A 102,368-nucleotide genomic window follows, 5' to 3' on the forward strand; every position below is an offset into this window, starting at 1 on the left:
CGCCATCGACTACTTCGAAGAGGCGCAGCTGCCGTTCGTCGTGGGCATCAACGGCTGGGACGGCTCGTACCCGCACAGCGACACCGAGGTGCGCGACGCGCTCACCCTGTCCCCGCACATCCCCATGGTGCGGCTCGACGCCCGCAAGAAGGACTCGGTGAAAAACGTGCTGATCCAGCTCGTCGAGCACGCGCTGACGGTCCGGATGGCCGTGCCAGGCTGGAGCGGCTAGCGGAGCGGATAGGCTGGAGTCTTAGACGTACATTCGCTTCGAGGACTGGCCAACCACGTGTTCGAGACGCTTTCCGACCGGCTGACATCGGTCTTCTCCTCCCTCCGATCCAAGGGGCGGCTGTCCGATGCCGACATCGACGCCACCACCCGTGAGATCCGCATCGCCCTGCTCGAGGCCGATGTCGCGCTGCCGGTGGTCAAGGCGTTCGTCGCTCAGGTCAAGGAGCGCGCCCGCGGTTCCGAGGTCTCCCAGGCGCTGAACCCGGCGCAGCAGGTCGTCAAGATCGTCAATGACGAGCTGATCGGGATCCTCGGCGGCGAGACCCGCAGGCTCCGCTTCGCCAAGACGCCGCCGACCGTCATCATGCTGGCCGGCCTCCAGGGCGCGGGCAAGACGACCCTGGCGGGCAAGCTGGCCAGGTGGCTGCGGGAGCAGGGCCACGCGCCCATGCTCGTCGCCGCCGACCTGCAGCGCCCCAACGCCGTCCAGCAGCTCCAGGTCGTGGGCGAGCGCGCCCAGGTCGCCGTCTTCGCGCCCGAGCCGGGCAGCGGCGTGGGCGACCCGGTCGAGGTCGCCCGCAGGTCGATCGACGAGGCCAGGCGCCTCAACCACGACATCGTCATCATCGACACCGCGGGCCGCCTGGGCATCGACCAGGAGATGATGCGGCAGGCCGCCGACATCCGCGACGCGGTCTCGCCCGACGAGACCCTGTTCGTGGTCGACGCCATGATCGGCCAGGACGCCGTCACCACGGCGCAGGCGTTCATGGAGGGCGTCGGCTTCGACGGCGTGGTGCTGACCAAGCTCGACGGCGACGCCCGCGGCGGCGCGGCCCTGTCGGTGCGGCACATCACCGGCCGGCCCATCATGTTCGCCTCCACCGGCGAGAAGCTGGAAGACTTCGACGCCTTCCATCCCGACCGGATGGCCTCGCGCATCCTCGACATGGGTGACATCCTCACCCTGATCGAGCAGGCCCAGAAGACGTTCGACGAGGAGCAGGCCGCCAAGATGGCCGGCAAGCTCACGTCGGGCGAGAACTTCACGCTCGACGACTTCCTCGAGCAGATGATGATGGTCCAGAAGATGGGCCCGATCAAGAACCTGCTCGGCATGATGCCCGGCATGGGGCAGATGCGCGAGCAGATCAACTCGATCGACGACCGCGACCTTGACCGGATCGCGGCCATCATCCGCTCGATGACCCCCGCCGAGCGGCAGGACCCGAAGATCATCAACGGCTCGCGGCGCGCCCGCATCGCGGCCGGCTCCGGCGTATCAGTAAGCGCGGTGAGCAACCTCGTCACCCGCTTCTTCGACGCCCAGAAGATGATGAAGCGGATGGCCGGCGGCATGGGCATCCCGGGCATGCCCGGCGGCAAGGGCAAGGCCGCCAAGGCGCAGAAGAAGAACAAGAAGGGGCGGCGCGTCAGCGGCGACCCGCGCAAGGCCGCGCTCGGCAAGTCGGGCTCGTCCGACGGTGCCGCGCCCGCCGCGCCCGCACAGGGCGGCGTGCTGGGCAACCTCGGCGGGAAGCTGCCGCCGGGGATCGAGCTGCCGCCCGGCTTCGACCCGTCCAAGCTGCGGCTGCCCGGGCAGAAGTAGGTCACCGGCGGGGTGGTTTCGGGCCACCCCTTGCCGGACCTTTGCGGTGTGCTGTGGTGACAGGTCGTAGGCAGTGCCGTCGATCTGGCACAATGGCATGTTGGAACACCGTGACCAGGTGGGTGCCCTCTCACCTCCCGCCGGCCACGTTTGTCCCTGGAGCGTCATCCCGTCGTGCCCCACTCGGTGGCGATGCCGCTCACCCACGCTCGAATGCAGGAGAGACCACACCCGTGGCAGTCAAGATCAAGCTCAAGCGGCTCGGCATGATCCGCAACGCTCAGTACCGTATCGTCGTCGCCGACAGCCGCACCAAGCGTGACGGCCGGGCGATCGAGGAGATCGGCCTGTACCACCCGAAGGAGAACCCTTCGCGCATCGAGGTCAACGCCGAGCGTGCGGCTTACTGGCTGGGTGTCGGCGCGCAGCCGACCGAGCCGGTGCTCAAGCTGCTCAAGCTCACCGGTGACTGGCAGAAGTTCAAGGGCGAGCCCGCTCCTGAGCCGATGAAGGTCGCCGAGCCCAAGGCCGACCGGCACGCCCTCTACGAGGCCGCGGCCAAGGAGGCGCTGTCCGGTGGCGACACCGGCACGGCCGCCACCACGCCGCGCAAGAGCAAGAAGAAGGACGAGGCCGAGGCCCCCGCCGAGACCCCGTCCGAGGGCGAGGCCTGACGTGCTCGAGGAGGCTCTCGAGCACCTCGTGAAGGGCATCGTCGAACATCCCGACGATGTCCGGGTCCGCGCACGCCGCATTCGCAGCGGGCGCGTCCTGGAGGTCCGGGTGCACCCCGAGGACCTGGGCAAGGTCATCGGACGCGGCGGGCGCACCGCCAAGGCGCTGCGCACGGTCGTGAACGCCCTGGCCGACGGGAAGTACGTACGGGTCGATCTGCTCGACCTGCACGAAGCAGTCCGTTAGCGTCAGGTTTGCGCGCCCTCATCGGCTTCGTTCCGATGGGGGCGCTCTGCGTAGAAAGAGGTTTTTCACGTGCAGCTGGTCGTCGGCCGGATAGGCCGTCCGCACGGGGTACGCGGTGACGTGACCGTGGAGGTGCGCACCGACGATCCCGAGCTGCGCTTCGCCGTCGGCACGCCCGTCGCCACCGACCCCGCCGACCGGGGGCCGCTCGTCGTCACGGGCCGCCGCTGGCACAAGGGCGTGTTGCTGCTGACGTTCGGGGGCGTCACCGACCGCGACGCCGCCGAGGAGCTGCGCGGCACCATGCTCGTCATCGACTCCTCCGAGGTGACGCCGTCCGACGACCCCGACGAGTTCCACGACCACCAGCTCATCGGGCTGGCCGTGGAGACCGTCTCCGGCGAGCCCGTCGGCGAGGTCGAAGACGTGCTGCACCACGGCCAGGACCTGCTCGTGGTGCGCAGGAAGGGCCAGGACGACGCCCTCATCCCGTTCGTGCGGGCGCTGGTGCCCGAGGTGGACGTGGAGGCCGGGCGGCTGGTCGTCGACCCTCCTGAGGGGCTGCTGTGATGCGGCTCGACATCATCTCGATCTTCCCCGAGTACTTCGCGCCGCTCGACGTCTCGCTCATCGGCAAGGCCCGCGAGCGCGGCACCCTCGACGTACGGCTGCACCAGCTGCGCGACTGGGCCCACGACGTGCACAAGACCGTCGACGACACCCCCTACGGCGGGGGGCCCGGCATGGTCATGAAGCCCGAGGTGTGGGGCGAGGCCATCGACGCGGTCACCGAAGGGGGCACCCCCCGCATGATCGTGCCGACGCCCAGCGGGCGGCCGTTCGACCAGGAGCTCGCGCAGGAACTGGCGGGGGAGCCGTGGCTGCTGTTCGCATGCGGCCGCTACGAAGGCATCGACTCCCGGGTCATGCAGGAGTACGCCACGCGGATGCGGGTGGACGAGGTCAGCATCGGCGACTACGTGCTGGCCGGCGGCGAGGTGGCCGTGCTGGTCATGGTGGAGGCCATCGGGCGGCTGCTGCCCGGCGTGCTGGGCAACGCCCAGTCGGCGGTCGACGACTCGTTCGCACCCGGCTCGATGCGGAACCTGGTCGAGGGGCCCGTCTACACCAAGCCGCCCGTGTGGCGGGGGCACGAGGTGCCGGCCGTGCTGCTGTCCGGACATCACGGAAATGTCGCCCGGTGGCGGCGGGATGAGGCCATCCGGCGCACCGTACGCAACCGGCCCGAGCTGGCCGCCGCGCTCGACCCCGCGACGCTCGACAAGCACGACAGGAAGCTGCTCGAAGAGCTCTCGAAGCAGGACGGGAAGCTGAGCGGAGAGCTCCCGGAGCAGGACGGGAAGCTGACCGAAGAGCCCCCGTCGCAGGACGAGAAGCCGCTCGAAGAGCCTGCGTTTCGCCTCCAGTCGGAAGATATGGCAAACTGAATCGCCACCGTCCATCATGCGGTCGGTGTCGCATGCCCCGGAAGCGACCCCGGGGCCCGAGATGGCAAGCGCGTCCGCTGACGTCGCCGCACCCGCCTGCCCGCGGGCGTGGCCGAGCGGACCTCCGCCCGCCCACGAACTTTGAGGAATGACTCTCATGCACACGAAGATCCAGGAGCTCGAGAAGGCGACCCTGCGCGGCGACGTGCCGGCGTTCCGCCCCGGTGACACCCTCGAGGTTCACGTCCGCGTCGTCGAAGGAAACCGCTCCCGCATCCAGGTCTTCAAGGGCTTCGTGCTGCGCCGCCAGGGCAGCGGTGCCCGCGAGACCTTCACGGTCCGCAAGGTCAGCTACGGCGTCGGCGTCGAGCGCACCTTCCCGGTGCACAGCCCCGTCATCGAGAAGATCGTGCTCGTGACCCGCGGCGACGTCCGTCGTGCCAAGCTCTACTACATGCGCGACCTGCGCGGCAAGGCCGCCCGCATCCGCGAGAAGCGCGAGACGACGGCCGCCAAGTAACCAGGCGATCCTTCCGAATGGCCCGCGCCTTCGCGCGGGCCATTCGGCTTTACAGGGGCGTTTCCTTTATGTGGAGCGACTCGTGCACGGTGTAACGTCGGTCGAGGCCTGTCGAGCCGACACATCATCTAGGCTCGTCAGCGATGACTAGCGAAAGCCAGGAGCACGGCGCGGCGCGCCGCCCTGTCGAGGACGAGGTGGACGTGGTCGCCGAAGAGACTCAGAAGCCGGCCAAGGGCGAAAAAAAGGAGAAGAAGGGGTCGTTCTGGAAAGAGCTGCCCGTTCTCATCGTCGTAGCCCTGGTGCTGGCCCTGATCATCAAGACGTTCGTGGTGCAGGCCTTCTACATTCCGTCGGAATCGATGGAGAACACCCTGCTCACCAACGACAGGGTCCTGGTCAACAAACTCGTCTACCACACCCGCGACATCGAGCGCGGAGACGTCGTGGTCTTCTCGGGCGTCGACTCCTGGGACGGCGAGTTCCAGATGGCCGAGCCGTCCAACGTGGTCGAAGGCTTCTTCCGGTGGGTCGGCACCGCGTTCGGCATCATCCCCGGCGAGAAGGACTACATCAAGCGGGTCATCGGCGTCGGCGGCGACCACGTCAAGTGCTGCGACTCCAAAGGACGCATCACCGTCAACGGCACGCCCATCGACGAGGAGAGCTACCTCTACCCCGGCGACAAGCCGTCCGACGAGTTCTTCGACATCACAGTGCCGCAGGGGCGGCTGTGGGTCATGGGCGACCACCGATCGGTCTCGCTCGACTCCCGCTCGCACACCGGCGACCCCGGCGGCGGATCGATCCCCGAGGGCCAGGTCATCGGGCGGGCCTTCGTGATCGTCTGGCCGTTCAACCGCTTCGACACGATCGACATCCCCGACACCTTCGCGCAGCCGGCGCTGCACGCGATGGGCGGCACACCGGTGCCGCTGGCCGCCGGGTTCGGCCTGGCCGTACCCTTGGTGCTGGTCCGTCGGCGCCTGCGGAGGAGGCGCTGATGGCCGACACCAAGAAGGCGGAGGGCGTGGCGAAAGAGAAGAAGAAGGGCGGTTTCCGGGAAACCGTACTGCTGCTCGTGCTGGGCGTCGGCATCGCGCTGCTGCTCCAGGCGTTCGTCGTCGGGTCGTTCTACATCCCGTCGGTCTCGATGGAGAACACCCTGCTCGTCAACGACCGGGTCTTCGTCAACAAGCTCGCGGGCAAGCCCGAGCGCGGCGACATCGTGGTCTTCAAGGGCTGGAACGGCGAGGACACGATCAAGCGGGTCATCGGCATCGGCGGCGACAAGGTGGTGTGCTGCGACAAGCAGAAGCGCATCACCGTCAACGGCACGCCGCTCGACGAGAAGTCCTACCTCTACCCCGACGATTTCGCTTCTGGCGATGACTTCAACGTCACCGTGCCCGCCGGGAAGCTCTGGCTGATGGGCGACCACCGCAGCGCCTCGGCCGACTCCAGGGCCCACATGGAGGAGCCCGGAGGCGGCTTCATCTCGGAGAACGACGTGATCGGCAAGGCCGTGCTGCGCTACTGGCCGCTGTCGCGGGGCTATCTCTTCTCCCGTCCCGACATTTTCGACAAGGTCAAGTAGAGCCCGCTTCCGGTCGCGGTATGCGGCGAATGGGGCGTACGCTGCCAGTGTCATGACAGTTGCGTTCCGCCCTCGACCGAGCGTCGTCCGGCGCGATTCCGGACTCTACGCCTATGAGCGGGCGCTGGCCCGCCGCGGCCTCACCCCCATCGCGGGCGTCGACGAGGCCGGTCGCGGCGCGTGCGCCGGGCCCCTCGTGGTCGCCGCCGTCGTCCTGCGCAAGCAGATCGACGGCCTCGGCGACTCGAAACTGCTGACCCCGATCGTGCGCGAACGCCTCTACGACCAGATCGTCCGCGCCGCGCACGTGGGGCTGGTGATCATCCCGCCGGGGGAGATCGACGCCAAAGGTCTGCACAAGTCCAACGTCTCGGGAATGCGGCGAGCGGTCGCGCAGTTGCCCTGTGACCCGGAGTACATCCTGACGGACGGCTTCCCCGTCCCGGGGCTCCCGGCGCCGTCGCTGGCCGTGTGGAAGGGGGACCAGGTGGCCGCGTGCGTGGCGGCCGCGTCGATCGTGGCCAAAGTGACCAGGGACCGGTTGATGGTCACGCTCGACGAGCGCTACCCGCAGTACGGCTTCGCCGAACACAAGGGGTATGTCACACCAGGACACCGGCTCGCGCTCGCAACGCACGGGCCATGTCCTGATCACCGCTACTCCTTCGTCACGGTGGCGAGGGAGATGGGTGAAAATGAAATGGGGGCCGGGGTTGCCTGAGCAGGCGAACCGGGGGACCGGTACGACAGGAGGACCGCGATGAGCGCAGAGGATCTCGAAAAGTACGAAACCGAGATGGAGCTGCAGCTTTACCGCGAATACCGTGATGTCGTCGGTTTGTTCACGTACGTGGTGGAGACTGAGCGGCGGTTCTATCTGACCAACTCGGTCGATCTCGACGTCCGCACCGCCGAGAACGGCGACGTCTTCTTCGATGTGAAGATGCAGGACGCTTGGGTGTGGGACATGTATCGGCCGGCGCGGTTCGTCAAGAACGTGCGGGTGGTCACGTTCAAGGATGTGAACGTGGAGGAACTGGCCAAGGCAGACCTCGAGATGCCCAAGGAAGGGTTCTCCGGGTAGGGGGCTTTTTAGGGTGCCGGGTGGGCGGGCTCGGGGGGTGAAAGAGCCCGCCTGAGCCCGCCCGCGCTTTTCCCATCCGTCGACTCCTTGGTGCTGCCTTCCGCTTCCGCACCTGCCTTCCGCTTCCGCACCTGCCCTCCGGTTTCGTGCCTGGGCTCGCTTTCGCACCTGCGCCTGCTTCCACACCCTGCGCTCGCTTCGGCACCTGCGCCTGCCTACGCGCCTGCGCTTGCTTCGGCATCTGCACCTGCGCCCGCTCCCTCGCCCAGGCCTCGCGTGCCCTACGTCCCCTGCCGCGCCCGCATCCCTCTCTCGCCCGCTCCCGTGCCTGCATCTCTCCCGCGCAGTGCCTGTGCCCCTCCCGCGCCCCGCTCGCGCGTGCCTTCCGCCGCTGCCACGCCCTTCCGCGTTCGCCCCTGCCGCCCGTTCTCGCGCCTTGCCCGTTTCCACGCTTGGGCCCGCGCCCGCGCTCCCCACACCAGTCGCCTTGCGCTCCCCGCGCTCCCCGGGCCTGCTGCCTTTCACTTCCGCGCCTGCGTCGCTCCCACGCTTGGAGTTTGCTCGCCCCCAGCCCTTTCCCGCCGCTCGCGTACAACGTCCCGCTGCGTCTGAAAGGCCGGCCCCCTCACATGACCCCAACCCCGAGCACACGCCTGATCTCGTCCAGTGAGCCAACGATGCGCAGCGAAGCGTCCCGGATCATCCACAGCCCTCCATCAGCCTGCACTTCCTCATCCACAGCCTTCATCACCCCGCACACGCTCATGCACAGCCCTTTACCGCCCCACTCCCCTTCATCCACAGAACCCCGTTCGGCCTCTCAGCAACCACCCCGCATCCGCGAAGGTCATGCCCGGACCCAGGACCGGCACCCCGCCCGACCCCAGGGCCCAGACCCGACCAACCAGACGGAGGTGGCGCATGGCCAAGGAAAGCAAGCAAGAGCTCGGCAAACGCGGCGAACAGGCAGCCGCGACCTATCTGGAGGCCGAGGGCATGAGGGTGCTCGAACGCAACTGGCGTTGCCGCCACGGCGAGATCGACATCCTCGCCGAGGAAGGCCCCACCCTTGTCGTGGTAGAGGTCAAGACCAGGTCGGGCAGGTCCCACGGCACAGCGCTGGAGTCGGTGACCCCCGCCAAGCTGGCCAGGCTGCGCATGCTCGCCGCCAAATGGCTCTCGGGCCAATCCCGCACGTTCGAGTCGGTGCGTGTGGACGTGATCGCGCTGGAGCGCTTCGCCGGAGACCTCGCCCTCCACCATGTACGGGGGGCGATCTGAATGGCGGTGGCCCGTACGCGCAGCGTGGCCCTGGTTGGGGTCGCGGGCCGCACCGTCGAGGTCGAGGCCGACGTGGGCAACGGCCTGGCCGGCATCCACCTCATCGGTCTGCCTGACACGGCGCTCAGCGAGGCCCGCGACCGCGTCCGCTCAGCGATGGTCAACAGCAACTATCCGTGGCCCGACGCCCGCATCATCGTCAGCCTCTTCCCGGCCAGCCTGCCGAAACGGGGCTCGCAGTTCGACCTGGCGATAGCGGTGGCGATCCTGGGGGCGGCGGGGGTGGTCCCGGCCGAGCGCATCGCGGAGCCGTTCTTCCTGGGGGAGCTCGGCCTTGACGGCCGCATCAGAGCCGTACGCGGCGTGCTCCCCTCCGTCCTGGGCGCGGCGAAGCACGGTGACGTGACGGTCGTGGTCCCGTCCGGGAACTCCGCCGAGGCGGTCCTGGTGCCCGACGTGAAGGTGATCCCGGTCGCAGACCTGCGCCAGCTCGTCGAGTGGCTGCGCAAGGGCGACGAGCCGCCCAGCGTCGAGCTGGAGGAGTACGCCGAGCCGCCCAAGAGCACCGTTTCGCCCGACGTCGACCTGGCGGACGTCGTCGGCCAGCCGGTCGCCCGCCGAGCCCTCGAGGTGTGCGCCGCCGGTGGCCACAACCTGTGGATGCTCGGCCCCCCGGGCACCGGCAAGACCATGCTGGCCGAGCGCCTCCCCACGCTCCTGCCTGATCTGGAGCTCGACCACGCCCTGGAGGTCACCGCCATCCACTCGGTGGCAGGCGCCCTGCCGCCTAATGCGCCGATGATGAGCCGGCCTCCGTTCGTCAGTCCGCACCACACGGCGACGGCCGCCGCGATCATCGGTGGCGGCAGCACGATCGTCCGGCCGGGAGCCGTCTCCCTGGCCCACAGAGGCGTGCTGTTCATGGACGAGGCCCCGGAGTTCCCGAGGCATGTCCTCGACGCGCTGAGACAGCCCTTGGAGTCCGGCCGGGTGACGGTGTCGAGGTCCGCGGGGTCGGTCACGTTCCCGGCCAGGTTCATGCTCATCCTGGCGGCCAACCCGTGCCCCTGCGCCCAGGCGGAGGATCAGGGGGAGACCTGCAAATGCTCTCCCACGATCAGGCGCCGCTATCTGGGCCGCCTGTCCGGCCCGCTGCTCGACCGCATCGACATGAAGGTCACCGTGGCCCGCTCGTCCCGCCGCGAGCTCCTGGCCGACCGCCAGTTCGTGGAGACCAGCAAGACGGTGGCCGAACGCGTCCTGGTGGCCCGCGAGCGAGCCGCCAAACGCCTGGCGGGCACGCCCTGGCGCTCCAACGCGGAGGTGCCGTCCTCCCTCCTCCACGCCGACTATCGCCCCTCCGACGAGGCCATGCACCCCATGACGGCCTGCCTCGACGCGGGCACCCTCACGGCCCGCGGCCTCGACCGCGTCGTACGAGTGGCCTGGACCCTCGCCGACCTGGCCGACAAAGACACCCCAGGCCAGGACGAAACCAACACCGCCCTCGGCTTCTGGCTCGGAGTGAGGTGACCGCCCCGCCCAGGAGCAACCGCAATCACACCCCTCACCCCACGGAAACCCATCTTCAGGAGGCCTCCTTGCCTGCCACTCCTCCCGCAACCGCAGAACCCGACAGACCATCCCTGATCACCATGGCGCACGCCGATCAAACCCCCAACAACGCCGCCTCCTCCGACCCCTTCGCACCTGGCACTTCGTCATCACAGGCGAGCACGTCCTCACCCGCGCCGGCACTCACGCCTACACCCATGCCCGTGAGCAGAGCAGGCCCCGCCTCCGGAGCCGCACCAGCGACCAGCCCGCTCGGCCCAAGGACCAGCCCACTCGGCCCAAGGACCAGCCCACTCGGCCCAAGGACCATCCCGCTCGGTCCAGGGACCCCTCCGCCCATTCCAGGCACGAACTCGCCCGATCCAGCGACCAGCCGTCCCCATCCAGTAACCGGCCCGCCCGATGAACAGACAAGGATCCACCACTCCACGCCCAGAGCCGCGGGAAGCCGAACCCAGCCCGGAGCATCACAAGCGGCCAGAGACAGAGACAAGGAGACCGAGGCGAGGGCCGCCCTCATGCGGGCCGCCGACGTCGGAGACACCCTCATGGGCAGCCTCGTGGCCCAGTACGGCGCCCCGCACGCGGTGGAGTGCATCCGCGCCCGCACCCTGCCGCCAGAGTTCGCAGCCAGACAGGCCCAGCAGGAACGCCCCCCGAACCTCACCTCCGCCCTGAACGCCTGGTACACCCGCCTGGCAGCCGCCAACCCGGCGGCCGACATCGAGGCCGGCCAGCGTTCGGGAGCCAGGCTGATCATCCCCGGCAGCCCGGAATGGCCCACCCAACTCGACCAATTGGGCCGCAGCCGCCCTCTCGGCCTCTGGGTCCACGGCAACGCGGACCTCCGCTTCTCCTGCCTCAAATCCGTGGCGGTGGTCGGGGCCAGAGCCGCTACCTCGTACGGCTCGCACATCGCGGCCGAGTTCGGCGTCGGTCTCAGCGAGTCGGGCTGGATCGTCGTGTCGGGCGGGGCGTTCGGCGTGGACGGGGCAGCCCACAAGGGCGCGCTGGCCGCCGACGCCCCGACGGTCGTGGTCCTGGCCTGCGGCGTGGACGTCAGCTACCCGAGCGCCCACGAGCCCCTGTTCGCCGAGATCAGGGAGAGGGGCGTGCTGATCAGCGAGTGCCCGCCCGGCGTCCACCCCACCCGAGCCCGCTTCCTCATCCGCAACCGCCTCATCGCCGCCCTGTCCCGGGGCACGGTAGTGGTGGAAGCCGCCATCCGCAGCGGCGCCCTCAACACGGCCACCCATGCCCTGTCCCTGAACAGACACCTGGGAGCGGTCCCGGGCCCCGTCACCTCCGCGATGTCCGCCGGCTGCCACCGACTGCTCCGCGAACGCAAGGCCGTCTGCATCACCTCCCCTGAGGACATGATCGACCTCGTGGGCGCACTGGGCGACGACCTCGCCCCGCAGCTCCGCGCCCCAGCAGTCCCCAGAGACCGGCTCAACGAGCCGACCAGGAGAGTGCTCGACGCCATCCCCACGAGAGGCGGCGCCGGCCCGGCTTCGATCGCGGTGGCGGCCGGCCTGGGCCTGGACACAACGCTGAGCGCCCTGGGCGGCCTGGCAGCCGCCGGCTACATCGAACGCACCTCGAAGGGCTGGCGCCTGCGCAAGCAGACGACCACGTACCGCAAGGCCTCCGACTCCACCGCCCTGGAACCACCCCCCACCCCCGAACCCGACCCCACCGACCTCCCCCCACCCCCAGACGACTACGGCGACCCGCCGAAGGAACCGGCGTACACCTAACCAAGCCAACCCACCTTTCAACCCACCCTCTGAACGTCACCCCTCACACGTGCAGCGCGCCGGCGCGTCTCACGCCTGAACGGCGCGACTCAGACGCGTGGCGCGCCTCACCCGCGAACGCCGCCACTGACACGTGCAGCGCGTGTCATACCTGAACGTCGCCGCTTACGCGCGCAGCACGTCTCACCCCTGAGCGTCACCACTAACACGCGCGGCCTGCTTCGTCCGCGAACGCGACCACCCACGTGCGAAGCTCGCCCCACCTCTGACCCGCCCAGACGCCCAGGGCGCACCCCACCTGCCAGGACCCAAACAAGACCAAGGCAACAAACCCATCACCAGGGCGACGATCGAGCCATTGCGGTGCTTCAACGCGCATCGGCGGCCCCTGGAATCGGCCGGCGAGAAAGTAGGGGTCACCGGTGCGCGTTCTGCTCCCGCAGAGCCGCTCTCCAGGCCAAACTGTCATCCGCGGCCATCGTTCTGCTCTCCTCGGTTCTGTACAAGCCCTCCAAGGATCAAGCGATGGCCGTCACCATTTCAGGCGGTTTCGCCCCCGAGATTTGAACGACTGGCCTCTCCTGCCAGCGCCTTCACGCGGTAGCCCGTCGTTCGGCTGGCCACCTACGTATGCCGGTACGGCGGGTGGGGCCGACCGCGACAACCGGCAGGTCGGCTCGGCCCGACGCGTGTGGCCGGACGCCAATTGGATGACGCGGAGGGCGAATGGCGGGCGTCTCAAACAGGCTCGGTCTTCGCCGGCGAATCAGCATCCTCGGCAGCTCGAGATGATGACCGCGCCTGGCCGCATGATGACCGGTGAGCACGCGCTGTGTGCGGGCGTCAAAGGCATGCTGCAGGACCGGTCCGAAGGGGACGCCGCGCGGGTGCTCGTCGTGGGCGCAGCATGGGAGGCAATGGGGTTGGCCTGGGTGGGTGACGCTTGGGCATGCTGCTGGGCAGGGGTCGTGGGGCGGATTCTGGAAGGGAGATCGGTGTGGATCGGGAAGAGGTTGTTCGTGAGTTCGAGCGGTATTTGCGGCTTGAACGTGATCTTTCTCCGCATACGGTGCGGGCCTACCTGACTGATGTGAACTCGCTGCTTGATCACACCGGTGGTGACGTCGAAGGGCTGGATATCGGGGTGCTGAGGGAGTGGCTGGCGGGGCAGCATGCGGCGGGGAAGGCGCGGGCCACTCTGGCGCGCCGGACTGCCTGTGCCCGTACCTTCACCGCTTACTGCCATCGCCGGGGGTGGCTGCAGACCGACCCGGGGTTGTTGCTGGGTAGCGCCAAGTCGCCTCGGACGTTGCCTTCTGTGCTTGACCAGCGGCAGGCTGAGGCTGTGCTGGAGGCGCCGGCTACCGGGGATCCCAAGGAGTTGCGGGATCAGGCGCTTCTGGAGTTGTTGTACGCCACGGGCGTGCGGGTGAGTGAGCTGTGCGCGCTCGATGTCGATGACGTCGATCGTGAGCGGAACATCATCAGAGTGCTGGGGAAGGGGCGTAAGGAGCGTTCGGTGCCGTTCGGGGTGCCCGCGCTGCGGGCGTTGGATCGGTGGTGCATCCATGGGCGACCGCTGTGGATGCGGGCTGGGTCGGGGCCGGCGCTCTTTCTCGGGGTACGAGGTGGTCGCATCGATGCGGGGACCGTGCGGCGAGTCGTGCATGCGCGGTTGGCCCAGGTGGAAGGGGCACCGGACATGGGGCCGCATGGGTTGCGGCACAGTGCGGCGACGCATCTGCTCGAAGGTGGGGCCGATCTTCGTAGTGTTCAGGAGTTGCTCGGGCATGCGTCTTTGAACACCACGCAGATTTACACGCATGTGTCGATCGAGCGGTTGCGGGCGGCGTATCGGCAGGCGCATCCGAGGGCGTGATCAGCCCATGAGTTTGTTTCCGGGCCTGTTCGTCGTGGGTGGGGTGGGGGTGGGTGTTGGGCTGGGTCGAGGTGGCGGGCCGAGGTGGGTTGAACTGGGTTCGGGGGTAGCGAGCGGGGTTGGCTTGCGATCCAGGCGTGGGGGGTCGGCGGGCAAGCCTTGTGACGCAGACTGGCTTGGGTGGTCGGCTGCATGGGCTTGTGAAGCGGGCGTGGCGATCCGAGGAGCGGGGCTTCTCATGCGGGTGTAGGCCGTCCTCTCTCGGTGGCGTTGGGCTTGCGAACGTAAGCCTGGATGGCTGGCGGCGTGGCTGTGAAGCGGGCGTGAGGGCCCGCAGGGGGCTTGTGGCGGGTGTCGGTGGTCCTGGGGCTTGGACGGCGGCGAGGGCTCAACGCGGCGTGGGCGAGGAGTGGGGAGAGGGGCTCAGCGCGGCATGGGCGTGGTTGGGGGGTGGGGGTTCTGGTTGCGGTTGCGGTTTCTGCTTCTGGGATGGCGTCGGGGGCGGCGGTGTTGGCCCTTCGTACGGCTGTGTGGGCTTGGGCGGGCGTGGCGTCGTCTGCGGTGGCTGCGGCTCAGAGCGGTGATCAGAAGGAGCGTTGTCATCAGGGCGGAGAGACCGATCACGGCTACGGCGAGTTGGGAGGAAGTGCTGCGTCTCAGCGTCTGGAACGCGACTTGCCAGAGGGGAAGGGGCTCCGGGGGTGCGGTGGGGCAGGGAAGGGCGGGTGGGAGCGGAGGGTCGCCCTTCGGGGTCGAGATCGGGGTGGAGATCAGGCTGCAGCTGGAGTCGAGGCGAGGACTGAGGTTGGGGCTAGAGGCGGAGTTCGGCCGGGAGCTGAGGTTGAGGGCGGAAGCGGTGTCCATACGGGGGGTGAGGTAAAGGGCGGAGGCGGAGCTCCCCTGAGGGCTGGGGTTGACGGTGGAGGCGGTGCTCCGGCGGGGGCTGAGGTTACGGGTGGAGATGGAGCATGGGGTGGTGGCGCATGCAGTAGGGGCAGTGGTCGTGGGTTGCTTCGCTAGGGCGGGCGTGATGGTGAGTGCTGTCGATGGCGGTGGGGTGGCGGGCGTGTGCATGGCCGCTTGGGCGGAGCGCTCCACCAGCGTGCACATGGTCGGCCTGACGGGGGCGAGGGCGGTTGCAGGTGTCGTTGCGGCTGTGGTTGCTGCTGCGGCCGGGAGTGCGGCTGCAGTGGCTGCTTGAGCGGTGGGGGCGGGGACGTTTGTTGTGGCGGGAGAGTAAGGGGCTGATGGGGTGGTACTGCCGGGAGGGGTGTGGGCTGGCGTGGAGGTGCGGGTGTCAGGCGGTGGGGGCCAGAACGGCAGGAGTCGGGTGGGGGCGTGGCCCAGGAGTTGCAAGGGGTTGAGGTAGGTGGTGGTGCGGCGCAGGCCCCAGTGGAGGCAGGACTCCTCGCAGTGGTGGTTCGAGGGTTCTACGACGCCGAGTTCGGTGCCTGACATGACAGGTTGGCCTCGGTGTACTGAGGCGGTGACCGGGAGGTAGGTCGTGCGTAGGCCGCCTTCGTGGTCGATGGTTACGACGCCCTTACCGCCTACTGGGCCGGCGAAGCGGATCGTGCCTGGTCCTGCTGCCAGGACTGGGGTGTTCGCTGGGGCGGCGAGGTCGATGCCGCGATGGCCGGCCAGCCATCGCTCCGGTGGTGGGGTGAAGCGGCGCAGGATTCTGGGGGTGCCGTCGAGGGGCCAGCGCCAGGCAGCAGGAGAGGCCCTGGCTGGGGGAACCGGGGTGGTGGACAGGATCAGGGTTGTGAGGACGAGCAGCTTCCAGGTGGTGGAGGTGGCTTTTCTTCGGGCTTTTGATGGGGACTGTGGGGTGGAAGTTTCGGGTTCCGGTGGGCGGGATGTCGGTGCGAGTGTTGGCGTCGGGGTTCGCGCTGGGCGGCATGTCGGTGGGGGTATTGGCGGGGTTTGCGCTGGGTGGGCTGTCGCCCGTGATGGTGGCGCGGCTATCGCTGGGTGGGCTGTCGCCGGCGATGGCGGCGAGGCTTTAGATGAGTGGGTTGACGCCGGTGGCCGGGTTTTCGGTGGGTGGGCTGTCGCCGGTGGCCGGGTTTCGGGTGGGTGGGTTGACGCCGGTGGCCGGGTTTTCGGTGAGCGGGTTGACGCTGGTGGCTGAGTTTTCGGTGGGCTGGTTGTCGCCAGCGGCGGTGCCGGGGTTGGTGGGCGCAGTTTGCGGGATGGTGTCGTTGGATGGCGTGCTGCGCGGGGGCTGGCGGGCGGTGTAAGCATGGTCGAAGTTTGGCGAGGGCGGTGAGGGGCGGGAGAGGGCGAACGCCGTTCTGTGGATGGGGTTGATGAAGGGTGGCAGGGCTGTGGATGAGTGGCCGTGCGGAGCGGTGGGGGCAGCGTGTGGGGGTGTGAGCTGCGAAGCGATGGTCACCGTGGTGGCTGTACGGACGGCGGCGGGGGTGAGTGCTTCGTAGAGGGAGAGTTAGGACGGGGGATCGCTGTATTGGGGGCGCGTCGTCGCCAGCTCGCTCAAGGGCGGGGGAAGCGCTTGGCCGCGTTGTTGTGTGCTGCTGTGGTTCTGGGGGCGGGGTGTGCTGTGGGGCCGGAGAGTGTGCCTGCGAAGGGCGTTGCCTCTCCCGGCGTTACGGCGGTGGATCCCGTGCCGTCTCCGGTTCGTACGGGTAAAGGGCGGGGGTGGCGGCTTGAGTACGTGGGGGATCGGCGTGGGGTTCGGCTGAAGGCGGTTGCTGCTAGTGGTCCTCGGGATGTGTGGGCGTTGGGCAGTCCGCATGAAGGGGTTGGACCGATGCTGCTGCTGCATTTTGATGGGCGGGGCTGGCGGGAGCGTCCTGCGCCCCCGACGACGTGGGACTCCAAGGACGACAAGAGGTTTCCGGCGCTTGTCGCGACGGGGTCGCGTGACGCGTGGGTCTTCGCTGCCACCGCTGCCCTGAGCGCGCATCACTGGGACGGTGAGCGCTGGAGCCCCGTTGTGCTGCCGGACATGGACTACGACGTGGGTGAGCGGGCCGGTGCCGCCGCCCTCGCGGCTGATGACGTGTGGCTGGTGGTCGGGGATCGCGCCGCGCACTGGGACGGCCGGGGCTGGACGGTCATGCGTCTGCCCGCGTGGGCGGAGTCGGTCTCGGCCGTGGCGCCCGATCAGGTGTGGGCGGTCGGTGGTACCGGTCGGCCGCTCGCGCGCGGGCACTCCGCCTCGCAGGCGGCGGCCATGCTTTGGGACGGGCGGTCGTGGCGGCTCGTTCCCGTGCCTGAGGATCGCACGCCTAGCAAGGAGATCAACAGTCAGGGGCGGCCGGACGGCAGCATCCCCTCGATCCGGCTCAGCCAGGTTGTCGCGCACGGGCCCGGGAACGTGTGGGCGATCGGGACCCGCAGGGTGTACGACTACGAGGACGGCAGCAGGAGCAGCACCATCACCCTGCACTGGGACGGTACGGCCTGGAGGCGGGTGGCGGGCTCGGCGTATGCGGGGGCGGCCGGATCCGATGGGGTGGAGGGGGTCGTCCTGGTCGATGGGGATGTCGGCGCTGAGGGAGGGCTGAGCGGGGCTGTCCGGGTCGCGCCTGATGGCAGTCGGACCGAGTTGCCGCCGATGGCCGGGGCGGATCGCAGGCGGGAGGTTGACGTCTCGGCGGTGAGCGCCGTGCCCGGGACGGGGAGGGTTTACGCGGTCGGTCTTATCTATGGCAAGGGCTACGGGCCCATGATCGCCCGTTATCGCTGAGCGGGCCCACGGTTCGTCCGGGTATCGATGCGAGTGAGCTGGTACTGGGAGGGCGTCAGGGCTGGGAATGGCGCTTGGAGTTGATCAGGTGGGAGGTGGACCGGGCGAACGACGGGGTGGGCGCCGAAGCGTCCGAAGCGTCCGGGGTGTTCGGGGTGTGGGGGAGGCGGTTCGGGCGGAGGGGGGAGGTCCAGATCCAGATCGTACTGAGGGCTATGCCTGCGGCGCAGATGAGGATCACGGGGCGCAGGCCCAGCCATTCGGCCAGGAAGCCGCCGGCGAGGCCGCCCAGGGCCAGGACGCCCTGTACCGCGAACGTCGTGGTGGCGTTCACGCGGCCGCGTAGCTCAGGGGCGGTTTCCCTGAGGGTGATCGCGCCCATGCAGGTGGCGAAGGCGACGACGATGCCGCCGGTGATGGTGCTGGTCAGGGCGAGCAGGGCGAGTTTCCACCACAGAGGGCCGGTCAGCAGGCCCACCGCGAGGATCTCGATAGGGAAGAAGATCACCGAGATGAGCAGGACGCGGTTCTCGCCGTAACGCTTGGACAGGCGGGCCGTCAGCCACGCGCCGAGCAGGCCGCCGGCGCCGCTCAGGGCGATGAGGACGCCGATCAGCGCCTTCGGGATGGCGAGCGTGTTGACCATGTAGAGCATGTAGACGGCCGTGTACGCCATGGCGAAGAAGTTGATCGTGACGCCGGCGCCCAGGAGCGCCCGGAGCACCGGGTGCGTGACGCTGGTCCGCAGGCCCTCCACGACGTCGTGCCACATGCTCTGGGACGCCGAAGGGGTGTTGTGCTCCGGCGTTCTGATGCTGCGCAGCAGGAGAGCCGAGGTCAGGAACGCGACCGCCTCGGCCAGCACGGCCAGGGGAGCGGTGAGAAGTTGCACCAGCAGGCCCGCCAGGCCGGGGCCGCTGACCGACGCCACCGAGTAGGAGGCGTGGAAGCCGGCCATGGCCTCCGTCCGCTGGGACGGGTCGACGACCGCCGCCAGGTGGGGGAAGTTCGCGGCCTTGAACAGCACGCCGGCCGTGCCGATGACCAGGGCCACGGCGATCAGCCAGACGACGTTCAGCACGCCGAGGAGCCAGGCGATCGGGATCGTGGCGGCGGCGGCGCAGGAGACGAGCTCGCAGGCGATCATCAGGGGGCGGTGGCGGGTGAGCCGGTCGGCGATCGCCCCCGACTGCAGGCCGAACAGCAGGACCGGGACCGAGGCGGCGGCCGTCAGGATGCCCATCTGCGCGGGGGAGGCGGCCAGCAGGGTGACGGCGGTCAGCGGGATGGCCAGCTTGGAGACCTCCGAGCCGGTGACGGAGATGGTGCGGGCGGTCCAGAGCAGGCGGTAGTCGCGTTGTTCGCGGAGGGGAGGTGGAGAGGAGGATGGAGGCTGGCTTGGCGCTGAGGTGTCGGAGGAGGGTGGGGGCTGGCTCGGGGCTGAGGTGTCGGAGATAGGTGAGAGCTCAGAGGAGTTGTGAAGGGAACGCTTCATAACTATGAAGGTAATCCTTCACAGTTATGAAAGCAATGTTTCAGGTCTCAGGATGGGTACGTTTGGCGCATGACGCAGGACAGAGAGGGGCTCAGTGATCCCAAAGCGATGCGGGCGCTGGCTCACCCGGCGAGGCTGATGATCCTCAACAGGCTCCGGGTCGAGGGCAGTGCGACCGCGACCGAGGTGGCGGAGATCGCGGGCATCACGCCCAGTGCCGCCAGCTACCACCTGCGGATGCTGGCCAAGTACGGGTTCGTGGAGGACGCGCCGCCGCGAGGGGATGGCAGGGAGCGATTGTGGCGGGGTGTGGACAAGCCGCTGAGCGTCGGCGTCCGTCCGGATGATCAGCCGGACGTACGGGCGGCCAAGGTCCTGCTGATCGCGGCCTTGCGGAAGGGCGCGAACGAGGAGGCGGACCGGGCTCTGGCCCAGTCCGACCTGGAGCCCGAGGAGTGGCGGGAGGTGACGCTCTTCAGCCAGCATCGCCTGCGGGTGACCGCCGAGGAGCTCGCCCGGCTCACCCGGGAGATCGAGGGGCTGCTGGAGCCGTACGTCGCGCGGAACCGGAGCGAGCGGGACGCGCCTGAGGGGGCGCGGCTCGTGGAGGCGCAGGTCAACCTGTTCCCGGTCGCGGCGAGGGTGGTTCCGGGGCTGCCCACCGAAGATCATGGCGCTCGCCCGGTCCCCGATTGAGGGCTTGGTGGTGATCTGGGGGTGACTGGTGTTGTGCGTGGTGTTCGGGAGGGGTATGGCTGTTCATGGGAACGGTCGTAGGAGCGGCGAGCTGGTGGGGTGGTCGGGGGATGAGCGGATGGTGGTGCCCGGGTAGGGGTGGATGTCCGTTTGACCGGGGACGGTCAGCCTGGGGCGGTGTGGGAGGTAGACTTTTCGATGGCCTGTGACCACAGGCCGACTTCGCATGCCCCATTGCGGACCGCGCCATCGGTCCGGGCCATGTGCCCGGCGGGAGCGGGTTCGGGGCATCAGGGCGGCAGACAACGCGCTGCCGCGGCACAACCGAGAACCGCGCCCATCCGCAGGGCGCCAAGACCTGGAGGACCAGCACATGGCCCCCGTCGTCACCATGCGACAGCTGCTCGAAAGTGGCGTTCACTTCGGCCACCAGACTCGGCGCTGGAACCCGAAGATGAAGCGCTTCATCTTCACCGAGCGCAACGGCATCTACATCATCGACCTGCAGAAGTCGCTGTCGTACATCGACCGCGCCTATGACTTCGTGAAGGAGACCGTGGCGCACGGCGGCACGATCCTGTTCATCGGCACGAAGAAGCAGGCTCAGGAGGCCATCTCCGAGCAGGCCGCGCGGGTCGGCATGCCGTACGTCAACCAGCGCTGGCTGGGTGGCATGCTCACCAACTTCTCCACCGTGCACAAGAGGCTTCAGCGTCTGAAGGAGCTCGAGGAGCTCGACTTCGACAACGTCGCCGGCTCGGGGCTCACCAAGAAGGAGCTCCTCATGCGCCGCCGCGAGAAGGACAAGCTTGAGCGCACGCTCGGCGGTATCCGCGACATGGGCCGCGTGCCCAGCGCCGTGTGGGTCGTCGACACCAAGAAGGAGCACATCGCGATCAGCGAGGCCAAGAAGCTTGGCATCCCGGTCGTCGCGATCCTCGACACCAACTGCGACCCCGACGAGGTCGACTACCCGATCCCCGGCAACGACGACGCCATCCGCGCCGTCGGCCTGCTGACCCGGGTCGTCGCCGACGGTGTCGCCGCCGGTCTGATGGCTCGCTCCGGCGCCGCCCGCGGTGACGAGAAGCCGGCCGCCGCCGAGCCGCTGGCCGAGTGGGAGCGCGAGCTCATCGAGCAGGGCACCGGCGAGGCTCCGGCCGCCGCTGAGGCCGCCCCCGAGGCTGCCCCTGAGGCCGCCGCCGAGGAGGCTCCCGCTGCTGAGGAGGCCGCTCCGGCTGAGGCCGCCGCCGCCGACGAGGCGCCGGCCGCCGCCGCTGAGGGCGAGACCGAGCAGCAGGCCTGACGTCCGCCGCGTACGGGGCCGCTGGTCCGCTGGTGATCCGGTCTCTCCCGCGAGGGTGAGCACAGGGTACGGCGGGTCCGCGGTTTCCCGGGGCGATGGTGAAGGGTGTTGTTGACGGCGGTCGCCGCCACAGGGCTCGGCCGGGTCGGCCGGGCCGGTGGTGATGGCCGCCGCGCTGGGGCTGGGCTCGCCGGCTGGTTCCGCCGGTCGGCGAGCGAGCTGGCCGGTCGGTCGGCGCGTTAGCGGGCGAGCCAGGCAAGCCGGTGAGCACGCTGGCAAGCGGGCACGTCAGCGGACGGGTCACGTCAGCGGGCGCGCATGTTGGCAAGCGGGCACGCCAGCGGGCGAACCACGTCAGCGGGCGGGCACGTCGGCAAGTGAGTACGCACGTAAGCGCACCAAACGGGCAGGCAAGGCGACGCACGCACAGCTGAACAACGGCGAACCACCTGGTGGCTGCGCGGTCCGGGGTGGCGGCGGTCAGGCAACGTAGGCGTTCTGGCTCGGCAAACGGCTGAGCCCGGACGGCATGTCGGGCGCCGCTCCAGGGCCGAGGACGGTAAGCCAGGCCAGGGCGAGGTGGCGGTCAGGTCAGGGTCTCCTCCTGCTGAGCGAGGGCCAGGACGGGCTCGTCCGCCTGCAAGCTTGAAGGCGAGGCCGTGCTGAGGTGAGGTCGGGCGCAGGCCGGGCCGAGCCGAGGCGGCGAGCCGAGGTGAGGCCGGGTGGACGCCAGGCCGAGCTGAGGTGGCCGGCCGAGGTGAGGCCGGGCGCGTGCCGGGCCGAGCTGAGGTGGTAAGCCGGGGCGAGGCTGGGCAGTATGCCGAGCGAAGCAGCGGCGAAACCGGGCCGGCCCGTGGCCCCGAGCAAGACAAGGCTCCTGTACGGCGGGCGCCCGCCGTACGAACCCAGGGTGGGTGGCCGGATCCCGGCTCCCGCCCCGACCACGATGACGACGACGAAATCCCACAAGGAAAAAGAGCAATGGCTTCCGTGAACATGGCCGACGTCAAGCGGCTTCGTGAGATCACCGCTGCCGGCATGATGGACTGCAAGAAGGCGCTGGAGGAGTCGGAGGGCGACTTCGACCGCGCCGTCGAGCTGCTGCGCCTCAAGGGTGCCAAGGACGTCGGCAAGCGCGAGTCCCGCACCGCCTCCAACGGCCTGGTCGCGCTCAAGCAGGACGGCGACTCCTCCGCCGCGCTGGTCGAGATCAACTGCGAGACCGACTTCGTGGCCAAGGGCGAGCGCTTCCAGGAGCTGGCCGAGCAGGTCGTGACGCACGTCCTGGCGACCAAGCCGGCCGACGTGGCGGCGCTGCTGGAGTCCTCCTTCGACGGCAAGACCGTCAAGGAGCACCTCGACACCGCCAACGCCGCGCTCGGTGAGAAGATCGAGATCCGCCGCTTCGCGGTGCTGGAGGGCGGCTACATCGGCGCGTACATGCACAAGACGGACCCGGCGCTGCCGCCGGCCGTCGGCGTGCTCGTGCAGCTCGACAAGCCGAACGCCGAGGTCGCCAAGGACATCGCGCAGCACGCCGCCGCGATGGCGCCGCAGTACCTCAAGGCCGAGTCCGTTCCCGCCGAGGTCGTCGAGAAGGAGCGCAAGCTCTTCGAGGAGATGACCCGCGAGGAGGGCAAGCCCGAGGCCGCCATCGGCAAGATCGTCGAGGGTCGCGTCAACGGCTGGTACAAGGACTTCACGCTGCTGCAGCAGGCCTTCGTCAAGGACAACAAGAAGAGCGTGGGCAAGTACGCCGAGGAGAACGGCGTAGAGGTTCTCGCCTTTGTCCGCTTCAAGGTCGGTCAGGCTTAGGCTTAGGCAAGCTGCCAGCTCAACGATCCACCGAGATGAAGGAGGCCGCCGCCGTGCAGGACCACCGGGAGTCAGCCCACGAATCCACACGGACGGCGGCTTCCTCGTCTCAAGATCCGCCGGCTCAGAGCCCGCAGAGCCCACTCCGGTGGAAGCGGGTCATGCTGAAGCTGTCAGGGGAGGCGTTCGCCGGGAGCGAGCCGCTGGGCATCGACCCGACGATCGTCGATCACCTGGCCGACTCGATCGCCGAGGCGGTCAAGGAGGGCGTGCAGGTCGCGGTCGTGGTCGGCGGCGGCAACATGTTCCGCGGCGCGACGCTGTCGCAGGGCGGCATCGACCGGGCCAGGGCCGACTACATGGGCATGCTCGGCACGGTGATCAACTGCCTGGCGCTCCAGGATTTCCTGGAGCGGCGGGGGGTCGAGACCCGGGTGCAGACGGCCATCACCATGCAGCAGGTGGCGGAGCCGTTCCTGCCGCGCCGCGCGATCAGGCACCTGGAGAAGGGCCGCGTGGTCATCTTCGGCGCGGGGCTCGGCTCGCCGTTCTTCTCCACCGACACCGCGGCGTCGCAGCGGGCTCTGGAGATCGGCGCGGAGGCGCTGCTCAAGGGCACGCAGGTCGACGGGATCTACGACTCCGACCCGCGCAAGAACCCGGACGCGGTCCGGTTCGACCACCTCGACTACGGCGAGGTGCTGCTACGCGACCTCGCGGTCATGGACGCCACCGCGATCAGCCTGTGCAAGGACAACGATCTGCCGATCGTGGTCTTCGACCTGATGGGCGAGGGCAACATCCTGCGAGCGGTACGCGGTGAGAAAATCGGCACGCTGGTGAGTCCCGCAGGCAAATGACGGAGCGAGCCCGACACCGCCAGCTAGAAGACAGGGAGCCGCTGTGATCGACGAAACCCTCCTCGAAGCCGAGGAAAAGATGGACAAGGCCGTTTCGGTCGCGAAGGAGGACTTCGCGACGATCCGTACGGGCCGCGTCACCCCCTCGATGTTCAACAAGATCAACGCCGAGTACTACGGCACGCCGACGCCGATCCAGCAGTTGGCGTCCTTCCACGTGCCCGAGGCGCGCATGGTCACCATCCAGCCCTATGACAAGGGCTCGACGAATGCGATCATCAAGGCCATCCGCGACTCCGACCTCGGCGTGAACCCCACCGACGACGGTCAGGTGATCCGCGTGACGTTCCCGGAGCTGTCCGAGGAGCGCCGCAAGGAGTACATCAAGGTCGCCAGGAACAAGGGCGAGCACGCCAAGGTGTCGGTGCGCAACATCCGCCGCTCCGCCAAGGAGACCCTCGACAAGATGATCAAGGACGGCGAGGCGGGCGAGGACGAGGTCAGGCGGGCCGAGAAGGAGCTCGACGACCTCACGCAGAAGCACGTCGCGAAGATCGACGAGCTGCTCAAGCACAAGGAAGCCGAGCTGCTCGAGGTCTGAGCGGCGCGCCGCAGGGCGGGTCGCCTGGAGCGGTCCGCCGCAGGTAGCGGGTCACCTACGGCCCTCGCCCCGGTGGCGGGGGCCGTGGCTCTTGGAGAAGTCTGTGGAAGAACGTACGGCTGGCACCAGCTCGAGCGGCGGCAGCCGTACCGGAAGGAACCTGCCCGCCGCGATCGCGGTCGGCGTGGTCCTGGGCGCGCTCGTCCTCGGCACCGTCTACACGATCAAGGAGCTGTTCCTGATCGTGGTGGTGGGCGCCGTCGGCGTCGGCGTGCTGGAGCTGGTCAAGGCCTTCGCCACCCGTGACATCAGGGTGCCCGCCGTGCCGGTGCTGGCGGGTCTCGTCGCGATGCAGGCGGGGGCGTACTGGGGCGGGCCCGAGTGGCTGCTGGCCTCGTTCGCGGTGTTCGCGTTCGTGCTGCTGATCTGGCGGATGTTCAGCGACGGGACGGACGGCTACGTGCGCGACGCGTCGGCGTCGGTGTTCACGTTGTTCTATCCGGCGATGCTGAGCGCGATCGTGGCGCTGATGCTGCATCCGGGCGACGGCAACCATCGCGTGCTGATCTTCATCGCGGTCACCGTGGCGAGTGACATCGGCGGGTACATCGCGGGGGTGCTGTTCGGCCGGCACCAGCTCACGGTGATCAGCCCGAAGAAGACCTGGGAGGGGCTGGCCGGGTCGGTCGTCGCGTGCACGGCGGTGGGGGCCTGGCTGGTGTCGTGGCTGCTGCACGGGCAGATCTGGCAGGGGGCGCTGATCGGGGCGCTGGCGGCGCTGCTGGCCACGGTGGGCGACCTGGTCGAGTCGATGATCAAGCGGGATCTCGGCATCAAGGACATGGGGACGATCCTGCCGGGTCACGGCGGGCTGATGGACCGGCTCGACTCGCTGGTGACGACGCTGGTGCCGGTCTGGCTGCTGATGACGCTCTTCTTCTGAGCGCCAGTGTGCCTGCAGATGAGCGTTAGTGTGCCTGAAGGGCCTGCGTGGTGACGGGGGAGAGCCAGAGCCAGCGGACGATCTCGCCACCGAACGCGAAGCCCGACATGTCGGGCATGTGGGCCGGGTTGGCCTGCATCAGGACACCTGAGTACTGCGGCCCCAGCGGGAACGTCGAAGGCTCGTGATACCACTTCGCCGTGTGCCCGTGCCCCAGCCACGTCACCGAGTGCCACGGGTACTGGGCCAGCCACACCAGCAGCAGTGCCGCGTCCTTCGGGTCGTCGCGGGTGGCCACGGCCAGCTCGATCCGCGCGTACGCGCCCGGCTTGTCGATCCACTGCTCCACCGTCGGCATGCGCTGGCAGCTCATGCCCACCGTGGACAGCACGGTGAAGCCGCGCTCGCCGTGCGGCGGCCGCTCCGTGATGCCGACGGTGGGCAGCCGCTCGCCGCTGGCGTCCCAGTAGCGGCCCGCCGGCCCCAGGACGTTGTCCAGGTGCCCCATCACGAACTGCTGGAACGACGGCCACGACCCCTCGCTGTGCCGCCAGCGCCAGTAGGACCTGGCGTTCGAGATGCGCGGGCGCAGCCCTTCGAGCGCCTCCGACAGTGCCCAGGCGAACGGTGACTCGCCCACGGCGTCGCGCGCGTACCCGGGCATGCCCCTGCTCATGTCGGCCCAGCCGGGGATGACCGCGAGCAGCTCGTCGTCCTCGTACAGCGCCACGCCGTCGCCCTCCTCGAACCACAGCGGGCTGAGCTGCCCGAGCGGCCGCCGCCCCTCGGGGTGCAGCGTGTTGGGCCTCGGCATGAGCGGCGGCAGGCCCGCGTTGATGCGGGCCAGGTCGACGACGGCGGGGGCAGGGCGATGGTTGGCCAGCCACACGGCCCCGTGGACGGTGCCGTCGGGCGAGCACAGGTAAGCTACCGAGGAGTCCTCGTCCCGCTCGACCACGAGCGTCCGGCTCCCGTACGGGTTGCCGGCGGCGAGCACGACCTCGGTGCCACCCTCGCCAGATGCCGACCGAAAAATCGCCATACGAGATGACTGTAGATCGGGCGGCGACCAAGACGCGAGCCATAGTGAGACCAGGAATGCCACCTCCGCTCCGAGCGTTCATTACCCTGGTCACCAACCCTCGAAGCCAAGCAAAGGCAGCACAGTGTCCCAGCCTCCAGGTCAGCTCACCTTCGTCGCGCCGCGGCGGGCCAAGCCCGCACGGCACCTCGCCGACCTGTCGATGGCAGAGCGGCGGGCCGCCGTGACGGAGCTGGGGGAGAAGGCGTTCCGCGCCGACCAGCTCTCCCGCCACTACTTCGAACGCCTCACCACCGACGTGCAGGCGATGACCGACCTGCCCGCCGCGTCCAGGGAGAAGCTGGCGGCGCTGCTGCCCCCGCTGCTCACCTCGGTCAGGGAGCTGGCCACCGACCGCGGCACCACCCGCAAGACGCTGTGGCGGCTGTTCGACGGGGCGCTGGTCGAGTCGGTGCTCATGCGTTACCCCGACCGGGTCACGATGTGCGTGTCCTCGCAGGCCGGATGCGGCATGAACTGCCCGTTCTGCGCCACCGGCCAGGCCGGCCTGACCCGGAACATGTCCACCGCCGAGATCGTCGAGCAGGTCGTGGCCGGCGCCCGCGCGCTGGCGGCCGGCGAGGTGCCCGGCGGGCCGGCGCGGGTCAGCAACGTCGTGTTCATGGGCATGGGCGAGCCGCTGGCCAACTACAAGCAGGTCATCGGGGCGGTGCGGCGCCTGGTCGAGCCGGCGCCGCACGGGCTCGGCATCTCCGCGCGCGGCGTCACGGTCTCCACCGTGGGGCTGGTGCCCGCCATCGGCAAGCTCGCCGACGAGGGGCTGCCGGTCACGCTGGCGCTGTCGCTGCACGCGCCCGACGACGAGCTGCGCGACACGCTGGTGCCGATCAACACCCGTTGGAAGGTGAGCGAGGTGCTCGACGCCGCGTGGGCGTACGCGGCGAAGACCAAGCGGCGCGTGTCGATCGAGTACGCGCTCATCAAGGACATCAACGACCAGGAATGGCGGGCCGACCTGCTCGGCAAGCTGGTCAAGAACAAGCTCGTGCACGTCAACCTCATCCCGCTCAACCCGACGCCCGGCTCCAAGTGGACGGCCTCGCGGCCGGAGGACGAGCGGGCGTTCGTGCGGCGGCTGGAGTTCCACGGCGTGCCGGTGACCGTGCGTGACACGCGCGGGCGCGAGATCGACGGGGCCTGCGGGCAGCTCGCCGCCGCCGAATGACGCACCGGGCCGGCCCTGCGAACGGCAGGCCGGCCCTCATGATCGGCGGCGGAGCCATCCGTACGCCGTGAGACCGATCAGGCACCACGCCAGCGAGATCCCGGCCAGCGCGGGGAACGCGCCGAGCAGCTCGCCGGAGTTGGCCGCCTTCATCCACGGGATGAGCGGCACCGTGAGCCAGTACAGTGACGTCGCGCTCAGCAGCAGCATCGCCAGGAAGCCGAGCAGCAGGGCCATGATCGAGACGGCCGGTGACGGCAGGACGGCGCGGCTGGTGAGCGCGCCGAGCGCGGTGCCGGTCAGGGCGGAGATCACGTACAGGAGCAGGCCGGCGGGCAGCAGGCCGGGCGGCGGCGAGCCGCTGATGCCGAGCAGCAGCGCCCAGAGCAGGCCGAGCGCGGCGAAGACGGCGCAGGCCGCGAACGCCGCCAGCAGCCCCGCCGCCACCTCCTTGCCCCGGCCGCCGGCCTGGACGGCGGACATCTCACGCTGCCGGTCGGGCTCGGTGTCGAGCAGGCTCCTGGCCGCCCAGGCGAGGACGGGGACGAGGAGCACGGCGCCGTCCACGAGCACGGTGGCCTCGGCGCCCCTCGGCGCGCGGCTGCCGTGCACGATGGCGAGCAGGGCGAGGGTGAGCAGCAGCGCCTGGAACACGCGGTGCGAGCGCACGTAGGCGGCCAGGCGGAAGGCGGCCAGGGCGATCATGCGCTCTCCTCGGCTGCCGGATCGGCGGGGGTCTGGGCGGCGGTGTCGAGCTCGCGGGCCTGGAAGCCTTCCTCGCGCATCCTGGCCAGGAAGCGCGGCAGCTCCTCGGCCGGCAGGGTGACGGCCACGGTGGCCTGCGAGGGAGGCGACGCGGCGGGGGCGGCGCTGCCCTCCTTGAGCCGGCCGTCCACCATGGACCAGTGACGCAGCCCGGGCAGCCCGCGCAGCCCGCCCTGGTGGTCGCTGGCGATGACGATGCCGCCCCGCCCCGCCACCTCGGCCGCGATCGACGGCAGCGCCTGGCGCGTGTCGGCGTCGAGGCCGGCGAACGGCTCGTCCAGGATCAGCAGCCCCGGCTCGGCCATCAGCGCCTGGGCCAGGCCGACCTTGTGGGCGCTGCCCTTGGACAGGTCGCCGAGCGGGGTGGCGAGCAGGTGGCCCATGGTGAGCCGCTCGGCCCACGGCTCCCAGCGGGCGCCGCCGCGGACGCGGGACATGTGCCGCAGGTACGCGGTGACGGTGAACGGCTGGCTCGCGGGAAACCGGTCGGGGGCGAAGCCGACCACCGGCGGGCGTTCGGAGATGGTGCCCGTGGTGGGCCTGGACAGGCCCGCGAGGAGGCGGAGCAGGGTGGATTTGCCCGCGCCGTTCACGCCGGTCAGCTCGATCACGTCGCCGGGGGCGAGGTGGGCGTCGGCGTCTTCGATGACGAGAGGATCACGTCTTCGGTAACGGAAGGAGACGTTGGTCAGACGCATGGTCCTTTAACGGTATATGTCGGGTCGCAGGGCCGGCATAAAGGTCCGACAATGGAGGGACCCCCAGCACGATCTCAAGAGGAGTGAGCTTGAACCGCTTTCCGCGCGTCATGGGTATGCGTTCAGGCTATGACCCCGTCGAAGTCGACGCCCTGATCGGGCGGATCGAGTCGACCCTCGGCAGAGGCCCCCATCTGCTGGAGCCCGTCACCGCCGACGAGGTCCGCACGGCCACGTTCCGCGCGAAACGCGGCGGCTACCAGGAGACCGCGGTGGACTTCGCGCTGGAGGCGTTCGTGGTGGCGCTGGAGGCCCAGGCCAAGCGGCCGATCCGGCTGGCGATGGCCGAGCCCACCGGCGAGATGCTGCGCGAGCAGTGGTTCGAGCAGCAGGCGGCGCGGGTCGAGCGGGTGGCCTTCCGCCCCGGCCGGATGGGCACCGGCTACAACGAGGACGAGATCGACGCCTTCCTCGACCGCATCGTGGCCACGCTGCGCGGCACGACCGATTATCCGGTGACGGCCAAGGAGGTGCGGGAGGCGAAGTTCTCGACCGTGATGTTCAAGGCCGGGTATCTGATCGCGGACGTGGACTCGTTCCTGGCGGGCATCGCCGACGTGCTGGAGCAGCGGGCCCTCTGAGAGCCCGTTGCCCCGGCACTCGCCTCACCCCGAAGCGGCGGCGGTCTCGACCGCCGCGAGCAGGCCGCGCAGGTCGGGCTGCGTGTGCGGGACGATCGATGCGTCGGCGGGCCGCTGGTCGTGGCGGTTGATCCACACGTGCGGCACCCCCAGCCGCTGCGCCGGCTCCATGTCGTGGAAGTAGCTCTGGGCCGCGTGCACCCAGACCTCCGGCTCGTAGGAGCTGCTGAACAGCTCGAAGTGCGCGTGCGCCGGCTTGTACGCCCCGGCGTCCTCGGCCGTCACCACGGCGTCGAACGGCACGGGCAGCCGCCGCCGGGTGCCGGCGATGAGGTCGAGGTCGCAGTTGGTCAGCAGCGCCAGCCGCCACCCGGCCGCGCGCAGCGCCGACAGCTCGGCCCCCACCTCGGGGAACACCGGCCAGTACGGCAGCGTCTCGGCCAGCACGGCGGCGTCGTCGGCACGCAGCTCCACCTTCTCCTCCTCGCACGCCCGGCGCAGCGTCTCGGCCAGCACGTCGCGGTAGCGCATGGCGGGCGACTCGGCCTGGACGAGGTGTTCGTGCCGGTTGTACGCCTCCAGCAGCCGCTCCCCCTGCCCGGGGGCGATCAGCTCGGCGCTGGTGCGGATGCCGTGCCGCCAGTCGATCAAGGTTCCGAAACAGTCGAACGTGACCCATCGCATAGCTCTCATAATGGCGGTCATGAGCATTTCCGTGCGGGAGATCCGTCCCGGCGACCTGCCCGCCGTCACCCGTGTGCTCACGGAGAGCTGGGGCGGCACCACGCTGATGGTGCTGGGGAGCGGCAGGCAGGTGGACGCGGCGAAGCTGCCGGGGTTCGTCGCCGAGGCGGAGGGGGAGCTGGCCGGCCTGGTGACGTACCTGGAGGACGGCGGCTCGGTGGAGATCGCCTCGCTCGACGCCGTGCTGCCGGGCAGGGGCGTCGGCAGGGCGCTGCTGGACGCGGTGCGGGCGGTCGCGGCCGAGCGGGGCGCGACGCGGCTCTGGCTGATCACCACGAACGACAACACGCATGCCCTGCGCTTCTACCAGCGCTACGGCTTCGACCTCGTGGCCCTGCACCGGAACGCCATGGATCGGGTGCGTGCCATCAAGCCCGGCATCCCGGCCGAGTCCGACGGCATCCCGATCAGGCACGAGCTGGAGCTGGAGCTACTGCTTTAGCAGGACGCGGCCGAGCACGCCGGCCAGCGCGGCGGGGTCGCCTTCGCCGCGCCAGGCCACGTACCCGTCGGGCCGCACCAGCACGGCGGCGGCCCCGTCGTAGCGGGACCGCCAGGCGTGCTCGACGTCGATGACGTCGGCGCCGATCCGGTACGCGCGCACGCCCTCGACGTCGGCGGCGGCCTTCGCCCACGGCTCGCTGTCGGTCAGGAGCACGAAGGAGTCGTGGAACAGGTCGTGCACGCCGATGCGCCGGCCGTCGTGGTCGAGCCAGAGGTGCGGGGCCCTGGTGCCGGGGCGGGCGTGCTGCTCGACCCCGTCGCCGAACACCGCGCCGGGGCCAGGGCCGATCATGGCGGCGGAGGTGTAGCGCTGGCCGAGGACGCACAGGACGGCGTCCAGCGGGTCCTCGCCCGGGTTCGGGCCGAAGCGGGCGGCCTGGCTGCGCACGGTCAGGTCGGCCAGCTCCAGGGCGACGGGGCGGCGCTCGGCCTCGTACGTGTCGAGCAGCGCGTCCGAGGCGCGGCCGGCGAGCACGGCGGCCAGCTTCCAGGCCAGGTTGTGGGCGTCCTGGATGGCCGAGTTGGCGCCGAGGCCGCCGGCGGGCGGCCACACGTGCGCGGCGTCGCCGACGAGGAAGACGCGGCCGGCGCGGAACCGGTCGGCCACGTAGGCGGCCTCCTCCCACGCGGCCCTGCCGACGATGTCGATCGGCACGTCGCGGCCGATGAGGCGCCGGGCGGTCGCGGCGCAGCGCTCGTCGGTGAAGTCGTCGGGGGACTCGGTGGCGGGGTCGTAGGACAGGCCGAGGCCCCAGTGGTGGGGCAGCGCGTGGGAGACGAGCGCGCCGGTGACGGGATCCCCGAGGATCCAGAACATGGCCCGCCTGGTGATGATGTCCGACAGGTCGGCCTTGAAGACGCATGAGACGTAGCTGCGCTGCACGCCGGGCCCGGTGCGGCCGATGCCGTACTGCTGCCTGATGGTGCCGCGGTAGCCGTCGGCGGCGATCACGTACTGGGCCAGGTACGTCCGGCGCTCGCCGGTGGTGCGGTCGCGGGTGACGACGGTGACGCCGTCGGGGCCGTCGTCGACGGACTCGCACTGGGTGTCGAAGCGCAGCTCGGCGCCGCGCTCGCGGGCGGCGCGCGCCAGGATCGGCTCCACCGTGCTCTGGTCGGCCAGCCCGAACTCGCCGGCGGTGAGGTGGGGCAGCGCGCGGGGCGCGTCGGCGTCGAAGATCCAGTGCCATTCGTCCAGGAGCGTCGTGCAGCGGGCCACGCCCGACTCGCCGTCGAACGGGCGGCCGGCCTCCTTGATCGCCGCCTCCAGGCCGAGCGGCCGGTAGATCTCCATGGTGCGGGGGTTGATGCCGCGGGCGCGGCCGAGGATCGACACGCCGGGGTGGCGGTCCACGAGCACGCAGCGCACGCCCTGGTGGGCGAGGAAGAGGGCCGAGGCGAGGCCGGCGTAGCCGCCGCCGACGATCAGGACGGGGGTCTGTGTGGTGGTCGTCATGGCTTGATAGTTGCATTGCAACTAGTAACGAGTCAACTAGTTCTGCTGAAGCTAACATGGACGCATGCCACTCGACCGCGGGTCACCTCTCGCCCTGACCGTCCTGGCCCTGCTGCGGTACCGGCCGCTGCATCCGTACGGCATCCAGCGGCTGCTCAAGCAGTGGGGCAAGGACCAGGTGGTCAACGTGGGCCAGCGGACCGGGCTCTACCGCACCATCGACCGGCTCGGCGAGGCGGGGCTGATCAGGGTCCGCGAGACGGGGCGCGACCAGCAGTACCCGGAGCGGACCGTCTACGAGATCACCGACGACGGGCAGGTCACGCTGCGCAGGTGGCTGGATGAGATGCTGAGCGTGCCCAGGCAGGAGTTCCCGCAGTTCCCCGCCGCGCTGTCGAACGCGCTCATGCTCGCGCCCGAGGAGCTGGCGCAGGCGCTGGAGCGGCGCGAGCAGGTCGTCGCCGGCACGCTGGCCGCCCTGGAGGAGCAGCTCGCCGACACGGGCGTGCCGCGCGTGGCGATGCTGGAGGTCGAGTACCTGCGCGCGGTGACGGAGGCCGAGGCGCGGTGGCTGCGCGGGGTCGTCGAGGACCTGCGGGGCGGGCGGCTGACCTGGAGCAGGGAGAGCCTGGAGGAGGCCGCCGCCGCGCTGGAGTGAGACAGGGTGCGGGAGCGCTTTCCGGCGGGTCGCGTTCAGGCAGGGCACGGTCAGGTGGAGCGTGAGTGGCGGGTCGCGTTCAAGCAGGGCACCGTCAGGTGGAGCGTGAGTGGCGGGTCGCGTTCAGGCAGGGCGCGGTCAGGTGGAGCGCGGGTGGCGGAGCAGGGCGACGACGACCGAGGTGACCGGGGCGGCCAGGAACGCGCCCGCGATCCCGGCGATCACGCTGCCCACCGTGATCGCCACCAGGATCACCGCGCCCGGCAGGTCGAGGGCCTTGCCGTAGATCTGGGGCGCCAGCACGTGGCCCTCGATCTGCTGCACGGCCACGGTCACCGCCACCACGATCAGCGCGACCAGCCAGCCCTTGGCGACGAGCGCCACCACGGCCGCCAGCAGCCCCGCGAAGAACGCCCCCACCACCGGCAGGAACGCCCCCACGAACGTCAGCACCGCCAGCGGCAGCGCCACGGGCACGCCGAGGATCCACAGCGAGATCCCGATGAAGAACGCGTCCACCAGCCCCACGATCGCCACCCCGTGGATGTAGCGGCCCACGACGGAGAAGATCAGCTCACCGGTCTCGGTGACGCGCGCCCTGCTGGAGGCCGGCATCAGCTCGACGAGCCAGCGGAAGAGCCGGTCGCCGCCGTGCACGAAGTACACCGACAGGATGATCGCCAGGACCGCCCCGACCACGATCTCGCCGACCGTCTTGACCCCGGCCAGCGCCCCGGTGGTGATCTGGCGGCTCTGGCCCGACAGGTAGTCTCTGGCCTGCGCGAGCATCTGCCGGTCGTCCAGGCCGAGCCGGGCGGCCAGGTGGTGCAGGTCGTCGAGCACCTTGCCGACGCTGGCCCGCAGCTCCGACACGCTGGCCACGGTCGGCGGCACCACCAGCGCGATCACCGCGCCCGCCACCAGCAGGGCGCCCGCGAAGACGATCGCGGTGGCCGCCGCCCGCCCGACGCCGCGCGAGCGCATCCAGCGGGCCGGGGGCAGCAGCAACGCGGTCAGGAAGACGCCGATGACGATCGACAGGGCCACCGTCCGCACGTGGTAGAGGCAGAAGAAGGCCACCGCGATGACCGCGAACCACCCCAGCAGCCGCCACGGCCTCATCCCTGCCCCCCGATCGTGCCTGGTCAGAGGAGTTCCCCAGGCCGATCGGGGGCAACCCTGATCAGCCGGGCGGGGTCAGGTGAGGCCGCTGCGAGCGCTTGTTCGCCTCGTACGTCTCCCGCGCCGCGTACGTGGCACTGGTCGTCGCGACCTGCGCGACGGGCACGTCCCACCAGGCTTCTGAGGAGGGCGCGTCGTCGGCCAGCCGGTCGGTGCGGACGTATATGACGGTGGTCGCGTCGGCGGAGCGGGCCGTGTCGAGCGCCTTGCGCAGGTCGGCGATCGACTCGGGGCGCAGCACGGTGGCGCCGAGGCTGGCGGCGTTGGCGGCCAGGTCGACCGGCAGCGGCCCGCCGTCGCGGCGCTGGTAGGCGGTGCCGAGCCGCTCGGCGCCGACGCTCTCCGACAGCCGCCCGATCGAGGCGAACCCGGAGTTGTCCACCAGCACCACGACCAGCTTGACGCCGTCGGCGACGGCCGTGACCAGCTCCTGCGCCATCATCAGGTACGAGCCGTCGCCCACGAGCACGAACACCTCGCGCTCCGGGGCGGCCAGTTTCACCCCGAGCCCGCCGGCGATCTCGTAGCCCATGCAGGAGTAGCCGTACTCGACGTGGTAGCTGCCGGGGCCGCTGGGCCGCCACAGCTTGTGCAGGTCGCCCGGCATGGAGCCGGCCGCGCACACCACGACGCCGTCGTCGCCGGCCGCCGCGTTGACCGCCCCGATGACGGCGGACTGCGGCGGCGGCGAGCCCTCCAGCGCGTACGCGGCGTCCACGGCGGCGTCCCACTCCCGGGTCAGCTCGGCGGCGCGCTGCCGGTAGGCGGCCGGCGTGCTGTGACCCGCGCACGCCTCGAGCAGGTCGGAGAGCCCTTCGCGGGCGTCGGCGACCAGTTGCAGGCCGGAGAGCTTGGCCGCGTCGAAGCCGGTGACGTTGAGGTTCAGGAAGGCCGCGCCGGGGGCGAAGATCGTGCGGGAGGCGGTGGTGAAGTCGCTGTAGCGGGTGCCGACGCCGATGACCAGGTCGGCCTCGCGGGCCAGCGTGTTGGCGGCCGTGGTGCCGGTGGCGCCGATCGCGCCGAGCGCGAGCGGGTGACCGTATGGGAGGGCGCCCTTGCCCGCCTGCGTCTCGGCCACGGGGATCCCGCACGCCTCGGCGAACGCCCGGAGCGTGTCCGTGGCCTCGCTGTAGATCGCGCCGCCGCCGGCCACGATGATGGGGCGGGCGGCGGACCTGATCAGCTCGGCGGCGTGGGCCAGGGCCGCCCGCTCGGGGCGCGGTCTGGGGATGTGCCAGACGCGGCGGGCGAACAGCTCGTCCGGCCAGTCGAACGCCTCCGCCTGCACGTCTTGAGGCAGCGCCAGCGTCACCGCGCCGGTCTCGGCCGGGTCGGTGAGCACCCGCATGGCGGCCAGCAGCGCGCTCGGGAGCTGCTCGGGCCGGTTGATCCGGTCCCAGTAGCGGGAGACCGGCTTGAAGCAGTCGTTGACCGAGATGTCGTACGAGCGCTGGTCCTCCAGCTCCTGGAGCACGGGGCTGGCGGCGCGGGTGGAGAAGATGTCGCCGGGCAGCAGCAGCACGGGCAGGCGGTTGATGGTGGCGCCGGCCGCGCCGGTGATCATGTTCGTGGCGCCGGGGCCGATCGAGGTGGTGCAGGCGAGCGTGGCCAGCCGGTTGGCGGCGCGGGCGTAGGCGGCGGCGGTGTGCACCATGGCCTGCTCGTTGCGGCTCAGCCGGTAGGGCAGGTCCTCGGTGGAGGTGGCCAGCGCCTGGCCGAGCCCGGCCACGTTGCCGTGGCCGAAGATGCCGACGCAGCCGCCGAAGAAGCGGCGCTCCACGCCGTCGCGCTCGCTCCACTGGCGGGCCAGGAAGCGCACGACCGCCTGGGCGACGGTCAAACGGATCACGAAGTCCTCCCGAACGGCAGTCTGGGGTCGAGGTGCTGGGCGTCCCAAGAGGAGCGGATCCAGGCGTGGCGCGGGTCGTCGCAGAACGCCATCGACCGTTGCTCCGCCGGGCCCGCCAGGACGTTCAGGTAGTACAGGTCGTAGCCGGGGGCGGCCATGGAGGGGCCGTGGTAGCCGTAGGGGACGAGCACCACGTCGCCCGAGGAGACCTCGGCGAGGGTGTCGATGTGGCCGCGCTCGGAGGAGTAGACGCGCTGGTAGCCGATGCCCTGGTCGGCCACCTCGAAGTAGTAGATCTCCTCCAGCACCGCCTCGCCCTCGTGCGGGGTGTCATGCTTGTGCGGCGGGTAGGAGGACCAGTTGCCCGACGGGGTGAGCACTTCGACGGCCATGAGCTTGTCGCAGCCCTGGTAGGCGTCGGGGGAGCAGAAGTTGTTGACCTGGCGGCTGGCCTGGCCGGCGCCCCTGATCTCGACCGCGACCTCGGCGGCGGCGACGTAGCGGGCGGGGTGGGCACGGGTGGCGCGGGCCGAGGGGAACGCGATCCGGCCCGCCCCCTCGACGGTCACCCGCGTGGAGATCGGGATGTAGGCGAAGTCGGAGGGGCCGTCGAACACCGAGGCGCGGCCGGTCAGGACGAACGTGTCATCCGGCAGCGTGACCGTGCACGAGCCGGCCAGGGGCAGGACGATCATCTCCTCCTCGCCCGTGTCGAAGGAGATCGGGGCGTCCGTCAGGTCCGCGACGCGCAGCCCCGAGTACGTCCAGCCGGCCAGGGACGGGGTGATCTCGACCGACCAGGGGCCGCTGGCGGTCTTGCCGTACGGAAGATGGGTCATGCGCGGGCCTCTCGTACCAGTGCGGCGGCGCCGTCCACCGCGGCCGCCACGTCGTCGTCGGGTGGGTAGAGCAGGGCGCGCCCGACGACCAGGCCGCGCACGCCCGGCAGGCTCAGGGCGCGGTGCCAGTCGGCGTAGGCGGCGTCGATGTCGGGCGGGTCGCCCCCGAGGAGCAGGGCGGGCAGGGTGGTGGCGGCCATCACGCGCTCCATCTCCGCCACCGCCGGGATCTTCAGCCAGGTGTAGGCGGAGGTCACGCCGAGGGCCTGGGCGACGCTGATCGAGCGGATCACGGCGTCGGGCGACAGGTCGTTGCGCAGGGCGCCCGACTCGGTGCGCAGCGACCAGAACGGCTCGACCATGGCCACCAGCCGCCGGCGCGCCAGCTCGCTCACCGCGCGGGCGCAGGACTCCAGCGTGGTCACGGTGGCGTGGTCGGACGGGTCGATGCGGCAGAGCATCTTGCCGCCGTCGAGCCGCATGGCGTCGATGGCGGCGGCGTCGAAGCCGGTGAAGCGGTCGTCGGCCTCGAAGACCGAGCCCTGGAGGCCGCCCCTGTTCATGGAGCCGAAGGCGAGCTTGCCCTCCAGGTCGCCCAGCAGCAGCAGGTCCTCCAGGACGTCGGGGCTGGCCAGGATGCCGTCCACGCCCGGCCTGGACAGCGCCAGGCGCAGGCGGTCGAGCAGGTCGTAGCGGCTGCCCATGGCGAGGGGCCGGTCGCGCACGCCGAGGGCGCCGCGGGCCGGGTGGTCGGCGGCGATGATCAGCAGCCGCTCGCCCTCGCCGGGCAGGCCGCGGCGCTCCCGGCGGGCCGCGGCCGCCGCGATCTCCTCGGGCTGCGTGGCCCGGATGCGGGTGAGCCGCCCGTAGTCACCGGGCGGGCCCGCCGAAGGGGCAGCGGGGGTGGTCAGTGTGACGTCCTTCAAGACGACGCCCCGTTCAGCAGGTCGTCCACCTCGGAGGTGGACGGCATGGCGTCGGCGCAGGCCAGGCGGGCGGCCACGAAGGCGCCCGCCGCGTTGGCGAAGCGGAGCGTGCGCTCCAGCGGCCAGCCGCGCAGCAGGCCGAGGCACAGGGCGCCGCCGAAGGCGTCTCCCGCGCCGATCCCGTTGACCACCTTCACCTCCATGGGCTCCACCAAGGCGCTCTCCTCGGAGGTACGCGCGAAAACCCCTTCGGGGCCCATTTTCACGATCGCCAGCCGTACGCCGGCGTCGAGCAGGGCTTGTGCGGCGGCCTCGGGGTCGCGGACGCCGACCGCCGTCTCCACCTCCTCCAGGTTGCCCACGGCCACGTTCGCCCGCGGCAGCATCCGCTGGGCCGCCTCGTGGGCGGCCGCGCGCGACTCCCACAGCACGGCCCGATAGTCGAGGTCGAACACCGTCAGCCCAGGCTTGAGCGCCGACGTGCGCGCCGAGAGCGCGGCGGCGTGGGCGGCGGCGCTCGGCTCCTGGCTGAGCCCGGTCAGCGAGAACCAGAACAGCCCGGCTCCCGCGATGGCGTCGAGGTCGAGCATGGAGGGGGTGAGCTGCAGGTCGGGCGGGTGCTCGCCGCGGTAGAAGTAGATGGGGAAGTGGTCGGGAGGGAAGATCTCGCAGAACGTGACGGGCGTGGGCCGGCCCTCGATGGTGTGGACGAAGGCGTCGTCCACGCCGAAGCCGCGGATGGCGCGGCGCACGTACTGGCCGAACGGGTCGGCCCCCACGCCGGTGATCACGGCGGAGCGCAGCCCGTGACGGGCGGCGGCGACGGCGACGTTGGTGGGGCTGCCGCCGAGGAACTTGCCGAAGGTCTCGACGTCGGCCAGGCCGACACCGGTCTGCAGCGGATAGACGTCGACGCCGGAGCGGCCGATCGTGATCAGGTCGTACAACAGCACCTCCAGGGATGGAGCTTACCCACGACACTAAGGCATATTGTCATGACATGCATATGTCTACTCGCGGAGGAGTTACGGGCGGTCTTTACGTCATCTTCATGTCATGACATATTGAGCGTTGTGTGCCTCCTCACCAAAGGGTGTGGCTTTGCTGGTACGGCGAAGGGGAAGGACGTCACGGCAACGTACATTCCCCAAGACGCGCCCCAAGACATGGACGAAGAGCGGTACAAGACCAAGCTCTCCCTCGATCCCGACTCCGGCAAGGGAGGCCGCACGGTGAACGGACACTGGAGCCTCGACGACCGGCTGGCACGATCCCTGCGGGAAGTGCCCTTCGAGGTGCCCGCGGGCGCCGCGGCCGTCACGGTGCGGCTCTCCTACGACCGCTCCCAGGGCGTCATCGACCTCGGGTGCGCGGGGCCGGGCGGATTCCGCGGCTGGTCGGGCGGGGCACGCGACACGTACACGATCGGTCCGGCCTGGGCGACGCCCGGTTACCTGCCGGGCGAGCCCGAGCCGGGCACCTGGCACGTGTGGCTGCGCCTGCACCGCATCCCGCCGCAGGGGCTGGACTACACGCTGGACGTCTCCGTGCACCGCACCCCGCCGCCCGAGCCCGTCGAGGCGGCGGAGCCGCCGCACGGCGAGCGGCCGCCCCGCAGGGCGATCCCGGATCTCGAAGGTCTGCGCTGGTACGCGGGCGACTTCCACGCCCACACCGTCCACAGCGACGGCAGCCTGACCGTCGCCGAGCTGGCCGAGCTGGCCCGCGGGCGCGGCCTCGACTTCCTGGCCGTCACCGACCACAACACGATCAGCCACCACCCGTGGCTGGCCGGGGCCGGCCGGGACATCACGCTCATCCCCGGCCAGGAGGTCACCACCGACCGGGGCCACGCGAACGTGTTCGGCGAGGTCGGCTGGGTGGACTTCCGCGAGCCCGCCGACTCCTGGGTGGAGCACGCCGAGCGGGCGGGCGGCCTGATCTCCGTCAACCACCCGCTCGGCGCCGACTGCGCCTGGCTGCTGCCGATCACCCGGCGGCCCCGCGTGGCCGAGGTATGGAGCTCCGGCTGGTGGGACCGCCGCTGGGGCGCGCCGCTGGCCTGGGCCGACGCCTGGCGCGACGACGTGATCGCGATCGGCGGCAGCGACTTCCACCAGCACGGCTCCGACGGCCTGCCCGGCACGCCCACCACCTGGGTGCTGGCCGAGGACCCCGCCGCCGTGCTCGACGGCGTGCGCGCCGGGCGCACCGCCGTGTCCACCGGCCCCGACGGGCCGCTGCTGCTCAGGCTCGGCGACGAGCTGATCGCCCTCGACGCGGACGGCCTGGTGCTCGTCCGCCCCGACGGCAACCGGCAGGTGGTCCGCGGCGAGCGCGCCCTCCTGCCGGCCATCGACGGCCCGCACCGGCTGGAGACCTACGAGAACGAGGTGATCGCCCTATGCGCGTGAGGAAAGTCGCCAACGCCCCCGTGAGCTTCGGCGTGTTCGAGCTGAGCGACGGCCCGCCGCCGCTGACGCCCGACGAGATGGTCCGCGCGCTGGCCGAGGCCGGCTACGAGGGCATCGACTCCGGCCCGATCGGCTACCTGGGCACGGGCTCCGAGCTGCGCGAGCGGCTGAGCGGGGCCGGGCTGCTGCTCTGCGGCGGGTGGGTGGACCTGCCCTTCCACGACGCGGACGCCTACGACAGGGCGCTGCCCACGCTGACGGCGGCGCTGGACGTGTTCGCCGCCGCGCCCGCCGGGGACCTCCCGCCGCGCCCCACGATCGCCTGCCCCGGCACGCCGGAACGGTTCGCGCGGCCCGGCGGGACCGCTCCAGGGCTGCCGGCCGCCGAATGGCCCGCGTTCGCCGCCCGCATCCAGGACGCGACCGAGCGGTGCCGCGCGCGCGGGTTCGAGCCCGCCTTCCACCACCACCTCGGCACGCACGTCGAGACGCCCGAGGACGTCGAGCGGCTGCTGGAGCTGACCGACGTGCAGCTCTGCCTGGACACCGGACACCTGCTGCTGGCCGGCGGAGACCCGGTCGCCGCGCTGCGCGCCTGGTCGGAGCGGGTCGGGCACGTGCACATCAAGGACGGCGACACCGCCGTCCTCGCCCGCGCCCTCGACGACGGCGTGGACCTGCGCGAGCTGATGGGCCGCGGCGGGTTCGCCCCGCTCGGCGAGGGCGAGCTGGACCTGCCGGCCGTGGTGCGCACGCTCGACGAGATCGGCTACGCGGGCTGGATCGTCATCGAGCAGGACACCCTGCCAGGGCGGCGCAGCGTCGCCCAGAACATCGCGGACCAAGCGGCCAACCGCCGGAAACTGAAGGACTTGGGGCTTTGAGAATCGCTCTTGTGGGCTGCGGCGCGGTCACGCAGGCCGTCTACGTGCCGCTGCTGTCGCGGCGGCGGGACCTGTTCGAGGTGAGCGCCGTCTGCGACCTGTCACGCACGCTCGCCGACGCCGTGGGCGAGCGGCTGGGGGCCGCGCGGCGGTACACGTCGGTGGCGGAGATGCTGGCCGGCGGCGGGTTCGAGGCCGTGGTCGTGCTGGCGTCCGGCTCGCACGGCGAGACCGTCCGCCAGGCGCTGTCCGCCGGGTACGCCGTGCTCTGCGAGAAGCCGCTCGCGCTGACCAGGGCCGAGGTGGCGGCACTGCCGGAGGGGCGGCTGATGGTCGCCTACATGAAGCAGTACGACCCGGCCGTGCGCCGGGCCGAGGAGCTGCTGGCCGAGCTGGGCGGGCCCGAGGTGATCAGGTCGGTCGAGGTGACCGTGCTGCATCCGAGCGCCGAGTCGCAGCTCGCGTTCGCCAACCTGACCCGCGCCGACGACGTGGACGCCGGCCTGCTGGCCTCGCTGCGGGCGGACGAGGACGCGCTGGTGTCGCGGGCGCTGGGCGAGCAGGCACCCCGGGAGGTGCGCGACCTGTACGGGGTGGCGCTCGGCTCGATCTGCCACGACCTGTCGCTGCTGCGCCGCTTCACCGGCTCTCCCGCCGAGATCTCCCATGTCGAGACGTGGGGGCCGGCGCCCGGCTCCATCGAGATCTCCGGCCCGCTGCCGGTACGGGGCCGCTTCTCCATCCGCTGGCACTACCTGCACGACTACCCCGCCTACCGGGAGACCGTGGCCATCCACCACGACCGGGGCTCGCTGGAGCTCGTCTTCCCCTCGCCGTACCTGATGAACGCCCCGACCACGCTCACCGTCGTGTCCGGGGGTGAGAGCCGTACGCACTGGCGGGACGTGACGGAGGCGTTCGAGGTGCAACTGGCCGCCTTCCACGCGTACGTGAACGAGGGCAAGCCGCCGCTCACCGACGTGCACGGGGGCCTGGAGGACATCGTCACGGCGCAGCGCATCGCCGCGCGCTACGCCGTCCTGCGTGGTCTGCCGCTGGGAGGCGAGGCAGCGTGAGCACGGAGATCGTCGTCGTCCCGCACACCCACTGGGACCGCGAGTGGTACGAGCCCTTCCAGCGCTTCAGGCTCCGGCTGGTCGCGCTGCTGGACGAGGTGCTCGACACGATGGAGCGCGAGCCCGCCTACCACTTCACCCTCGACGGGCAGCTCGCCTGCGTGGACGACTACCTGGAGGTGCGCCCGGAGAACCGCGACCGGGTGGCGGCGCTGGTGAGGTCGGGGCGGCTGGCGGTGGGGCCGTGGCAGATCCTGCTGGACGAGTTTCTCTGCTCCGGCGAGACCATCATCCGCAACCTGGAGCTGGGCATGGCCAGGGCGGACCGGTTGGGCGGTGCCATGCCGGTCGGCTACCTGCCCGACATGTTCGGCCACACGGCGCAGATGCCGCAGATCCTGCGCAAGGCCGGGCTGACGCACGCCTGCGTCTACCGGGGCGTTCCGTCGGCCGTCACCACCGACGTCTTCGCCTGGGTGGCGCCCGACGGCACGGCGGTGCGCACCCAGTACCTGCCGGCCGGCGGCTACGGCAACGGGGCCTACCTGTTCTCCGAGGGGGAGGGGCTGGCGGAGCGGGCGGCGGGGTTCGTGCGCACGATGCGCGAGTGGCACGGGCCCGAGGGGCCGCTGCTGGCGATGTACGGCACCGACCACTCGGCACCGGTGCGGGGGCTGCCGGACATGGTGGCCACGATCAGCGCCCGCATGGACACCTTGTCCGGATATATCGGCACATCTGATGGGGAGGTGGACGGCCTCCCGCAGGTGCACGGCGAGCTGCGCTCCCATGCCCGCGCCAACATCCTGCCCGGCGTCATCTCCATCCGCCCCCACCTCAAGCAGGCCATGAGCCGCGCCGAGCGGATGGTCGAGCGCTACGCCGAGCCGCTGGCCACGCTGTGGGGCTCGGAATGGCCCGGCCGCTTCCTCGACATGGCCTGGTGGCGGCTCGTGGACGCCAGCGGCCACGACTCCGTGACCGGCTGCGGCGTGGACGAGACCGCCCAGCAGGTCGCCGCCCGCATCGCCGAGGCCGAGCACCTCGGCCAGGCCGTCCGCGACCTGGTCACCTCCCGGCTGGCGCGCTCCGTGCCGTCCGACGGCGTGCTCATCGTCAACCCCACCCCCGCCGCCCGGCGCGGCGTCGTCATCATGGACATGCCGGGCAACGACCCCCTGCTGGACCCCTCGGGCGCGGTGGTGCCCGTGCAGCCCCTCGAGTACGCGCCCACGCTGCTGCTCGACGAGGAGATGGACCCGGCCACCGCGCTCACCTTCGTCCACGGCACCGAGCTGTACGGCCGGCACGTCGCCGGCTGGGCCGTCGAGGACGGCACGCTGACGTTCACCGTGGCCAGGGAGCCGTCGGTGGCGTTCGACGTCAACGACCTGCGCGGCGCCCTCGACGGCGTGACCCGCGTCCGCATCGTCGCCCAGCCCCGCCGCACCGTGGCCGCCCTGGTGCAGGCCCCGCCCCTCGGCCACACGAGCCTGCGCCCGGGGCCGCGCGAGCAGGCGCACGCCGAGGAGGACGGCGTGGAGCGCCTGCCCGGCATGCACGACCCGTCCTGCTGGCTCAGCTCCGACTCGGCCCCCCTGCCGGTGCGCGGCGACGAGCAGGTGCTGGACAACGGCCTCCTGAGGGTGACCATCGCCCGCGACGGCACCCTGACGCTGGTCGGCCAGGACGGCACCACCGTCACCGGCGCGGCCCGCGTCGTCGACGGCGGCGACGTCGGCGACACCTACAACTACGCGCCACCCGCCATCGACGAGACCGTGTCGGAGCCGGTGGCCGTGGAGGCGGAGCTGATCTGCACCGGCCCGCTCACGGCCATGGTGGACGTGCGGCGCACCTACCTGTGGCCGGCCTCCGGAGAAGACCCCTACGACACTCCCGAGGTGCCCGCCGGGACGCGCGCCACCAGGATGGAGGAGATCACCGTCACCACCCGGGTCGAGCTGCGCGCCGGCGAGCCGTTCGTCCGGCTGCGGGTGGACTTCGACAACCGCTGCGCCGACCACCGGGTGCGTCTGCACGTCCCGCTGCCGCAGCCCGCCACCTGCTCCCACGCCGAGGGCCAGTTCGCCGTCGTCACCCGCGGGCTCACCGCGGAGGGCGGCTGCGGCGAGACGCCGTTGCCCACCTTCCCCGCCTCGTCGTGGGTGGCCGCCGGAGGCGTGGCGGCGCTGCTGGAGCACGTGACGGAGTACGAGCTGGCGGACGGCGAGCTGGCGCTCACGCTGCTGCGCTCGACCGGCTACCTCTCCCGCAACCGCAACGCCCTGCGCCCCGAACCCGCCGGCCCCCAGCTGCCCACTCCTGCCGCCCAGTCGCGCGGGCCGCGCACGGTGAGCCTGGCGCTGATGCCGTACCAGGGGTCGTGGAGCGAGGTGGTGCCGCAGGCGGAGGCGTTCCGCCACGACCTGCTCGTGGTGCCGGGGCTCGGCGAGCCGTACCTGCCCCTGCCCGCGCCCGAGGCCGGGCTGGAGGTGGGCGGGGACGGCGTCGTGATGACCTCGCTGCGCGAGCGCGACGGGTGGCGGGAGCTACGCGTCGTGGCCCTCACCCCCGACGCCACGGAGGCCGTCGTCAGCGGGCGCTTCGCCGAGGCCCGCCACGCCGACCTGCGCGGCCGCCCCGGTGACCCCCTCCCGGTCACCGGCGGCACGCTCAGGCTCCCCCTCGGGGCCTGGGAGATCGCCACGGTGCAGCTCAGGTGCTGAGGCCGAGCTGGCGGGCCGCGCGGATGGCCAGCCAGACCTCGGCGAAGGCCGCGCTGGACTCCAGGTCCCTGCCGCTCAGCTCGCTGAACCGGCGCAACCGGTAGGCCAGCGTGTTGGGATGGACGTGCAGGGCCGCGGCGGCCTCGCCCATCCGGCGGTTGTGCTCCAGCCACGTGCGCACCGAGACCAGCAGGTGCGACCGGTGCGCCGCGTCGTAGGCGATCACCTTGCCGAGCACGTACTCCACCAGCGCGGTCAGCGTGGCGCGGTCCTCCGGCAGCCAGCGGCCGGTCGTGTCGTCGCCGTACGCGACGAGCCCTCCGCCCGACTCCGCGGCGTGGGTGGCCGCCCAGGCCGCCTCCCGCTGGGCCACGCGCAGGGGCTCGCCGGGCGGGAAGGGGCGGCTCATGCCGGCGGCGGCGCCCGGGACGGCGGCCGCGGCCGGGCCGAGGGAGGGCGGGCCCAGGAGGTAGTGGTCGTCGCCCCGGCGGAGCATCAGGTGCGGGTGGTCGTCGAGGGCGCGGCGCAGGGCGTCGTCGGGGGCGCCGCGCACGATGAGCAGCGCCGTGTCGGTGTCCATGGGCAGGCCGAGGCGGGCCAGGCGGCGGCGGGCGGCGGGCGGGTCGAGGAGGTCCTGGAGGAGCTCGGCGAGCGTTTCCGCGCCTTCCCTGCGCAGGGTCTCGCGCTCGTGCCTGGCCATCGCGACCTGGAGGGCGGCCACCGTGGCGATGTGCTGGACGACGGCGAGGCCGGCGGGGCGGGCGCCCTCGCGTTCGAAGGCGACGAGGTAGCCGGCGGGGCCACCAGGAGCGGAGACGGGCAGGACGAAGCCGCCGGGGATGGTGGGCGGGGCGTCGAAGGTCGCGGGCAGGACGGACGGCGCGGGAGCGGGGACGCCGGGCAGGAGGGGGCGCCCTGACGGGGTGGACAGGTAGACGTCGTAGCCGGACAGGCGCTCCAGGCGCTTGAAGAGCGTGGCGGTGTCGAGGTCTTCTGTGGCCAGCCAGCGCAGCGCGCCGAACACCTGGAGCTGGGCGCCGAGGCGGTGGCTGGCGTCCTCCTGGAGCGCCGCCGCGACCTCCTGCGCGATCGCGATGAACGGCACCGCCAGCGGCACCTCCAGCACCGGCATGCCGCGCTCCTCGGCGGCCTCGAAGAAGGCGGGGTGCAGCGGCGGCACGTGCAGCTGGGCCGACAGGGCCAGCGCGGAGACGCCGGCGTCGTCGAGGCGCTCCAGGTAGGCCCGCTGCCGGGTGGCCGAACGGGGCACGCCGATGCCGGTCGTCATGATGACCTCGGCCCCGAGCAGCCAGGGCGTCGGGTCGTCGAGCTCGCTCACGTGCGCCCACGAGACCGAGCGGGACAGCCCGGCCTCGCCGGCGAGCACGCGGAGCTGGAGGGCGGGGGAGCGGAGGAGATCCTCCACCGTCAGTTTGTGCTCGGCCACAACACACACCGTAATACTTCGTGACGACCACAATTGCCGCAGGTCAGAGCCATGACGAACACTGAGGCGCATGACTCTCGGCCCTGTCGACTCCAGCAAGGTCCCGCGCTTCGCGGGCCCCGCCACCTTCGCCCGCCTGCCCCGCCTCGACCAGGTGGAGCGGGCCGGCGTGGCGGTGGTGGGCGTGCCCTTCGACACCGGCGTCTCCTACCGGCCCGGCGCCAGGTTCGGCCCGGCGGCGGTACGGGAGGCGTCCCGCCTGCTGCGGCCCTACCACCCGGGCCTGGACGTGTCCCCGTTCGAGCGGGTGCAGGTCGCCGACGCCGGCGACATCGCGGTCAACCCGTTCGACATCGGCGCCGCCATCGAGACCATCGAGGGCGCGGCCGACGACCTGGACGCCAAGCTCGTCACGATCGGCGGCGACCACACGATCGCGCTGCCGCTGCTGCGCTCGGCGGCCAGGAAGCACGGCCCCGTGGCGCTGGTGCACTTCGACGCGCACCTCGACACGTGGGACACCTACTTCGGCGCCGAGTACACGCACGGCACCCCGTTCCGGCGGGCGGTCGAGGAGGGCATCCTCGACACCGAGGCGCTCAGCCACGTCGGCATCCGGGGCTCCCTCTACGGCAAGAAGGACCTGGAGGAGGACCGGCGGCTCGGGTTCGGCATCGTGACGGCGGCCGACGTGCTGCGGCGCGGCCTGGACGAGGTGATCGACCTGCTGCGGCAGCGGGTCGGCGACCGCCCCCTCTACCTGTCGGTCGACATCGACGTGCTCGACCCGGCGCACGCCCCCGGCACCGGCACCCCCGAGGCGGGCGGGCTCACCAGCCGCGAGCTGCTGGAGATCCTGCGCGGCCTGGCCGGGCTCAACCTGGTCGGAGCCGACGTGGTCGAGGTGGCCCCGGCCTACGACCACGCGGAGATCACCTCGATCGCCGCCTCCCACGTGGCATACGACCTCGTCAGCCTGCTCGCCCTCCAGGAGAAGATATGAGCGGCACCTCCATCACCGAGATCGAGACGTACGGCGTCGAGCGCATCCCCGACGCCGACCGCACCGCCCGCCCCGTCGACCTGTTCAGGGTCGCCTTCGGCGGCGCCAACACGTTCGCGACGTGCGTGCTCGGCGCCTTCCCCATCCTGTTCGGCCTGTCGTTCTGGCACGGCCTGGCCGCGACCGTGCTCGGGCTGGTGGCGGGGGCGCTGATCCTGGCGCCGCTGTCGCTGTTCGGGCCGCTGAACGGCACCAACAACGCCGTCTCCTCCTCCGCGCACCTGGGCGTGCACGGCCGGATCGTGGGCTCGTTCCTGTCGCTGCTGACCGCGATCGCGTTCTTCTCGATCTCGGTGTGGTCGTCGGGCGACGCGCTCGTGGGCGGCGCGCACCGGCTCGTGGGGCTGCCGGACGGCGATCTGTCGTACGGGGTCGCGTACGGGATCTTCGCCGTCCTCGTGCTCGTGGTCTGCGTGTACGGCTTCCGCTTCATGCTGTTCGTGAACAAGATCGCGGTGGCGGCGGCGTCGTTGCTGTTCGTGCTGGGCGTGTTCGCCTTCGCGGGCGACTTCGACCCGTCGTACGCCGGCACGGTCAAGCCGGGTGACGCGTTGTTCTGGCCCTCGTTCATCGGCGCGGCGCTGATCGTGCTGTCGAACCCGGTCTCGTTCGGCGCCTTCCTGGGCGACTGGTCCCGCTACATCCCGGCGAGCACGCCGCGCCGGCGGGTGATGGCGGCGGCGTTCCTGTCGCAGGCGGCCACGATCCTGCCGTTCTTCTTCGGCCTGTCCACGGCCTCGATCATCGCGGCCAAGGCGGCCGAGTACGTGGACCCGGCCGCCCCCAACTACGTCGGTGGCCTGCTGGCGGTCTCGCCGGGCTGGTACTTCGTGCCCGTGTGCCTCATCGCGCTGATCGGCGGCATGTCGACCGGCACGACCTCGCTGTACGGCACCGGCCTCGACTTCTCCAGCGTCTTCCCGCGCTTCTCCCGGGTGCAGGCGACGGTGTTCATCGGCACGCTGTCGATCGTGTTCATCTTCATCGGGCGTTTCGCGGCGAACCTCACGCAGAGCATCTCGACGTTCGCCACACTGATCATCACGTGTACGGCACCCTGGATGGTGATCATGATGCTCGGCTACGTGACGCGGCGTGGCTGGTACGACCCGGAGGCGCTGCAGGTGTTCAACCGGCGCCAGCGCGGCGGCCGCTACTGGTTCACGCACGGCTGGAACTGGCGCGGGCTGAGCGCCTGGCTCGTCTCGGCCGGGCTGGCGCTGATGTTCGTCAACCTGCCGGGCCAGTTCGTCGGGCCGCTCGGTGACCTGGCCGGCGGGGTGGACATCTCGCTCCCGGTCGGCCTGGCCGTGGCGGGGCTGCTCTACCTGGTGCTGCTGGGCCTGTTCCCCGAGCCGCGCGAGGTCTACGGCCCCGACGGGCCGCGCCTGGTCCGCGCGGCCGACACGCCGGTGCTGCCGATCGTGGAGCCGGTGGCGTGATGGAGCTGCTCGACCTGTCCGCGCCGATCGAGACCGGCATGCCCGTCTACCCGGGCGACCCGGAGGTCTCGCTCGGCCCGGCGCTCACCGTGGCCCGCGACGGCGTGAACGTGCTGGGCCTGCACCTGGGCTCCCACTCGGGCACCCACGTGGACGCGCCCTTCCACATCGACGATGCGCTGCCCACGCTGGACGAGCTGCCGCTGGAGCGCTTCCACGGCCCGGCGGTCGTGGTGGACGCGCGGGGCCTGGGGTCGATCGGACCGGAGCCGTTCGAGGAGGTGCGCGCGGGCGTGATCGTGCTGGTGGCCACCGGCTGGCCGTTCGGCGGCCACGGGCACCCGTACCTCAGCGCGGAGGCGGCGCGGCTGCTGGTCGAGCGGGGCGTGCGGACGGTCGGGACCGACGCGCTGAGCGTGGACCCGACGCCCGCCGACGACTTCCCCGCGCACGAGATCCTGCTGCGCGCGCACGCGGTGATCGCCGAGAACCTGCGCGGTCTCGACCGGCTCATAGGAGCGGGGCCGGTCGAGGTGTCCATGTTCCCGCTGCGGATCACCGGAGGCGACGGCTCTCCTGTCCGAGCCGTCGCCCGGGTCGGTTAGCGGGTGCCCCAGGAGTAGGTCTGCTTGCGCAGCTTCAGGTAGACGAACGACTCGGTCGCCCGTACGGCGGGGATGGCGCGGATCTTGCTGAGGATCTCCAGCAGGTGCCCGTCACCCTCGCAGACCACCTCGACGATCACGTCGAAGGAGCCCGCCGTGAGGACGACGTAGTCGATCTCCTCGATGTTCGCCAGCTCGTCGGCGACCTTCTCCAGGTCGCCCTCGCAGTTGACGCCGATCATGGCCTGGCGGGGGAAGCCCAGCGTGAGCGGGTCGGTGACGGCGACGATCTGCATGACGCCGGCGTCCTGGAGGCGCTGGACGCGCTGGCGTACGGCGGCCTCGGACAGGCCCACCGCCTTCCCGATCGCCGCGTACGGCTTGCGCCCGTCGGCCTGGAGCTGCTCGATGATCTGCTTGGACAGGTCGTCGAGCACCACCGGGCTGCCGGAGCCTGCGCTGTTTCGGCGTACGCGGGGCGGCGTCGTCATTGAGCGGATCCTCCTAGCGGTCCGGCGTTACGGGGGCGTTCCCGCCGGGTTGCCGTCCTGGTGCGACATGTTGTCAGGTCTTCGCGGTCTGTCAAGCGAATTCGTAGCAATTTGATATCTTCACCACGAAATCCCTTGTCCAGATGCATCTGCTCTGTCAGAGTCGCGGCATCTCAGCCACCTCCGAGGAGGTCACCACCTTGACCACCCGCCTGCAGAACTACATCAACGGTGGGTTCGTGGACGCGAAGAGCGGCCGATTCTCCGACATCATCGATCCGTGCACGGGTGAGGCTTATGTCCAGGCCCCCGTTTCGGGTCAGGAGGACATCGACGCCGCCTTCGCCGCCGCGGCCGCCGCCTTCGAGTCGTGGGGCAGGACCACCCCGGGTGAGCGGGCTAACCTGCTGCTCAAGGTCGCCGACGCGATCGACGCCCGGGCCGACGAGATCAACGAGGCCGAGTGCCGCAACACCGGCAAGCCGCGGGCCCGCATGGCCGAGGACGAGACGCCGGTCGCCGCCGACCACTTCCGCTTCTTCGCCGGCGCCGCCCGCACGCTGGAGGGCCCGACGGCCGGCGAGTTCCTGGCCGAGCACACCAGCGTCATCAGGCACGAGCCGATCGGCGTCGTCGGCCAGGTCACGCCGTGGAACTACCCGATGATGATGGCGGTCTGGAAGATCGCCCCCGCGCTGGCGGCCGGCAACACGATCGTGCTCAAGCCGTCCGACACCACCCCCGTCTCCACGCTGAAGCTCGCCGAGATCATCGGTGAGGTGCTGCCCGCGGGCGTCTTCAACGTCGTCACCGGCGACCGCGAGACCGGCTCCATGGTCGTCAGCCACCCGACCGCCGCCATGGTGGCGATCACCGGCTCGGTCGGCGCGGGCATGTCGGTGGCCAAGAGCGCCGCCGACGACCTCAAGCGGGTGCACCTGGAGCTCGGCGGCAAGGCGCCGGTCGTGGTCTTCGAGGACGTCAAAGACCTGCGCAAGGCCGCCGCCGACATCGCCACCGCCGGCCTCTACAACGCCGGCCAGGACTGCACGGCCGCCTGCCGGGTGCTGGTGCACGAGAGCGTGCACGACGAGTTCGTGGCCGCACTCACCGAGGCCGCCGCCGGCACCGTCACCGGCGACCTCGACAACGAGGACGCGCTCTACGGCCCGCTCAACAACGAGAACCAGCTCGCCAGGGTGCAGGGCTTCATCGACCGGGTCCCGGCCCACGCGAAGGTCCTCACCGGCGGCCACCGCGTCGGCGACAAGGGCTACTTCTTCGCCCCGACGGTCGTGGACGGCCTGCGCCAGGACGACGAGATGGTGCAGAACGAGGTCTTCGGCCCCGTGATCACCGTTCAGACGTTCACCGACGAGGCCGACGCGCTCGCCAAGGCCAACGACGTGAAGTACGGCCTGAGCGGCTCGGTCTGGACCTCCGACCACGGCCGCGCCATGCGCATGTCGAACCGGCTCGACTTCGGCGTGGTCTGGGTCAACACGCACATCCCGTTCGTCTCGGAGATGCCGCACGGCGGCTTCAAGCACTCGGGGTACGGCAAGGACCTGTCGGTGTTCGGTCTGCACGACTACACCCGGGTCAAGCACGTCATGCACTACATCGGCGAATAGCGGCAAGGAACGAACCTGGAAATGACCGGGCTGAGTGCGATTGAGCTTGCGGACGTCGTCAAGGAGTATCACTCGCATGGCGAGGTCGTCCAGGCAGTCAAGGGCGTGACGCTGGGCATCGGGGAGGGGGAGTTCTTCTCCCTCCTCGGGCCCTCCGGCTGCGGCAAGACCACGACCATGCGCATGATCGCGGGCTTCGAGGCGCCCACGAAGGGCGTGGTGAAGCTCTACGGCCAGGACGTCACCGACGTCCCCCCGAACAAGCGCGACGTCAACATGGTCTTCCAGTCCTACGCGCTCTTCCCGCACATGAGCGTCTGGGACAACGTGGCGTTCGGCCTCAAGCAGCGCAAGGTCGCCCAGGCGGAGATCAGGCGCCGGGTCGGCGAGATGCTGGAGATCATCGGCCTGACGGGCCGCGAGAAGCGCATGCCGCGCGCGCTGTCCGGCGGCCAGCAGCAGCGGGTGGCGCTGGCCAGGGCGCTGGTCAACCAGCCGCGCGCGCTGCTGCTCGACGAGCCGCTGGGCGCGCTCGACCTGAAGCTGCGCCAGGCCATGCAGATCGAGCTCAAGCGCATCCAGCGCGAGGTCGGCATCACGTTCGTGTACGTCACGCACGACCAGAGCGAGGCGCTGACCATGAGCGACCGCATCGCCGTGATGAACGACGGCGTGGTCGAGCAGCTCGCCGGGCCGCGCGAGATCTACGAGCGGCCCGCCACGGCCTTCGTGGCCGGCTTCATCGGCACGTCCAACCTGCTCGCCGGCGCCGCGACCGGCGGGGAGATGAAGGTCGGCGGCGGCAAGGTGCTGGTGCCCGGCCACGACGGCGACGTGACCGTCACCGTGCGGCCCGAGAAGATCACCATCGGCACGGACGAGCCCGCGCAGGGGCTGAGCGCCGTGAAGGGCACCGTGTCCGAAGTGGTGTATCTCGGCACGTATAACAGCTATGCGGTGAGTCTCGCTGACGGGGCCGAGGTCACCGTGTTCCAGCAGAACGCGCATGATGCCACGGCCACCGCGGAGCGGGGCGACTCCGTCTGGCTGTCGTGGCAGGCGCAGCACTCGTACGTGATTGGAAGTTGACAGCACCTCATGAACCCCCTCATGCGTGGAATGACGCAGCCCCGCACCCGTCGTGACGTCTTCCGCCTGGCCGGCTTCTCCGCCGCCGGGCTCGCCCTGGCCGCCTGCGGCGTGCAGGGGCAGAAGGCGGCGCCGCCGAAGGCCGACGCCGTGGCCGACTACTGGGCCAAGCAGAAGAAGAACGGCAAGGTCGTCTTCGCCAACTGGCCCGAGTACATGCCGGAGGACAAGGGGCCGCTGGAGAAGTTCAAGAAGGACACCGGCATCGCGTACGAGTACAAAGAGGTCATCCAGGAGAACGCCGAGTTCTTCGGCAAGGCCGACCCCGTGCTGCGGGCCGGGCAGTCGCTGGGCTACGACATCGTCGTCATGACGAACGGCATCCAGCTCCAGCACATGATCGAGCTGGGCTACGTGGTGCCGCTCGACCACTCCAAGCTGCCGAACTTCGACGCCAACGCCGGGCAGAAGTACAAGGAGCGCTCGTACGACCCCGGCAACAAGTACACCGTGCCGTACACCTCCGGGGTGACCGGCATCGCGTACAACACCAAGTACGTCAAGGATGAGATCACCAGCATCGAGTCGCTGTTCGACCCGAAGTACAAGGGGCGGGTCGGGATGATGGCCGACGCGCAGGAGATCGCGAACTTCGGCATGATCGCGCTGGGCATCGACCCGGAGAAGTCGACCGAGGCGGACTGGAACAAGGCCGGCGAGAAGCTGAAGGCCCAGCGCGACGCCGGAATTGTCCGGAAATATTATGATCAGTCGTATATCGACGCCGTGTCGAAGGGCGACGTCTGGCTGACCATGGCCTGGTCCGGCGACGTCTTCCAGCGCCAGCTCGCCGGCGAGCCGGTCAAGTTCGTCGTGCCCGCCGAAGGCGGCACCATCTGGACCGACAACATGCTCATCCCCAAGGGCGCGGCCAACCCCGTGGACGCCCTCATGCTCATGGACTACCTCTACCAGCCGGCCGTCGCCGCCGAGCTGGACGAGTACATCCAGTACGTCACCCCCGTCCCCGCCGTCCAGGACCTGTTGCGGGAGAAGGCCAAGACGGCCAAGGGCGAGGACAAGAAGGCCCTGGAGGACATGGTGGACAGCCCGCTCATGTTCCCCTCCGAGGCCGACTACGCCAAGCTGCACAACTACACCCAGCTCACCACCCAGCAGGAGCAGGTGTTCAACCCGATCTTCCAGTCGATCACCCAGGCGTAGACGATGCGGCGGCTCACCCCCTACCTGCTGGCGCTGCCGAGCTGGATGTGGCTGGCGATCTTCCTGGTCGTGCCCATGGTGGCGATGGCGTCGGTGTCGCTGCAGACCGGCAACGCCATCGACGGCTTCGCCATGACGTTCAGCTTCTCCAACTACACCGACGCGATCGGCCGCTACAGCACCCAGCTCGCCCGCTCGCTGCTCTATGGCGCGCTGGCCACCGTGGCCATGCTGGTCATCGGCTACCCGGTGGCGTACTTCATCGCCTTCAAGGCCGGCGCCCGCAAGTCGATGTACCTGTTCCTCCTGCTGCTGCCGTTCTTCGTCTCGTTCGTGCTGCGCACGATCTCGTGGAACTTCCTGCTGGCCGACAACGGCATCCTGTTCGGGACGCTGAAGGGCTGGGGGCTGCTGCCCGCCGACTTCCACGTGCTGGCCACGACCGCCGCGGTGGTGGGCGGGCTGACGTACAACTTCCTGCCGTTCATGATCCTGCCCATCTACGTGGCGCTGGAGCGCGTGGACCCGCGCGTCGTCGAGGCGGCCCAGGACCTGTACGCGACCCGGGCGGCGGCCTTCCGCCGGGTGGTGCTGCCGCTGTCGCTGCCCGGGGTGTTCGCCGGGGTGCTGATGACGTTCGTGCCCGCCACGGCCGACCCGATCAACGCCGCCATCCTCGGCGGCACGTCGAACACGATGATCGGCAACATCATCCAGACGGCGTACCTGACCAACCTCGACTACCCGACCGCCTCCGCGCTGTCGTTCACCCTGATGGCGGTGTTGCTCGTGGGCATCTTCATCTACGCGCGGGCGCTCGGCACCGAGAACGTCCTAGAGGCGGCGGCCCGATGAGGGGCGGGCGGGCCGGCGACCGGCTGCTGCACCTCTACACGTGGCTGATCATCGTCTGGCTGTCGTCGCCGATCGCCGTGATGATCCTGTTCGGCTTCAACGACAAGCGGAGCAAGTCCAACACCACCTGGCAGGGCTTCACCCTGCGCTGGTACGCCGAGCTGTTCGACATCTCCGACCTGACCACGGCGCTGGCCAACTCGCTGAAGATCGCCCTGGCCAGCACGGTGATCACGGTGGTCATCGGCACCATGCTCGGCCTGGCGCTCGGCCGGCACCGCTTCCGCGGCAGCGGCGTCACGAACTTCCTCGTCTTCGCCGCCATCTCCACGCCCGAGCTGGTCATGGGCGCCTCGCTGCTGTCGCTGTTCGTCTCGGGGAACGTGCCGCGCGACTCCGTCACGATCATCGTCGCGCACGTGCTGTTCTCACTGTCCTTCGTGGTCGTCACCGTACGGGCGCGGGTCGTCACGCTGGACCCGTCGCTGGAGGAGGCCGCCAGGGACCTCGGCGCCGGCGCCTGGGCCACGTTCCGCCTCGTGACGCTGCCGTCGATCATGCCGGCCGTGCTCGCGGGCGGCATGCTGTCCTTCGCCCTGTCCATCGACGACTACGTCGTGACCAGCTTCGTCAACGGCTCCACCGTGACCTTCCCGCTGTGGATCGTCGGCGCGGTCAAGACCGGCATCCCGGCGCAGGTCAACGTCATGGGTACGCTGCTGTTCGGAGCCGGGGTGCTGATCGCCGTGGGCAACGCGGTCGCGGCCCGCCGCCGTAGCTGAGAGCATTCTTCCGACCGCCCCTCCGCAGGTCGCGGAGGGGCTTCACCGTGGCCAAGAACAGGGAGGCGAGATCGGATTCCGGCGGGGGGAACCCGCGCGTGATCACCTATTTGGTCCCGCAATTTCACACTCAGACTTTCGTAAGGGAAGTGGGATTTGTGGATCCGCTGAAGGCGCTGGCTGACGCGGAGCGCAAGCCGTACTGGCTGGACAGCCCGGCCAGACCCGAGCCGCAGCCGCGGCTCTTCGGACACACCACCGCCGACCTGGTCGTCGTCGGCGGCGGCTTCACAGGGCTGTGGACGGCCCTGATGGCCAAGGAACGCGACCCGTCACTCGACGTCGTCCTGCTCGAAGGCCGCAGGATCGGCTGGGCGGCCACCGGCCGCAACGGCGGGTTCTGCATGGCGACCCTCACCCACGGCCTGGCCAACGGGCTGGAGCGGTGGCCCGAGGAGATCGACCGGCTCGAACGCATGGGCGTCGAGAACCTCGACGAGATCGAGCGCACGCTGGAGCGCCACGGCATCGACTGCTCGTTCGAACGCACCGGCGAGCTGCACGTCGCCACCGAGGACTGGCAGCTCGACGGGCTCAACGAGCACCTCGACCTCATCTCCGACCTGGGCCTCGACTACGTGCCGCTCGACCAGGAGCAGGTGCGGGCCGAGGTGAACTCGCCGACCTACCTCGGCGGCCTCTGGGAGCGCAGCGGCTGCGCCATGCTCGACCCGGCCAGGCTGGCGTGGGGCCTGCGGGAGGCGTGCCTGCGGCTCGGCGTCCGCGTCCACGAGCGCACCCCGGTCCGCTCGCTGACCGACGACGGCACGACGATCACCTTGCGCACGCCGTACGGGGCGGTGGGCGCGCGCCACGTGGCGCTGGGCACCGGAGTGTTCCCGCCGCTGCTGCGGCGGCTCAAGCACTTCGTGGTCCCGGTGTACGACTACGCGCTGATGACCGAGCCCCTGACCGGCGCCCAGCTCGACGCCGTGGGCTGGCGCAACCGGCAGGGCGTGGGCGACTCCGGCAACCAGTTCCACTACTACCGGCTGACCGACGACAACCGGATCCTGTGGGGCGGCTACGACGCCGTCTACTACAACGGGGGCCTGGTCAAACCGGAGTACGACCAGCGCGACGAGACCTTCGTCAAGCTCGCCCGGCACTTCTACGACACCTTCCCGCAGCTCGACGGCGTGCGCTTCACCCACAGGTGGGGCGGCGTCATCGACACGTGCAGCCGGTTCAGCGCCTTCTACGGGCAGGCGCACGGCGGCCGGCTCGTCTACGCCGCCGGCTACACCGGCATGGGCGTCGGCGCCACCCGGTTCGGCGCGAACGTCATGCTCGACCTGCTGTCGGGCAAGCCCACCGACCGCACCGAGCTGCGGATGGTGAAGGAGAAGCCGATGCCGTTCCCGCCCGAGCCGGTGCGTTCGGGGGTGATCCAGTTCACCCGCTGGTCGATCGCGCAGGCCGACCAGCACCAGGGCAGGCGCAACCTGTGGTTGCGCGCGCTCGACCGGATGGGGCTGGGGTTCGACTCGTAACCTGGTCCCCATGAGAGTGGAATTCATGGCGGACGGCCTCACGCTGGCCGGCGACCTGCGGGTCCCGGGCGGCGTGGGGCCGTGGCCCGGGCTCGTCCTCACGGGGCCGTTCACCGGCGTGCGCGACCAGGTCACCGGCCTGTACGCGGCCCGGCTGGCCGAGCGCGGCTACGCCACCCTGGCCTTCGACCACCGCAACTGGGGCGAGTCAGAAGGCCGGCCCCGCCGCCACGAGGACCCGCAGGGCAAGCTGCACGACCTGCGGGCGGCCGTGTCCTTCCTGCGCTCGCGGCCCGAGGTGGACCGCGAGCGCATCGGAGCCGTCGGCATCTGCCTCGGCGCCGGGTACGCGCTCAGGTTCGCCGCCTTCGACCCCCGCGTGAAGGTCTTCGCCGGGATCGCCGGCGCCTACAACAACCCGTACGCGATGCGCGGCGCCGACCTCGCGCCCCACCTCGACGTGCTGGAGCGGCAGGACCTCGGCGGGCCCGTCGAGTACCTGCCCGCCGTCGCCGAGCAGGGCGAGGCCGCGATGCCCGGCGACGAGCCGTACGCGTACTACGGCGGCGAGCGCGGCGCCTCCCCGCACTGGGCCAACGAGGTGACCAGGGGGAGCATCCTCGAACTGCTCACCATGGACAACATGATGGGCAGCGACTTCCTGTCGCCGAAGCCGGCCTTGATCGTGCACGGGGTCGTCGACCGGTTCTGCACGCCCGAAGGGGCGGAGGAGGTGTTCAAGCGGCTCGACCAGCCGAAGAAGATCGTCTGGGTGGACGCCAAGCAGCACATCGACCTCTACGACCGCGAGCCGTACGTCACGCAGGCCGTGGCCGCGACCGCCGACTTCCTGGCCGAGCACCTCTGAGCCGACCTCGGAACCTGCCTCTGAGCCGACCTCCGGACCCACCTCCGGACCCGCCTCCGAACTCGGCAAGAACCTGCTGAAGGTCTCGCCAGGAATGCGCCTGGGGTGATGGTCCAGGCCTTCGGGCCGGGCATGCTCCCGTACGACCCCCGATGAGAGCTCGGGGGTTGGTGCGTGCGCGGGAAGTGGATGGCCGGGCTGGGGCTGGTGGTGGCCCTCGGTGCGGGGTGCGGGGCGGGCAAGGCTCCGGTGGTGCCGGCCGTGGTGGAGGCGCCGGTCAAGGTCGCACGATGCGTCCTGAAATTTCGTGACACGCGCCTGGGAAACGCTGCCCGGGCGCGCCTCTCACGCGACCTCGCCACGTACGTCCGCGGCCGGCCCGGCCGCATCGTCTACGCCGCGCACGACCTCGTGACCGGCGTCAGGCTCGGGCTCGGCGAACACGAGCACGACATGATCACCGCCAGCGGGGCCAAGGTCGACATCCTCGCCGCACTCCTGTCCCGCCGCGACTCCCGCCTCGACGCCGGCGAGCGCGACCTCGCCGCCCGCATGATCAGGGAGAGCGACAACAGCGCCGCCGACGCGCTCTGGTCCCGCGTCGGGGGCGGCGGCGCCATGAGCGACTTCTACGCCAGGATCGGCCTGACGGAGACCACCCCCGGCCCCAGCCAGTACTGGGGCGGCACCAACACCAGCCCCGCCGACCGCCTGCGCCTCCTCAAGGTCCTCATCAGGGGAGGCAAGGGCGGCCTCACCCCCGCCGACCGCGGCATGGTCCTCGGGCTGATGGAACGAGTCCAGCCCGACCAGGCCTGGGGCGTCAGCGCCGCCGCCCGCCCCGGGGACCGGGTGGCACTCAAGAACGGCTGGACGCCCCGGCCGTTCATCCACAACACGTGGGCGGTGACCAGCTACGGCCGCATCGCCGGGCCGGGGCGTGACCTGCTGCTGTCCGTACAGACGGATCAGCAGCCGGGGGAGGGTACGGGCATCCAGACGATCGAGGGCATCGCCCGCATGATCGGCACCCGCCTCCACCACCTCATCCCCACCACCACCCGCCCCTGCCCCACCAACCCCATCCCCTGACACGTCCGTCGCGGGGAGGCGGGGTCAGGAGGGGGCGCCCGTGAGGACGTTCTCCGGGATTTCCTTCGGGACGCCCCGCAAGCCCACCAGCGCGAGCACCGCGACCACCGCCAGCAGGGCCGCCGTGACGAGGGAGGTGAGGTGGACGCCGTCGACGAAGGCCACCTGTGCGGCTCGTACGAGCTGGTCGGCCTGGGTGGCGGGGAGGGTGGTGGCGGCGTTGAGGGCGCCGGCGAGGGATTCGCGGGCCGCCTCGCCCGGCACCCCCGGCGGTAGGGCCAGGTGGGCTCGGTAGGCGCTGGTCAGTACGGTGCCGAGGATGGCGATGCCGAGGGCGCCGCCGAGCTCGAACGCGGTTTCCGAGACCGCCGCGGCGGCCCCCGCGCGCTGCCGTGGTGCCGTGGCCAGGACGTTGTCGTTGTTGACGGTGAAGGCCAGCCCGGTGCCCATCCCCTGGATGATCATGACGGGCAGCAGGGCCCAGTAGTTCAGTTCGGTGTCGAGGGTGGCGTAGTACAGGAAGGCGCCGGCGTTCATGGCCAGGCCCAACGCGACCACGCCGTTCCTGCCCAGGTGCTGGATGAGCCTGGCGGCCAGGACGCCGCCCACGGCGCCGCTGAGCCCGCCGGGGAGCTGGGCGAGCCCGGCCTGGAGCGGGGACCAGCCGAGCACGAGCTGCAGGTACCAGGCGAACATCAGCATCATGGCCGACATGGCGAAGATGGCGAGGAGGTTCGTCAGGACGGAGGCGGTGAACGCGCGGCGGGCGAAGAGCCGCACGTCGATGAGCGGGTCGGCGAGCCTGGTCTGCCGCCACACGAACAGCGCCAGCAGCGCGACCCCGGCCACCCCGGCGATCACGACGTCCGCGTGCCCGAGGCCCTTGTGGGCGGCCTCCTTGATCGCGTAGATGAGGGTGACGATGCCGGTGAACGACAGCGCCACGCTGGCCGGGTCGAGCCGGCCCGCGCGCGGGTTGCGCGACTCCGGTAGCACCAGGATGCCGCCGACCAGCACCAGCGCCATGATGGGCACGTTGATGAGGAAGACCGAGCCCCACCAGAAGTGGTCGAGCAGCAGCCCTCCGACCACGGGGCCGACGGCGAAGCCGGCCGCGCTCATGCCGCTCCAGATGCCGACGGCCGCGGTGCGCTCGGCCGGCTCGGTGAACACGTTGCGGATGATCGACAGGGTCGAGGGCATGATGGTGGCGCCGGCCACGCCCAGCAGCGCCCTGGCCGCGATCAGCAGCTCCGGGGTGGGCGCGTACGCGGTCACGGCGGAGGCGGCGCCGAACGCGACGGCCCCGATGAGGAGCAGGCGCTTGCGGCCGATGCGGTCGCCGAGGTTGCCCATGGTGACGAGCAGGCCGGCCAGGGCGAAGCCGTACATGTCGCCGATCCACAGCAGCTGGGTGGAGGTCGCGCCGAGGTCGGCCACCAGCCGGGGCAGGGCCAGGTGCAGGACCGTGAGGTCGAGCGAGAGCAGCAGCGTGGCCAGGCAGGCGATGGCCAGGCAGGACCATTTGTTCTTCATGCCGCACACTGTGTTCGGCGCGGCTGACGGCGGGCCTACCGCTCGCTGACCGCCTCACCGGCCAGCCCGGTCATGGCGGCGTCGATGCGGGCGCGGGTGTCCTCGGTGCTGAACCAGTTGTCGGGGCAGACCTCGCGGGCCTGGACGAGCAGGGCGCGGGCCGCCTCGTGGTCGCCGCGTTCCGCCTCGACCAGGCCGAGCCCGAGCAGGGCCCAGGCCAGGGTCTCCATGGAGCCGTTGCGCCGCGACAGCTCGGCCGCCTCGGCGAAGTCGTCCCGGGCGCCCTCCAGGTCGCCGAGGCCGGTCCGCGCGTCGCCGCGGCGGCACAGCCCTTCGGCGATCTCCGTGACCGCGCCCAGCTCGCGCGCGAGCGTGAGCGCCTCGCCGGCCAGCGCGAGCGCGCTGCGGTAGTCGCCCTGCAGCTGCCGCAGCGCCCCCAGCCCCGACAGCACCAGCACCATGCCCCACCGCTCGCCGATGGCCCGGAACCCGGAAAGGCTGCGCTCGAAGCGGTCCAGCGCCTCGTCCGTCCGGCCGAGCAGCTGCAGGACGAACGCGTGACCGCAGCTGGCCAGCGCCTCCTTCCACGGCGAGAGGCCGACCACCGCGTCCATGTAGAACTGCTCCATCGCCCCGAAGTCCGCCGGCGGCCCGGTGAACATCGACAGCAGCATCATCATGAACTCCACCCGCACCGGCAGGTAGTCGATCGGCAGCAGCCGCCGCACCTCCTCCAGCCGGGTGCGCAGCAGCTCGTCCGTGCCTCCGGCCCACGCCACGATGAGCACGCACATGGCGTACTCCTCCTCAAGGCCGGGCAGGCGGGTCTCGCCGAGCGCGGCGAGGAGCGCGGCGGCCAGGTTCGCGCTGGAGACGCGGTGGCCGCGCATCCACCAGTAGCAGGCGCTGTGCGCCAGCAGCCGCGTGCCCAGCTCGAACTGCCCGGACTCGGTCGCCCACCGCACGGCCGCGTCGAGGTCGTCGCTCTCCTCGTCGAGCCGGGCCAGCCACTCCATCTGCGCGGCTGTGCGCAGCAGCGGGTCGGCCGCCAGCATCAGGTCGAGGTAGTAGCGGGCGTGCGCGTCGCGGATCGTGTCCCCTTCGCCCGACTCCTCCAGCCGTTCGGCGCAGAACGCCCGGATCGTCTCCAGCATCCGGAACCGCCCGTCCACGAACTCCACGAGCGACTTCTCCGCCAGCGAGAACAGCACCTCCTCCGGCAGCCCGCACACCCGCTCGGCCGCCTCCGGCCGCGCCCCCGCCACGAACGCGCTCAGCCGCCTGGCCATCACCTGCTCGTCGTCGTCCAGCAGGTCCCAGCTCCACGCCACGACCGCGTGCAGCGTCTGGTGCCGGGGCAGCGCCGTACGGCTGCCTCTGGCCAGGAGCCTGAACCGATCGTCGAGCCGCGCCGCGACGTCCGCGATCGACAGGGTACGCAGCCGCGCCGCCGCCAGCTCGATCGCCAGCGGCAGCCCGTCGAGAGCCCGGCAGATGCGCACGACGTGCGCGGCGTTGCCCGCGTCCACCGCGAAACCCGGCCGGACGGCGGCGGCGCGGTCGGCGAACAGCCGCACCGCCGGATACTCCAGAGGGTCGGGCGTCTCGGCGGGCGGCAGCCGCAGCGGCGCCACCGGCAGGATCGACTCGCCCGTGATGCCCAGCGCCTCCCGCCCCGTCACCAGCACGCGCAGGTCGGGGCAGGCGGCCAGCAGGTGGTCGGCCAGCTCGGCGGTGGCCGCCACCAGGTGCTCGCAGTTGTCCAGGACGAGCAGCAGCTCGCGGCCGGCCAGCGCGGCGACCAGCCGGGCGGCGGGGTCCAGGGCGGGGCGCTCGTGCAGGTTCAGGAGAGGGTCGCGGACGCCGATCGCGGCCAGCACCGCCTGTGCCACGCCGTCGCCGTCGGAGACGGGGGCCAGCGGCACGAAGCACACGTCGCCCGGCTCCTGCCCGGCCGCCTCGATCGCCAGCCGGGTCTTGCCCGCGCCGCCGGGGCCGATCAGCGTGACGAGTCTGCTGTCCTGGAGCCGGGCCCCGACCTGCGCCAGCTCCTCGGCCCGGCCCACGAAGCTGGTGAGCTGCGCCCGCAACCCCTGCCTGCCCCGCCGCCCGCCCGCGCCCTGTCCGTGCGCGCCCTGTCCGCCCGCGTCCTGTCCGCTCGCGCCCTGTCGGTACGGGCTGCGCGCGGAGGCGGCCCCCGGGCTGGGGATAGCGGACCGTGCGGCGCCGGGCGCGTCAAGGTGTGTGGTGCCGGGGGTGGGCGGGTGGGTGGGGCCGAGGGAGGGGTCGGCTCTGAGGACGGCCAGGTGGGCGGCGGCCAGGTCGGCGCCCGGCTCGATGCCCAGCTCCTCGTCCAGCAGCTTCCTCGTCTCCTCGTAGACGGTCAGCGCCTCGGCCTGCCGCCCGCTGCCGTACAGGGCGCGCATGAGCTGGGCGCGCAGCCGCTCCCGCAGCGGGTGGGCGGCGGCGAGCTGGCTCAGCTCGGCCACCAGCTCGCGGTGCCGCCCCAGGTCGAGCTCCGCCCGCACGCGGTCCTCCGTGGCGGCCAGCCGCAGCTCCTCCAGGGCGGCCGCGGCGGCGCCGGCGTGCGGCGCGTCGGCGAGCGGCGCGCCCCGCCACAGCTCCAGCGCCTCGCGCAGCAGCATCGCGGCGCGTTCCGGGTCGCCGCCGGCCAGCGCCTGCCGGCCTTCGGCGGTCAGCAGCTCGAACCGGCGCGCGTCCACGTCGTGCGGGTCGGCGACCAGCCGGTATCCGGCCGGGTGGAACTCCACCAGGTCCCGCCCCAGAGCCCGGCGCAGCCGCGACACCTGCGACTGCAGCGCGTTGGCGACGCCCTCGGGCGGGCGCGGCCCGTACATGCCCTCCACGAGCTGCTCGGCGCCGACGATGCGGCCGGCGTGCAGGGCGAGCAGCGTCAGCAGGGCGCGGACGCGGGGGCCGCCGACCGGGACCTGCTCGCCGTCCTCGTCCAGCACGTTCGTGGGCCCGAGGATCTGGAAGCGCATGCCTCGATTATCGCGGCAACCTGTCGGCGATCTCGGCATATGTCGGGATCGCCGGGGCGGGCTCGCCGCGGGCGGCGAGCGCCGTGCCCAGCGCCGCTCCCAGCGCGGCCCGGTAGAGCAGCGAGCCGGTGCTCACCCTGGCCACCCCGGCCTCGCCCAGCCGGGCCAGGCTGGGGCCGTTCGGCTGGTGCAGCACGTTGAGGGGCAGCGGCGTGCGCGCCGCCACCTTCGCGATCTCGTCAAGGTCGCTCAGCCCCGGGACGAAGATGCCGTCGGCGTTCCCGTAGGCGTCCACCCGCTCCTCGGTGCCGGTGCCGTCACCCAGCCAGTACGTGTCGGTGCGCGCGTTGACGAACACCCCGTGGCCCTTGGCGGCCTCGATGATCCGCTGGTGCAGCTCGACGGGCCGCAGCGTGCCGTCGGGGCGTCCGTCCTCCAGGTTGACGCCAGCCACGCCCAGTGCGGCCAGGCCGGCCACCAGCTCGCCCACCTCGTCCGGGTCGTCGCTGAACCCGCCCTCGATGTCCACCGTCACCAGGACGCCCAGGCCGCTGATCGCCTCGGCCAGCTCGATCGTCTCGGCCTTGGTGGCGCCGGTCGCGTCCGGCTTGCCGTGGACGGCGGCCACGCCGAGGCTGGTGGTGCCGATCGCGGGGAAGCCGTGCGCGGCCAGGTAGGCGGCCGAGCCGTAGTCCCAGGCGTTGGGCAGCAGCAGCGGGTCGCCGGGGCGGTGCAGGTCGCGGAAGCTCGAGCTCATGCCGTCAGTCCTTCCAGGACGCCCGCGGCCAGGGCGAGCGCGTGCTCGGGCGCGGGGCAGGGGCGTACGCCGTGGCCGAAGGTGAGGTGCGGGACGTGGCCGAGCGCCGGGTCGATCGCGTCGGGGTCGCGGTTGACGGCGACCAGGTCGATCGTCACCTCGTCGCCGGTGCGCGTGTCGAGCCTGCGGGTGGCCTTGAGCGGCGGGTCCTGCCGGAGCGTCTCGCACAGCAGCACGTCGACATCGCGGTCGGACGGCACGTGCTTGAGTGCGTTCTCGATCAGCCCCTCCGTGGCGGCGTGCGCCTGCAGCAGGAGGGTGATCACGGGGACGCCGGCCAGCTTCAGCAGCTCGGCCACGGCGGCGTCGGCCTGCGGGCTCTCCTCGCCCGACAGGTAGCCGGCCGCGGCGGCGGGCACGGCGCCGGTGTCCTCGACCCCGAGCGCGGCGCCGAGCACGGCCGTCGGCACGCCCCGCCAGTCACCACCCCGTTCCCTGGTCAGGGTCGCGGCGGCCGATCGCAGCGCGGCGGGGTCCAGCCCGCTCAGCAGCTCGACCAGCTCGCGGCGCCGCCGCGCGTGCGTCTCGCCGGTGCTGAACCGGGAGACGTGGGCGCGCAGCCAGGCCAGCGTCCCTTCGGCGCCGTCCTGGCGGACGGGTGGCGGCACGTACCTGGTGTCGGCGAGCACCGCGGCGGCTTCGGCATGACGGGTGATGAGCATGAGGCCACGCTAGGGCGGGGTCCTTTCGGCGGCGGTCGAAGTGTGCCAGGCGGTCGAAGTGTCAGGCGGTCGGAGTGTGTCAGGCGGTCGGAGTGTGTCAGGCGGTCGGAGTGTGTCAGGCGGTCGGAGTGTGTCAGGCGGCGAGTCGTTCCTGGCGCTCGTGCTCGGTCTGCGCGGGCTCGGTAGTGAGGGGCTCGCTCTTCGCGGCGGCCCGCCCGGGGAAGGCGGCCAGCGCCATGGCGATGAGCAGCGCCATCTCGGCGAGCACGACGCCCCGCTCCAGCATCCCGTAGTAGGCGCCGCCGTTGAGCAGCGAGGAGGTGATGGAGGCCGGGTGGGCGGCCAGGTAGACGGCGAGCGTCACCCCGGCGGCCACGCTGATCGCGCGCACCGCGTTCCAGCGGGGCGCGGCCGTGCGGCCCCGGGCGAGGATCCAGCCGGCGACCGGCAGGGAGGTGAACACGACGGCCGCCGACCAGCGGTGGATCTCGCCGGACACGCTGCCGATCTGCGAGGTGCCGGGGTCGGTCGGGAAGATCGCGCTCATCATCAGCCCGGCCGCCCCGGCCACGAGCAGCACCCGGGTGGGCGCGGTGCGGGCCGGGTCGAGGGTGGTCAGCCCGTACGCCAGGCCGAGGCAGGCCACCGCGAGCGCCAGCATGCCGATCAGGACGGGCAGCATCCCGCCGGGCACCAGCGCGTAGTCACTGAGCAGCACCTGGGTGGGCAGCGCCACGTCCGCGTACGCGAGCGCGCCGGCCGACACGAGCGTGCCGATCACCGTGCTCCAGACGCTCTGCCTGGGTGTCATCGCATCACCTCGTCGTAGATCCGCTCGAACCGGGCGAGGGACGCCTGGTCGTCGTGGGTGAGCGCCAGCTCCCTGCTGGCCTTGCCGAGCCGGGCGCGCAGGCCGTCGTCGGCGAGCACGTTCGTCAGGTGCCGGGCCAGGGAGACGACGTCGCCCGGCTGGTAGAGGTAGCCGTTGTCCTCGACGAGGTGCGGCAGCGCCATCGCGTCGGCGGCCACGACGGGCAGCCCGGAGGCCATGGCCTCCAGCGTGGCGATGCTCTGCAGCTCGGCGATGCCGGGCATGGCGAACACGTCGGCGGCGGCGAAGGCCTGCGGCATGTTCTCGTCGGCCACGAAGCCGAGCATGAAGACCCGCTCGCTCACGCCGATGCGCCTGGCCAGCCGCTCCAGCTCCTCCCGCTGGTTGCCCTTGCCGACGAACGCGACCTGGGCGTCGGTCTCGTTGAGCACGAGCGGCAGGGCGCGGATCACCTCGTCGAGGCGCTTCTCCTCGTCGAGGCGGCCGACGAACAGGATGGTGGGCCGGTCGGGCAGGCCGAACATCTTGCGCGCCCACGCCTTGGGCTCGGAGTGCGGGTGGAACCTGGTCAGGTCGATGCCGCAGGAGACCGGCTCGACGCCGCGGCCGAAGCCCTGGTCGGCGAGCAGCTTGGCGGCCAGCGGGGTGGGGGTGGTGATGTGGTCGGCGCGGTTGAAGACGCGGCTGAAGTCGCGCCAGGCCAGCCGGCCCGCCTTCTCCCGCAGCCGGGCGGGGATGTGGGCGAACTGGAAGAGGTTGTCGGGCATGAAGTGGTTGGTGGCCACGATGGGCACGCCGGCCCGGCGGGCGGCGGCCATGGCGGCCCGGCCGACGACGAAGTGGCCCTGCGTGTGCAGGACGTCGGGCTTGATGATGGAGACGAGCCGGTCGAGCCGGGTCGGCACGGTGACGCGCATGGTGGGGTGGACCAGCAGCGGCGCGGAGCGCAGCCGGTGCACGACCACGCCGTCGCACACCTCGGCGCTGGCGGGGCCCTGGTCCGACTGGCAGACGACGTGCACCTCGTTGCCGCGCGCGGCCAGGCCGGTGGCCAGGCGGTGGGTGAAGTAGGCGGCGCCGTTCACGTCGGGCGGGTAGGTGTCGGAGGAGATGAGGATGCGGCGCGGCCGGTCGGGGGCGGGGGAGAGGGTGGCACGCTCGGGGACGCTGTGCAGGGGCATGGCCATGGTGGTGAACTCCGATTTCATGGGTGGCTTGGGGAGAGCCGTGACCTGGGGAATGTCAAGCGGGGTCGTTGTGGGCCTCCAGCGGGCTGGTCCGCGCCAGGGCGACGGTGCCCACGGCGGTCAGCAGGGCCGCCGCGACCGGCAGGATCCCGGTCGGCAGCGGCTCGCCCAGCAGCAGCGCGCCGAACGCGACCGCGGTCAGCGGGTCGGCGATCTGCAGCGAGGCGAAGGAGACGCCGAAGTGCCCGACGGCGTAGGCGCGTTGCAGCATCATCAGCGCGAGCAGCGCGGGCACCGGCAGCGCCAGCAGGTACCACCAGTTCCAGCCGCCGTCCACCAGCACCCGCATGAGGGTGGCGGTGGCGCCGTACAGCACGCCGGAGCTGGTCGCGAGCAGCGCGGCCCGGCCCGCGGGCGAGACGGCCTTGGAGCCGGCCCACAGCAGCACCGCCGCCACCCCGGCCACGCCCAGCAGCGTGAGCACGCCGTTCGGGCTGAGCTGGGTGGGGCCGTCGGACTCGGGGACCAGCAGCACCAGGCCGATCAGCCCGCTCGCCACGACCCCCGCCGCCGTCAGCTCCTTGCGTGACGGCTTGCGGCCGTGCAGCGTGGCGGCGATGGGCAGCGCGAACAGCAGGCTGGCCACGCCCATGGGCTGGACGACGGTCAGCGGCCCGAGCCCGAGTGCGACGATGTGCAGGCCACCACCCGCGAGGATGGACGCGCCGCCGATGAGCCAGCGCGGCCGCCGGAGCAGGGCGAGCAGCCCCGGCTTGGCGGAACCGACGGCCTCGAACTGCTGCAGCGCGGCCCCGAGCGCGAAGAACAGCGAACCGACCAGGGCGATCACCGCGGCCAGCACAGTCATGCGCACTCCTTTCAGACGGATGGTTGCCAGGCAGGGTCAAACGGACGTGTCCGCCGGAAGACGTTCAGAGGAAGCCTTGGTGGCGCGCCGCTTCCTGACCCACCGCACGATCTCCACGACGGCGGTGATGGACAGCGCGATGCCCAGGCCGAGCAGCAGACCCTTGATGGGGTCGTTCTCGAACGCCATCCCGCCGAAGAAGCCGATCAGCCCGGAGTACACCGCCCACGAGCCGGCCGCGATCGCGTCGAAGAAGGTGAACGAGCGCAGCGGGTGCCGCACGGCGCCCATGGTCAGCGTGGTCGCGGTGCGGCCGCCGGGGATGTACCTGGCCACGACCAGGACGAGGCCGCCGCGCTCGGCCAGGGCGTTGCGGGCCCAGACGAACGCCTTCTTGTCGCGCAGCCTGCCCGCCGACTTGTTGCCGATCAGGTAGGAGATGTGGTCGCCGGCGAACGCGCCGAGCGCGGACACCGCCATGACCAGGGCCAGGTTCGTGTCGCCGGTGGCGGCGAACACCCCGGCCGTGATGACGGCCGTCTCGGCGGGCACGATGGGGAAGAACCCGTCGAGCATCGCCAGGGCGAACAGCGCCAGATACAACCACGGCGAGGACATCACCTGTTCGACGAGGTCGAGTATGGCGTGCGACATGAGCGTTGACTCCGATCGTTAGGGCACTCACACAGCCTTGCTGCGCGTGACGTCCGGGACCATCGGGGATGCCCCCGGTCGAACGCGGCCCTTTCCCCCAGTGCGAGTCAGGGCCGATACCCCTTGAAGGTAGAAACTCCGCAGGTCACGGCACATCGGACGATCGGCACGCACTACCCCCTACTTTCGTCGGGGTCGCGCCTGCGATCTCCGGATGACACTTACGATCAAACCGGTTCGCGGCGCGGGAATCAGGAGTGGAGATAGGCGCATTCGTGGTGGGGCTAGCCCCACCCCCGCAGGGGACGGCGCTCTACCCCACTTTCGTCAGGGGTGCCACCTGACTTCGGGCGGAGCCGGCCACCCGGGCGTTGCCGATACCGTCGGGGCGTGACGCGTTTTCGCAGGGAGAGCCGCCGCCAGGTGGTCTACGACGTGCTGCTCTTCGTCGTGCTCGCCATCTTCGTCGCCGCCATGGGGCCCGACCCGTTCAGGGATCCGGCGGCGTTCGGCATGGTGACCGTGCCCCGCTGGGGGCTGGCCGCCGCCGCGGTGCTGGTCGGGCGACCGTACCCGCTGGCGGCGCTGGTGCTGCTGCTGCCGCTGGGGCCGTGGCAGTTCAGCGAGGGGTTCGCGACGGTGGACCTGAGCTGGCTGCTGCCCCGGCGCAACGTGAAGATCCTGCCGTTGCTGGCGACGTCGCCGTTCATCGTCTGGTACGCGTACCTGACCGGGCGGCGGATGGCCAGGGTGTGGCCGGCGTTGCTCGCGTTCTGCCTGATCGCGGTGGTGGGCGTGGCGGTGGTGCTGGCCAGGGGCGGCGACCTGGCCCTGTGGGTGTCCATGATCACGGCGGTGCTCGGCACCTATGTGGTGCCGCACCTGTTCGGGGTGCTGCGGCGCAAGCTGCTGCAGCAGCGCGCGCAGGCCAGGACGTCGGCCGAGGCGCAGGCCAGGCTGCGCGAGCGGGCCAGGATCGCGCGCGAGATGCACGACTCGCTCGGCCACGACCTGGCGCTGATCGCGGTCCGGGCGGCGGGGCTGGAGCTGGCGCCCGGCCTCGCGCCCGCGCAGGTCAAGGCGGCCGGCGAGCTGCGGCTCGCGGCGGCCGACGCCACCGAACGGCTGCGCCAGATCATCGGGCTGCTGCGCGAGGACTCCGACGCGGCGCCGCTGGCCCCGGTGGGGGAGGACGTGCCCGAGCTGGTACGCAGGGCCGCCGACTCCGGCATGTCGATCACCCTCGACCTCGGCCCGGGGCCGGTGCCCGGCCTGGCCCGCGCCGTGGTGCAGGAGGGGCTGACGAACGCCGCCAAGCACGCGCCCGGGGCGGCCGTGGAGGTGTCGGTGTCGCCGCACCGGGTCCGCGTCCGCAACGGGCCGCCCCGCTCCCGGCCCACGGCGCGCTCCGGCGGGCTGGGGCTGACGGGGCTGCGCGAGCGCGTCCGGCTGGCCGGCGGCACCCTCACCGCCGGGCCGGTGGGCGACGGCTTCGAGCTGACCGTGTCGCTCCCCCGCGAGGGGGAGGCGGATCCCCGCTAGGCGGGAGGGTGCGGGCCGCCGCACACGCGAGGCTCACAGGCATGACACAAACTGCCCTGAGCACGAACCGCTCGCCCGGCGCGATCGCGAGCGGCCCAGCGCCGGGTTTCGGCCGGCGTGCCGCCGCGATCGTGGCGGTGGCGGCGATGCTGCCCTACCTGACGCTCAAGATCCTCTGGCTGACCGGCAGCTCGATCGGCGTGAGCGAGCCCGGCCTGATGAACGACCCGGCGATGGTCGGGCTCAACGCGATGACCTTCGGCATGGACGCTGTCGGCCTGCTGCTGGCGCTGGCGTTCGCGGCCCGCTGGGGCCTGCGGCTGCCCGCCTGGCTGGTGCTGCTGCCGCTGTGGGTGGGCACGGGCCTGCTGTCGGTGCTGATCGTCAGCATGCCGGTCGTGATCGCGACGTCCGGCCTCGGCGCCTTCGCGGGCGGCCCTATCCAGTCGTGGATCTACCTGATGGTCTACGGCGGCTTCATGGTGCAGGGGATCGGCCTGATGGCGGCCTTCGCCCTGTACGCCCGCGACCGCTGGCCGGCCGCCTTCACCACGGCCACCGGCCGGCCGTTCCCCAGCCTCACCCGGCCGTTGCAGCGGGTCCTGGCCTGGGGCGCGCTGCCGGTCGCCACGCTGCTGGGCGGCGTCCGGCTGGCGTGGGCCTTCGACGGGCAGGTGGGGGCGGTGCAGGACGTCCTGAAGGGGGTGCTCGCGATCGCCGGCGCCGCCGCGCTGGTCGTGATGGTGGAGCGCAAGGGCCGGGGCCCGTTCTGGCGCCCGCTGGTGGCGGCCTGGATCGGCGCGGGCTCCCTGTTCGCCTGGGGCCTCTACGCGCTGATCATCACGTCGGTGGGCGGGCCGCTCTCCGCGGGGGCGGGCGGCCCGGAGGGGCTGGTGGAGCTGTTCGGCGTGCTGACCGGCCTGGTCATGGGGTTGTGCGGGGCGTTCCTGCTGGCCGAGCGCTCAGGCGTGGGCCACGTGGATGCGGTGCAGGAGCCGCTTGAAGGCGATGACCGAGAACGTGATCGCCGTACCGCTGATCACGGCCACCGCTGACGTCCGCAGGATCATGAACGCGCCGAGCGAGCCGCCGATCGACTCGTAGACCGCGAGGAAGATGCTCAGCGTGGAGTTCATCAGCAGCACGAACGCCCACAGCAGCGTGATCCGGGCGAAGAACCGGCGCACCCGCTCCTGCTTGAGCACCGCCGACGGCAGGTGGATGTAGTCGAGCGTGAGCTTCTGCACCAGCGGCCTGTTGAGCCGCACGGAGGCGAGGAAGGCCATGCTGATGCAGATCGTGCCCATCTCGGGCTGGATGAAGAACCACATCCAGGTGCCGGTCCAGAACGCCACGATCGCCCGTACGGTGATCGCGAACGCCGCCAGGTACATGGTGGCGGGCACCTTGACCCGCTTGACGAGCCGCCAGGCCACGCCCAGGTAGACCCAGGCGACGGTGAGGGCCAGCGCCCATTTGAAGCCGAGCACCACCATGGCGAGGTAGAAGACGGCGAGGGGGGCGACCACGCCTTCGAGCAGCCGGGGAGCCGCCTGCCGGGCGAGCGCGGTGAGGCGTGGGAGGGTGACAGGTGGATGGTTCAAGGCTGCTCCGCAGATAGGCCGACGATCAGCGTCTACCCGGGCTTCAGGGGACCAGGCATGACAGATGGATCGCACGTTGTCACCGGTGGGTCCGACACCGCCGTCCCGGGAAGCACGCCGGTGGCTTACCGTACCCGAGGCGGAGTGATGAGACTGCCTGTTTTGACGCGTTCCATCTGTGTCCACGAAAACAGCGGGGGCTTGAATGCGTCTTTCATCCGAGTGACGCGGTGGCGAGTTTCGCGCCGAACCCCAGGAAGACGACCCCGACGCCGGACGTGAGGCCGGCGCTGAGCCGGCGGTGGCGGCGGAACTGGGCGGCCAGGAAAGTTCCGCCGAAGATCAGGCCGGTGAGGTAGAGGAAGCTGAAGAGCTGGATGACGGCGCCCAGGATGATGAACGACAGCGCGGGGTTGGCGTAGCCGGGGTCCACGAACTGCACGAAGAACGAGACGAAGAACAGGATGGCCTTCGGGTTCAGCAGGCTGATCGTCAGGGCCTTGCGGAAGGGGCGCGGGCGGCCGTCACCCTTGACGGCGGCCACGGGCGCGGCCACAGGAGCGGTGGCCCCGGCCGTGCGGGCGGAGCGCCACGACTTCCAGGCGCCCCTGAGCATCTGGAAGCCGATCCACGCGAGGTACCCGGCGCCGGCGTACTTGACGATCGTGAACAGCAGCGGATTGGCTTGCAGGAGCGAGGCGGCGCCGGCGGCGGTGAGGAACATCAGCACGGTGTCGCCGGCGAAGACGCCCGCCGCGGCCCGGTAGCCCTGGCGGACGCCGTGCTGGGCGGCGTAGGACAGGACGTACAGCGAGTTGGGGCCGGGCAGGAGGATGATCAGGAAGGCGCCCACGACGTAGGCCCAGAAATCCGTGATGCCGAAGAACATGATGCCGCTTGCTCCTGGGGAAGAACTGGTGACATATCACGGTATCGGGCGGTCAGGGCGCGTACCAGATGCCGCCGTACGCCTGCCGGTGGCCGAGCGCCCGGTAGACCGCGTCCACCAGCGCCTGCCCGCGCGGGTTCACGCCGAGCCCGGCGCCCTGCTTGTTCATCGTGTAGCCGAACGCCAGCCGCGCCGCCGGGTCACAGAACCCGATCGAGCCGCCCATTCCCACGTGCCCGAACGCGGTCTCCGTCAGCAGCGCGCCCTCGCTGTCGGGCGCGGGCAGGTGCCGGTTGTCGACCGCCTTGACGAAGCCGAGCGCGAAGTGGGTGGGCGCGAGCAGCACCGCGTCGGTGCCGGCCGAGGCGGTCAGCGCCATGAGCGCCAGGTGCTCCCTGCTCACCAGGCCGCCGCCGCCGAGCGACAGCGGCCGGTACATGCCGGCCAGCCCGCGCGCGTGGGTGATCCCGCCGACGGCCCCGATCTCGGACGCGTGCGCGGCCCTGCTGTCGGACTCGCCGGCCGCCATGTAGCCGCCCTCGTGGGCCAGCACCGCCGCCTGCACCGACGCCGGGTCGCCGAACGCCTTGAGGTAGAACGAGGCCGGCGCCTGCGGCGGGTCGGCGGGCACGGTCGGCGCGATCCGGCCCTCCAGCTCCTCCGGCAGCCCCAGCCAGAAGTCCAGCCCGAGCGGCTCGGCCACCTCCTCGCGGAAGAACGTGCCGAGCGAGCGCCCGCTCACCCGGCGCACCACCTCGCCCACGAGATAGCCGAAGGTGAGCGCGTGGTAGCCGTGCCGGGTGCCCGGCTCCCAGTACGGCTCCTGCTCCGCCAGCCGCCCGGCCATGAGCTTCCCGTCGTAGAAGGCGCCGGGCGGCGGCGGCTCGCGCAGTGCGGGCAGCCCGGCCTGGTGCGCGAGCAGGTGCCGGACGAGCGTGCCGCCCTTGCCGCGCACGCCGTACTCGGGCCAGTAGCGGATGACGGGGGCGTCGAGGTCGAGGTCGCCGCGCGAGGCGAGCACGTGGGCGCACAGCGCCGTCGCGCCCTTCGTGCACGACCACACGTGCCCGATCGTGTCCTCCGCCCAGGGGCGGTCTGGCGCGGCCTGCCCGCCCCACAGGTCGACGGCCACCTCGCCGTCGACGATCACGCACACCGACGCGCCGACCTCGCCGCGATGGGCGAGATTCGCTTCGAACTCCTCGCGTACCTGGGCGAACGGAGGATCACACCTGCCATGCACGGTCATTTCCCGAATGCATCACGAAAGTCCGGGCGTGTAAACCGATGACTTTCCGCCCTTGCCCTGGTCAAAAGGTCAGACAAGAAGGGAGCACGACATGGATCTCGGAATCGGCCTTCCCGTGACGGGCCCGCAGACGAGCCCGGAGGAGATCGTCCGCGTGGCCCAGGCGGCCGAGCGCGCCGGGCTGGGCGCGGTATGGACGTACGAGCGCCTGATCCGGCCCGCCGAGCCGTGGATGCTCGGGCTGGAGCAGGTCATCCCCCTGCCCGAGGAGAGCGCCTCCGTCTACGACCCGCTGGAGACGCTCGCCTACCTCGCGGCGAAGACCAGCACGATCCGGCTGGGCACCACCGTCATCGACGCGTTGTTCCACCCGCCCGTCGTGCTGGCCAAGCGGCTGGCCACGCTCGACCGGCTCAGCGGCGGCCGGATGTGGATCGGGCTCGGGCAGGGCTGGATGAAGCAGGAGTTCGAGGCGGCGGGCGTGCCGGTCAAGCGGCGCGGGGCGGGCTTCGCGGAGCACGTGGAGGCCATGCGCGCCTGCTGGGGCCCCGACCCGGTGCGCTTCTCGGGCCGCTACTACTCGATCCCCGAGTCGGGCGTCGGGCCCAAGCCGACGGGCCTGACACTGCTCGGCGGCGCGGGCGCGCCGGCCGCGCTGGAGCGGGTGGCCGCGCTCGGCATGGGGCTGACCACGGTCGTCTTCGACTGGGACATGCTCGGGCAGACCGTCGAGACCTACCGCAAGGCCGGCGGCCAGGGCCCGCTCGTGGTCCAGGTGAACGGCGTGGTCGGCGACCGCTCGCTGGACGAGCGCACCCCGCTGACCGGCTCGGTCGAGCAGGTGGCCGAGGACCTGGCGCGGGTCAGGGCGCTGGGCGCCGACCACGTGCTGTGGCAGCCGATCGGCTTCGACGCGGACGGCCTGGTCGAGCGCATCGCGCAGCTCGGCACGTCCTGACCCGGCGCACTGGTCCGCACCCGGCAAGATGTGACATGTGCGGATATCCATCCTGGGGCCGATGGAGGTCGAAGGGGACGACGGGCCGATCGCGGTCGGCGGGCTGCGCCTGCGCGCGCTGCTCGCCCTCCTGGCGCTCGAAGCGGGCCACACCGTCACCGCCGAGCGGCTGATCGACGCGCTCTGGCCGGACGAGCCGCCCGCCAACGGCCCCAACGCGCTCCAGACGCTGGTCCGGCGGCTGCGGGTGGCGCTGCGGCCGTACGAGGTGGTCGAGAGCAGGCCCGGCGGGTACGCGCTGGTCGTGGCCGACGACGACGTGGACGCGCTGCGCTTCCGCCGCCTGGCCGCCAAGGGGGACGGCCTCGACCTGTGGCGGGGGCCCGCGCTCGCCGACCTCACCGCCGTCCCCCGGCTGGCGAACGTGGCCGCCACGCTGGAGCAGGAGCGGCTGGCCGCCGTCGAGACGCGGGCGGAGACCCGCCTCGCGGCCGGCCTGCCGGTCGACCTGACGGCGGAGGTGGCCGCGCACCCGCTGCGCGAGCGCCTGTGCGCGCTGGCCATGCGGGCGCTGGCCGCCGCCGGCCGGCAGGCCGAGGCGCTGGAGCTGTTCGAGCGCACCCGCCGCACGCTCGCCGACGAGCTGGGCGTCGATCCCGGCGCCGAGCTGCGCGCGGCCCATCTCGCGGTCGTGTCGGGGGAGGGCGCCCCGGTACGCAGGCCGGTCCGGCACAAGGGCAACGTCCGGGCGCCGCGCACCAGCTTCATCGGCAGGGAGGCCGAGCTGGAGCAGCTTCTCGCCCTGCTCGGCCGGGCGGAGCTGGTGACGCTCGTCGGCCCGGGCGGCGCCGGGAAGACGCGGCTGGCCACCGAGGTCGCGCTGCGGATGGACGGGCTCGACGGGGCGTGGATGGTGGAGCTGGCCCCGGTTAGCGAGCCCAGGGACGTCGCGGGCGCGCTCCTCGACGCGCTCGGCCTGCGCGAGGACCGGCCCCGCTACCACGAGGGGGACCAGCTCACCCACCAGGTGGCCGAGGACCAGGCGGCCGAGGACCTGGTCGTCGAGGCGCTGGCGGGCCGGCGCGCGCTGCTCGTGCTGGACAACTGCGAGCACGTGGTCGAGGCCGCCGCCGGACTGGCGGAGCGGCTGCTCACCGGCTGCCCTGGGCTGCGCGTGCTGGCCACCAGCCGCGAGCCGCTGAGCGTGCCGGGCGAGCACCTGGCCCCGGTTCCGCCGCTCGAACCGCCGCCCGTGGGCGCCGACCCCATGCGGGCGGCCGCGTTCCCGTCGGTGCGGCTGCTGCTCGACCGGGCCGGCGCGGCCAGCCCCGCCTTCGCGCTGGACGAGAGCAACGTGGCGGACGTGGTGGCGCTGTGCAGGCGGCTGGACGGCATGCCGCTGGCCATCGAGCTGGCGGCGGCGCGCCTGCGCACCATGACCCCCCGGCAGCTCGCCGACCGGCTCGACGACCGGTTCAGGCTGCTGACCGGCGGCAGCAGGACGGCGCTGCCGCGCCAGCAGACGCTCAGGGCCGTGGTCGAGTGGAGCTGGGACCTGCTCGACGACGAGGAGCGGGTGCTGGCCAGGCGGCTGGGCGTGTTCGCGGGCGGGGCGACGCTGGAGGCCGTGGAGGAGGTGTGCGGGGGCACGGCGGCCGTGCTGGGCGCCCTGGCCGACAAGTCGCTGGTCCAGGTCTCGCCCGAGGGCCGCTACTCGATGCTGGAGACCATCCGCGCCTACGCCGTCGAGCGGCTGGAGGAGGCGGGCGAGGCCGGCACGTACCGGCGGTGGCACGCCGTCCGCCTGCGCGACCTGGTCGAGCGCGCGACCCCCGAGCTGCGCACGGCCGCGCAGATCGGCTGGATCGAGCGGCTGTCCGCCGAGCGCGACGACTGCGCGGCGGCGCTGCGCTGGGCCGTCGACGAGCGGGACGCCGAGCTGGCGCTGCGGCTGTGCGCGGGGCTGAACTGGTTCTGGTGGATGTGCGGCTACCGGCGGGAGAGCGCCGTGTGGGCCAGGCAGGTGCTGGACCTGGTGGGGGAGACGCCGCCGCCCGGCCTGGCCGGGGCGTACACGGCGTGCATGTTCGCCTGGGGCGTCGACCGGTTCGGCTCGATCGTCAACGACAAGGACGCCATGCGGGAGCTGTGGCAGCGGATCGAGGGCCTGGTCGACCTCGCCGAGCGGGAGGGCCCCGTGCACCCGATGCTCCGGCTCAGCAGGGTCGTCATGGCGTACGCGGCCGGGCGCGAGGAGCACGCCGCCGCGCTGCTCGACGCGTACGTGGCGGACGACGATCTCTGGCTGGCCAGCTCCGCCCTCATGATCGGCGCCAGGAACCACGACGAGCAGCGGCTGGAGCGGGCGGTCGCCGGGTTCAGGAAGCTGGGGGACCGGTGGGGTCTGACCGAGGCGCTGCTCGGACTGGCCGCCGCCCGGGCCACCCGGGGCGCCCCGACCGGCGATCTCGTCGCCGAGGTCTGGTCGCTCACCAGCCGGTGGGTCAGCGCCGACGAGGCCGTCTCCACGCTGATCCGGCTGGCGGACCTGCGTACCATGGCCGGTGACCTGGACGGCGCGGGCGAGGACCTGGCCAGGGCGCGGGCCGAGGTGGACGACGAGGCGAGCGCGTTCACCCTGATGCAGCTCGGCCAGGCCGAGGCCGCCCACGCCTGCCGCACCGGCGACCTGGAGCGCGGGCTGGCCCTCTACCGCGACCTGTTCGGCCTGCTGCCCGAGGTGGTGCCGATCGTGCAGTTCGCGGCCTCGCTCAGGACCGGCTACGGCCGCGCGCTGCTCTGGAGCGGCGACCGGGAGGCGGCGCTGGCCGAGCACCGCCTGGCCCTGGAGACGCTGGGCGAGGTCAACCAGGACCAGCCGCTGCTGTCGGTGACGCTGGCCGGGTTCGGGCTGATCGCCCAGGCCGGCGGCGACCAGGAGCGGGCCGCCGTGCTGTTCGGGGCCGCCGCGGCGATCCAGCCGCACGACACCTCGCCCGAGACCGAGCGGGCCGTGCGGGCGGCCAGGGCCGCGCTCGGCGAGGAGCGCTTCGACGCCCGCTTCGCCCAGGGCGCGGCCCTGCCTTTGCCGGAGGTCTACGCGATGGTGGGCAGCACGGCGTAGGAGGGGGCGTGCACGGTCGTGGTGCCCTTCTCCAGGTTCCTGCCGAACCGGGAGAAGTTGGAACCGGCCACGTCGATCCTGATCCGGTGGCCGGGCAGGAACGCGTTCGCGATCGCCCCCAGCCGGACCGTCACCTCGCGCACCTCGCCGGGGGCGAGCCCGTCCACGCGGGTGATGCCGTCGGTCAGCAGCTCCGCCCGTCCCGACGGGTGCACGTCGATCAGCTTGACGGCCAGGTCGGCGGAGGCGGCGGTCGAGCTGACCCGCGCGACCAGCTCGACCTCGCCGGCGACCTCCACACGCTCCTTGAGCGGCTCCGTCCGGTAGCGCAGGACGTCGGCGCGCCCGTCCAGGGGGCGCTGGTCGAGGGGGCCGTACGCGTCGAACGACATGATCGCGCCGCCCACCGTCGGCACCGGGTCGCCCGGGTCGGCGGCGAAGCTCCAGGCGCCGCCGGTCGCGGGCGTCTGCGTGAGCGTGCCGCCCGGGGCCAGGTGGTACGGGACGCGGCGGGCCCGCGCGATCGGCCAGTCCGCCTCCTCGCGCCACTCGTCGTCGCCCATCACGAAGAGCTTCACCCTGGCCCGGTCGCGCAGCGGCTCCCCGCGCAGCCAGTGGCCGAACCAGTCGAGGTGCACGCCGGTCCAGTCGATGGCGTCCTGGCTCGCCTGATCCCCGTAGTCGCGCCCGCAGATGTCGCGATCGTGGCTGAAGTGCGTCCACGGGCCGACGACCAGCCGCGAGTCGCCGCGCAGCCGCTCGTAGTGCTCGATCGAGGCGTCGCGGAAGTAGTCGTACCAGCCGGTGCTGACCAGGGCGGGCACCTCGATGCGGGAGTGGTCCACGACGCCGGCCCGCCACAGCGGGGCGAGCGGGTCCGGGTTGTCCATCCACTCGGCGTACATGGGGACGAGGTCCTTCAGGAGGGGCTGGTCGCTGAGGGGCAGCCTTGCGTACAGCTCGTCGAGCCGGGCGAGCGCCGCCAGGTACTCCTGCTTGTCCCCCGGCGTGGCCGTGCCTCTGGCGATGCGCCGGTCGAGCTCCAGGGGGCCCAGCACGATCGCGCTGATCGTGAGCATGATGTTGAGGTTGGGGATGCCGCCCGGCTGGTAGACGCACTCGTACAGGCCGCCGGGGCACACGTGCGGCGCGATCGCGCGCAGGCCCTCGGGCCGCTCCTGCGCGGCGAGGAGCTGGGTGATGGCCAGGTACGAGTCCCCGAACATGCCGACGTTCCCGTCCGACCACGGCCGGGTGGCCGCCCACCGGACCGCGTCGTGGCCGTCCTCGGCCTCGCCGGCGATGAACCGGGACTCACCGCCCGAGTCGCCGCTGCCCCGCACGTCCTGCGACACGACCGCGTACCCGGCGGCCACCAGCCGGGGCACGTCGAGGTGGTAGCCGGGGCCGGTCAGGCCCCGGCCGTAGGGGGTGCGCGACAGCAGCACCGGGAAGGGGCCCGGCCCGGCCGGCCGCCACACGGTCGCGACGAGCCGCACGCCGTCGCGGGTGGTCATGGTCTCGGTGGTCTCGATCATCGGACTCTCCTGTTGTAGGCACGGAGGGCAAGGGGGAAGAACAGGGCGAGCAGGCCGGCGGACCAGCCGAGCGTGATCCACACGTCGGCCGCAGCCGGCCCGCCGCCCATGAGGCCGCGCAGGGCGCCGGCCAGGTGCGAGACGGGGTTGACGCCCATCCACCAGGTCAGCCAGCCCGGCATGTCCGTGGCCGGCACGAACGCGCTGCTGCCGAACGTGAGCGGCAGCAGCACCGCCGTGGCCGCGCCCTGCATCGAGGTGACGGACTTGGCCACCAGCCCGATCCAGGCCGAGCCCCAGCTCAGCGCCATGGTCATGAGCAGCACCAGGCCGATCCCGGCCAGCGCCGAGAGCGGGCCGGCCGTGACGCGGAAGCCGACGGCGTACCCGACGGCCAGCGACATGGCGATGGTGACGAGCATCGTGAGCAGGTCGGCCAGGATGCGCCCCACCAGCGGCGCGGACCTGGCGATCGGCAGGGTCCTGAACCGGTCGAAGACGCCGTTGCCGATGTCGGTGGCCAGGTTCATGCCGGTGGTGATCGTGGCCATCAGCGCGACCTGGACGAGCACGCCGGGCAGCATGTACGCCACCGCGCCCGCCCGATCGCCCCCGGCCGCCCCGCCGAACAGGTACACGAAGATGACGATCATGAACACGGGCTGGAACAGCAGCCCGAGAAGCTGCCCGGGGTTGTTCCGCAACGGGACGAGGCTGCGCCAGGCGAGCGTCAGCCCCTGCGAGAGCGCGGCGGTCATCCGGGTGGCGGTCATCGGGGATCTCCGGTGAGGGTGCGGAAGACGTCGTCGAGGGAGGGCAGGCGCAGGGCGTGCTCGGCGAGCACGATGCCCGCGTCGTCGAGCTGCCGCAGCAGGGCGGGCGGTTGCGCCAGGTCGTGGACCGGCAGGGTCAGCAGCCCGTCGGCGGCCCGCACGCCGAGGATGGCCTCCGCCTTCTGCAGGTCCCCGGCGTGCACGGGGCGGACGTCGAGCCGGTGCCCGCTCGCCAGCGCCTTCAGCTCGGCGGGCGTGCCCGACGCGGCCACCCGGCCCCGGTCGATGACGAGCAGGTCGTCGGCGAGCTGGTCGGCCTCCTCCAGGTACTGGGTGGTCAGCAGCACGGTCACGCCGTCGGCGGTCAGCTCCCTGACGACCTCCCACAGCTCGCCGCGCGCGTTGGGGTCGAGACCGGTGGTGGGCTCGTCGAGGAACAGGATGCGCGGCCGGGCGACCAGGCTCACGGCCAGGTCGAGGCGGCGGCGCATGCCGCCCGAGTAGCCGCCGGTCGCCCGGCCGCCCGCCTCCTCCAGGCCGAAGCGGGCCAGCAGCTCCTCGGCCCTGGCGCGGGCCGCCGCCCTGGACAGGCCGAGCAGGCGGCCGATCAGCACCAGGTTCTGGACGCCGGTCAGCTTCTCGTCCACCGAGGCGTACTGGCCGGTCAGGGCGATGACCTCGCGGATCCTGCCGGGCTCGCGGCTCACGTCGTGCCCGGCGACCAGGGCCCGCCCGGCGTCGGGGGAGATCAGGGTGGCGAGGATGCGGACGGCGGTGGTCTTGCCGGCCCCGTTCGGGCCGAGGACGCCGAGCACGGTGCCGGTCCTGGCCTGGAGGTCGATGCCGTCGAGCGCGGCCTTGTCGCCGTACCTCTTGGCGAGCCCTTCGGCTTCGATCGCGTACGTCATGCCAGGTACGGTGCCGGGCCGTCCTGGCATCGGCCTGTCAGGGACCTGTCAGCGGCATCACACGGTGCGGCACCACCGTGGACAGCGTGATGACGGTGGTGCTGCGCCGCACCCCGGGGATCGCCAGCATCCGGTCGATGACCTGCTGCAGGTGCTCGTGGTCGCGGCCGGCGACGCGGCACAGCAGGTCGCCGGGGCCGGTCACGATGTGGGCCTCCAGCAGCTCGGGGATGGCCTCCAGGGTCGTGGAGATGGCCTCGCGGGCCGCCTGCTCGACCTCCAGCGTGGTGAACGCCTGCACCGGGTGGCCGAGCGCGGCGGGGGAGAGCACGGGGCCGAAGCCGGTGATGACGCCGTCGTCGATCATGCGGTCGAGCCTGGCCTGCACGGTGCCCCGCGCGACCCCGAGCAGCCGGGCGATCTCCAGCAGGCCGCTGCGGGGGCGCTCGGCGATCAGGCGGAGGACGGCGCGGTCGAGGTCATCGAGACCGTGGCGGCGTGCCGGCATATTCGTCTCCAAAAGAGGGTTTTGGCTGTCGATCTGGCAGCACGCAGAGGGCGCTGTTGTCAGATCGGGCAGCCGGGCCGAGACTTCGGATCCTATGGAGCATCGACACCCGTTCGTCCCCTACGCCCAGCGGCGCCACGCGCCCGAGGAGATGGTCCGGCGCGGCGAGGAGTTCCACCGGCTGGTGGAGCGGCGGCGCAGCGTGCGGCAGTTCAGCCCGGAGCCGGTGCCGTACCGGTGCGTGGAGCTGGCCGTGCGGGCGGCCAACACCGCGCCGTCGGGAGCGCACCGGCAGCCGTGGAAGTTCGTGGTCATCGGCGACCCGGAGACCCGGCGGCGGGTGCGCGAGGCGGCCGAGGTCGAGGAGCGGCAGAACTACGAGGGCGGCCGGCTGCCGCCCGAGTGGCGGGCGGCGCTGGAGCCGCTGGAGACCGGCTCCGACAAGGGCTACCTGGAGGTGGCGCCGTGGCTCGTGGTCTGCTTCGCCGAGAAATACGGGCTCCGCGCCGGCGGCGAGAAGGTCCGGCACTACTACGTCAACGAGAGCGTCGGCATCGCCTGCGGCCTGTTCATCACGGCGCTGCACGTCATGGGGCTGTCCACGCTCACGCACACGCCGAACCCGATGGCCTTCCTCAGCGAGATCTGCCACCGCCCGCCGAACGAGCGGCCCTACATCCTGTTCCCCGTCGGGTACGCCGCCGAGGGGGCCGAAGTGCCCGATCTGGTCAGGAAACCTCTGGACGAAGCCCTGATCCCATGTCCGTAAATTTGGGCCTTTCCTAGGTCGTCCTTCCTCATCACTCTCAGTTCAGGCGCGAGTCAGCAACCCCATCAGGCGCGCCTGAGGAGGACGAGGTGAAACACCGTTTAGTCATCCTGCTGGCGGCCCTCAGCCTGATCAGCCTGACCGGCATGACGGGCGCGGGCGCCACCGCCGAGCCACCGCCCAACAAGCAGTACCGCGTGTCCGGCCCGGCCGACGCCCGGCAGCGCAGTGCGGTGGCGGCCACGGGAGCCGCGATCGAGGAGGTGGCCACGGACTCGGTCCTGGTCACGGCCACGGAGGCCGAGGTGTCGGCGATCAGGCGGCTCGGCTACCGGGTGGCGGAGGTGCCGCGCCCGACACCCCCGTCCGTCGACGCGTTTGACTTCCCGCCGGCGGACTCGCAGTACCACAACTACGCGGAGATGAACGCGGAGATCAGCGCCCTGGCCGCAGCCCATCCGTCGATCTTCTCGATCCAGCCCGACTACGGCACTTCGTACGAGGGCAGGGGCCTGCGCCTGGTCAAGATCAGCGACAACGTGAACACGGACGAGAACGAGACCGAGGTCCTGTTCACCGCGCACCAGCACGCCCGCGAGCACCTCACGGTCGAGATGGCGCTGTACATCATGCACCTGCTCACCGACAACTACGGCACCGACTCCCGGATCACCAACCTGGTGAACACCCGGGAGATCTGGATCATGCCGGACCTCAACCCGGACGGCGGCGAGTACGACATCGCCACGGGCAGCTACCGCTCCTGGCGCAAGAACCGCCAGCCCAACGCCGGCTCCTCGGCCGTCGGCACCGACCTCAACCGCAACTGGGCCTACAACTGGGGCTGCTGCGGCGGCTCCTCCGGGACGACGTCGAGCGAGACGTACCGGGGCGCGAGCGCCGAGTCGGCGCCCGAGGTCAGGGCGGCGGCGAACTGGGTGCGCAGCCGCGTGATCGGCGGCACCCAGCAGATCAAGGCGCACATCGACTGGCACACCTACAGCGAGCTGATCCTGTGGCCCTACGGCTACACCTTCAACGACACCGCCCCCGGCCTGACCCAGGACGACCGGGACGCGCACGCCACGCTCGGCCAGAACATGGCCTCCACCAACAACTACACGCCCGAGCAGGCCAGCGACCTCTACATCACCGACGGCACGATCGACGACTGGCTGTGGGGCGTCTACAAGATCTTCAGCTTCACCTTCGAGATGTACCCGACCGGCTCGAACCCGGGCTTCTACCCGCCGGACGAGCAGATCGTCCCCCAGACGACCCGCAACAGGGAGGCGGTGCTGCGCTTCCTGGAGTACTCCGACTGCGTCTACCGCATCATCGGCAAGGAGGCCCAGTACTGCGGCACCGGCAACCCGCCGATCACGGTCTACTCCGACACGTTCGAGACGGCCACGGGCTGGACCGCCAACCCGGCCGCCACCGACACCGCCACCCTCGGCCAGTGGGAGCGCGGTGACCCCGAGGCCACCACGTCCAGCGGCGCCAAGCAGCTCGGCACCACGGTCAGCGGCACGAACGACCTGGTCACCGGCCGCCTGGCGGGCTCCTCCGCGGGCGCGAACGACATCGACGGCGGCGTCACCTCGATCCAGTCACCGCCGATCACCCTGCCGGCGACGGGCGCGCTGAACCTGTCGTTCTCGTGGTACCTGGCGCACGGCTCGAACGCCTCCAGCGCCGACTACCTGCGGGTGCGCGTGGTCGGCAGCACCACCGCCACGGTGCTCAACCAGGCCGGCGCGGCCTCCAACCGCAACGGCGCCTGGGCCACGGCCTCGGCGAGCCTGAACGCGTTCGCCGGCCAGACCGTCCGCATCCTCGTCGACGCCGCCGACGCCTCAGGGGCCTCCCTGGTCGAGGCGGGCATCGACGACGTGAGGATCACCCAGCAGCCGTAGCCGTCCCCCATCACTCCGCCGCACGGGATTCCGGCCCTCGTGCGGCGGAGTCGTGTTTTGGGTCGTGTTTGGGTCTTGTAAGCGTCCGGTGTCAAAGCTACGATCGCGACAACTCTTAGGAAACTTTCCTAAAAGTAATCATCAATCGGACAAAACCTAACAACCGCTGCAAGGTTACTCGCGCCGACACCCCCCAACGGCCCGTGCCATCACCTCCGCGGGCCGTGCCGTACGGCTTGCGCTCTCACCCCCCGGCGCAAGCCGTACGGCACGCACAACCCCCTGAAGGAAGAACCCGTGAGATTACGCGCGATCCTCCTGACCCTGGCGACCCTCGCACTCGGCCTCCAAGCCCTCCCCGCACACGCCGCCGCAGCCACCGCCACCTTCGTCAAGGTGTCGGACTGGGGCTCCGGCTTCGAGGGCAAGGTCACCGTCACCAACGGCACCACCACCGCACTCCCGTCCTGGAACGTGCAGTTCGACCTGCCCGCCGGCTTCACCATCCCCTCCGCCTGGGACGCGGTGATGACCAGGAACGGCCAGCACTACACCTTCACCAACCCGAGCTGGGCCGCCCCCCTGGCGCCCGGCGCGAGCGCGAGCTTCGGCTTCAACGGCAGCCCCGGCAACTTCCCCGGCATCACCGGCTGCACGCTCAACGGCGCCTCCTGCGGCGGCGGCACCACGAACCCGGGCGTGCCCGGCGCCCCCGGAGCCGTCGGCTCCACCACGACCGGCAGCTCCATCACCCTCACCTGGGGAGCCGCCACCGGAACGGTGACCGGCTACCGCGTCTACGAAGGCACCGCCGTCAAGGCCACCACCACGGCCACCACGGCGACGATCGGCGGGCTCGCCGCCTGCCAGACGCACACGTACACGGTCAAGGCGTACAACGCGCAGGGCGAGTCGCCCGGCCAGGACGCCACCGCCACCACCACGGGCTGCACCGGCGGCGACGGGACGCTGCCCCGGCACTTCCTCACCGGCTACTGGCACAACTTCGTCAACCCCGCCGTCGAGCTCAAGCTCTCGGCCGTGCCGGACGAGTACGACCTCGTCGCCGTCGCGTTCGGCGAGGCCACGTCCACCGCCGGAGAGGTCGTCTTCTCCGTCGATCCCGGGCTGGCCACCGCGGTCGGCGGCTACACCGACGCCCAGTTCAGGGCCGACGTCCAGGCCCTGCACCAGCGCGGCAAGAAGGTGATCCTGTCCGTCGGCGGCGAGGCGGGCCGCGTGCAGGTGGCCGGCGCCGCCGCGGCGACCAGGTTCGCCGACTCCGTGTACGCGCTCATGCAGAGCTACGGCTTCGACGGCGTGGACATCGACCTGGAGAACGGCCTCAACGCCACCTACATGGCGCAGGCGCTGCGCTCGCTGCGCGCCAAGGCCGGCTCCGGCCTGATCATCACGATGGCCCCGCAGACCATCGACATGCAGTCGACCGGGATGGAGTACTTCAAGCTCGCCCTGTCCATCAAGGACATCCTCACGGTCGTCCACACCCAGTTCTACAACTCCGGCTCCATGCTCGGCTGCGACCAGGCCCAGGCGTACACGCAGGGGACGGTCAACTTCATGACCGCCCTGGCCTGCATCCAGCTCGAGAACGGCCTGCGCCCCGACCAGGTGGCGCTGGGCCTGCCCGCGGGGCCGGGCGCGGCGGGCGGCGGCATCGTCGCGCCCTCCCTCGTCAACCAGGCACTCGACTGCCTGGCCAAGCGCACCGGTTGCGGGACCTTCGTGCCGCCGCGCGCCTACCCCGACATCAGGGGCGCGATGACGTGGTCCATCAACTGGGACGCGAGCAACAACTGGTCGTTCTCCAAGACCGTCAAGCCCCACCTCCAGGGAATGCCATGAAATTTCGTAGCAAACTCACCGCACTGGTGGCCGGCGTCACCCTCGCGCTGACCGGCGCCGGGCTCGCCACGAGCGCACCCGCCGCGAACGCGGCGGTGCGGCAGATGGCCGCCGCCTGGGCGCCGTGGACGTCCTACGCCATCGGCGCCGTCGTCACCTACAACGGCGTCGACTACACCTGCATCCAGGCGCACACCTCCCAGCCCGGCTGGGAGCCGCCGAACGTGCCCGCCCTGTGGAAGCAGGGCGGCGGCGGTGGCGGCGGCAACGACAGCACGGCCCCGTCGGTGCCCGGCAACCTCCGCTCGACCGGCGTCACCTCCAGCAGCGTCTCCCTGGCCTGGAACGCCTCCACCGACAACGTCGGCGTCACCGGCTACGACGTCTACCGCGGCGGCACCCTCGTCACGACGGTGACCGGCACGTCCTACACCGACACCGGCCGCGCCGCGAGCACCAGCTACACCTACACCGTCCGCGCCCGCGACGCCGCCGGGAACCTGTCCGGCACCAGCAACTCGGTCACCGCGACCACCTCGCCGGGCGGCGGAGGCGGGGAGAACCCGACGAAGATGGCCGGAGCGCCCTACCTCTACATGGGCTGGGGCAACCCGCCCAACCCCGGCACCGTCATGGACGCGACCGGCGTGAAGTCGTTCACCATGGCGTTCATCCTGTCCAGCGGCGGCTGCACCCCCGCCTGGGACGGCAACCGGCCGCTGACCGGCGGCGCCGACCAGCAGGCCATCAACACGATCAAGTCGAAGGGCGGCAGCGTCCAGGTCTCCTTCGGCGGCTGGCAGGGCAACAAGCTCGGCCCCAACTGCTCCACCCCGCAGGCGTTCGCGAACGCGGTGCAGCAGGTCATCAACGCCGTCGGCCCCGCCGTCGTGGACTTCGACATCGAGAACACCGACGAGTTCGAGAACTACACCGTCCAGGACCGCATCCTGAACGGCCTCAAGATCGTCAAGCAGAACAACCCGAACGTCAAGGTCGTCGTCACCTTCGGCACCACGACCAGCGGCCCCAACAGCCACGGCGTCCGGCTCATCAACCAGTCGAAGGCCCTCGGCGTCCCGATCGACAACTACACGATCATGCCGTTCGACTTCGGCAGCTCCAACATCTACCAGGACACCGTCAACGCCTCCGAGGGCCTGAAGAACGCGCTCAAGAACGCGTTCGGCTGGACCGACGCGCAGGCGTACGCGCACATGGGCATCTCCGGCATGAACGGCCTGTCCGACCAGCAGGAGATGACCTCCACCGGCACCTGGACCCAGATCCGCGACTGGGCCAGGTCGAAGGGCCTGACCAGGCTCGCGTACTGGGCCGTCAACCGCGACCGCCCCTGCCCCGGCGGCGGCGTGGTGTCGAACTGCAGCGGCATCGCGCAGTCCGACTGGGAGTTCACCCGCATCACCGCGGGCTTCTGACCCGCTGAGCGGCCCGCCCCCTCGTACCCCCGGGGGCGGGCCGCAGTGAGGAGACCCATGAGACTCCGAGCACCGGCGGCCCTGCTCGCCGCCGCCCTCCTCGCCTTCCACGCCACCCCCGCCTCCGCCGCCACCATCACGACAAATCCGGGTTTTGAGGACGGCCTGACCGGCTGGACCTGCTCGTCCGCCCAGGCGGTGTCGTCCCCCGTGCACGGGGGCGCCCGCGCCCTCCAGGGCACGCCGCAGGGCAACGACCTGGCCCGCTGCCAGCAGTCGGTGACCGTCCAGCCGAACACGACCTACCAGCTCTCGTCCTGGGTGCAAGGTGCTTATGTCTTCCTGGGCGCCACGGGCACCGGCGTGAACGCCAGCACGTGGGGCTCGCCGGGCGCCCAGTGGAGCCAGCTCAAGACCTCCTTCACCACCGGTGCTTCGACCACCTCGGTCACCATTTACGTCAACGGCTGGTACGGCCAGGGCGCCTACTACGCCGACGACGTGGTGCTGGACGGCCCGGGCGGAGCTCCGGACACACAAGCACCGACCGTTCCCGGCAACGTGGCCGTCGGCGGCGCGACCGCTTCCAGCCTGAACGTGACCTGGTCGGCCTCGACCGACAACGTCGGCGTCACCCGTTACGAGGTGTCCAGGGACAACGGCAGTCCGGCAACGGCCACCGGAACGTCCTTCACGGCCGCCGGCCTGAGCCCGAAAACGTCCTACGCGTTCAAGGTCAGGGCGTGCGACGCCGCCGGCAACTGCTCCGCCTACTCCACCCCGGCCACCGGCACCACGACGACCGGCGGCGGCGGGGGCGGGCTGCCGAAGCGGGTGCTGGTCGGTTACCTGCACGCCTCGTTCGCCAACGGATCCGGATACATCCCGATGAGCGAGGTGCCGGCCGAGTGGGACGTGATCAACCTCGCCTTCGGCGAGCCCACCTCCGTGACCTCGGGCGACATCAGGTTCCGCCAGTGCTCGGCCGCCGAGTGCCCCAACGTCGAGCCCGAGGCCGACTTCATCGCCGCCATCAGGGCCAAGCAGGCCCAGGGCAAGAAGGTGCTGATCTCGATCGGCGGCCAGAACGGCCAGGTTCAGCTCACCACGGCGGCGGCCCGCGACAAGTTCGTCGAGTCCGTCTCGGCGATCATCGACAGGTACGGCCTCGACGGCCTGGACATCGACTTCGAGGGCCACTCCCTGTACCTGAACCCGGGCGACACGAACCTCGCCGCCCCGACCACCCCGGTCGTCGTCAACCTCATCGCCGCGCTGAAGACGCTCAAGAGCCGCTACGGCGCGAAGTTCACGCTGACGATGGCGCCGGAGACGTTCTTCGTGCAGCTCGGCTACCAGTTCTACGGCCCCGGCCCGACCGGCGCCGCCGACAGCAGGAGCGCCTCCTACCTGCCGGTCATCCACGCGATGCGCGACGACCTGACCCTCCTGCACGTGCAGGACTACAACTCGGGCCCGATCAAGGGGCTCGACGACCAGTACCACACGATGGGCGGGCACGACTTCCACGTGGCCATGACCGACATGCTGCTGTCGGGCTTCCCGATCATGGGCAACCCGGCGAACGTGTTCCCGCCGCTGCGCCAGGACCAGGTGGCGATCGGGCTGCCCGCCTCGGTCAACGCGGGCAACGGGTTCACGAGCGTCACGGAGGTGCAGAAGGCGTTCGACTGCCTGGCCAAGGGGAGCAACTGCGGGACGTACCGGCCCCGCGGGGTCTACCCGGGCCTGCGCGGCCTGATGGCGTGGTCGATCAACTGGGACCGGTACAACGGGCAGGAGTTCTCCCGAAGCCACCGGGCCTACCTGAACGCGCTCACCTGACCAGCTGGGTCGGCTTGACCGGCAGGCCCAGGCCGGGCGGGCGGTAGGTGGGCAGCGCCTCGCCGTACTCGTGCATCCAGGCGTGGTCCACCAGCAGCCGCATCCGCCCGGCCCCGGCCGGGCCGGCGGGCTCGGCCGGCACCGTCTCGCCCGACAGCTTGGCCAGCGTCTCGGCGACCAGCTCGGGGTCGGGCGGCGACAGGTCGCAGTGCTCGTCGGGCCCGATGAGCAGGTCCACGCCGGGCGGCAGCGGGTAGATCGGCCGGGGCAGGGCCAGCACGCGCGGCGGCGGCGCCATCGGCCAGCCGGCGGCCACCGCCTCCAGCAGCACCGAGCGCGCCGACCTGCGCGCGAACAGGCCCTCCGCCAGCGCCCAGCTCAGCGCGCCCACGTCGGAGCGGTCCTCGCCGCACGCGTGCAGGCACAGGTACGGCACCAGCGGCACCCCGTCGTGCCCCGCCTGCGCCCACCCGCCGCCGCACCCGGTCAGCACCAGCAGCGCCAGCATCGCCCGGTAGGCGGTGTCGGCGTGCGGCGTCTCCAGCCGTCCCGGCACGATCACGCACCGCCCGCCGGTCTTCTCCGCCGTCACCCCCAGCTCCCGCGCCGTCTTCAGCGCCCGCGACGCCGCCACCCCCGTGTACGCCTCCTGCCAGGCCGGCGTGTACGGCTGCGCGCGGTCCTCGTACCCGCCCGGCCACACCCCCGGCAGCCCCGGCCGGGCCACCCCGTAGGCGGCCAGCAGCAGGTCGAACACGGTCGTCACCAGCTCGCCGCCGTCGCGCAGCACGGGCACGCCGCGCCGCAGGATGCCGGGCCCGTCGTCGAAGCGCGGCAGCAGCACCTCCACGGCCTCGGCGCCGTACAGGCTGAGCCGCCCGTACGCGCCGCCGGTCAGCCCGCCCGGCACGAATCCCGACTCCCGCTCGCGCAGCCGCACCAGGAACGGCAGGTCCGTGCGCTCCATGGCGTGCGCCGCGAACGGCGTCCGGTCGAGGAAGAACTCCTTGAGCAGCACGTGCCCCATGGCCATGGCCAGCGCGCCGTCCGTGCCCGGCCGGACCACCAGCGTCTCGTCCGACAGCCGGGTGGGGTGCGTGCCGATGGCGACGACCTTCTGCCCCTTGTACCGCCCGGCGATCACCCAGGGCGTGTCCGCGCTGCGTACGAGGCGGTTGTTCTCTCCCCACAGCAGCACGTGCGCCGCCCGCGCCCAGTCGTCGGGGCCCGGCCCCGAGAAGCGGGGCCCGAGCACCTGCTCGGGCGCGCACGGATGCTCGGTGAGCACCGCGCCGCCGAGCCCGCCGACCAGCGGCGCCAGCGGCGAGGTGGCCAGCGCCGCCACGTGCTCGGCCCCGTGGCAGGCCGCCGTGTACGCGATCGCCGCGGCCGTCAGCTCGGCGGCCGTGGCGTCGTCCAGCGGCACCCGCCGCTCGCCCCGGGAGCGCTGGTAGAGCTGAGAGTTCCCTGTGAGTTTCGCCCAGGCCGCGAGCGGGTCGCGCAGCCCATCTCTCATCTCGAAGTAGAGCCTGACCAGTGCCTGGTTGACCTGCGATCCCCCCATGGAAAAAGTTCAACACAGACGGTGATGTCGTATCGGGATACGTGTCGGCATGTCGGGGATAAGAATTGGAAGCCGAGCGCGTGCAGGTGGCAGTAGTCCTCCGGTTACGGCAGGCTAGAGGCCGCCATGGATTACGCAGTTCTCACGGGGATCGTCCTCGTCGCCGGTGTCGTGTTCGCTGTTGTCGCTCAATGGCGTGACTGGCGCCCGCCGCTCGCCGTCGCCATTCTCGTGGGCGTCGCCGTGCGCCTGCTCATCATGTACACCTCGGCGATCGACAGCTGGCAGCCGGTCGACTTCGTCGAGAGCTTCAAGCCGGCGGGCGAGGCGGTGCTGCGCGGCGAGGACCCGGTGCTGGCCAGCGAGGGCGGCTGGCACTTCCTGCCGACCATCCCGTACGTGTACGGCATCCTGCTGTGGCTGGGCATCCCGTGGGAGTACGCCGGCCGCCTGGTCACCGTGGTCGCCGACATCGCGCTCATCCCGCTGGTCGCCAAGCTGGCCGGCGGCCCCAAGGCGTCGCTGCGCGCCCTGCAGTACGCGCTCAACCCGCTCGCGGTGCTCATCGCCTCCGTCCATGGCCAGGTGGAGCCCGTCGCGCTGGTGTTCGGCGTGGCCGCGTTCGTGGTGGCGCGGGGCCCCGGCGACCCTGAGCGGCCGGGCCTGGTCACCGACGTGGTGGCGAAGGTGCGGGCGGGAGTGGCCGCCTACGGCGTGCGCGCCTCCGTCCCCCGGGTGATCGGCCGGGGCGGCATGCTGCACCGGGCGCTGCTGCCCGGCCCCGACGACCGCGCGCACCTCAAGCGCGGCCTGCTGGCGGGCGCGCTCATGGGCCTGGCGCTGTGCGCGAAGAGCTGGCCGATCTGGCTGATCCCCGGCTTCCTGCTGCTGCTGCCGAACCTGCGCTCCCGCATCGCCGCCCTGTTCACCACCGGCCTGGTGCCGATCTTCTTCCTCGTGACGCTGCCGATCTTCGCGGGCACGTCGATCAAGCAGCTCCCGGCGGTCATCGACACCATCCGCGACATCCGGCCCATCGTCGGCGAATGGGGCTGGACCCCATGGTTCACCGAGGGCAGCTGGGACCTGCGGCCCGAGCTGGCCTCGTTCGGCACCAACCTCATCTACGCCTGCGTCGTGCTCGTCATCCTCTGGTGGCGGCGGGCCGACCCGATCGACATGACCACGGCCATCCTGCTCATCTTCATGGTCGTCACGCCCCGGCTCGGTGCCCAGTACCTGCTGTGGTTCATGCCGTTCCTGGTCGCCCGGCCCACCCGGTTCGCCTGGCCGGCCATCATCGGCTGCTGCGTCTGGGCGGGCTACGGCTACCTCGTCATGACGCAGTTCGACGTCAACGGCTGGTGGCTGCAGCACTCGTACTGGTCGCGGGCGTCGATCGTGCTGCTGCCGATCCTCCTGCTGGCCATGCCGTGGGGCCGCCACATCGCGGCGGCCCCGGCACCGAGGTCGTCGGTCTCCCGTCAGGTCACCGGCATAGGCGCCTCCACAAGGTGACCCACTGGTCAGGGTGGACGTGCCCCACGACGGCGTCGCGGGGCACCCCGGCCGCCGCGAGCGCGGCGTCCACGCCGTCGTATCGGGCCTTCAGCGAGGCCCGCACCGAGCCGCCGACCCCGCCGAAGCCCAGCTCCACCAGCTCCTGGTAGGAGCGGCGGCCGTGCACCAGCGGCTCGGCCCTGCGCTCCAGGCGCAGGATGGCCGAGTCGACGGACGGCACCGGCCGGAAGCTCTCCCTGCCGACCGTGTCGCCCAGCCGCCAGTCGAACCACGGCCACGACTCCACCGTGACCAGGCTCCACCGGCCGTAGTCGCCGCTGCGCTTGCGGGCGTACTCCCGCTGGGTGAGCAGCGTCGCCGAGGTCAGGCCCGGCGCCCGCAGGCACCAGTCGACGATCCTTGAGGTGACGGAGTAGGGGATGTTCCCCACGACCGCGAACGGCTCGCGCGGCGCCCGCGCCGCCGTGAAGTCGCCCCGGACCACCTCGATCCGGGAGTCGCCGCGGGTGCGCGAGGCCAGCCTCCCGGCCAGCCGCGGATCGAGCTCGTAGCCGATCACCCGCGCGCCGGCCTCGGCCAGCGCCAGGGTCAGCGCGCCCTCCCCGGGGCCCGGCTCCAGCACCAGCCCTTCCGGAGCGGCCGCCTTGATCATCAGCTCGACGGCATGCCTGTCGACCAGGAAGTTCTGAGACAGCTCGCGCCGCGCCCGATCCGTGGGCGTGCGACCGCCGCCGCTGCCTTTCCTGGCCTTCTTCTGGGTGTGTGAATAGTTTCCGTGCGCGAAATTCTGCGCCACAGCACTGCCCTTCCGGGTCTTCGAGATTGACGGGTCTCGAAGGGCCCTGGGCGCGCCTGCGGACGCTTCAGCTCAGGTCAGTGCGTCAACGCGTCCGCCAGCGGGGCCAGAGCCCGGCCGTGGCGGATGCGAATGAAGACCTGGCAGGTGAACATGCATGACATGCCCGTCACGCTAGGTGGCGGATCACCGGCCGGGCAACTGAATAAAAGCTTTGAGCCCGCTTTGAAGTGGCTCAGGTAATCCTTGGACCATGGACCGACCGGCCAGGGTGCTCGTCGTGGACGACGAGCCGAACATCCGCGCCCTGCTCTCCCAGACCTTGCGTCTGGTCTCCTTCGAGGTCAGGACGGCGGAGACGGGCGCGCAGGCGGTCACGGCCGCCCGCGAGTTCAAGCCCGACATCGTCGTGCTCGACGTGATGCTGGAGGACTTCGACGGGTTCGAGGTCGCCAGGCGGCTCGGCGAGCGCGTCCCCGTGCTGTTCCTGACCGCCCGCGACCGCGTCGAGGACCGCGTGCGGGGCCTGACGCTCGGCGCCGACGACTACGTGGCCAAGCCGTTCAGCCTGGAGGAGGTCGTGCTGCGCATCCGCGCCATCCTGCGCCGCAGCCGCAGCGGCACCGCTCCCGAGCCGGAGACCGGCGTGCTGCGCTACGCCGACCTGGAGCTCGATCGGCACGCCCACGAGGTACGCCGGGCCGGCGTGCGCATCGACCTGTCGCCCACCGAGTTCAACCTCCTCGAATACCTCCTCGCGAACGCCGGCCGGGTGGTGAGCAAGGCGCAGATCCTCGACAGCGTCTGGCGCTACGACTTCGACGGCGACTCCAGCATCGTCGAGTCGTACGTCTACTACCTGCGTAAGAAGATCGACACGTACGAGCCGCAGCTCATCCACACCGTCCGCGGCGTCGGCTACACCCTCCGGACCCCGCGATGAGAGCCTGGAGCCTGCGCGCCCGCCTCGTCACGGCCGTGCTCGGCCTGGCCGCGCTCGGCCTCGTGCTGTCCAACGTCATCGGCATCGCGCTGCTGCGCGACAACCTCATGGACCGCGTGGACGCCCAGCTCCAGCAGCTCGGCAAGGTCGCCACCGTCAAGTCCATCAAGGCGCTCACCCAGGTGCCGATCACGCTGAACGACGTGCTCGCCAAGCGGATCGCCGCCGCCCAGCGCATCATGGTCTACAACCGCGACGGCTCGCTCCAGTCGAGCAGCTCCGCCTACGACGACCAGCCGCACCCCGTCATCGGCCCGATCGAGGTCGGCGTCAACGTCACCGTGCCCGGCTCCAGCGGCCCCTCGTGGCGGATCCGCGCCGCCGAGCTGCCCGACGGCGACATCCTGGTCTTCGCCCAGTCGCTCGCCGAGCTGGAGGCGACCCAGACCTCCGCCATCGCCATCGCCGCCGCCGTCAGCGCGGCCGTGCTGCTCCTGCTCGGCCTCGGCGCCGACGCCGTCGTACGCCTCGGCCTGCGCCCCCTGACCAGGATGGAGGCCACGGCCGGGCACATCGCCCGAGGCGACTTCGCCCGCCGCGTCCCCGCCCACGACCCGCACACCGAGCCAGGACGCCTGGCCGCCGCCATGAACGTCATGCTCGACCGCCTCCAGTCCGAGATCGCCGCCAGGACCGACTCCGAGGCCCGCATGCGCCGCTTCCTCGCCGACGCCTCCCACGAGCTGCGCACCCCGCTCACCTCCGTGCGCGGCTTCGCCGAGCTGCACCGCAGGGGCGGCGACGCCGCCGAGGCCATGCGCCGCATCGAGGACGCCGCCGCCCGGATGGGCGTGCTGGTCAACGACCTGCTCACGCTCGCCCAGCTCGACGAGGAACGCCCGCTCGACCGCCACCCCGTGGACCTGCTGGAGGTGGCCGCCGACACCATCCGCGACGCCCGCGTCCGCGTACCGGAGCGGCAGGTCAGGCTGGCCGGGCTGGACGGCGGCCTGGCCCCCGTCACGGTCGTCGGCGACGAGGCCCGCCTGCGCCAGGTCGCCGCCAACCTCATCGGCAACGCGCTCGCCCACACGCCCCCGGAGGCGTCCGTCACCGTCAGGGTCGGCAGCGCCGGGGGCCAGGCCGTGCTGGAGGTCGCCGACACCGGGCCCGGCGTGCCGCCCGAGCACGTGCCGCACCTGTTCGACCGCCTCTACCGGGTCGGCCAGGGCAGATCCAGGGCCGACGGCGGCGCCGGGCTCGGCCTGGCCATCGTCGCCGCCATCGTGCGCGCCCACGGCGGGCGCGTCGAGCTCGACACCGCGCCGGGCGAGGGCGCCACGTTCCGCGTACTCCTACCTGGCTCCGAGGTGACTCCCAGCTCGCTCTGAACGGCGCCCGGCAGCTTCGGAGCATGACCAGAACCGTTCTCACCGCGGCCCTCCTCGCTGCTCTCTTCTCCGGCCTGGCCGCGGGCTGCGGCGCCCAGCAGAGTGGCGGCGGCGTCGCCCCGGGGACGACCACCACCACGAGCGCGACGCCCGCCGCCACCGCCACCGCCTCCGCTTCGGCGGACCCCCAGGAGCGGGGCAGGAAGTTCGCCCAGTGCATGCGCGACCACGGTGTCCCCATGGAGGACCCCGCGCCCGACGGCAGCGGCGGCCTGTCCGTCATCGCGAAGAAGGGCGACGGCAAGACGAAGGACGCCCTCGAAGCCTGCCGCGAGCTGGCCCCCATCAAGGACCGCGACGAGCTGACCCCGGAGGACCTGGACAAGCTCCGCGAGTTCGCCAAGTGCATGCGGGACAACGGCGTCAACATGCCCGACCCCGCCCCCGACGGCACCTTCGGCGGCGCCGCCGGCTCCATCAAGCGCGACGACCCCGCCTTCACCAAGGCGTTCGAGGCGTGCCGCGCCACGTTCCCCAAGATCGGAGGAGGGAAGTGACCACGGCCGGGAGAACCGGGTCAGCCCCGCGCCGCCGCCCCCTGCGCGCCCTCGCCTGGACGGCCGGCACCGCGCTGCTCGCCGCCGCCGTCGCGGCCGCCGCGACCGGCTTCGGCGGCGCCGGCACCGGCCCCGCCGCCACCGGACGCACCCCGCCGGCCACCGCCCAGGTGACCCGCACCACGCTCACCGCCACCAAGACCGTGGACGGCACCCTCGGCTACGGCGACACCTTCACCGTCACCGCCAAGTCCCAGGGCACCATCACCTGGCTGCCCGCCGAAGGCTCCACCATCACCAGGGGCCACGCCGTCTACAGCGTGGACGCCGACCGCCGCCCCCTCCTGTACGGCACCATGCCGCTCTACCGCGAGCTGCGCGACGGCGTCGAGGGCAAGGACGTCGAGCTGCTCGAACGCAACCTGGACAAGCTCGGCTACGACGGCTTCGACGTCGACGGCACCTTCACCTGGGCCACCCGGGAAGCGGTCGAGGACTGGCAGGAGGACCTCGGCCTCGACGTCACCGGCACCGTGCAGCCCGGCGACGTCGTCGTCGCCGACGGCCGCATCCGCGTCGCCGAGCTGCGCAAACCACTCGGCGACACCGCGAGCGGCCCCGTCCTCGACGCCACCGGCACCACCCGCGAGGTGACCGTCGCCCTCGACGTCGCCGACGAGCACCTCGTCAGGAAGGGCATGAAGGCCACCGTCGAGCTGCCCGACGGCGCCACCGTGAACGGCAAGGTGAAGAGCGTGGGCAAGGTCGCCACCGAGACCACCAGCGGCAACGACACCGCCACCACCATCGAGGTGAAGGTGTCGGTCGGCGGGCTGAAACAGCCGTACGACGCCGCCCCCGTGGACGTCACCATCGTCTCCGAGCGGCGCGAGAACGTCCTGGCCGTCCCCGTCGGGGCGCTGCTCGCCCTGGCCGAGGGCGGCTACGGCGTGCAGGTCGTGGAGGGCGCCGCCACCCGCTACGCCGCCGTCGAGGTCGGCATGTTCGCCGACGGCAAGGTCGAGATCGAGGGCGTCCCCGAAGGCGCCACCGTGGCGGTGCCCAAGTGACCGCCGAGCCGTACGACGTCGGCAAGCAGTGCATCGCCGGGCCGCACGACGTCGGCAGGCAGTGCATCGCCGAGCTGCACGACGTCAGCAAGAACTACGGCGACGTCGCCGCGCTGCGCGGGGTCACGCTGAGCATCGCGCCCGGCGAGCTCGTCGGCATCGTCGGCCCGTCCGGCTCCGGCAAGTCGACCATGCTCAACATGCTCGGCACCCTCGACCGCCCCACCGCCGGCACCGTCCGCATCGCCGGGCACGACGTGGGCGCCCTCACCGACCGGCAGCTCTCGGCCCTGCGCGCGAACGTCATCGGCTTCGTCTTCCAGCAGTTCCACCTGGCCGCCGGCGTGCCGGCCCTGGACAACGTGGCCGACGGGCTGCTGTACGCGGGCCCGTCCCCGCGCGAGCGGCGGCTGCGGGCGTACGAGGCGCTGGACCGCGTCGGGCTCGCGCACCGGGTCGGCCACCGCCCGCACGAGCTGTCCGGCGGCGAGCGGCAGCGCGTCGCCATCGCCCGAGCCGTCGCCGGCGACCCCGCCCTGCTGCTGGCCGACGAGCCCACCGGCAACCTCGACTCCCGCTCCGGAGCCGGCGTGATGGAGCTGCTGCGCGAGCTGAACGCGGCCGGCACCACCGTCGTCGTCATCACCCACGACCGCGACATCGCCGCCTCCCTGCCCCGCCAGGTCGAGATGCTCGACGGCCGCGTCCTGGACGGAGCCCGCGCATGACCCGTACGGAAACCGTGCTCGTCCCGGCCCGCCTGCGGCCCCGCGACGTCGTCAGGGTCGGCGGCGCCGGCCTGCGCGCCCGGCCCCTGCGCGTCTTCCTGTCGGCGCTCGGCATCGCCATCGGCATCGCCGCCATGCTCGGCGTCGTCGGCATCTCCGCCTCCAGCCAGGAGAACCTCAACCGCCAGCTCGCCGCCCTCGGCACGAACCTGCTCACCGTCTCGCCCGGCAAGACCCTGTTCGGCGAGTCGTCCCACCTGCCCGCCGAGGCCGAAGGCATGATCGGCCAGATCGCGCCCGTCACCGCCGTCACCGCGACCGGCACCACCCAGGCCCGCGTCTACCGCAACGACCACGTCCCCGAGGCCGAGACCGGCAGCATCTCCGTCACCGCCGCCCGCCTCGACCTGATCCACGACGTCGGCGCCACCCTCACCGCCGGCACCTGGCTGAACGAGGCCACCCACGCCTTCCCCGCCACCGTGCTCGGCGCCAAGGCCGCCGACCGGCTCGGCGTCGTCCAGGCCGGTCCCGACCAGCGGGTCTGGCTCGGCGGCCAGTGGTTCACCGTCGTTGGCGTGCTCGCCCCCGCCCCGCTCGCCCCCGAGCTCGACACGGCCGCCCTCGTCGGCTGGCCGGTCGCCCAGGAGCGGCTCGGCTTCGACGGCTACCCGACCACCATCTACGCCCGCGCCCAGGAGGAACACGTCGTCGAGGTACGCGGCGTCCTCGGCGCCACCGCGAACCCCGAGAACCCCAACGAGGTCGAGGTCTCCCGCCCCTCCGACGTCCTGGCCGCCAAACAGGCCACCGACGCCATCCTCAACGCCCTCCTGCTCGGCCTCGGCGGCGTCGCCCTGCTCGTCGGCGGCGTCGGCGTGGCCAACACCATGGTCATCTCCGTCCTGGAGCGCCGCGCCGAGATCGGCCTGCGCCGCTCCCTGGGAGCCACGCGCGGGCAGATCCGCGTCCAGTTCCTCGCCGAGTCGCTGCTGCTGTCCGCCATCGGCGGCGTCGGCGGGGTGCTGCTCGGCATCGGCGTCACCGCCGCGTACGCGAGCCTCCAGGCGTGGCCGGCGATCGTGCCCGTCTGGGCCATGGCGGGCGGCGTCCTCGCCACGCTCGTCATCGGCGGCGTCGCCGGCTTCTACCCCGCCGTCCGCGCCGCCCGCATGTCCCCCACGGAGGCCCTGGCCGCGCCCTGAGGGTGTCTGATTGTTACAAGAGAACGGCTCCGGCAAGGGGATAGCTTCGCGGTCTACAACCCGGCCATCCCCTCATCGGAAGGACCGCTGTCATGGACGTACTCGACCGTGCGGAGCAGTACCTGCACCACCACGGACGGCTCATCGACAGGCTGCGCTTCGAGGCGCTGTTCAGGGGCGGCTCCCGCACCCGCGTGCTCGACGCGCTGCGCTGCTACCAGAACGAGGACGGCGGCTTCGGCCACGCCCTCGAACCCGACCTGCGCGGCCCCGGCAGCCAGCCGGAGCCGGTCGAGGTGGCGTTCTGGATCCTGGACGAGCTCGACGCGTTCGACTCGCCGCTCGTGCCCGCCGCCTGCAAGTACCTGTCCTCCATCACCAAGGGGGACGGGGGCGTGCCGTTCGTGCTGCCCTCGGTGCGCGACACCGTACGCGCGCCCTGGTGGGACAGCGACGACGACCCGCCGGGCAACCTCGTCCCCACCGCCTCCGTCGCCGGCCTGCTGCACAAGCACGCCGTCACCCATCCCTGGCTCGACGCCGCCACCGACTTCTGCTGGTCCAAGCTCTACGCGGCGAAGGAGTTCGCGCCGTACGCGGCGCGCGCGGCGGTCACGTTCCTCAACTGGGTGCCTGACAGGGGGCGCGCGGAGTCGGAGTTCGCCCGGCTGCGCGACGCCATCCTCGCCACCGTCACCTTCGACCTGAAGGCTTCGGGCCACGTGCACTTCCCGCTGGACTTCGCGCCGCAGCCGCTCCGCCTGCCCCTGTTCACCCAGGACGTCCTGGACGCCGGCCTCGACGCGATGCAGGCCGCCCAGTCGCCCGACGGAGGGTGGAGCGGCAACTGGCTGATGTGGACGCCGCTCGTGGAGCACGAATGGGGCGGCCACCTCACCGTCGCCCGCCTCAAAACCCTGCGCGCCTACGGCCGGCTGCCCGGCTGACGCGGTTCTGTCGGAGGGGTCGCGTACGTTGGGGGCATGTACGTGGAACGGCCTCCGAGCGCCGCCCTCGCCGACCGGCTCGCCTGCGGCTGGCACCGGATCAGCGAGGCCGGCACCACCCAGCTCGTGGTGCCCGACGCGTGCGTCGACCTCATCTGGAGCGCGCAGAGCCTCTACGTCGCGGGCCCCGACACGGGCCCCATGCCGGCGGCGCTCCAGGCAGGGGAGACGCTGGTGGCGGTGCGGTTCAGGCCCGGCGCGGTCGGCGACTTCTTCGGCGTGCCGCTGCACGAGCTCCGCGACCGTCGCGTCCCCCTCGACGCCCTGCCCATGGGCCGCGACCTGCTCACCCGCCTCGCCGACGCCGCCGACGTGCCATCAGCGGGAAAGCCGCGGAGCACCCCGCCGTCGCCCCACCCCGTTCTCGGAGCGGCGGCACTCGACGAGCTGCGGGCCCAGGCCGAGGCCCGGCTCCAGCTCCTCCAAGGGGCGGTCGCGAGCCGCCTGGCCACGTGGGAGGGCCGGGCGTCCGTCGACCCTGCCGCCCCCGCCATCGCCACCGCCCTCGGAAAGGGCCGCTCGGTGAGCGAGGTGGCGTGGCACCTCGGCTACAGCGAGCGCCAGCTCCAGCGCCGCAGCGTGCACGCCTTCGGCTACGCCCCCAAGACGCTCCAGCGCATCGTCCGCTTCCAGCGCGCCCTCCGCCTGGCCCGCGCGGGCCTCCCCCTGGCGGAGGTGGCGGCCACGGCCGGCTACACCGACCAGGCGCACCTGGCCAACGACGTCAAGCGTCTCAGCGGCGTACAGATGAGCCGCCTGCTCTGACCGCTCACCCGCCGCCCGGAAGCCGCCCCGAGACCAGCGCCTGCACCCATTTCGCGCTCGGGTCACTGTCGATCAGCACGGCCCGCGTCAGCAGGCTCAGCGGAATGGCGAGAATCGCGCCCAGCGGCCCCAGCACAAAAGTCCAGACAATGAGCGAGATGAACGTCATGGTGGTGGAGAGCCCGACGGCGTCGCCGAGGAATTTCGGCAGGATGAACGACTGCGTCACGACATTGATGACGATGTAGGCGGCGATGACGAGCAGCATCGTCCGCACACCGCCGTCCAGCAACGCCAGCATGGCCGGCGGCAGCAGCCCGATGACGAAACCGATGTTCGGGATGTAGTTGGCGATGAGCGCGAGCACACCCCAGAGCAGCGGCAGCGGAACGTCCAGCAACGACAGCGCCACCATGTCGAGGATCGCGTTGATGAGCCCGAACACGGTCGAGACGACCAAATAACGCCGGGTCTTGTGCGCGAAAACGGCGAGCGCGGTGACCAGTTGCGGACGGCTGCCCTCGCCGGCGGTGAGAATGCGCGACGTCCTCGGTGCGTCGAGCGACATCGCCAGCAGCAACACCACAATGAGAAAGAGCGCGGAAAGTATTCCGATCAAACTGCCGAGCAGGCTCTGCGCCAGCCCCAGCACCCGTCCAGGGTCGAACGCCTGCAAGCCCTTGTTGAGCACGTCGTTGCTGATGCCGTGCGCGGCCGCCCACCGCTCGGAGTCGGCGAGAAGCTGGTCGAACTGGTCGGTGTACGTGGGCAGCAGCGAGACGAGCTGGGTGGCCGAGATGGTGAGGATGCCGACCATGCCGAGCAGCACGAGCACGACGAGGAGGAACGGCACGGCGACCTGCAGCCAGGTCGGGGCGCTCTTCGCGTCGAGCCAGCCGCGGATGGGGGCGACGGCGATGACGAGCACGAGCGCGAGCACGACGGGGCCGGCGATGGAGGCCACCTCGCGGATGCCGAAGAGCACGACCACCGCGGCGGCGATGCCCACCAGGATGACGAGTGCCCTGGGCACGGATCGATCTCGCACGCACCCGTACCTACCCCCGCGCGGAGGGCGAACCATCGATTTGACGGTTCCCGGAGCCGTACATAGTCTTCAGCAGTCCCACCGGGACGGCGTGATCGCCGGCCCACTCGGGGGCCACCTCCAGACTCCAGTCACTTCGGTGCGGCGTGCGCGTCCACTCGGATC

91 protein-coding genes and 2 pseudogenes are annotated in these 102,368 nt (G+C 71.5%); 59 read left to right on the plus strand and 34 right to left on the minus strand.

Translation table 11 applies throughout. From position 1 onward, the window contains the following. The 11 genes and pseudogenes from HCN51_RS40715 to HCN51_RS40765 form a co-directional block, all read left to right on the plus strand. Nucleotides 1-232, plus strand: a pseudogene (locus HCN51_RS40715) (ATP-binding protein); the annotation flags it as partial. A 57-nt stretch (nucleotides 233-289) separates the two neighbouring features. Continuing rightward, entirely contained in the window at nucleotides 290-1,843 is a 1,554-nt protein-coding gene (gene ffh / locus HCN51_RS40720) for a signal recognition particle protein (RefSeq protein ID WP_080042342.1), read from the plus strand. 233 nt (nucleotides 1,844-2,076) lie between these two features. Beyond that, nucleotides 2,077-2,517 carry a 30S ribosomal protein S16 gene (gene rpsP / locus HCN51_RS40725; protein ID WP_080042341.1) on the plus strand — a complete coding sequence of 147 codons (441 nt, stop codon included), beginning with the start codon at nucleotides 2,077-2,079 and terminating at the stop codon, nucleotides 2,515-2,517. 1 nt (nucleotide 2,518) lies between these two features. Continuing rightward, complete coding sequence (locus HCN51_RS40730) at nucleotides 2,519-2,764, plus strand: RNA-binding protein (protein WP_043634919.1); 246 nt, start codon at nucleotides 2,519-2,521, stop codon at nucleotides 2,762-2,764. Nucleotides 2,765-2,833: 69 nt separating this feature from the next. After that, nucleotides 2,834-3,334, plus strand: coding sequence for a ribosome maturation factor RimM (gene rimM / locus HCN51_RS40735; protein ID WP_168017389.1), 501 nt, complete (start codon nucleotides 2,834-2,836; stop codon nucleotides 3,332-3,334). Then, nucleotides 3,334-4,089: pseudogene (gene trmD, locus HCN51_RS40740) on the plus strand (tRNA (guanosine(37)-N1)-methyltransferase TrmD); the annotation flags it as partial. The gene rimM and the pseudogene trmD, both read left to right, overlap by 1 nt. A gap of 280 nt (nucleotides 4,090-4,369) precedes the next feature. Continuing rightward, complete coding sequence (gene rplS / locus HCN51_RS40745; RefSeq protein ID WP_080042338.1) at nucleotides 4,370-4,732, plus strand: 50S ribosomal protein L19; 363 nt, start codon at nucleotides 4,370-4,372, stop codon at nucleotides 4,730-4,732. Nucleotides 4,733-4,875: 143 nt separating this feature from the next. Beyond that, nucleotides 4,876-5,736, plus strand: a complete 861-nt coding sequence (gene lepB / locus HCN51_RS40750; RefSeq protein ID WP_168017391.1) for a signal peptidase I — start codon at nucleotides 4,876-4,878, stop codon at nucleotides 5,734-5,736. After that, nucleotides 5,736-6,329: a signal peptidase I gene (gene lepB, locus HCN51_RS40755; protein WP_080042336.1), complete on the plus strand. Its 594-nt coding sequence runs from the start codon at nucleotides 5,736-5,738 to the stop codon at nucleotides 6,327-6,329. Before lepB (HCN51_RS40750) ends, lepB (HCN51_RS40755) begins: the two co-directional genes overlap by 1 nt. Before the next feature lie 52 nt (nucleotides 6,330-6,381). Then, nucleotides 6,382-7,050 carry a ribonuclease HII gene (locus tag HCN51_RS40760; protein WP_080042335.1) on the plus strand — a complete coding sequence of 223 codons (669 nt, stop codon included), beginning with the start codon at nucleotides 6,382-6,384 and terminating at the stop codon, nucleotides 7,048-7,050. Between the two features lie 39 nt (nucleotides 7,051-7,089). After that, nucleotides 7,090-7,413, plus strand: coding sequence for a DUF2469 domain-containing protein (locus HCN51_RS40765; protein ID WP_026215037.1), 324 nt, complete (start codon nucleotides 7,090-7,092; stop codon nucleotides 7,411-7,413). A 625-nt stretch (nucleotides 7,414-8,038) separates the two neighbouring features. Here HCN51_RS40765 and HCN51_RS40770 read toward each other — a convergent pair. Next, the gene (locus tag HCN51_RS40770; RefSeq protein WP_168017392.1) at nucleotides 8,039-8,215 is read right to left on the minus strand and encodes a hypothetical protein; all 177 of its coding nucleotides are present in this window, start codon (nucleotides 8,213-8,215) and stop codon (nucleotides 8,039-8,041) included. A 119-nt stretch (nucleotides 8,216-8,334) separates the two neighbouring features. On the opposite strand from HCN51_RS40770, the gene HCN51_RS40775 reads away from it, so the two are divergent. The 4 genes from HCN51_RS40775 (at nucleotide 8,335) to HCN51_RS40790 (ending at nucleotide 13,908) form a co-directional block, all read left to right on the plus strand. Beyond that, nucleotides 8,335-8,694, plus strand: a complete 360-nt coding sequence (locus HCN51_RS40775) for a YraN family protein (protein WP_080042334.1) — start codon at nucleotides 8,335-8,337, stop codon at nucleotides 8,692-8,694. Continuing rightward, nucleotides 8,695-10,227, plus strand: coding sequence for a YifB family Mg chelatase-like AAA ATPase (locus tag HCN51_RS40780; protein ID WP_168017393.1), 1,533 nt, complete (start codon nucleotides 8,695-8,697; stop codon nucleotides 10,225-10,227). A gap of 590 nt (nucleotides 10,228-10,817) precedes the next feature. Further along, nucleotides 10,818-12,029 (plus strand): DNA-processing protein DprA, encoded by a 1,212-nt coding sequence (gene dprA, locus HCN51_RS40785; protein ID WP_240973775.1) that lies wholly within the window; start codon nucleotides 10,818-10,820, stop codon nucleotides 12,027-12,029. Between the two features lie 997 nt (nucleotides 12,030-13,026). Further along, entirely contained in the window at nucleotides 13,027-13,908 is an 882-nt protein-coding gene (locus tag HCN51_RS40790; RefSeq protein ID WP_346433974.1) for a tyrosine recombinase XerC, read from the plus strand. Nucleotides 13,909-14,331: 423 nt separating this feature from the next. Here HCN51_RS40790 and HCN51_RS63145 read toward each other — a convergent pair whose 3' ends face one another. Both HCN51_RS63145 and HCN51_RS60340 read right to left on the minus strand, forming a co-directional pair. Continuing rightward, nucleotides 14,332-15,876: a M23 family metallopeptidase gene (locus HCN51_RS63145; protein ID WP_428981569.1), complete on the minus strand. Its 1,545-nt coding sequence runs from the start codon at nucleotides 15,874-15,876 to the stop codon at nucleotides 14,332-14,334. Nucleotides 15,877-15,913: 37 nt separating this feature from the next. Beyond that, nucleotides 15,914-16,306: a RodZ family helix-turn-helix domain-containing protein gene (locus tag HCN51_RS60340; protein ID WP_168017395.1), complete on the minus strand. Its 393-nt coding sequence runs from the start codon at nucleotides 16,304-16,306 to the stop codon at nucleotides 15,914-15,916. A 375-nt stretch (nucleotides 16,307-16,681) separates the two neighbouring features. On the opposite strand from HCN51_RS60340, the gene HCN51_RS40805 reads away from it, so the two are divergent. After that, entirely contained in the window at nucleotides 16,682-17,623 is a 942-nt protein-coding gene (locus HCN51_RS40805; RefSeq protein ID WP_168017396.1) for a hypothetical protein, read from the plus strand. Between the two features lie 55 nt (nucleotides 17,624-17,678). Here HCN51_RS40805 and HCN51_RS40810 read toward each other — a convergent pair whose 3' ends face one another. Further along, on the minus strand, nucleotides 17,679-19,118 hold the full coding sequence (locus HCN51_RS40810; RefSeq protein ID WP_168017397.1) for an MFS transporter: 1,440 nt from the start codon (nucleotides 19,116-19,118) through the stop codon (nucleotides 17,679-17,681). 69 nt (nucleotides 19,119-19,187) lie between these two features. On the opposite strand from HCN51_RS40810, the gene HCN51_RS40815 reads away from it, so the two are divergent. The 6 genes from HCN51_RS40815 to HCN51_RS40840 all read left to right on the plus strand — a co-directional run bounded on the left by HCN51_RS40815 (nucleotide 19,188) and on the right by HCN51_RS40840 (nucleotide 25,339). Continuing rightward, complete coding sequence (locus HCN51_RS40815; protein ID WP_168017398.1) at nucleotides 19,188-19,814, plus strand: ArsR/SmtB family transcription factor; 627 nt, start codon at nucleotides 19,188-19,190, stop codon at nucleotides 19,812-19,814. 373 nt (nucleotides 19,815-20,187) lie between these two features. After that, nucleotides 20,188-21,120, plus strand: coding sequence for a 30S ribosomal protein S2 (gene rpsB / locus HCN51_RS40820; protein ID WP_168017399.1), 933 nt, complete (start codon nucleotides 20,188-20,190; stop codon nucleotides 21,118-21,120). Nucleotides 21,121-22,101: 981 nt separating this feature from the next. Further along, the gene (gene tsf, locus HCN51_RS40825) at nucleotides 22,102-22,935 is read left to right on the plus strand and encodes a translation elongation factor Ts (RefSeq protein ID WP_080042324.1); all 834 of its coding nucleotides are present in this window, start codon (nucleotides 22,102-22,104) and stop codon (nucleotides 22,933-22,935) included. Between the two features lie 161 nt (nucleotides 22,936-23,096). Beyond that, on the plus strand, nucleotides 23,097-23,795 hold the full coding sequence (gene pyrH / locus HCN51_RS40830; RefSeq protein WP_206068471.1) for a UMP kinase: 699 nt from the start codon (nucleotides 23,097-23,099) through the stop codon (nucleotides 23,793-23,795). Between the two features lie 43 nt (nucleotides 23,796-23,838). Next, nucleotides 23,839-24,396: a ribosome recycling factor gene (gene frr / locus HCN51_RS40835; RefSeq protein ID WP_080042323.1), complete on the plus strand. Its 558-nt coding sequence runs from the start codon at nucleotides 23,839-23,841 to the stop codon at nucleotides 24,394-24,396. A 103-nt stretch (nucleotides 24,397-24,499) separates the two neighbouring features. Then, on the plus strand, nucleotides 24,500-25,339 hold the full coding sequence (locus HCN51_RS40840) for a phosphatidate cytidylyltransferase (protein WP_346433975.1): 840 nt from the start codon (nucleotides 24,500-24,502) through the stop codon (nucleotides 25,337-25,339). A 25-nt stretch (nucleotides 25,340-25,364) separates the two neighbouring features. Here HCN51_RS40840 and HCN51_RS40845 read toward each other — a convergent pair whose 3' ends face one another. Then, a complete protein-coding gene (locus HCN51_RS40845) occupies nucleotides 25,365-26,381 on the minus strand; it encodes a suppressor of fused domain protein (protein ID WP_080042321.1) in 1,017 nt (338 codons plus the stop codon). 124 nt (nucleotides 26,382-26,505) lie between these two features. Between HCN51_RS40845 and rlmN the strand changes: the two genes are divergently transcribed. Beyond that, a complete protein-coding gene (gene rlmN / locus HCN51_RS40850; RefSeq protein WP_080042320.1) occupies nucleotides 26,506-27,606 on the plus strand; it encodes a dual-specificity RNA methyltransferase RlmN in 1,101 nt (366 codons plus the stop codon). A gap of 36 nt (nucleotides 27,607-27,642) precedes the next feature. On the opposite strand, the gene HCN51_RS40855 is transcribed toward rlmN, so the two are convergent. After that, nucleotides 27,643-28,311 (minus strand): hypothetical protein, encoded by a 669-nt coding sequence (locus HCN51_RS40855; protein ID WP_168017401.1) that lies wholly within the window; start codon nucleotides 28,309-28,311, stop codon nucleotides 27,643-27,645. Next, nucleotides 28,308-29,069 carry an ABC transporter ATP-binding protein gene (locus HCN51_RS40860; protein WP_168017402.1) on the minus strand — a complete coding sequence of 254 codons (762 nt, stop codon included), beginning with the start codon at nucleotides 29,067-29,069 and terminating at the stop codon, nucleotides 28,308-28,310. Before HCN51_RS40860 ends, HCN51_RS40855 begins: the two co-directional genes overlap by 4 nt. A gap of 116 nt (nucleotides 29,070-29,185) precedes the next feature. Here HCN51_RS40860 and HCN51_RS40865 point away from each other — a divergent pair, with 116 nt between their 5' ends. Continuing rightward, nucleotides 29,186-29,710: a DivIVA domain-containing protein gene (locus tag HCN51_RS40865; protein ID WP_168017403.1), complete on the plus strand. Its 525-nt coding sequence runs from the start codon at nucleotides 29,186-29,188 to the stop codon at nucleotides 29,708-29,710. A 24-nt stretch (nucleotides 29,711-29,734) separates the two neighbouring features. Here the strand turns inward: HCN51_RS40865 and HCN51_RS40870 are convergent, their stop codons facing one another. Beyond that, nucleotides 29,735-30,394, minus strand: coding sequence for an HAD family hydrolase (locus tag HCN51_RS40870; RefSeq protein ID WP_168017404.1), 660 nt, complete (start codon nucleotides 30,392-30,394; stop codon nucleotides 29,735-29,737). A 19-nt stretch (nucleotides 30,395-30,413) separates the two neighbouring features. Between HCN51_RS40870 and HCN51_RS40875 the strand changes: the two genes are divergently transcribed. Then, entirely contained in the window at nucleotides 30,414-30,896 is a 483-nt protein-coding gene (locus HCN51_RS40875) for a GNAT family N-acetyltransferase (RefSeq protein ID WP_168017405.1), read from the plus strand. Here HCN51_RS40875 and HCN51_RS40880 read toward each other — a convergent pair. Beyond that, entirely contained in the window at nucleotides 30,885-32,414 is a 1,530-nt protein-coding gene (locus HCN51_RS40880) for an FAD-dependent monooxygenase (protein ID WP_168017406.1), read from the minus strand. The genes HCN51_RS40875 and HCN51_RS40880 overlap by 12 nt on opposite strands. A 64-nt stretch (nucleotides 32,415-32,478) precedes the next feature. Between HCN51_RS40880 and HCN51_RS40885 the strand changes: the two genes are divergently transcribed. Further along, a complete protein-coding gene (locus HCN51_RS40885) occupies nucleotides 32,479-33,072 on the plus strand; it encodes a PadR family transcriptional regulator (protein ID WP_168017407.1) in 594 nt (197 codons plus the stop codon). A 138-nt stretch (nucleotides 33,073-33,210) separates the two neighbouring features. Here the strand turns inward: HCN51_RS40885 and HCN51_RS40890 are convergent, their stop codons facing one another. From HCN51_RS40890 to iolC, 5 genes are all read right to left on the minus strand, one after another. Continuing rightward, nucleotides 33,211-34,194: an AI-2E family transporter gene (locus tag HCN51_RS40890; protein WP_240973776.1), complete on the minus strand. Its 984-nt coding sequence runs from the start codon at nucleotides 34,192-34,194 to the stop codon at nucleotides 33,211-33,213. 61 nt (nucleotides 34,195-34,255) lie between these two features. Further along, nucleotides 34,256-36,100 carry a 3D-(3,5/4)-trihydroxycyclohexane-1,2-dione acylhydrolase (decyclizing) gene (gene iolD / locus HCN51_RS40895; protein ID WP_168017454.1) on the minus strand — a complete coding sequence of 615 codons (1,845 nt, stop codon included), beginning with the start codon at nucleotides 36,098-36,100 and terminating at the stop codon, nucleotides 34,256-34,258. Further along, the gene (gene iolB / locus HCN51_RS40900) at nucleotides 36,100-36,942 is read right to left on the minus strand and encodes a 5-deoxy-glucuronate isomerase (protein ID WP_168017408.1); all 843 of its coding nucleotides are present in this window, start codon (nucleotides 36,940-36,942) and stop codon (nucleotides 36,100-36,102) included. Before iolB ends, iolD begins: the two co-directional genes overlap by 1 nt. Then, nucleotides 36,939-37,853: a Cgl0159 family (beta/alpha)8-fold protein gene (locus tag HCN51_RS40905; RefSeq protein ID WP_080047175.1), complete on the minus strand. Its 915-nt coding sequence runs from the start codon at nucleotides 37,851-37,853 to the stop codon at nucleotides 36,939-36,941. The genes iolB and HCN51_RS40905 overlap by 4 nt, the downstream gene beginning before the upstream one ends. Before the next feature lie 11 nt (nucleotides 37,854-37,864). Further along, entirely contained in the window at nucleotides 37,865-38,815 is a 951-nt protein-coding gene (gene iolC / locus HCN51_RS40910; RefSeq protein ID WP_168017409.1) for a 5-dehydro-2-deoxygluconokinase, read from the minus strand. A 219-nt stretch (nucleotides 38,816-39,034) separates the two neighbouring features. On the opposite strand from iolC, the gene HCN51_RS40915 reads away from it, so the two are divergent. The 4 genes from HCN51_RS40915 to HCN51_RS62620 are packed head-to-tail and all read left to right on the plus strand — an operon-like array spanning nucleotide 39,035 to nucleotide 44,971. Beyond that, complete coding sequence (locus HCN51_RS40915) at nucleotides 39,035-40,282, plus strand: CehA/McbA family metallohydrolase (RefSeq protein ID WP_168017410.1); 1,248 nt, start codon at nucleotides 39,035-39,037, stop codon at nucleotides 40,280-40,282. After that, entirely contained in the window at nucleotides 40,273-41,166 is an 894-nt protein-coding gene (locus HCN51_RS40920; RefSeq protein WP_168017411.1) for a TIM barrel protein, read from the plus strand. The genes HCN51_RS40915 and HCN51_RS40920 overlap by 10 nt, the downstream gene beginning before the upstream one ends. Beyond that, nucleotides 41,163-42,242, plus strand: a complete 1,080-nt coding sequence (locus tag HCN51_RS40925) for a Gfo/Idh/MocA family protein (RefSeq protein WP_168017412.1) — start codon at nucleotides 41,163-41,165, stop codon at nucleotides 42,240-42,242. The genes HCN51_RS40920 and HCN51_RS40925 overlap by 4 nt, the downstream gene beginning before the upstream one ends. Continuing rightward, nucleotides 42,239-44,971, plus strand: coding sequence for a glycoside hydrolase family 38 N-terminal domain-containing protein (locus HCN51_RS62620; RefSeq protein ID WP_168017413.1), 2,733 nt, complete (start codon nucleotides 42,239-42,241; stop codon nucleotides 44,969-44,971). Before HCN51_RS40925 ends, HCN51_RS62620 begins: the two co-directional genes overlap by 4 nt. Here HCN51_RS62620 and HCN51_RS40935 read toward each other — a convergent pair. Further along, the gene (locus HCN51_RS40935; RefSeq protein ID WP_346433976.1) at nucleotides 44,961-46,418 is read right to left on the minus strand and encodes a PucR family transcriptional regulator; all 1,458 of its coding nucleotides are present in this window, start codon (nucleotides 46,416-46,418) and stop codon (nucleotides 44,961-44,963) included. The genes HCN51_RS62620 and HCN51_RS40935 overlap by 11 nt on opposite strands. 70 nt (nucleotides 46,419-46,488) lie before the next feature. Here HCN51_RS40935 and speB point away from each other — a divergent pair, with 70 nt between their 5' ends. From speB to HCN51_RS40950, 3 genes are read left to right on the plus strand one after another with little or no spacing between them, the layout of a single operon-like run. Next, nucleotides 46,489-47,421: an agmatinase gene (gene speB, locus HCN51_RS40940; RefSeq protein ID WP_168017415.1), complete on the plus strand. Its 933-nt coding sequence runs from the start codon at nucleotides 46,489-46,491 to the stop codon at nucleotides 47,419-47,421. After that, the gene (locus HCN51_RS40945) at nucleotides 47,418-48,923 is read left to right on the plus strand and encodes a purine-cytosine permease family protein (RefSeq protein WP_168017416.1); all 1,506 of its coding nucleotides are present in this window, start codon (nucleotides 47,418-47,420) and stop codon (nucleotides 48,921-48,923) included. The genes speB and HCN51_RS40945 overlap by 4 nt, the downstream gene beginning before the upstream one ends. Further along, nucleotides 48,923-49,528, plus strand: a complete 606-nt coding sequence (locus tag HCN51_RS40950; protein WP_168017455.1) for a cyclase family protein — start codon at nucleotides 48,923-48,925, stop codon at nucleotides 49,526-49,528. Before HCN51_RS40945 ends, HCN51_RS40950 begins: the two co-directional genes overlap by 1 nt. Here HCN51_RS40950 and HCN51_RS40955 read toward each other — a convergent pair. Then, on the minus strand, nucleotides 49,525-50,019 hold the full coding sequence (locus HCN51_RS40955; protein WP_080042304.1) for an Lrp/AsnC family transcriptional regulator: 495 nt from the start codon (nucleotides 50,017-50,019) through the stop codon (nucleotides 49,525-49,527). The genes HCN51_RS40950 and HCN51_RS40955 overlap by 4 nt on opposite strands. Before the next feature lie 200 nt (nucleotides 50,020-50,219). Between HCN51_RS40955 and HCN51_RS40960 the strand changes: the two genes are divergently transcribed. From HCN51_RS40960 to HCN51_RS60355, 8 genes are all read left to right on the plus strand, one after another. Continuing rightward, nucleotides 50,220-51,653, plus strand: coding sequence for a gamma-aminobutyraldehyde dehydrogenase (locus HCN51_RS40960; RefSeq protein ID WP_206068472.1), 1,434 nt, complete (start codon nucleotides 50,220-50,222; stop codon nucleotides 51,651-51,653). Nucleotides 51,654-51,674: 21 nt separating this feature from the next. Further along, nucleotides 51,675-52,742, plus strand: coding sequence for an ABC transporter ATP-binding protein (locus HCN51_RS40965; RefSeq protein WP_168017418.1), 1,068 nt, complete (start codon nucleotides 51,675-51,677; stop codon nucleotides 52,740-52,742). Between the two features lie 30 nt (nucleotides 52,743-52,772). Beyond that, nucleotides 52,773-53,966, plus strand: a complete 1,194-nt coding sequence (locus tag HCN51_RS40970) for a polyamine ABC transporter substrate-binding protein (RefSeq protein ID WP_168017419.1) — start codon at nucleotides 52,773-52,775, stop codon at nucleotides 53,964-53,966. Between the two features lie 3 nt (nucleotides 53,967-53,969). Next, on the plus strand, nucleotides 53,970-54,821 hold the full coding sequence (locus tag HCN51_RS40975; protein ID WP_168017420.1) for an ABC transporter permease: 852 nt from the start codon (nucleotides 53,970-53,972) through the stop codon (nucleotides 54,819-54,821). Further along, nucleotides 54,818-55,603 (plus strand): ABC transporter permease, encoded by a 786-nt coding sequence (locus HCN51_RS40980; RefSeq protein ID WP_168017421.1) that lies wholly within the window; start codon nucleotides 54,818-54,820, stop codon nucleotides 55,601-55,603. The genes HCN51_RS40975 and HCN51_RS40980 overlap by 4 nt, the downstream gene beginning before the upstream one ends. A gap of 158 nt (nucleotides 55,604-55,761) precedes the next feature. Next, a complete protein-coding gene (locus HCN51_RS40985) occupies nucleotides 55,762-57,156 on the plus strand; it encodes an FAD-dependent oxidoreductase (protein ID WP_168017422.1) in 1,395 nt (464 codons plus the stop codon). 10 nt (nucleotides 57,157-57,166) lie between these two features. Continuing rightward, nucleotides 57,167-58,024: an alpha/beta hydrolase gene (locus HCN51_RS40990; protein WP_168017423.1), complete on the plus strand. Its 858-nt coding sequence runs from the start codon at nucleotides 57,167-57,169 to the stop codon at nucleotides 58,022-58,024. 174 nt (nucleotides 58,025-58,198) lie between these two features. Continuing rightward, entirely contained in the window at nucleotides 58,199-59,116 is a 918-nt protein-coding gene (locus HCN51_RS60355) for a serine hydrolase (RefSeq protein WP_168017424.1), read from the plus strand. A gap of 24 nt (nucleotides 59,117-59,140) precedes the next feature. Here HCN51_RS60355 and HCN51_RS41000 read toward each other — a convergent pair whose 3' ends face one another. The 8 genes from HCN51_RS41000 to HCN51_RS41035 all read right to left on the minus strand — a co-directional run bounded on the left by HCN51_RS41000 (nucleotide 59,141) and on the right by HCN51_RS41035 (nucleotide 68,677). Further along, complete coding sequence (locus tag HCN51_RS41000) at nucleotides 59,141-60,652, minus strand: DHA2 family efflux MFS transporter permease subunit (RefSeq protein ID WP_168017425.1); 1,512 nt, start codon at nucleotides 60,650-60,652, stop codon at nucleotides 59,141-59,143. Nucleotides 60,653-60,687: 35 nt separating this feature from the next. Next, nucleotides 60,688-63,657, minus strand: coding sequence for an AfsR/SARP family transcriptional regulator (locus HCN51_RS61745; protein WP_277350216.1), 2,970 nt, complete (start codon nucleotides 63,655-63,657; stop codon nucleotides 60,688-60,690). A 7-nt stretch (nucleotides 63,658-63,664) separates the two neighbouring features. Continuing rightward, on the minus strand, nucleotides 63,665-64,414 hold the full coding sequence (locus tag HCN51_RS41010) for an isocitrate lyase/PEP mutase family protein (protein WP_168017426.1): 750 nt from the start codon (nucleotides 64,412-64,414) through the stop codon (nucleotides 63,665-63,667). Continuing rightward, the gene (locus tag HCN51_RS41015) at nucleotides 64,411-65,136 is read right to left on the minus strand and encodes a cytochrome P450 family protein (protein WP_168017427.1); all 726 of its coding nucleotides are present in this window, start codon (nucleotides 65,134-65,136) and stop codon (nucleotides 64,411-64,413) included. Before HCN51_RS41015 ends, HCN51_RS41010 begins: the two co-directional genes overlap by 4 nt. A gap of 133 nt (nucleotides 65,137-65,269) precedes the next feature. After that, complete coding sequence (locus tag HCN51_RS41020; RefSeq protein WP_168017428.1) at nucleotides 65,270-65,947, minus strand: DUF998 domain-containing protein; 678 nt, start codon at nucleotides 65,945-65,947, stop codon at nucleotides 65,270-65,272. Next, nucleotides 65,944-67,155 carry a glycosyltransferase gene (locus HCN51_RS41025; protein WP_168017457.1) on the minus strand — a complete coding sequence of 404 codons (1,212 nt, stop codon included), beginning with the start codon at nucleotides 67,153-67,155 and terminating at the stop codon, nucleotides 65,944-65,946. Before HCN51_RS41025 ends, HCN51_RS41020 begins: the two co-directional genes overlap by 4 nt. Before the next feature lie 55 nt (nucleotides 67,156-67,210). Next, on the minus strand, nucleotides 67,211-68,023 hold the full coding sequence (locus HCN51_RS41030) for a DMT family transporter (protein WP_206068474.1): 813 nt from the start codon (nucleotides 68,021-68,023) through the stop codon (nucleotides 67,211-67,213). Between the two features lie 36 nt (nucleotides 68,024-68,059). Further along, nucleotides 68,060-68,677: a DedA family protein gene (locus HCN51_RS41035; RefSeq protein ID WP_080042291.1), complete on the minus strand. Its 618-nt coding sequence runs from the start codon at nucleotides 68,675-68,677 to the stop codon at nucleotides 68,060-68,062. 390 nt (nucleotides 68,678-69,067) lie between these two features. Between HCN51_RS41035 and HCN51_RS62625 the strand changes: the two genes are divergently transcribed. Beyond that, the gene (locus HCN51_RS62625; RefSeq protein ID WP_168017429.1) at nucleotides 69,068-70,219 is read left to right on the plus strand and encodes a histidine kinase; all 1,152 of its coding nucleotides are present in this window, start codon (nucleotides 69,068-69,070) and stop codon (nucleotides 70,217-70,219) included. Nucleotides 70,220-70,260: 41 nt separating this feature from the next. Beyond that, a complete protein-coding gene (locus tag HCN51_RS41045) occupies nucleotides 70,261-71,274 on the plus strand; it encodes a hypothetical protein (RefSeq protein WP_168017430.1) in 1,014 nt (337 codons plus the stop codon). Here HCN51_RS41045 and HCN51_RS41050 read toward each other — a convergent pair. The 3 genes from HCN51_RS41050 to HCN51_RS41060 all read right to left on the minus strand — a co-directional run bounded on the left by HCN51_RS41050 (nucleotide 71,182) and on the right by HCN51_RS41060 (nucleotide 73,961). Continuing rightward, nucleotides 71,182-71,823, minus strand: coding sequence for a VC0807 family protein (locus HCN51_RS41050; protein ID WP_168017431.1), 642 nt, complete (start codon nucleotides 71,821-71,823; stop codon nucleotides 71,182-71,184). The genes HCN51_RS41045 and HCN51_RS41050 overlap by 93 nt on opposite strands. 214 nt (nucleotides 71,824-72,037) lie before the next feature. After that, nucleotides 72,038-72,712, minus strand: coding sequence for a leucine efflux protein LeuE (leuE, locus tag HCN51_RS41055; RefSeq protein ID WP_168017432.1), 675 nt, complete (start codon nucleotides 72,710-72,712; stop codon nucleotides 72,038-72,040). Nucleotides 72,713-72,764: 52 nt separating this feature from the next. Further along, complete coding sequence (locus HCN51_RS41060) at nucleotides 72,765-73,961, minus strand: serine hydrolase domain-containing protein (RefSeq protein WP_168017433.1); 1,197 nt, start codon at nucleotides 73,959-73,961, stop codon at nucleotides 72,765-72,767. A gap of 91 nt (nucleotides 73,962-74,052) precedes the next feature. On the opposite strand from HCN51_RS41060, the gene HCN51_RS41065 reads away from it, so the two are divergent. Together HCN51_RS41065 and HCN51_RS41070 are read left to right on the plus strand one after the other, a co-directional pair. Then, nucleotides 74,053-74,919 carry a TIGR03619 family F420-dependent LLM class oxidoreductase gene (locus tag HCN51_RS41065; RefSeq protein WP_168017434.1) on the plus strand — a complete coding sequence of 289 codons (867 nt, stop codon included), beginning with the start codon at nucleotides 74,053-74,055 and terminating at the stop codon, nucleotides 74,917-74,919. A gap of 61 nt (nucleotides 74,920-74,980) precedes the next feature. Then, nucleotides 74,981-78,043: an AfsR/SARP family transcriptional regulator gene (locus HCN51_RS41070; protein ID WP_168017435.1), complete on the plus strand. Its 3,063-nt coding sequence runs from the start codon at nucleotides 74,981-74,983 to the stop codon at nucleotides 78,041-78,043. Here the strand turns inward: HCN51_RS41070 and HCN51_RS41075 are convergent. Genes HCN51_RS41075 through HCN51_RS41090 form a run of 4 tightly spaced genes read right to left on the minus strand, consistent with a single transcriptional unit; the run spans nucleotide 78,016 to nucleotide 81,770 of the window. After that, complete coding sequence (locus tag HCN51_RS41075) at nucleotides 78,016-79,581, minus strand: CocE/NonD family hydrolase (RefSeq protein WP_168017436.1); 1,566 nt, start codon at nucleotides 79,579-79,581, stop codon at nucleotides 78,016-78,018. The genes HCN51_RS41070 and HCN51_RS41075 overlap by 28 nt on opposite strands. Then, nucleotides 79,578-80,354 carry an ABC transporter permease gene (locus HCN51_RS41080; protein ID WP_168017437.1) on the minus strand — a complete coding sequence of 259 codons (777 nt, stop codon included), beginning with the start codon at nucleotides 80,352-80,354 and terminating at the stop codon, nucleotides 79,578-79,580. The genes HCN51_RS41075 and HCN51_RS41080 overlap by 4 nt, the downstream gene beginning before the upstream one ends. Beyond that, a complete protein-coding gene (locus tag HCN51_RS41085) occupies nucleotides 80,351-81,262 on the minus strand; it encodes an ATP-binding cassette domain-containing protein (protein WP_168017438.1) in 912 nt (303 codons plus the stop codon). Before HCN51_RS41085 ends, HCN51_RS41080 begins: the two co-directional genes overlap by 4 nt. Nucleotides 81,263-81,299: 37 nt before the next feature. Next, complete coding sequence (locus HCN51_RS41090) at nucleotides 81,300-81,770, minus strand: Lrp/AsnC family transcriptional regulator (protein ID WP_168017439.1); 471 nt, start codon at nucleotides 81,768-81,770, stop codon at nucleotides 81,300-81,302. Nucleotides 81,771-81,864: 94 nt separating this feature from the next. Here HCN51_RS41090 and HCN51_RS41095 point away from each other — a divergent pair, with 94 nt between their 5' ends. The 5 genes from HCN51_RS41095 to HCN51_RS41115 all read left to right on the plus strand — a co-directional run bounded on the left by HCN51_RS41095 (nucleotide 81,865) and on the right by HCN51_RS41115 (nucleotide 89,608). Beyond that, the gene (locus HCN51_RS41095; protein WP_080042279.1) at nucleotides 81,865-82,539 is read left to right on the plus strand and encodes a nitroreductase family protein; all 675 of its coding nucleotides are present in this window, start codon (nucleotides 81,865-81,867) and stop codon (nucleotides 82,537-82,539) included. 89 nt (nucleotides 82,540-82,628) lie between these two features. Continuing rightward, a complete protein-coding gene (locus HCN51_RS41100) occupies nucleotides 82,629-84,458 on the plus strand; it encodes a M14 family metallopeptidase (protein ID WP_346433977.1) in 1,830 nt (609 codons plus the stop codon). Nucleotides 84,459-84,755: 297 nt separating this feature from the next. Next, nucleotides 84,756-86,324, plus strand: coding sequence for a chitinase (locus HCN51_RS41105; protein WP_346433978.1), 1,569 nt, complete (start codon nucleotides 84,756-84,758; stop codon nucleotides 86,322-86,324). Further along, entirely contained in the window at nucleotides 86,321-87,763 is a 1,443-nt protein-coding gene (locus tag HCN51_RS41110; RefSeq protein WP_168017440.1) for a carbohydrate-binding protein, read from the plus strand. The genes HCN51_RS41105 and HCN51_RS41110 overlap by 4 nt, the downstream gene beginning before the upstream one ends. A gap of 57 nt (nucleotides 87,764-87,820) precedes the next feature. Continuing rightward, on the plus strand, nucleotides 87,821-89,608 hold the full coding sequence (locus tag HCN51_RS41115) for a chitinase (RefSeq protein WP_168017441.1): 1,788 nt from the start codon (nucleotides 87,821-87,823) through the stop codon (nucleotides 89,606-89,608). Here HCN51_RS41115 and HCN51_RS41120 read toward each other — a convergent pair. After that, a complete protein-coding gene (locus tag HCN51_RS41120; RefSeq protein WP_168017442.1) occupies nucleotides 89,601-91,172 on the minus strand; it encodes a molybdopterin-dependent oxidoreductase in 1,572 nt (523 codons plus the stop codon). The two genes, HCN51_RS41115 and HCN51_RS41120, sit on opposite strands and share 8 nt — an antisense overlap. 126 nt (nucleotides 91,173-91,298) lie before the next feature. Here HCN51_RS41120 and HCN51_RS41125 point away from each other — a divergent pair, with 126 nt between their 5' ends. Beyond that, a complete protein-coding gene (locus HCN51_RS41125) occupies nucleotides 91,299-92,690 on the plus strand; it encodes a hypothetical protein (protein ID WP_168017443.1) in 1,392 nt (463 codons plus the stop codon). On the opposite strand, the gene erm is transcribed toward HCN51_RS41125, so the two are convergent. Further along, on the minus strand, nucleotides 92,662-93,387 hold the full coding sequence (gene erm / locus HCN51_RS41130; protein WP_206068484.1) for an ErmE/ErmH/ErmO/ErmR family 23S rRNA (adenine(2058)-N(6))-methyltransferase: 726 nt from the start codon (nucleotides 93,385-93,387) through the stop codon (nucleotides 92,662-92,664). The two genes, HCN51_RS41125 and erm, sit on opposite strands and share 29 nt — an antisense overlap. 355 nt (nucleotides 93,388-93,742) lie before the next feature. Here erm and HCN51_RS41135 point away from each other — a divergent pair, with 355 nt between their 5' ends. The 8 genes from HCN51_RS41135 (at nucleotide 93,743) to HCN51_RS41170 (ending at nucleotide 101,155) form a co-directional block, all read left to right on the plus strand. Further along, a complete protein-coding gene (locus HCN51_RS41135; protein WP_080042272.1) occupies nucleotides 93,743-94,432 on the plus strand; it encodes a response regulator transcription factor in 690 nt (229 codons plus the stop codon). After that, nucleotides 94,429-95,823: a sensor histidine kinase gene (locus HCN51_RS41140; RefSeq protein ID WP_168017445.1), complete on the plus strand. Its 1,395-nt coding sequence runs from the start codon at nucleotides 94,429-94,431 to the stop codon at nucleotides 95,821-95,823. The genes HCN51_RS41135 and HCN51_RS41140 overlap by 4 nt, the downstream gene beginning before the upstream one ends. 23 nt (nucleotides 95,824-95,846) lie before the next feature. Further along, nucleotides 95,847-96,380, plus strand: a complete 534-nt coding sequence (locus HCN51_RS41145) for a hypothetical protein (protein WP_168017446.1) — start codon at nucleotides 95,847-95,849, stop codon at nucleotides 96,378-96,380. Next, nucleotides 96,377-97,450 (plus strand): peptidoglycan-binding protein, encoded by a 1,074-nt coding sequence (locus tag HCN51_RS41150; protein WP_168017447.1) that lies wholly within the window; start codon nucleotides 96,377-96,379, stop codon nucleotides 97,448-97,450. Before HCN51_RS41145 ends, HCN51_RS41150 begins: the two co-directional genes overlap by 4 nt. 65 nt (nucleotides 97,451-97,515) lie before the next feature. Then, nucleotides 97,516-98,178, plus strand: coding sequence for an ATP-binding cassette domain-containing protein (locus HCN51_RS41155; protein ID WP_168017460.1), 663 nt, complete (start codon nucleotides 97,516-97,518; stop codon nucleotides 98,176-98,178). Further along, nucleotides 98,175-99,383, plus strand: coding sequence for an ABC transporter permease (locus tag HCN51_RS41160; RefSeq protein ID WP_168017448.1), 1,209 nt, complete (start codon nucleotides 98,175-98,177; stop codon nucleotides 99,381-99,383). The genes HCN51_RS41155 and HCN51_RS41160 overlap by 4 nt, the downstream gene beginning before the upstream one ends. A 92-nt stretch (nucleotides 99,384-99,475) precedes the next feature. Continuing rightward, nucleotides 99,476-100,330: a hypothetical protein gene (locus tag HCN51_RS41165; protein ID WP_168017449.1), complete on the plus strand. Its 855-nt coding sequence runs from the start codon at nucleotides 99,476-99,478 to the stop codon at nucleotides 100,328-100,330. Between the two features lie 36 nt (nucleotides 100,331-100,366). Continuing rightward, nucleotides 100,367-101,155 (plus strand): helix-turn-helix transcriptional regulator, encoded by a 789-nt coding sequence (locus tag HCN51_RS41170; protein ID WP_168017450.1) that lies wholly within the window; start codon nucleotides 100,367-100,369, stop codon nucleotides 101,153-101,155. A gap of 4 nt (nucleotides 101,156-101,159) precedes the next feature. On the opposite strand, the gene HCN51_RS41175 is transcribed toward HCN51_RS41170, so the two are convergent. After that, nucleotides 101,160-102,164, minus strand: a complete 1,005-nt coding sequence (locus HCN51_RS41175; RefSeq protein WP_346433979.1) for an AI-2E family transporter — start codon at nucleotides 102,162-102,164, stop codon at nucleotides 101,160-101,162. Nucleotides 102,165-102,368 lie beyond the last annotated feature (204 nt).

Source organism: Nonomuraea composti (genome assembly GCF_012034275.1).
GTDB lineage: Bacteria > Actinomycetota > Actinomycetes > Streptosporangiales > Streptosporangiaceae > Nonomuraea > Nonomuraea composti.

Excerpts from the sequence above, each read along its gene's own strand:
- rplS (WP_080042338.1), top strand. The coding sequence starts at position 4,370 with ATGCACACGAAGATCCAGGAGCTCGAGAAGGCGACCCTGCGCGGCGAC.
- HCN51_RS40990 (WP_168017423.1), top strand. The coding sequence starts at position 57,167 with ATGAGAGTGGAATTCATGGCGGACGGCCTCACGCTGGCCGGCGACCTG.
- HCN51_RS40915 (WP_168017410.1), top strand. The coding sequence starts at position 39,035 with ATGGACGAAGAGCGGTACAAGACCAAGCTCTCCCTCGATCCCGACTCC.
- pyrH (WP_206068471.1), top strand. The coding sequence starts at position 23,097 with ATGCTGAAGCTGTCAGGGGAGGCGTTCGCCGGGAGCGAGCCGCTGGGC.
- HCN51_RS41140 (WP_168017445.1), top strand. The coding sequence starts at position 94,429 with ATGAGAGCCTGGAGCCTGCGCGCCCGCCTCGTCACGGCCGTGCTCGGC.
- HCN51_RS41010 (WP_168017426.1), bottom strand. The coding sequence starts at position 64,414 with ATGAGCTCGAGCTTCCGCGACCTGCACCGCCCCGGCGACCCGCTGCTG.
- HCN51_RS40865 (WP_168017403.1), top strand. The coding sequence starts at position 29,186 with ATGCGTTCAGGCTATGACCCCGTCGAAGTCGACGCCCTGATCGGGCGG.
- HCN51_RS40805 (WP_168017396.1), top strand. The coding sequence starts at position 16,682 with ATGCTGCTGCTGCATTTTGATGGGCGGGGCTGGCGGGAGCGTCCTGCG.
- HCN51_RS40810 (WP_168017397.1), bottom strand. The coding sequence starts at position 19,118 with ATGAAGCGTTCCCTTCACAACTCCTCTGAGCTCTCACCTATCTCCGAC.
- HCN51_RS40945 (WP_168017416.1), top strand. The coding sequence starts at position 47,418 with ATGAGCGGCACCTCCATCACCGAGATCGAGACGTACGGCGTCGAGCGC.
- HCN51_RS41120 (WP_168017442.1), bottom strand. The coding sequence starts at position 91,172 with ATGGGGGGATCGCAGGTCAACCAGGCACTGGTCAGGCTCTACTTCGAG.
- HCN51_RS40880 (WP_168017406.1), bottom strand. The coding sequence starts at position 32,414 with ATGACGACCACCACACAGACCCCCGTCCTGATCGTCGGCGGCGGCTAC.
- HCN51_RS40965 (WP_168017418.1), top strand. The coding sequence starts at position 51,675 with ATGACCGGGCTGAGTGCGATTGAGCTTGCGGACGTCGTCAAGGAGTAT.
- HCN51_RS41025 (WP_168017457.1), bottom strand. The coding sequence starts at position 67,155 with ATGGCCATGCCCCTGCACAGCGTCCCCGAGCGTGCCACCCTCTCCCCC.
- HCN51_RS41160 (WP_168017448.1), top strand. The coding sequence starts at position 98,175 with ATGACCCGTACGGAAACCGTGCTCGTCCCGGCCCGCCTGCGGCCCCGC.
- HCN51_RS40885 (WP_168017407.1), top strand. The coding sequence starts at position 32,479 with ATGCCACTCGACCGCGGGTCACCTCTCGCCCTGACCGTCCTGGCCCTG.
- HCN51_RS41125 (WP_168017443.1), top strand. The coding sequence starts at position 91,299 with ATGGATTACGCAGTTCTCACGGGGATCGTCCTCGTCGCCGGTGTCGTG.
- HCN51_RS40890 (WP_240973776.1), bottom strand. The coding sequence starts at position 34,194 with ATGAGGCCGTGGCGGCTGCTGGGGTGGTTCGCGGTCATCGCGGTGGCC.
- HCN51_RS41080 (WP_168017437.1), bottom strand. The coding sequence starts at position 80,354 with ATGACCGCCACCCGGATGACCGCCGCGCTCTCGCAGGGGCTGACGCTC.
- HCN51_RS40860 (WP_168017402.1), bottom strand. The coding sequence starts at position 29,069 with ATGCGTCTGACCAACGTCTCCTTCCGTTACCGAAGACGTGATCCTCTC.
- HCN51_RS40775 (WP_080042334.1), top strand. The coding sequence starts at position 8,335 with ATGGCCAAGGAAAGCAAGCAAGAGCTCGGCAAACGCGGCGAACAGGCA.
- HCN51_RS41145 (WP_168017446.1), top strand. The coding sequence starts at position 95,847 with ATGACCAGAACCGTTCTCACCGCGGCCCTCCTCGCTGCTCTCTTCTCC.
- HCN51_RS40870 (WP_168017404.1), bottom strand. The coding sequence starts at position 30,394 with ATGCGATGGGTCACGTTCGACTGTTTCGGAACCTTGATCGACTGGCGG.
- HCN51_RS40980 (WP_168017421.1), top strand. The coding sequence starts at position 54,818 with ATGAGGGGCGGGCGGGCCGGCGACCGGCTGCTGCACCTCTACACGTGG.
- HCN51_RS41035 (WP_080042291.1), bottom strand. The coding sequence starts at position 68,677 with ATGTCGCACGCCATACTCGACCTCGTCGAACAGGTGATGTCCTCGCCG.
- HCN51_RS40765 (WP_026215037.1), top strand. The coding sequence starts at position 7,090 with ATGAGCGCAGAGGATCTCGAAAAGTACGAAACCGAGATGGAGCTGCAG.
- rpsB (WP_168017399.1), top strand. The coding sequence starts at position 20,188 with ATGGCCCCCGTCGTCACCATGCGACAGCTGCTCGAAAGTGGCGTTCAC.
- HCN51_RS61745 (WP_277350216.1), bottom strand. The coding sequence starts at position 63,657 with ATGCGCTTCCAGATCCTCGGGCCCACGAACGTGCTGGACGAGGACGGC.
- HCN51_RS41085 (WP_168017438.1), bottom strand. The coding sequence starts at position 81,262 with ATGACGTACGCGATCGAAGCCGAAGGGCTCGCCAAGAGGTACGGCGAC.
- HCN51_RS40875 (WP_168017405.1), top strand. The coding sequence starts at position 30,414 with ATGAGCATTTCCGTGCGGGAGATCCGTCCCGGCGACCTGCCCGCCGTC.
- lepB (WP_080042336.1), top strand. The coding sequence starts at position 5,736 with ATGGCCGACACCAAGAAGGCGGAGGGCGTGGCGAAAGAGAAGAAGAAG.
- HCN51_RS40955 (WP_080042304.1), bottom strand. The coding sequence starts at position 50,019 with ATGACGACGCCGCCCCGCGTACGCCGAAACAGCGCAGGCTCCGGCAGC.
- HCN51_RS41070 (WP_168017435.1), top strand. The coding sequence starts at position 74,981 with ATGGAGGTCGAAGGGGACGACGGGCCGATCGCGGTCGGCGGGCTGCGC.
- HCN51_RS40760 (WP_080042335.1), top strand. The coding sequence starts at position 6,382 with ATGACAGTTGCGTTCCGCCCTCGACCGAGCGTCGTCCGGCGCGATTCC.
- HCN51_RS41000 (WP_168017425.1), bottom strand. The coding sequence starts at position 60,652 with ATGAAGAACAAATGGTCCTGCCTGGCCATCGCCTGCCTGGCCACGCTG.
- iolB (WP_168017408.1), bottom strand. The coding sequence starts at position 36,942 with ATGACCCATCTTCCGTACGGCAAGACCGCCAGCGGCCCCTGGTCGGTC.
- HCN51_RS41020 (WP_168017428.1), bottom strand. The coding sequence starts at position 65,947 with ATGACACCCAGGCAGAGCGTCTGGAGCACGGTGATCGGCACGCTCGTG.
- speB (WP_168017415.1), top strand. The coding sequence starts at position 46,489 with ATGACTCTCGGCCCTGTCGACTCCAGCAAGGTCCCGCGCTTCGCGGGC.
- leuE (WP_168017432.1), bottom strand. The coding sequence starts at position 72,712 with ATGTTCTTCGGCATCACGGATTTCTGGGCCTACGTCGTGGGCGCCTTC.
- HCN51_RS41165 (WP_168017449.1), top strand. The coding sequence starts at position 99,476 with ATGGACGTACTCGACCGTGCGGAGCAGTACCTGCACCACCACGGACGG.
- HCN51_RS41115 (WP_168017441.1), top strand. The coding sequence starts at position 87,821 with ATGAGACTCCGAGCACCGGCGGCCCTGCTCGCCGCCGCCCTCCTCGCC.
- HCN51_RS41030 (WP_206068474.1), bottom strand. The coding sequence starts at position 68,023 with ATGACTGTGCTGGCCGCGGTGATCGCCCTGGTCGGTTCGCTGTTCTTC.
- HCN51_RS41060 (WP_168017433.1), bottom strand. The coding sequence starts at position 73,961 with ATGACCGTGCATGGCAGGTGTGATCCTCCGTTCGCCCAGGTACGCGAG.
- tsf (WP_080042324.1), top strand. The coding sequence starts at position 22,102 with ATGGCTTCCGTGAACATGGCCGACGTCAAGCGGCTTCGTGAGATCACC.
- lepB (WP_168017391.1), top strand. The coding sequence starts at position 4,876 with ATGACTAGCGAAAGCCAGGAGCACGGCGCGGCGCGCCGCCCTGTCGAG.
- HCN51_RS40975 (WP_168017420.1), top strand. The coding sequence starts at position 53,970 with ATGCGGCGGCTCACCCCCTACCTGCTGGCGCTGCCGAGCTGGATGTGG.
- dprA (WP_240973775.1), top strand. The coding sequence starts at position 10,818 with ATGGGCAGCCTCGTGGCCCAGTACGGCGCCCCGCACGCGGTGGAGTGC.
- HCN51_RS41090 (WP_168017439.1), bottom strand. The coding sequence starts at position 81,770 with ATGCCGGCACGCCGCCACGGTCTCGATGACCTCGACCGCGCCGTCCTC.
- HCN51_RS40920 (WP_168017411.1), top strand. The coding sequence starts at position 40,273 with ATGCGCGTGAGGAAAGTCGCCAACGCCCCCGTGAGCTTCGGCGTGTTC.
- HCN51_RS41045 (WP_168017430.1), top strand. The coding sequence starts at position 70,261 with ATGACACAAACTGCCCTGAGCACGAACCGCTCGCCCGGCGCGATCGCG.
- HCN51_RS41075 (WP_168017436.1), bottom strand. The coding sequence starts at position 79,581 with ATGATCGAGACCACCGAGACCATGACCACCCGCGACGGCGTGCGGCTC.
- HCN51_RS40970 (WP_168017419.1), top strand. The coding sequence starts at position 52,773 with ATGACGCAGCCCCGCACCCGTCGTGACGTCTTCCGCCTGGCCGGCTTC.
- HCN51_RS40780 (WP_168017393.1), top strand. The coding sequence starts at position 8,695 with ATGGCGGTGGCCCGTACGCGCAGCGTGGCCCTGGTTGGGGTCGCGGGC.
- HCN51_RS41110 (WP_168017440.1), top strand. The coding sequence starts at position 86,321 with ATGAAATTTCGTAGCAAACTCACCGCACTGGTGGCCGGCGTCACCCTC.
- HCN51_RS41095 (WP_080042279.1), top strand. The coding sequence starts at position 81,865 with ATGGAGCATCGACACCCGTTCGTCCCCTACGCCCAGCGGCGCCACGCG.
- HCN51_RS40845 (WP_080042321.1), bottom strand. The coding sequence starts at position 26,381 with ATGGCGATTTTTCGGTCGGCATCTGGCGAGGGTGGCACCGAGGTCGTG.
- HCN51_RS41015 (WP_168017427.1), bottom strand. The coding sequence starts at position 65,136 with ATGCTCATCACCCGTCATGCCGAAGCCGCCGCGGTGCTCGCCGACACC.
- HCN51_RS40815 (WP_168017398.1), top strand. The coding sequence starts at position 19,188 with ATGACGCAGGACAGAGAGGGGCTCAGTGATCCCAAAGCGATGCGGGCG.
- HCN51_RS40950 (WP_168017455.1), top strand. The coding sequence starts at position 48,923 with ATGGAGCTGCTCGACCTGTCCGCGCCGATCGAGACCGGCATGCCCGTC.
- HCN51_RS40855 (WP_168017401.1), bottom strand. The coding sequence starts at position 28,311 with ATGATCGCCCTGGCCGCCTTCCGCCTGGCCGCCTACGTGCGCTCGCAC.
- HCN51_RS41170 (WP_168017450.1), top strand. The coding sequence starts at position 100,367 with ATGTACGTGGAACGGCCTCCGAGCGCCGCCCTCGCCGACCGGCTCGCC.
- HCN51_RS41065 (WP_168017434.1), top strand. The coding sequence starts at position 74,053 with ATGGATCTCGGAATCGGCCTTCCCGTGACGGGCCCGCAGACGAGCCCG.
- HCN51_RS41135 (WP_080042272.1), top strand. The coding sequence starts at position 93,743 with ATGGACCGACCGGCCAGGGTGCTCGTCGTGGACGACGAGCCGAACATC.